The organism is Paraburkholderia sp. ZP32-5, from assembly GCF_021390495.1.
GTDB lineage: Bacteria > Pseudomonadota > Gammaproteobacteria > Burkholderiales > Burkholderiaceae > Paraburkholderia.
This window is the reverse complement of record NZ_JAJEJP010000001.1, coordinates 4,142,354-4,257,696: the sequence shown is the minus strand read 5'-3', so window position 1 is coordinate 4,257,696 and position 115,343 is coordinate 4,142,354. Positions and strand designations below refer to the sequence as shown.

General features: G+C 60.8%; 83 protein-coding genes, 1 tRNA gene, 4 pseudogenes and 2 riboswitches (2 of these 90 running past the window's edge). Of the genes and pseudogenes, 44 read left to right on the top strand and 44 right to left on the bottom strand.

The genetic code is table 11. The annotated features are described in order from the left end of the window. The 17 genes from L0U82_RS18470 to L0U82_RS18390 form a co-directional block, all read left to right on the top strand. On the top strand, positions 1-981 hold the 3' portion of the coding sequence (locus tag L0U82_RS18470) for a branched-chain amino acid ABC transporter permease (RefSeq protein WP_233832917.1). 75 nt of this gene lie to the left of the window's left edge; the window shows 981 of its 1,056 coding nt (coding positions 76-1,056); the start codon falls outside the window, past its left edge; its stop codon occupies positions 979-981. Between the two features lie 4 nt (positions 982-985). After that, positions 986-2,770 (top strand): branched-chain amino acid ABC transporter ATP-binding protein/permease, encoded by a 1,785-nt coding sequence (locus tag L0U82_RS18465; protein WP_233832915.1) that lies wholly within the window; start codon positions 986-988, stop codon positions 2,768-2,770. After that, positions 2,770-3,546 (top strand): ABC transporter ATP-binding protein, encoded by a 777-nt coding sequence (locus tag L0U82_RS18460; protein ID WP_233832913.1) that lies wholly within the window; start codon positions 2,770-2,772, stop codon positions 3,544-3,546. Before L0U82_RS18465 ends, L0U82_RS18460 begins: the two co-directional genes overlap by 1 nt. 188 nt (positions 3,547-3,734) lie before the next feature. Beyond that, positions 3,735-5,693: a tRNA uridine-5-carboxymethylaminomethyl(34) synthesis enzyme MnmG gene (gene mnmG / locus L0U82_RS18455; RefSeq protein ID WP_233832910.1), complete on the top strand. Its 1,959-nt coding sequence runs from the start codon at positions 3,735-3,737 to the stop codon at positions 5,691-5,693. After that, positions 5,690-6,373 carry a 16S rRNA (guanine(527)-N(7))-methyltransferase RsmG gene (gene rsmG, locus L0U82_RS18450; RefSeq protein ID WP_233832908.1) on the top strand — a complete coding sequence of 228 codons (684 nt, stop codon included), beginning with the start codon at positions 5,690-5,692 and terminating at the stop codon, positions 6,371-6,373. Before mnmG ends, rsmG begins: the two co-directional genes overlap by 4 nt. A 70-nt stretch (positions 6,374-6,443) precedes the next feature. Next, a complete protein-coding gene (locus tag L0U82_RS18445) occupies positions 6,444-7,235 on the top strand; it encodes a ParA family protein (RefSeq protein ID WP_233832906.1) in 792 nt (263 codons plus the stop codon). Between the two features lie 18 nt (positions 7,236-7,253). Next, positions 7,254-8,141: a ParB/RepB/Spo0J family partition protein gene (locus L0U82_RS18440; RefSeq protein ID WP_233832904.1), complete on the top strand. Its 888-nt coding sequence runs from the start codon at positions 7,254-7,256 to the stop codon at positions 8,139-8,141. A 653-nt stretch (positions 8,142-8,794) separates the two neighbouring features. Next, positions 8,795-9,340 (top strand): ATP synthase subunit I, encoded by a 546-nt coding sequence (locus L0U82_RS18435; protein ID WP_233832902.1) that lies wholly within the window; start codon positions 8,795-8,797, stop codon positions 9,338-9,340. A gap of 166 nt (positions 9,341-9,506) precedes the next feature. Then, positions 9,507-10,358 (top strand): F0F1 ATP synthase subunit A, encoded by an 852-nt coding sequence (atpB, locus tag L0U82_RS18430; protein ID WP_233832900.1) that lies wholly within the window; start codon positions 9,507-9,509, stop codon positions 10,356-10,358. Positions 10,359-10,440: 82 nt separating this feature from the next. After that, on the top strand, positions 10,441-10,710 hold the full coding sequence (atpE, locus tag L0U82_RS18425; RefSeq protein ID WP_007180033.1) for a F0F1 ATP synthase subunit C: 270 nt from the start codon (positions 10,441-10,443) through the stop codon (positions 10,708-10,710). Positions 10,711-10,846: 136 nt separating this feature from the next. Next, a complete protein-coding gene (locus L0U82_RS18420) occupies positions 10,847-11,317 on the top strand; it encodes a F0F1 ATP synthase subunit B (RefSeq protein ID WP_233832898.1) in 471 nt (156 codons plus the stop codon). A 2-nt stretch (positions 11,318-11,319) separates the two neighbouring features. Further along, on the top strand, positions 11,320-11,859 hold the full coding sequence (locus L0U82_RS18415) for a F0F1 ATP synthase subunit delta (RefSeq protein WP_233832896.1): 540 nt from the start codon (positions 11,320-11,322) through the stop codon (positions 11,857-11,859). Positions 11,860-11,915: 56 nt separating this feature from the next. Continuing rightward, on the top strand, positions 11,916-13,457 hold the full coding sequence (atpA, locus tag L0U82_RS18410) for a F0F1 ATP synthase subunit alpha (protein ID WP_233832894.1): 1,542 nt from the start codon (positions 11,916-11,918) through the stop codon (positions 13,455-13,457). 140 nt (positions 13,458-13,597) lie between these two features. Continuing rightward, positions 13,598-14,482, top strand: coding sequence for a F0F1 ATP synthase subunit gamma (gene atpG / locus L0U82_RS18405; protein ID WP_233832892.1), 885 nt, complete (start codon positions 13,598-13,600; stop codon positions 14,480-14,482). Between the two features lie 99 nt (positions 14,483-14,581). Beyond that, positions 14,582-15,976: a F0F1 ATP synthase subunit beta gene (gene atpD / locus L0U82_RS18400; protein WP_027199260.1), complete on the top strand. Its 1,395-nt coding sequence runs from the start codon at positions 14,582-14,584 to the stop codon at positions 15,974-15,976. A 154-nt stretch (positions 15,977-16,130) separates the two neighbouring features. Continuing rightward, positions 16,131-16,556: a F0F1 ATP synthase subunit epsilon gene (locus L0U82_RS18395; protein ID WP_007180027.1), complete on the top strand. Its 426-nt coding sequence runs from the start codon at positions 16,131-16,133 to the stop codon at positions 16,554-16,556. Between the two features lie 235 nt (positions 16,557-16,791). Next, positions 16,792-18,522, top strand: a complete 1,731-nt coding sequence (locus L0U82_RS18390) for an AMP-binding protein (protein WP_233832890.1) — start codon at positions 16,792-16,794, stop codon at positions 18,520-18,522. An 823-nt stretch (positions 18,523-19,345) separates the two neighbouring features. Here the strand turns inward: L0U82_RS18390 and L0U82_RS18385 are convergent. Continuing rightward, on the bottom strand, positions 19,346-20,146 hold the full coding sequence (locus L0U82_RS18385; protein WP_233832888.1) for a transporter substrate-binding domain-containing protein: 801 nt from the start codon (positions 20,144-20,146) through the stop codon (positions 19,346-19,348). Positions 20,147-20,432: 286 nt separating this feature from the next. Between L0U82_RS18385 and hemE the strand changes: the two genes are divergently transcribed. From hemE to L0U82_RS18365, 4 genes are all read left to right on the top strand, one after another. Further along, the gene (gene hemE / locus L0U82_RS18380) at positions 20,433-21,533 is read left to right on the top strand and encodes a uroporphyrinogen decarboxylase (RefSeq protein ID WP_233832886.1); all 1,101 of its coding nucleotides are present in this window, start codon (positions 20,433-20,435) and stop codon (positions 21,531-21,533) included. A gap of 465 nt (positions 21,534-21,998) precedes the next feature. Continuing rightward, positions 21,999-24,245, top strand: coding sequence for a primosomal protein N' (locus tag L0U82_RS18375; RefSeq protein WP_233832884.1), 2,247 nt, complete (start codon positions 21,999-22,001; stop codon positions 24,243-24,245). Between the two features lie 170 nt (positions 24,246-24,415). Further along, entirely contained in the window at positions 24,416-25,858 is a 1,443-nt protein-coding gene (locus L0U82_RS18370) for a YeiH family protein (protein ID WP_233832882.1), read from the top strand. A gap of 2 nt (positions 25,859-25,860) precedes the next feature. Beyond that, positions 25,861-26,121 carry a hypothetical protein gene (locus L0U82_RS18365; RefSeq protein ID WP_233833346.1) on the top strand — a complete coding sequence of 87 codons (261 nt, stop codon included), beginning with the start codon at positions 25,861-25,863 and terminating at the stop codon, positions 26,119-26,121. Positions 26,122-26,274: 153 nt separating this feature from the next. Here L0U82_RS18365 and L0U82_RS18360 read toward each other — a convergent pair whose 3' ends face one another. Further along, positions 26,275-26,454 (bottom strand): hypothetical protein, encoded by a 180-nt coding sequence (locus L0U82_RS18360; protein ID WP_233832880.1) that lies wholly within the window; start codon positions 26,452-26,454, stop codon positions 26,275-26,277. Positions 26,455-26,777: 323 nt separating this feature from the next. Between L0U82_RS18360 and putA the strand changes: the two genes are divergently transcribed. After that, the gene (putA, locus tag L0U82_RS18355; protein ID WP_233832878.1) at positions 26,778-30,707 is read left to right on the top strand and encodes a trifunctional transcriptional regulator/proline dehydrogenase/L-glutamate gamma-semialdehyde dehydrogenase; all 3,930 of its coding nucleotides are present in this window, start codon (positions 26,778-26,780) and stop codon (positions 30,705-30,707) included. Between the two features lie 85 nt (positions 30,708-30,792). Further along, complete coding sequence (locus tag L0U82_RS18350) at positions 30,793-31,941, top strand: branched-chain amino acid ABC transporter substrate-binding protein (RefSeq protein ID WP_233832876.1); 1,149 nt, start codon at positions 30,793-30,795, stop codon at positions 31,939-31,941. 98 nt (positions 31,942-32,039) lie between these two features. Here the strand turns inward: L0U82_RS18350 and L0U82_RS18345 are convergent, their stop codons facing one another. From L0U82_RS18345 to L0U82_RS18310, 8 genes are all read right to left on the bottom strand, one after another. After that, positions 32,040-33,794 carry a thiamine pyrophosphate-binding protein gene (locus L0U82_RS18345; RefSeq protein ID WP_233832874.1) on the bottom strand — a complete coding sequence of 585 codons (1,755 nt, stop codon included), beginning with the start codon at positions 33,792-33,794 and terminating at the stop codon, positions 32,040-32,042. A gap of 252 nt (positions 33,795-34,046) precedes the next feature. Then, complete coding sequence (locus tag L0U82_RS18340; RefSeq protein ID WP_233832872.1) at positions 34,047-35,435, bottom strand: L-serine ammonia-lyase; 1,389 nt, start codon at positions 35,433-35,435, stop codon at positions 34,047-34,049. Between the two features lie 27 nt (positions 35,436-35,462). Beyond that, positions 35,463-36,593, bottom strand: coding sequence for an alginate lyase family protein (locus L0U82_RS18335; RefSeq protein ID WP_233832870.1), 1,131 nt, complete (start codon positions 36,591-36,593; stop codon positions 35,463-35,465). Positions 36,594-36,756: 163 nt separating this feature from the next. Beyond that, the gene (gene gcvP, locus L0U82_RS18330; protein ID WP_233832868.1) at positions 36,757-39,693 is read right to left on the bottom strand and encodes an aminomethyl-transferring glycine dehydrogenase; all 2,937 of its coding nucleotides are present in this window, start codon (positions 39,691-39,693) and stop codon (positions 36,757-36,759) included. 93 nt (positions 39,694-39,786) lie between these two features. Continuing rightward, positions 39,787-40,167: a glycine cleavage system protein GcvH gene (gene gcvH, locus L0U82_RS18325; RefSeq protein WP_233832866.1), complete on the bottom strand. Its 381-nt coding sequence runs from the start codon at positions 40,165-40,167 to the stop codon at positions 39,787-39,789. Between the two features lie 58 nt (positions 40,168-40,225). Next, entirely contained in the window at positions 40,226-41,344 is a 1,119-nt protein-coding gene (gene gcvT / locus L0U82_RS18320) for a glycine cleavage system aminomethyltransferase GcvT (protein WP_233832864.1), read from the bottom strand. 80 nt (positions 41,345-41,424) lie between these two features. Continuing rightward, positions 41,425-41,584: riboswitch (glycine riboswitch) on the bottom strand. A 22-nt stretch (positions 41,585-41,606) separates the two neighbouring features. Then, a riboswitch (glycine riboswitch) is annotated at positions 41,607-41,709 on the bottom strand. 173 nt (positions 41,710-41,882) lie between these two features. Further along, positions 41,883-42,233, bottom strand: a complete 351-nt coding sequence (locus tag L0U82_RS18315) for a hypothetical protein (protein WP_233832862.1) — start codon at positions 42,231-42,233, stop codon at positions 41,883-41,885. A gap of 234 nt (positions 42,234-42,467) precedes the next feature. Beyond that, the gene (locus tag L0U82_RS18310) at positions 42,468-43,517 is read right to left on the bottom strand and encodes an oxidoreductase (RefSeq protein WP_233832860.1); all 1,050 of its coding nucleotides are present in this window, start codon (positions 43,515-43,517) and stop codon (positions 42,468-42,470) included. A gap of 264 nt (positions 43,518-43,781) precedes the next feature. Here L0U82_RS18310 and L0U82_RS18305 point away from each other — a divergent pair, with 264 nt between their 5' ends. Then, on the top strand, positions 43,782-45,872 hold the full coding sequence (locus L0U82_RS18305; RefSeq protein WP_233832858.1) for a UvrD-helicase domain-containing protein: 2,091 nt from the start codon (positions 43,782-43,784) through the stop codon (positions 45,870-45,872). A 126-nt stretch (positions 45,873-45,998) separates the two neighbouring features. Here the strand turns inward: L0U82_RS18305 and L0U82_RS18300 are convergent, their stop codons facing one another. After that, positions 45,999-46,901, bottom strand: coding sequence for a c-type cytochrome (locus tag L0U82_RS18300; RefSeq protein WP_233832856.1), 903 nt, complete (start codon positions 46,899-46,901; stop codon positions 45,999-46,001). A gap of 295 nt (positions 46,902-47,196) precedes the next feature. Here L0U82_RS18300 and L0U82_RS18295 point away from each other — a divergent pair. After that, a tRNA-Arg gene (locus tag L0U82_RS18295) sits at positions 47,197-47,272 on the top strand. A 134-nt stretch (positions 47,273-47,406) separates the two neighbouring features. On the opposite strand, the gene L0U82_RS18290 is transcribed toward L0U82_RS18295, so the two are convergent. The 6 genes from L0U82_RS18290 to L0U82_RS18265 form a co-directional block, all read right to left on the bottom strand. Continuing rightward, positions 47,407-48,765 (bottom strand): TniQ family protein, encoded by a 1,359-nt coding sequence (locus L0U82_RS18290; RefSeq protein WP_233832853.1) that lies wholly within the window; start codon positions 48,763-48,765, stop codon positions 47,407-47,409. Next, positions 48,762-49,826: an ATP-binding protein gene (locus L0U82_RS18285; RefSeq protein WP_233832851.1), complete on the bottom strand. Its 1,065-nt coding sequence runs from the start codon at positions 49,824-49,826 to the stop codon at positions 48,762-48,764. Before L0U82_RS18285 ends, L0U82_RS18290 begins: the two co-directional genes overlap by 4 nt. A gap of 18 nt (positions 49,827-49,844) precedes the next feature. After that, positions 49,845-52,826: a DDE-type integrase/transposase/recombinase gene (locus L0U82_RS18280; RefSeq protein ID WP_233832850.1), complete on the bottom strand. Its 2,982-nt coding sequence runs from the start codon at positions 52,824-52,826 to the stop codon at positions 49,845-49,847. 548 nt (positions 52,827-53,374) lie between these two features. Next, entirely contained in the window at positions 53,375-54,097 is a 723-nt protein-coding gene (locus L0U82_RS18275; RefSeq protein ID WP_233832849.1) for a hypothetical protein, read from the bottom strand. An 884-nt stretch (positions 54,098-54,981) separates the two neighbouring features. Beyond that, positions 54,982-55,482: an HAD domain-containing protein gene (locus L0U82_RS18270; protein ID WP_233832848.1), complete on the bottom strand. Its 501-nt coding sequence runs from the start codon at positions 55,480-55,482 to the stop codon at positions 54,982-54,984. A gap of 23 nt (positions 55,483-55,505) precedes the next feature. Beyond that, positions 55,506-56,000, bottom strand: coding sequence for a hypothetical protein (locus L0U82_RS18265; protein ID WP_233832847.1), 495 nt, complete (start codon positions 55,998-56,000; stop codon positions 55,506-55,508). Between the two features lie 157 nt (positions 56,001-56,157). On the opposite strand from L0U82_RS18265, the gene L0U82_RS18260 reads away from it, so the two are divergent. The 4 genes from L0U82_RS18260 (at position 56,158) to L0U82_RS18250 (ending at position 60,328) form a co-directional block, all read left to right on the top strand. Beyond that, positions 56,158-56,730 carry a DUF6471 domain-containing protein gene (locus L0U82_RS18260; protein WP_233832846.1) on the top strand — a complete coding sequence of 191 codons (573 nt, stop codon included), beginning with the start codon at positions 56,158-56,160 and terminating at the stop codon, positions 56,728-56,730. 497 nt (positions 56,731-57,227) lie between these two features. Next, complete coding sequence (locus L0U82_RS39875; RefSeq protein ID WP_326489733.1) at positions 57,228-57,470, top strand: BPSL0761 family protein; 243 nt, start codon at positions 57,228-57,230, stop codon at positions 57,468-57,470. 1,762 nt (positions 57,471-59,232) lie between these two features. After that, a complete protein-coding gene (locus L0U82_RS18255) occupies positions 59,233-59,736 on the top strand; it encodes an HAD domain-containing protein (protein WP_233832845.1) in 504 nt (167 codons plus the stop codon). A gap of 73 nt (positions 59,737-59,809) precedes the next feature. Continuing rightward, complete coding sequence (locus tag L0U82_RS18250; RefSeq protein WP_233832844.1) at positions 59,810-60,328, top strand: hypothetical protein; 519 nt, start codon at positions 59,810-59,812, stop codon at positions 60,326-60,328. A gap of 710 nt (positions 60,329-61,038) precedes the next feature. Here the strand turns inward: L0U82_RS18250 and L0U82_RS18245 are convergent. Next, a pseudogene (locus L0U82_RS18245) lies at positions 61,039-61,176 on the bottom strand (PAAR domain-containing protein); the annotation flags it as partial. A 303-nt stretch (positions 61,177-61,479) separates the two neighbouring features. Here L0U82_RS18245 and L0U82_RS18240 point away from each other — a divergent pair. Further along, the gene (locus L0U82_RS18240) at positions 61,480-62,343 is read left to right on the top strand and encodes an HNH endonuclease signature motif containing protein (RefSeq protein ID WP_233832842.1); all 864 of its coding nucleotides are present in this window, start codon (positions 61,480-61,482) and stop codon (positions 62,341-62,343) included. A gap of 111 nt (positions 62,344-62,454) precedes the next feature. On the opposite strand, the pseudogene L0U82_RS18235 reads toward L0U82_RS18240, so the two are convergent. Both L0U82_RS18235 and imuA read right to left on the bottom strand, forming a co-directional pair. Further along, a pseudogene (locus tag L0U82_RS18235) lies at positions 62,455-62,682 on the bottom strand (HU family DNA-binding protein); the annotation flags it as partial. Next, on the bottom strand, positions 62,601-63,131 hold the full coding sequence (gene imuA, locus L0U82_RS18230) for a translesion DNA synthesis-associated protein ImuA (RefSeq protein WP_233832840.1): 531 nt from the start codon (positions 63,129-63,131) through the stop codon (positions 62,601-62,603). The pseudogene L0U82_RS18235 and the gene imuA, both read right to left, overlap by 82 nt. 1,524 nt (positions 63,132-64,655) lie before the next feature. On the opposite strand from imuA, the pseudogene L0U82_RS18225 reads away from it, so the two are divergent. After that, a pseudogene (locus L0U82_RS18225) lies at positions 64,656-64,922 on the top strand (SOS response-associated peptidase family protein); the annotation flags it as partial. Between the two features lie 73 nt (positions 64,923-64,995). Here the strand turns inward: L0U82_RS18225 and L0U82_RS18220 are convergent. Beyond that, positions 64,996-65,763: a hypothetical protein gene (locus L0U82_RS18220; RefSeq protein WP_233832838.1), complete on the bottom strand. Its 768-nt coding sequence runs from the start codon at positions 65,761-65,763 to the stop codon at positions 64,996-64,998. Positions 65,764-66,013: 250 nt separating this feature from the next. On the opposite strand from L0U82_RS18220, the gene L0U82_RS18215 reads away from it, so the two are divergent. The 6 genes from L0U82_RS18215 to L0U82_RS18190 all read left to right on the top strand — a co-directional run bounded on the left by L0U82_RS18215 (position 66,014) and on the right by L0U82_RS18190 (position 76,967). Continuing rightward, positions 66,014-70,417 carry an NACHT domain-containing protein gene (locus tag L0U82_RS18215; protein WP_233832836.1) on the top strand — a complete coding sequence of 1,468 codons (4,404 nt, stop codon included), beginning with the start codon at positions 66,014-66,016 and terminating at the stop codon, positions 70,415-70,417. Further along, positions 70,414-71,862, top strand: coding sequence for a hypothetical protein (locus L0U82_RS18210; protein WP_233832834.1), 1,449 nt, complete (start codon positions 70,414-70,416; stop codon positions 71,860-71,862). The genes L0U82_RS18215 and L0U82_RS18210 overlap by 4 nt, the downstream gene beginning before the upstream one ends. Positions 71,863-71,953: 91 nt before the next feature. Further along, a complete protein-coding gene (locus tag L0U82_RS18205) occupies positions 71,954-72,814 on the top strand; it encodes a hypothetical protein (protein ID WP_233832832.1) in 861 nt (286 codons plus the stop codon). Positions 72,815-73,045: 231 nt separating this feature from the next. Beyond that, on the top strand, positions 73,046-74,422 hold the full coding sequence (locus L0U82_RS18200; RefSeq protein ID WP_233832830.1) for a hypothetical protein: 1,377 nt from the start codon (positions 73,046-73,048) through the stop codon (positions 74,420-74,422). A gap of 325 nt (positions 74,423-74,747) precedes the next feature. Further along, on the top strand, positions 74,748-75,161 hold the full coding sequence (locus tag L0U82_RS18195) for a hypothetical protein (RefSeq protein WP_233832828.1): 414 nt from the start codon (positions 74,748-74,750) through the stop codon (positions 75,159-75,161). 177 nt (positions 75,162-75,338) lie between these two features. Further along, the gene (locus L0U82_RS18190) at positions 75,339-76,967 is read left to right on the top strand and encodes a hypothetical protein (protein ID WP_233832826.1); all 1,629 of its coding nucleotides are present in this window, start codon (positions 75,339-75,341) and stop codon (positions 76,965-76,967) included. A 40-nt stretch (positions 76,968-77,007) separates the two neighbouring features. Here the strand turns inward: L0U82_RS18190 and L0U82_RS18185 are convergent, their stop codons facing one another. The 6 genes from L0U82_RS18185 to L0U82_RS18160 all read right to left on the bottom strand — a co-directional run bounded on the left by L0U82_RS18185 (position 77,008) and on the right by L0U82_RS18160 (position 85,943). Further along, positions 77,008-78,429, bottom strand: a complete 1,422-nt coding sequence (locus L0U82_RS18185) for a UvrD-helicase domain-containing protein (protein WP_233832824.1) — start codon at positions 78,427-78,429, stop codon at positions 77,008-77,010. Further along, positions 78,429-80,153, bottom strand: a complete 1,725-nt coding sequence (locus tag L0U82_RS18180; protein WP_233832822.1) for an ATP-dependent nuclease — start codon at positions 80,151-80,153, stop codon at positions 78,429-78,431. Before L0U82_RS18180 ends, L0U82_RS18185 begins: the two co-directional genes overlap by 1 nt. A 43-nt stretch (positions 80,154-80,196) precedes the next feature. Then, entirely contained in the window at positions 80,197-80,799 is a 603-nt protein-coding gene (locus L0U82_RS18175; RefSeq protein WP_233832820.1) for an HNH endonuclease, read from the bottom strand. A 43-nt stretch (positions 80,800-80,842) separates the two neighbouring features. Continuing rightward, complete coding sequence (locus L0U82_RS18170; protein WP_233832818.1) at positions 80,843-82,210, bottom strand: ATP-binding protein; 1,368 nt, start codon at positions 82,208-82,210, stop codon at positions 80,843-80,845. A 106-nt stretch (positions 82,211-82,316) separates the two neighbouring features. Further along, positions 82,317-84,854, bottom strand: coding sequence for a S8 family peptidase (locus tag L0U82_RS18165; RefSeq protein WP_233832816.1), 2,538 nt, complete (start codon positions 84,852-84,854; stop codon positions 82,317-82,319). Between the two features lie 81 nt (positions 84,855-84,935). Beyond that, positions 84,936-85,943, bottom strand: a complete 1,008-nt coding sequence (locus tag L0U82_RS18160; RefSeq protein WP_233832814.1) for an AAA family ATPase — start codon at positions 85,941-85,943, stop codon at positions 84,936-84,938. A 95-nt stretch (positions 85,944-86,038) separates the two neighbouring features. Here L0U82_RS18160 and L0U82_RS18155 point away from each other — a divergent pair, with 95 nt between their 5' ends. From L0U82_RS18155 to L0U82_RS18145, 3 genes are all read left to right on the top strand, one after another. Continuing rightward, positions 86,039-86,311 carry a helix-turn-helix domain-containing protein gene (locus L0U82_RS18155; RefSeq protein ID WP_233832812.1) on the top strand — a complete coding sequence of 91 codons (273 nt, stop codon included), beginning with the start codon at positions 86,039-86,041 and terminating at the stop codon, positions 86,309-86,311. 691 nt (positions 86,312-87,002) lie between these two features. Beyond that, positions 87,003-87,233, top strand: coding sequence for a hypothetical protein (locus L0U82_RS18150; protein ID WP_233832810.1), 231 nt, complete (start codon positions 87,003-87,005; stop codon positions 87,231-87,233). Continuing rightward, a complete protein-coding gene (locus L0U82_RS18145; RefSeq protein WP_233832808.1) occupies positions 87,221-87,988 on the top strand; it encodes a site-specific integrase in 768 nt (255 codons plus the stop codon). The genes L0U82_RS18150 and L0U82_RS18145 overlap by 13 nt, the downstream gene beginning before the upstream one ends. Before the next feature lie 73 nt (positions 87,989-88,061). Here the strand turns inward: L0U82_RS18145 and L0U82_RS18140 are convergent, their stop codons facing one another. Further along, on the bottom strand, positions 88,062-89,132 hold the full coding sequence (locus tag L0U82_RS18140) for a ParA family protein (protein WP_233832806.1): 1,071 nt from the start codon (positions 89,130-89,132) through the stop codon (positions 88,062-88,064). 325 nt (positions 89,133-89,457) lie between these two features. On the opposite strand from L0U82_RS18140, the pseudogene L0U82_RS18135 reads away from it, so the two are divergent. The 3 genes and pseudogenes from L0U82_RS18135 to L0U82_RS18125 form a co-directional block, all read left to right on the top strand. Then, a pseudogene (locus L0U82_RS18135) lies at positions 89,458-89,685 on the top strand (PAAR domain-containing protein); the annotation flags it as partial. Next, the gene (locus L0U82_RS18130) at positions 89,682-90,452 is read left to right on the top strand and encodes a nuclease (RefSeq protein WP_233832804.1); all 771 of its coding nucleotides are present in this window, start codon (positions 89,682-89,684) and stop codon (positions 90,450-90,452) included. The pseudogene L0U82_RS18135 and the gene L0U82_RS18130, both read left to right, overlap by 4 nt. 5 nt (positions 90,453-90,457) lie before the next feature. Next, positions 90,458-91,591, top strand: a complete 1,134-nt coding sequence (locus L0U82_RS18125) for a type VI immunity family protein (RefSeq protein ID WP_233832802.1) — start codon at positions 90,458-90,460, stop codon at positions 91,589-91,591. Positions 91,592-92,027: 436 nt separating this feature from the next. Here L0U82_RS18125 and L0U82_RS18120 read toward each other — a convergent pair whose 3' ends face one another. The 15 genes from L0U82_RS18120 to L0U82_RS18050 form a co-directional block, all read right to left on the bottom strand. Further along, positions 92,028-92,924 carry a type II secretion system protein gene (locus L0U82_RS18120; protein ID WP_233832800.1) on the bottom strand — a complete coding sequence of 299 codons (897 nt, stop codon included), beginning with the start codon at positions 92,922-92,924 and terminating at the stop codon, positions 92,028-92,030. Continuing rightward, positions 92,921-93,316 carry a type II secretion system protein gene (locus L0U82_RS18115; protein ID WP_233832798.1) on the bottom strand — a complete coding sequence of 132 codons (396 nt, stop codon included), beginning with the start codon at positions 93,314-93,316 and terminating at the stop codon, positions 92,921-92,923. The genes L0U82_RS18120 and L0U82_RS18115 overlap by 4 nt, the downstream gene beginning before the upstream one ends. 7 nt (positions 93,317-93,323) lie before the next feature. Then, the gene (locus L0U82_RS18110; RefSeq protein ID WP_233832796.1) at positions 93,324-93,857 is read right to left on the bottom strand and encodes a type II secretion system protein; all 534 of its coding nucleotides are present in this window, start codon (positions 93,855-93,857) and stop codon (positions 93,324-93,326) included. Continuing rightward, positions 93,854-96,391 (bottom strand): secretin N-terminal domain-containing protein, encoded by a 2,538-nt coding sequence (locus L0U82_RS18105; protein WP_233832794.1) that lies wholly within the window; start codon positions 96,389-96,391, stop codon positions 93,854-93,856. Before L0U82_RS18105 ends, L0U82_RS18110 begins: the two co-directional genes overlap by 4 nt. Before the next feature lie 25 nt (positions 96,392-96,416). Beyond that, positions 96,417-96,956, bottom strand: coding sequence for a hypothetical protein (locus L0U82_RS18100; RefSeq protein WP_233832792.1), 540 nt, complete (start codon positions 96,954-96,956; stop codon positions 96,417-96,419). Further along, on the bottom strand, positions 96,953-98,059 hold the full coding sequence (locus tag L0U82_RS18095) for a hypothetical protein (RefSeq protein WP_233832790.1): 1,107 nt from the start codon (positions 98,057-98,059) through the stop codon (positions 96,953-96,955). The genes L0U82_RS18100 and L0U82_RS18095 overlap by 4 nt, the downstream gene beginning before the upstream one ends. Before the next feature lie 2 nt (positions 98,060-98,061). Next, complete coding sequence (locus tag L0U82_RS18090) at positions 98,062-98,613, bottom strand: PilN domain-containing protein (RefSeq protein ID WP_233832788.1); 552 nt, start codon at positions 98,611-98,613, stop codon at positions 98,062-98,064. Further along, entirely contained in the window at positions 98,613-99,494 is an 882-nt protein-coding gene (locus L0U82_RS18085; protein WP_233832786.1) for a hypothetical protein, read from the bottom strand. Before L0U82_RS18085 ends, L0U82_RS18090 begins: the two co-directional genes overlap by 1 nt. Beyond that, positions 99,487-101,187: a GspE/PulE family protein gene (locus tag L0U82_RS18080; protein WP_442793625.1), complete on the bottom strand. Its 1,701-nt coding sequence runs from the start codon at positions 101,185-101,187 to the stop codon at positions 99,487-99,489. The genes L0U82_RS18085 and L0U82_RS18080 overlap by 8 nt, the downstream gene beginning before the upstream one ends. After that, entirely contained in the window at positions 101,184-102,371 is a 1,188-nt protein-coding gene (locus tag L0U82_RS18075) for a type II secretion system F family protein (protein ID WP_233832784.1), read from the bottom strand. The genes L0U82_RS18080 and L0U82_RS18075 overlap by 4 nt, the downstream gene beginning before the upstream one ends. Positions 102,372-102,472: 101 nt before the next feature. Further along, positions 102,473-102,934: a type II secretion system major pseudopilin GspG gene (gene gspG, locus L0U82_RS18070; protein WP_233832782.1), complete on the bottom strand. Its 462-nt coding sequence runs from the start codon at positions 102,932-102,934 to the stop codon at positions 102,473-102,475. A gap of 90 nt (positions 102,935-103,024) precedes the next feature. Continuing rightward, on the bottom strand, positions 103,025-110,368 hold the full coding sequence (locus L0U82_RS18065; protein ID WP_233832780.1) for a beta-1,3-glucanase family protein: 7,344 nt from the start codon (positions 110,366-110,368) through the stop codon (positions 103,025-103,027). A 498-nt stretch (positions 110,369-110,866) separates the two neighbouring features. Further along, entirely contained in the window at positions 110,867-111,937 is a 1,071-nt protein-coding gene (locus L0U82_RS18060; protein ID WP_233832778.1) for an acyltransferase family protein, read from the bottom strand. Between the two features lie 338 nt (positions 111,938-112,275). Next, positions 112,276-113,001, bottom strand: coding sequence for an immunity 52 family protein (locus tag L0U82_RS18055; RefSeq protein ID WP_233832776.1), 726 nt, complete (start codon positions 112,999-113,001; stop codon positions 112,276-112,278). Between the two features lie 79 nt (positions 113,002-113,080). Continuing rightward, positions 113,081-114,109 carry a LysR family transcriptional regulator gene (locus L0U82_RS18050; protein WP_233832774.1) on the bottom strand — a complete coding sequence of 343 codons (1,029 nt, stop codon included), beginning with the start codon at positions 114,107-114,109 and terminating at the stop codon, positions 113,081-113,083. An 85-nt stretch (positions 114,110-114,194) separates the two neighbouring features. On the opposite strand from L0U82_RS18050, the gene L0U82_RS18045 reads away from it, so the two are divergent. Beyond that, entirely contained in the window at positions 114,195-115,064 is an 870-nt protein-coding gene (locus tag L0U82_RS18045) for an alpha/beta fold hydrolase (protein ID WP_233832772.1), read from the top strand. A gap of 217 nt (positions 115,065-115,281) precedes the next feature. Here L0U82_RS18045 and L0U82_RS18040 read toward each other — a convergent pair whose 3' ends face one another. Further along, positions 115,282-115,343, bottom strand: the end of a protein-coding gene (locus L0U82_RS18040; RefSeq protein ID WP_442793624.1) for a porin. 1,183 nt of this gene lie beyond the right edge of the window; only the last 62 of its 1,245 coding nucleotides appear in the window; the start codon falls outside the window, past its right edge; it ends in the stop codon at positions 115,282-115,284.

Genomic DNA, 115,343 nt, shown 5'->3' with positions numbered 1-115,343 from the left:
GCGCTGGTGCTGGTGTTCTCCGTGACACGGGTGATCTTCATCCCGCAGGGGGAGTTCGTTTCGTACGGCGCGTTGACGCTCGCCGCACTGCAGACGCAGAAGTTTCCGGCCACCTGCTGGCTGCTGATCGCGATGGGCGCGGCATGCTTCGTCGTCGAGACGGCGGCGGTGCTGCGGCATCCGGAGCGGCGTCGTCATGCGGCGCGCACGCTGCCTGTGCTGGCGGGCAAGTATCTGCTGTTTCCGATCGCCATATATGCGTTGACGCGCGGCATCTTCATGCAACCGCTGCCGATGATCGTGCAGATCGCGCTGACACTGCTGATCGTGATTCCGATGGGTCCATTCGTTTATCGGCTCGCCTATGAGCCGATTGCGGAGGCGACTACCTTGCTGCTGCTGATCGTCGCGGTGGCCGTGCATTTCGCAATGGTCGGCCTGGGGCTCGTGATGTTCGGCGCGGAAGGTTCGCGCACCAACGCGTTCTCGGATGCGACGTTCAACATCGGCAGCCTGTCGATCTCCGGGCAGAGCCTGTGGGTGATCGGCACCGCTGTCGTGCTGATCGGCGCGCTGTATCTGTACTTCGATCGCTCGATCTCCGGCAAGGCATTGCGCGCGACATCGGTGAACCGGCTCGGCGCGCGGCTCGTCGGTATCGGCACCACGCAGGCGGGGCGCCTCGCGTTCACGCTCGCGGCAGGCCTCGGCGCGTTGTGCGGCATCCTCGTCGCGCCGCTCACGACGATCTACTACGACTCGGGCTTCCTGATCGGGCTGAAGGGCTTCGTCGGCGCGATCATCGGCGGTCTGGTCAGCTATCCGCTCGCGGCGGCCGGCTCGATTCTCGTCGGGCTGCTGGAGTCGTATTCGTCGTTCTGGGCCAGTGCTTATAAGGAAGTGATCGTGTTCACGCTGATCATCCCGGTGCTGTTGTGGCGCAGTCTCGCAAGCCCGCATGCCGAAGAGGAAGAGGAGTGACGCGATGAAACGGATCATGCAAATGAAGTTCTTCTGGTTGTTCCTCGTGGTGCTGTTCGCGTTGCCGGTGCTGCCGCATCCGATTCACGTGCCCGAGTATTGGGTCACGCTGCTCAACTACATCGGCCTGTATTCGATCGTCGCAATCGGCCTCGTGCTGTTGACCGGTATCGGCGGGATGACGAGCTTCGGCCAGGCGGCGTTCGTCGGCATCGGCGCTTATGCGACTGCGTATCTGACCACGAGCTACGGTGTGTCGCCGTGGCTCGCGCTGATCGCGGGCGTCATCGTGACCGCGTTGATCGCGCTGATGCTAGGCCTCGTAACGATGCGTCTGTCCGGCCATTTCCTGCCGCTTGGCACGATCGCATGGGGACTCGCGCTGTTCTACCTGTTCGGCAATCTGGACATGCTTGGCAAGTACGACGGCATCAACGGCATTCCGGTGCTGAATGTTTTTGGCATCGATCTCGAGTCCGGGCGGCATATCTATTACCTGATATGGATCGTCGTGCTCGGCTCGGTCGTTTCTGTTCAAAATCTGCTTAATAGCCGGCCGGGCCGCGCCATTCGTGCGCTGCGCGGCGGTGGCCTGATGGCCGAGGCGATGGGCGTCAATACGGGCTGGATGCGCGTCGTGATCTTCGTCTATGCGGCGGTGCTCGCGTCGGTGTCGGGCTTTCTGTACGCGCATCTGCAACGCGCGGTGAATCCGACGCCGTTCGGTCTGAATCACGGCATCGAGTTTCTGTTCATGGCGGTGGTGGGCGGTGTGTCGCATGTGTGGGGCGCGGTGCTCGGCGCCGCGATCCTGACCGTGCTGCAGGACTATCTGCAGACGCTGCTGCCGAAACTGCTCGGCGAAAACGGCAACTTCGAAGTGATCGTGTTCGGCATTCTGATGGTGCTGCTGCTGCAATACGCGCGACAGGGCGTATGGCCGTTCGTCGCGCGCTTTTTCCCGCGTGGCCCGCGCGCGCATCTGGTGGATCACGCCGAGCCTCTGCCGCAGCGCAGCAAGCCGCAGGCCGGCGAAGATCTGCTGACGGTGAACAAGGCGCGCAAGCAGTTCGGCGGTCTGGTCGCGGTGAACGATGTGAGCTTCGAGGTGAAAGCGGGGCAGATCATCGGGCTGATCGGGCCGAATGGCGCGGGCAAGTCGACGACGTTCAATCTCGTGACCGGCGTGTTGCAAGCGACGAGCGGCGAGATCACGTTCCGCGGCGAGCGCATCGACGCGCTGAGTTCACGTGAAATCGTCAAACGCGGCATCGGCCGCACGTTCCAGCACGTCAAGTTGTTGCCCGGCATGACGGTGCTGGAGAACGTGGCGATCGGCGCGCATCTGCGCGGCCATGCGGGGGTGTGGCGCAGCGTCGCGCGGCTGAATGGGGCCGAAGAGGCGCGGCTGATGGCGGAGGCCGCGCGACAGATTCGCCGCGTGGGGCTTGAGCAGCATATGTATGACGAAGCCGGGAGCCTCGCGCTCGGTCAGCAGCGGATTCTCGAAATTGCGCGTGCGCTGTGCTGCGATCCGACTCTGCTATTGCTCGATGAGCCGGCCGCCGGTCTGCGCTATCAGGAAAAGCTGCAGCTCGCTGATCTGCTGCGTCGCCTGAAGGCGGAGGGAATGAGCATTCTGCTGGTCGAACACGATATGGATTTCGTGATGAATCTGACCGATCGGCTGGTGGTGATGGAGTTCGGCACGCGGATCGCCGAAGGTTTGCCGCAGGACGTGCAGCAGGATCCGGCGGTGCTCGAAGCGTATCTGGGCGGGGTGGAGTGATGGAAAACGTCAACACGACTGGCGCAACGATGGCCGCGCCGATTCTCGAGGTGGATCAGCTGTCGGTCCGCTACGGCAAGGTCGAGGCGCTGCACGGCGCGGCAATCAAGGTGCGCGCGGGGCAGATCGTATCGGTGATCGGCCCGAACGGCGCCGGCAAGTCGACGCTGCTGAACGCGATCATGGGTGCGCTGCCGACCAGCGGCCACGCCAAAGGCACGATTCACTACCGGGGCGAAGAGGTCAGCGCGGTACCGGTCGAAAAGCGGGTTGCGCTGGGCATGTGCCTGGTGCCGGAGAAGCGTGAGCTGTTCGCGTCGATGACGGTCGAAGACAACTTGCTGCTCGGCGCTTACCGGCGCAAACGGGCAGGGGAGCGCAACTTTCTCGACCAGCTTGAACCGGTGTTCGAACTGTTTCCTCGCCTTAAGGAGCGCCGTAAGCAGGCGGCCGGCACTTTGTCAGGCGGCGAGCGGCAGATGTTGGCGGTGGGGCGCGCGCTAATGGGCAAGCCCGATCTGCTGATGCTCGACGAGCCGAGCCTCGGCTTGGCGCCGTTGATCGTCAAGGAAATCTTCCACATCATCAGCGCGCTGCGGCAGACAGGCGTGGCGACACTGCTGATCGAGCAGAACGCGCGCGCGGCATTGCAGATTTCCGACTATGGCTACGTGCTCGAGACCGGCGAACTGGCGCTCGAAGGGCCGGCGGCGGATCTGGCGCAGAATCCGCGTGTGATCGAAACTTATCTGGGTTTGGCCAAAAAGGTCGCGTAACGTGGAGTAGGTCAGCACCTTTTTAAAGCTGGCTTCGGTGTTTTCAAGCGGTGTGTTTCACGTGAAACACACCGCTTTTTTATTGTTTGGCCATTCGGACGAAATTCGGGCCTAAACCGAACCCGTTATAATTCGCCCATACATTTTCCTTTGAAGGCTCACGCGACGATCTGGCGTGAGATCTCGCGATGCTTTTTCCCTCAGAATTTGACGTAATCGTCGTCGGCGGTGGTCATGCCGGTACCGAAGCCGCTTTGGCGTCGGCGCGCATGGGTAACAAAACGCTGCTTTTGACCCATAACATTGAAACCCTCGGGCAGATGAGCTGCAATCCGTCGATTGGCGGAATTGGCAAGGGCCATCTGGTCAAGGAAGTCGATGCGCTCGGCGGCGCCATGGCGGCCGCAACCGATGAAAGCGGCATTCAGTTTCGGATCCTGAATTCGTCCAAAGGGCCGGCGGTCCGCGCAACGCGTGCGCAGGCCGATCGCGTGCTGTACAAGGCGGCGATCCGGCACCGGCTCGAGAATCAACCGAATCTTTGGCTGTTCCAGCAGGCCGTCGACGATCTGATGGTGGAAGGCGATCGCGTGGTCGGCGCCGTCACGCAAGTGGGAATCCGCTTCCGCTCACGCGCAGTGGTGCTGACGGCCGGCACGTTCCTGGACGGCAAGATTCACGTCGGATTGAATAACTACACTGGCGGCCGCGCGGGCGATCCGGCTGCGGTCTCGCTGTCCGCACGTCTGAAGGAATTGAAGCTGCCGCAGGGCCGGCTCAAGACCGGGACGCCGCCGCGTATTGATGGCCGTACGATCGACTATTCACAGCTCGAAGAGCAGCCGGGTGACCTCCATCCGGTGCCGGTATTCTCGTTCCTCGGGCGCGTCGAGCAGCATCCGCGTCAGGTGCCGTGCTGGGTCACGCATACCAATCAGCGTACGCACGACATCATTCGCGGCGGTCTCGATCGTTCGCCGATGTACACCGGCGTCATTGAAGGGGTAGGGCCGCGCTACTGTCCTTCGATCGAGGACAAGATTCACCGTTTTGCTTCGAAAGAATCGCATCAGATCTACCTCGAGCCGGAAGGGCTGACGACCAACGAGTTCTATCCGAACGGGATTTCGACGAGCCTGCCGTTCGACGTGCAGCTCGAACTGGTGCGTTCGATGTGCGGTCTCGAACATGCGCACATCCTGCGACCCGGCTATGCGATCGAATACGATTATTTCGATCCGCGTGGGCTGAAGGCGTCGCTGGAAACGAAGGTGATCAGCGGGCTGTTCTTCGCCGGGCAGATCAACGGGACTACCGGCTATGAGGAAGCGGCGGCGCAAGGCATGCTGGCCGGTATTAACGCGGGTCTTTTCGTTCAGGGTAAGGACGCATGGTGTCCGCGCCGCGACCAGGCCTACCTGGGCGTGCTCGTCGACGATCTGGTCACGCGCGGTGTATCCGAGCCATACCGGATGTTCACGAGCCGTGCCGAATATCGTCTGAGTCTGCGCGAAGATAATGCCGACATGCGTCTGACCGAAATCGGCCGGGAGCTTGGTGTGGTCGACGACGCTCGCTGGGACGCATTCAGCCGCAAGCGCGACGCTGTTTCACGTGAAACAGAGCGCCTTCGCACGACGTGGGTCAATCCTAAGACGTTACCCGCCGATGAAGCGACCGCGCTGTTGGGCAAGCAGATCGATCACGAGTACAGCCTGGCGGACCTGCTGCGCCGCCCTGGCGTCGGCTATGACGGCGTTTGCGGTCTGCTCGCCGGTGCCTGTGGTGCGCCAGAAGCGCTCGCGGAAGATCCGGTATTGCTTGCGCAGATCAAGGAACAGATCGAGATTGGCATCAAATATCAGGGCTATATCGATCGTCAGGCTGGCGAAATTGAACGCAATGAGGCACACGAGAACACGCGACTGCCGGATGGGCTGGACTACACCGAGGTTCGCGGCTTGTCGTTCGAGGCGCGCCAGAAGCTGATGCAGTTCCGGCCTGAGACGATCGGTCAGGCGTCGCGCATCTCCGGCATTACGCCGGCGGCTATCTCGTTGCTGATGGTTCATTTGAAGCGCGGCCTTGGCCGCCGACCGCCGAAATCCGCCGAACCCGGCATCGACAGCAAGCCGGTGACTCAATGACCGCAGGTCAGAAGGGCGCCGACCTGCAAACATTGGCACCGCTGCTGGCAGACGGCGTTCGCGAACTCGGTCTCGAATTGAACGACGCTCAGCAGCACAAGCTGCTCGACTATGTGGCGCTGCTGGCAAAGTGGAACGCAGTCTATAACCTGACGGCGATCCGCGATCCACGACAGATGCTGATTCAGCACATTCTCGATTCGCTTTCGATCGTGCCGCATCTCGCGCCGCTCGGGCCGTCGTCGGTGCTGGATGTTGGTTCGGGCGGCGGTCTGCCGGGTATCGTGCTCGCGATCGTATTGCCTGAGTGGACCGTCACCACGAATGACATCGTCCACAAAAAGACGGCTTTCCAGGCGCAGGCGAAAGCGGAGCTTGGGCTGACGAATCTGTCGGTCGTAACGGGTCGGGTCGAGACGCTGCGACCCGGCGCCGAAGTACCGGCAAAGTTCGACGTAATCGTTTCGCGCGCATTCGCAGAACTCTCGGATTTCGTTACACTGGCCCGTCATCTGGTTGCGGAGCGGGGTGCAATCTGGGCGATGAAGGGCGTGCGGCCGGACGGTGAAATCGAGCGTCTGCCAGCCGGCGCCCATGTGGAACAGGTCATCCGGTTGGACGTACCGTCGCTCGACGCGGAGCGGCATCTGATCAAGGTGCGGGTGGACGCCGAAAACTGACGGTCACTGCCGCTTGAAGTTCCACCAACGTTTTTTACTTCATCCAAGCAGCAAAAGGGACACACCAACGATGGCAAAAATCTTCTGCGTTGCGAACCAGAAGGGTGGTGTCGGCAAGACGACCACCGCAGTCAATCTGGCCGCGAGCCTTGCAGCGCAGGGGCAGCGTGTCCTTCTCATCGATCTGGACCCGCAGGGCAACGCCACGATGGGCAGCGGTATCGACAAGGCCGAATGCACGAATACCGTCTACGAAATACTCGTGGATAACGTGGCCGTGGCCGATGCGCGCGTGCGGCCGGAGGCCGTCGGCTACGACGTGGTGCCCGCTAACCGCGAACTCGCGGGCGCCGAGGTGGAACTCGTCGGCATGCAGAATCGCGAGCGTCAGCTGAAGGCCGCGCTCGCCAATGTCGAGAGCGAATACGATTTCGTGCTGATCGATTGCCCGCCGGCTTTGTCGCTGCTGACACTCAACGGACTGTGCGCCGCACATGGCGTTGTGATCCCGATGCAGTGCGAGTACTTCGCGCTCGAGGGTCTGTCCGATCTCGTCAATACGATCAAGCAGGTACACGCGAATCTGAATCGCGACCTGAAGGTGATCGGCCTGCTGCGCGTGATGTTCGATCCGCGCATCACGCTTCAACAGCAGGTCTCGGATCAGTTGAAAGAGCATTTCGGCGACAAGGTATTCGACGCGGTCATCCCGCGCAATGTCCGACTTGCCGAGGCGCCCAGCTACGGGTTGCCCGGTGTGGTGTTCGACAGGGCGTCACGTGGCGCGCAGGCGTACGTGCAGTTCGGCGCCGAAATGATTGAGCGGGTGCGCGCGCTGAACGACGCGCCCCAGGCATCCTAAGCGGATCGAGGAAGCACGATGAATGCAGTAGCGAGAAAGAAGGGGTTGGGTCGCGGCCTGGAGGCATTGCTTGGTGGCACCGCGGATATCACCGAGGCGGTGGTCATCGATGGCGCGCCGAACGTGTTGCCGCTCGGCAAGATGCAGGCGGGCAAGTATCAGCCGCGCACGCGGATGGACGAAGGCGCGCTGCAGGAGCTAGCGGCGAGTATTCGCGCTCAGGGGCTGATGCAGCCGATTCTCGTACGCCCGATCGCGGCGGACCGGTACGAGATCATTGCCGGCGAGCGGCGTTTCCGCGCGGCGCGGATCGCGGGCCTGGAAGAGGTGCCGGTGCTGGTGAAGGATGTGCCGGACCAGGCTGCCGCGGCGATGGCGTTGATCGAGAATATTCAACGCGAAGATCTGAATCCGCTCGAAGAAGCGCAAGGCATTCAGCGTCTGCTCGATGAGTTCAATTTCACGCACGAGCAGGCGGCGGAGTCGGTTGGTCGCTCGCGCAGCGCGGTGTCGAACCTGCTTCGCCTGCTCAACCTCGCGTCGCCCGTGCAGACGATGCTGCTCGCCGGCGATCTGGACATGGGACACGCTCGCGCGCTGCTCGCCGTCGATGCCGCGACGCAGATCACGCTCGCGAACCAGGTCGTCAACAAGCGCCTATCCGTGCGCGAGACCGAAAAGCTCGTTACAACGACGGCGAAGGTGACGCCCGCGGTCAAGGCACGCGCGAATCCGGATGGCGGCCGGGACACGCGCCGGCTCGAAGAAGAACTGTCGGACCTGTTATCGGCTACGGTCAAAATCAAACTTGGCCGGCGCGGTCGTGGTCAGGTGCTGGTGGACTTCGGCGATCTCGATGCATTGGAAGGCATTCTTGTCCGTCTGCGCGGTAATGCCAACGTCTGACGTAGTCGAAGAGATCGATAAAAAAGATGAGTGAATAGCTTATGGGAGGGCGTATGCGTGCCTCGCAAGCTATTCATCCTCTCAGCACGGTCCCTGCCACAAATTGTCGCAGTTTCAAATCTTCGAGCTTGGCGTGCGGCGGCTATTTCCCTCGCATCGCACATGCCTTAACCCCGTCGATTCCGAGTAGTTAGCTCTCAAATATTCAGGCATCCTTGGAGTGTACGTGCGGTAGTGCAGATGTAGTTATTCTTACGAGCTGCTATCACTGGGGCTTCATCTCCGCAATCTCCAATTTGCCTTGCACAGCGTTTCGGCTGGAGTCGAACCTTCGCTGGTTCGCGTCGAAACAGCATTTGTTGCATTTTCGAGACGTCTGCCACGGCATCGAAACAGCTCACTGGCAAGCTTCAATCGGCATGATTTGACGCATTGATCAGGCCGTCCCGCGCCCACCTTACATTTGACGTGTTTCGCCCTGCCGGCAAGCGTTTTGCCGCATCGTGACGGGGCTTTTCGCGCAGGCGATAGGGCAGCCTAAAGTCTTGAATTGCCTGCAACTATCGCTTACAATCGCCCGGATTTAATTGCACGGCAACCCCGTAAGTACTGCGTAAGCTCGCGGGCTGGAACAAGACATTCGGAATATAGCGATGGCGGTCAAAACGTCGAATCCGTCGCCAAACAACGGGCACGACGGACACCGTACAGAACGCACCGCTTCCGATACGTCTGCCAGTCGGCAGTTTGATCCAGGCGAAGCGTGGGATGACGGGCAGGAAGAAAACAACATCGTTCCGCTCACGCGGGCTGAGGCAGAAAAGCTGTTTGGTCCTGACGTGGGTCGTCCATCGCGAGTGACGCCTTTCAGGGTCGTCGCTGCGCAAATGGTTTTGTCCCTGGTTGCAACGCTGGTGTGGTGGCTGTTCTACAAGCCGCCGGGCGCTGCTGCGCTGTCCGCGTTCCTCGGGGGGGCAATTTGCTGGGTGCCGGGCGCGTTGTTCGCGACGCGCCTGAAAAAACTGAGTGGCGCCGAGACAGTGATGAGCTGGATGATCGGCGAAGCGCTCAAGATGGGGACAACGATCGCGATGTTTGTAGCGATCGCCTTTTGGTATCACGACGTACGCTGGATTCCGCTGCTCGTGACCTACCTCATCGCGCTGAAAACGTATTGGATTGCCCTAGCGTGGCGCTAGGGTAGCAGCACAAAAAATAGCGGCAAAAAGAATTTCAGGCCGGCGCGTGGCACCGGCAGCAGGTGCGCGGATATGACTAACCCCGCACCCGGTGTGTTCCCGCAATAGAGCATTTCGGCGGGAGCGGCCTCAGACGATTTTCGACAATTTGGGTGGCTTTAACGATATGGCAGCTAGCGAAGGCACGCGTGCAATGGACCCGTCCGAGTACATCGCGCACCACTTGCAGAACTTTTCCACCGCGCATCAGACGTCGATCTTCGACATCCACGTGTGGAATCTGGACACCCTCTTCTGGTCGATCGTGTGCGGTCTCGTCACGATCTTCGTGCTGCATCTGGCAGCCCGCAAGGCAACGTCCGGCGTGCCGGGCCGTTTCCAATGCGCAATCGAAATGCTGGTCGAAATGGTCGAGGATCAATCGAAGGCGATGATCCACGGCTCGCGCACTTTCATCGCACCGCTCGCGCTGACCGTGTTCGTCTGGGTCGCGCTGATGAATTCGCTCGACTTTGTCCCCGTCGACCTGCCGGGCCGTGTGATTGGCTGGCTGGGTCTCTCTGAAGTCATCCCGCACCACCGTCTCGTACCGACCGCCGACCTGAACGGCACGATCGGCATCGCGCTCGGCGTGTTCGTGCTGATGATTTACTACAACTTCAAGATCAAAGGCGCTGGCGGCTTCATCCATGAGCTGCTGTCCGCTCCGTTCGGCGCGCATCCGCTGCTGTGGATCCCGAATCTTGCACTGAACATCATCGAGTTCGTCGCGAAGACGGTCTCGCTCGGCATGCGGCTGTTCGGCAACATGTATGCGGGTGAGCTGTTGTTCCTGCTGATTGCCCTGCTCGGCAGCCTCTGGAGCTTCGGCGCGGACACGACGGTGCTTGGCTTCATCGGCCACGTGGTCGCCGGCACAGTGTGGTCGATCTTCCACATCCTGATCGTTCTGCTGCAGGCGTTCATTTTCATGATGCTGACGCTGGTGTATATCGGCCAGGCACACGACGCGCACTAATCCGCGCGCTCAGTAAAAGAATCGTAGTTTTTCAAATCCCAGTTCCAACCAGTTCTAAAAGACTTTTCACAAAGGAGTGATCATGCAAGCTTTCATCGCCAACATCCAGGGTCTGACCGCCATCGGTATCGGCATCATCATCGGCCTGGGTGCAATCGGCGCCTGTATCGGTATCGGTCTGATGGGCGGCAAGTACATCGAAGCATGCGCCCGTCAACCGGAACTGATGAACCCGCTGCAAACCAAGATGTTCCTGCTGGCTGGTCTGATCGATGCGGCGTTCCTGATTGGCGTTGGTGTGGCAATGCTGTTTGCGTTCGCAAACCCGCTGCTGTCGAAGCTGGCAGGCTGAGGTTCCTCGGAGGTTTGCGTCTGAGCTATAACTGGTAAAGACGCAGGGCGGAACGGGTACTGGGGCGCTGATCGAGCAGAATCGATGAGCGCCTTGCCGTTTCACTTTCCGAACTAGCAACGTTTAAGGAAACACCGTGAATCTCAACGCAACTCTGTTTGCGCAAATGGTCGTGTTCCTGATCCTCGCGTGGTTCACGATGAAGTTCGTGTGGCCGCCGCTGATCAACGCCCTCGACGAGCGCGCGAAGAAGATCGCCGACGGTCTGTCGGCCGCGGAAAAGGGCAAGCAGGAACTCGAAGCGGCGCACAAGCGCGTCGACCAGGAACTCGCTCAGGCACGCAACGACGGTCAGCAACGCATTGCCGACGCGGAAAAGCGCGCAGTGGCAGTTGCCGACGAAATCAAGGCTCAGGCACAGGCTGAAGCCGCTCGCATCATCGCGCAAGCGAAGGCCGACGCGGATCAGCAAGTCATCAAGGCGCGCGAAACGCTGCGCGGCGAAGTCGCCGCACTCGCCGTGAAGGGCGCCGAACAGATCCTGAAGCGTGAAGTCGACCAGGCAGCGCACGCTGACCTGCTGAATCAACTGAAAGCCGAGCTCTGATCATGGCCGAACTTGCAACCATCGCCCGTCCGTACGCGGAAGCGCTGTTTGGCGTGGCCGAAGCTGGTGACATCGCCGCCTGGTCCACGCTCGTGCAGGAGCTGGCACAGGTTGCGCGTCTGCCCGAAGTGCTGTCGGTCGCCTCGAGCCCGAAAGTGAGCCGTGCCCAGGTCAGCGATCTGCTGCTGGCCGCGGTCAAGTCGCCGCTCAAGGACAACGCGCAAGCGAAGAATCTGGTGCAGATGCTGGTGGATAACCATCGCCTGCAATTGCTGCCGGAAATCGCCTCGCAGTTCGAAGAGTTGAAGAACGCCCGTGAAGGGGCGGCAGATGTGCTGATCGTCAGCGCATTCCCGCTCGAAGATGCGCAGTTGAACGAACTCGTCGCAAGCCTCGAACGCAAGTTCAAGCGCAAGCTGAAGCCGACGGTCGAAGTCGACCAGTCGTTGATCGGCGGCGTGCGCGTGACGGTCGGCGACGAAGTGCTCGATACCTCGGTCCGCGCGCGGCTTGCCAGCATGCAAACGGCCCTGACGGCCTGAAGCGCTTCGCGCTGAAGCGGCTGGCACGCAACAGAATTGACTATCAGGAGCGAATAATGCAACTCAATCCCTCTGAGATCAGCGAGCTGATCAAGAGCCGGATCCAGGGCCTTGACGCGAGCGCAGACGTTCGCAACCAGGGCACCGTGATCTCCGTGACCGACGGTATCGTGCGTATCCACGGCCTGTCGGAAGTGATGCAGGGCGAAATGCTCGAATTCCCGGGCAACACCTTCGGTCTCGCGCTGAACCTCGAGCGCGACTCGGTCGGCGCCGTGATTCTGGGTGAGTACGAACACATTTCGGAAGGCGACATCGTCAAGACGACGGGCCGCATTCTCGAAGTGCCGGTGGGTCCGGAACTGCTCGGCCGCGTGGTCGACGCACTCGGCAACCCGATCGACGGCAAGGGTCCGCTCAACACGAAGATGACCGACGCGATCGAAAAGATCGCTCCGGGCGTGATCTGGCGTAAGTCGGTTTCGGAGCCGGTGCAGACCGGTCTGAAGTCGATCGACTCGATGGTGCCGATCGGCCGCGGCCAGCGCGAGCTGATCATCGGCGACCGTCAGTGCGGCAAGACCGCAGTCGCAGTCGACGCGATCATCAACCAGAAGGGCAAGAACCTCGTCTGTATCTACGTCGCGATCGGCCAGAAGGCTTCGTCGATCATGAACGTGGTGCGCAAGCTCGAAGAATCGGGCGCGCTCGAATACACGATCGTCGTCGCCGCTTCGGCTTCGGATTCGGCCGCGATGCAGTACCTTGCACCGTACGCCGGCTGCACGATGGGCGAATACTTCCGCGATCGCGGCCAGGACGCGCTGATCGTTTATGACGACTTGACCAAGCAGGCTTGGGCATACCGTCAGATCTCGCTGCTGCTGCGCCGTCCGCCGGGCCGCGAAGCTTATCCGGGTGACGTGTTCTATCTGCACTCGCGTCTGCTCGAGCGTGCTGCTCGCGTCTCGGAAGAGTACGTCGAGAAGTTCACGAACGGCGAAGTGAAAGGCAAGAGCGGTTCGCTGACGGCACTGCCGGTCATCGAAACGCAGGCAGGCGACGTGACCGCATTCGTTCCGACGAACGTGATCTCGATTACCGACGGCCAGATCTTCCTTGAAACCGACCTCTTCAACGCAGGTATCCGCCCGGCAATTAACGCCGGCGTGTCGGTGTCGCGTGTGGGCGGTGCGGCTCAGACCAAGGTCGTGAAGAAGTTGTCGGGCGGTATCCGTACCGACCTCGCACAGTACCGTGAACTGGCTGCGTTCGCGCAGTTCGCATCGGACCTCGACGAAGCGACCCGCAAGCAGCTCGAACGCGGCCGCCGCGTGACGGAACTGCTCAAGCAGCCGCAGTATCAGCCGCTGCAGGTGTGGGAACTGGCTGTGTCGCTGTTCGCGGCGAACAACGGCTACCTCGACGACCTCGAAGTTGCTCAAGTCCTGCCGTTCGAGAAGGGCCTGCGCGAATTCCTGAAGGCGAGCCATGCTGACCTGATCAAGCGCATCGAAGATACCAAGGAACTCTCGAAGGACGACGAAGGCCTGCTGCACACGGCCGTCAAAGACTTCAAGAAGTCCGGCGCTTATTGATCCGCGAGTGACTCGCAAGGCGTAAGCGGACCTTGAAGCGGCGCGGGCCGCATGAGAATGTTCCCGCGCTGCTTTGGCCGCTTTGCACGGGACCCGAGTAGGCGCTTCCGCGCTAACTCGGGCCTACAAAGGAGCAAGCAATGGCTGGAATGAAGGAAATTCGCGGCAAGATCAAGAGCGTGCAAAACACGCGCAAGATCACGAAAGCGATGGAGATGGTGGCCGCATCGAAGATGCGCCGCGCTCAGGAGCGCATGCGCGCTGCTCGCCCGTACGCCGACAAGGTCCGCGATATTGCTGCGCACATGAGCCGTGCGAACCCGGAGTATCGTCACCCGTTCATGGTGTCGAACGAAGGTGCGAAGGCGGCTGGCATCATCCTCGTCACGACCGATAAAGGTCTGTGCGGCGGCATGAACACCAACGTGCTGCGCGCAACGCTGCAGAAGTTCAAGGAACTGGAAGGCCAGAGCAAGACTGTCGAAGCAACCGCGATCGGCAGCAAGGGTCTGGGTTTCCTGAACCGTCTGCAGGCGAAGGTCGTGTCGAACGTCGTGCAGTTGGGCGATACACCGCATCTGGAAAAGCTGATCGGCGCGGTAAAAGTCCAACTGGACCTGTACTCGGAAGGCAAGGTCTCGGCGGTGTACCTCGCGTACACGCGCTTCGTCAACACGATGAAGCAGGAGCCGGTGATCGAGCAACTGTTGCCGCTGTCGGCGGACCAGTTCGAGCGCAAGGAAGAAGACGGCACGACGCCGAGCACTCAGTGGGACTACATCTACGAGCCGGATGCGCAGGCCGTGGTGGACGAACTGCTGGTGCGTTATGTCGAAGCGCTGGTCTATCAGGCCGTCGCGGAAAACATGGCATCGGAGCAGTCGGCCCGGATGGTGGCGATGAAGGCCGCTTCGGACAATGCGAAGACGGTCATCAACGATCTGCAGCTCGTGTACAACAAGAGCCGTCAGGCCGCGATCACGAAAGAACTGTCGGAAATCGTCGGTGGAGCGGCGGCGGTCTGATCCTGATCAGGCATGTCGCGGTGTGCGCCTTCGCGGCGCACCCATCGAAGAAACTGCGCCTTTGCGCGAGTGAAGAATTAAGTATCTAAAGGAAAAGCGATGAGTACAACTGCTTTGGTAGAAGGCAAGATCGTACAGTGCATCGGCGCGGTGATCGACGTGGAATTTCCGCGTGAAACCATGCCGAAGATTTACGACGCGCTCATTCTCGAAGGTTCGGAGCTGACGCTCGAAGTCCAGCAGCAGCTGGGCGACGGCGTGGTCCGTACCATCTGTCTGGGTGCTTCGGACGGTCTGCGCCGCGGCACGATCGTGAAGAACACCGGCAACCCGATCAGCGTTCCGGTCGGCAAGCCGACCCTCGGCCGCATCATGGACGTGCTGGGTCGTCCGATCGACGAAGCCGGCCCGATCTCGAGCGAAACCACGCGCGCGATCCACCAGAAGGCTCCGGCGTTCGACGAACTGTCGCCGTCGACCGAACTGCTCGAAACCGGCATCAAGGTTATCGACCTGATCTGCCCGTTCGCGAAGGGCGGTAAGGTGGGGCTGTTCGGTGGCGCCGGCGTGGGCAAGACCGTGAACATGATGGAACTGATCAACAACATCGCGAAGGAACACGGTGGTTACTCCGTGTTCGCCGGTGTGGGCGAGCGTACCCGCGAAGGGAACGACTTCTATCATGAAATGAAGGACTCGAACGTTCTCGACAAGGTCGCGCTGGTGTACGGCCAGATGAACGAGCCGCCGGGCAACCGTCTGCGCGTCGCGCTGACCGGCCTGACGATGGCTGAGCATTTCCGTGACGAAGGTCTCGACGTGCTGTTCTTCGTCGACAACATCTACCGTTTCACGCTGGCCGGTACCGAAGTGTCGGCACTGCTCGGCCGTATGCCGTCGGCAGTGGGCTATCAGCCGACGCTGGCTGAAGAAATGGGCAAGCTGCAAGAGCGTATTACGTCGACCAAGACCGGCTCGATCACGTCGGTGCAGGCCGTGTACGTCCCTGCGGACGACTTGACCGACCCGTCGCCGGCTACGACTTTCGGTCACCTGGACGCAACGGTCGTGTTGTCGCGTGACATCGCTTCGCTGGGTATCTACCCGGCAGTCGACCCGCTCGATTCGACCTCGCGTCAGATCGACCCGAACGTGATCGGCGAAGAGCACTACTCGATCACGCGCGGTGTGCAGCAAACGCTGCAGCGCTACAAGGAACTGCGCGACATCATCGCGATTCTGGGTATGGACGAACTGGCGCCGGAAGACAAGCTCGCCGTCGCGCGCGCTCGTAAGATCCAGCGTTTCCTGTCGCAGCCGTTCCACGTCGCTGAAGTGTTCACGGGTTCGCCGGGCAAGTACGTGCCGCTGAAGGAAACGATCCGTGGCTTCAAGATGATCGTTGAAGGCGAGTGCGACCACCTGCCGGAACAGGCGTTCTACATGGTCGGCACGATCGACGAAGCCTTCGAAAAGGCCAAGAAGATCCAGTAAAGGTGGGGCGTAAGTAGTAGGCGTGACGGGTTCATACCGGCTGAGTCATAAGTCATTCGTGACCTATCTCGCCTCGCACTACACTCAACCCAGCCTTGTATGAGACGAGAGTGAACGCTAAGGCGCCAGCTCTCGTCGACAGGAGTCGACACTTATGGCAACAATCAAGGTAGACGTCGTCAGCGCGGAAGAGCAGATCTTCTCAGGCCAGGCGAAGTTCGTCGCGCTACCGGGCGAAGCCGGTGAACTCGGCATTCTGCCGGGCCACACGCCGCTCATCACGCGGATTCGTCCGGGTGCGGTGCGCATCGAAGCTGAAAACGGCGAAGAAGAGTTCGTGTTCGTCGCCGGCGGCATCCTCGAAATCCAGCCGGGTGCAGTGACGGTTCTCGCCGACACCGCGATCCGCGGGAAGGATCTCGACGAAGCCAAGGCTGAAGACGCACGCAAGCGCGCGGAAGAGGCGCTGCAGAACACGGGTTCGAACCTCGAGTACGCAACCGCGCAAGCGGAACTCGCGTACGCGACGGCTCAGCTCGCGGCAATCCAGCGTCTGCGCAAGCTGCGTGGTCAGCACTAAGGCAATATGCAGCGGAAAAAAGCAGCCCTCACGGCTGCTTTTTTTTGCTATTAAGTTGACGTTTACGGAAAGGTCAGCAGAATTCACAGGGTGACTGGTCGACGGTGTTGGCAATCGGTATCCGCCGCGCGAATGCGCTGCGGGTAAGACTTGATGCCCGCTCGACACACGCCAGTGCACAATCGATTTCAAACTCATTTCAATCGAGCGCGCTCGCGCTCACGGAGACAACACCATGGCAGCGCAAATGTCGGGCGAAGGTGCACTCATCGAGCCCAAAGACGGACTATCGTACGTTCGCGGATCGACCGAAATTCCGTTGAGCGAAGCGACCGTCGGTGAGTTTCTGCGCGATACCACCGCACGCTTTCCTGAGCGGCCCGCGGTGGTCTTCCGTGAGCAAGGCATTCGCTGGACGTGGGCCGAGTTCGCTAACGAGGTGGACGTGCTGGCGTCCGGGCTGCTCGCACTCGGTATCGCAAGGGGCGATCGTGTCGGCATCTGGTCGCCGAACCGAGTCGAGTGGCTACTGACCCAGTTCGCAACCGCGCGCATCGGCGCGATTCTCGTCAACATCAATCCCGCCTATCGGCTGTCGGAACTCGAATATGCGCTGAACAAGGTTGGCTGCAAGGCGATCATCGCAGCCGAGCGCTTCAAGACGTCGAAGTATCTCGAGATGCTGCAGGAGCTCGCGCCCGAACTGGCAACCCACGCGCCCGGTGAACTCCATGCCGCGCGGTTGCCGGAGTTGCGCTACGTGATCCGTATGTGCGACACGGAAACGCCGGGCATGCTGAGCTTCTCGGATGTGATCGAGCGCGGGCGTGTAGACCTCGACGTCGGCAAGCTCAACGCGATCGGCGCCACCCTGTCATGCCACGAGCCGATCAATATCCAGTTCACGAGCGGTACGACCGGCAATCCGAAAGGCGCAACGCTCACGCACAGCAACGTCGTGAATAACGCGCGCTATATCGCGATGGCGATGCGGCTCGGCGAACAGGACGGCCTCTGCATTCCGGTGCCGTTGTACCACTGCTTCGGGATGGTGCTTTCGGTGCTCGCATGCGTGTCGGTTGGCGCGAACATGGTGTTCCCCGGCGAGGGTTTCGACCCCGCGGCGACGCTCGCAGCCACCGCGGAGGAACAGTGCACCGCGTTGCACGGCGTACCGACGATGTTCATCGCCGAACTCGAGCACCCGGATTTTGCGTCCTACGATTTCTCTCGTCTGCGCACTGGGATCATGGCTGGCTCGCCGTGCCCGATCGAAACGATGAAGAAGGTCGTCTCGAAGATGCATCTGAGCGAGATCACGATCGCTTATGGAATGACGGAGACGAGCCCGGTGTCGTTCCAGAGCTCGACGGCGGATCCGCTCGACAAGCGGACCACGACGGTGGGCCGCATCCAGCCGCATCTCGAGGTAAAGATCATCGATCCCCTCGGTAATATCGTGCCGGTCGGCTCGACCGGCGAACTCTGTACGCGCGGCTACTCGGTCATGCTCGGCTATTGGGGCGACGACGCGAAGACGCGCGAAAGCATCGTCGACGGCTGGATGCACACTGGTGATCTGGCAACGCTCGATAGCGAGGGCTATTGCAATATCGTCGGCCGCCTGAAGGACATGCTGATTCGCGGTGGCGAAAACATCTATCCGCGGGAAATCGAGGAATTTCTGTTTCGCCACCCGAAAATCCAGAGCGTGCAGGTGTTCGGTGTGCCCGACACGAAATACGGCGAGGAGGTTTGCGCGTGGATCGTGCTGCGCTCAGGCGAACAGGCGACGGCGGAAGATATCCGCGAGTTTTGCCACGGGCAAATCGCGCACTACAAGGTGCCGAGATACATCCGCTTCGTTGACGAATTACCGATGACCGTAACGGGCAAGGTACAGAAATTCATCATGCGCGAAAAAATGATCAGCGAGCTGAAGCTGGAAGAAGGGAAGACGGCATGACGCTTTGATAGCGTCTGCGTCACAGCCGAACGAGATAAGGGAAAGGTGCGCGAGCGCGGGGCTATGGCCTTTTAGCTCGCGCAAACGTTTGGGCAGGCGAAAAAAAAGCGGGCCTGGAGCCCGCTAAAAACCACACGCTACGGGGTTAGCGCGAGGAGACCAAAGATGGAACCGACTATCACGGCGACCCTGCGCCGACTGCGGCTCCAGCAAGGATGCCCCTTTACAGGGCTTCGGCAAAGCCGACCGGCAGATGCATCGTATCCGCTCACACCACGCACCCAGCCACATCCGTGTTGAAACCGTTGAGGGCATTGTGGGCGAATTACCCTATGAAGGCGGTAACAAAGTGTTTCAGGTTGTAACGCCCGCCAGGTAAGGCGGAGCGGGATTTATTGCTAAATTAATGCATTTGAACCGCAACTATTACCGATGACTTTCGCGCAATTTCATACGCATGATTGATGCTATTCGCGACGCATATCGCCGCATTAATAGTTCAGTCGATTGCGCATGAAGTGGTTGTATTTGCATCCTTAGAGCCGCGAGTCCCACGTGTTACAGGAACTTCATCGAACTCGCGAAATTCTTCAGCGGAAAGCGTGATGAGGTGCTGCAACGCAGCACTTCGCCCTCATTTTCGGATGGACATAAAAAGGGACGAGTGAACCTCACTCATGCTGATCAGATAAACCACTTTGGCGCGCTGCGTCGTCGTTGGTTACATCATCGTTCTTGAATTTAAACCACGTGGTCTCGAACGGCTGGCCGGCCTCCATGAGGACAAATAGTGGCGGGCGGCCAGCCTCGGCAACCTTTAGCCTTACTTCAACCACTTATCCGAAATGCTCTGATACTCGCCGGTGGCCCGTGCGAGATGCAGCCATTGATCGACGTACTGTTGGAACGCGACGTCGCCACGCGGCAGCAACCACGCCTTCTCGCCATACTGGAAAGGCTTGTCCGGATGCACTGAACACAGGCCCGGATTCAGCTTCTGTTGCAGCAGGGTCTCCGATGCGTCTGTCACCATGACGTCCGCCTTGCCGGCGAGAATCTGCTTGAAGATCGTTACGTTGTCTGGATAAACGGTGACGCTCGCGTGCGGGAAGTACTGCTTCGCGAAACGCTCATTGGTGCCACCGGGATTCACGATGACTCGCACGTTCGGCTGGTCGATCTGCGCGACCGTCTGGAACTTGTTGACGTCGTCGCAGCGGGCGATCGGCGTTTTGCCGTCGATCATATAAGCCTGCGTAAAGAACGCGTGCTTCTGCCGATCGAGCGTGGGCGATACGCCACCGATGCCGATATCGCATTTCGCGACGAAGTCGTTCATCAGGTTCGACCATGACGTCTTGACCAACTCCAATTTCACGCCGAGCGATTTGGCGAGCGACTCGGCCATGTCGATATCGATGCCTTCGAACTGTCCGTCCGCTTTATAGAACGAGTACGGCTTGTAGTCGCCGGTCGTACAGGCGCGCAGCGTGCCGCGGCTCATGATTTCGTCGAGCCGGGACGGCGCGGCCGGCGCGGCCGGCGCGGTTTGCGCACTGGCTACGCCCACGTGCATCAACAGTCCGGCGAGCGCGCCGAGCATTGCGAGAGCTGCCTTGTTCATCGAGTCTCCTTGTTGTGTGTAGTTAATTGGTAAGGCTGTCGGATAGTAGCCCGCCAATGCGAGCTTGAACATTAGCCATTCAGCCAGGTCGGGCTGCGCCGGCAAAGACAACGATCGCGTGAACCCATGCCCATGGCGCCTGCGCGAGGTAGCGGATGTTCGCAATTCGGGCCGCGAGCCCGGCCCGACGCCCTCGACGCGACAGTTATCGTCCGATTCACACGCGATGCGGCGAGCCGGGTCCGGTAAAATGCGCCATTGCCCTTTAGTCTCAGTCGTACGCAACGTGGCCCATCAACTCCTGAACGACACTTTCCTGCGCGCACTGCTGCGCCAGCCGACTGACTACACGCCGATCTGGCTGATGCGCCAGGCTGGCCGTTATCTGCCGGAATACAACGCCACGCGCGCTCGCGCGGGCAGCTTCCTCGGCCTTGCGAAGAATCCGGCTTTCGCGACGGAAGTCACGTTGCAGCCGCTCGAGCGTTATCCGCTCGACGCCGCGATCCTGTTCTCCGACATCCTGACGGTGCCCGACGCAATGGGCCTGGGGCTGGAATTCGTCAATGGCGAGGGGCCGAAATTCGCCCGTCCGGTTCGCACCGAAGAGGACGTCGCGCGTCTCGCCGTGCCGGATATCGACGCCACGCTGCGCTATGTGACCGATGCGCTGCGCGAGATCCGCGGGGCGCTCAAAGATGCGCAAGGCCGCCAGAGGGTGCCGCTGATCGGCTTTTCGGGCAGCCCGTGGACACTCGCGTGCTATATGGTCGAAGGCAGTGGCTCCGCGGATTTCCGTACCGTCAAATCGATGCTCTATGCGCGTCCCGATCTATTGCACCGGATTCTCGACGTCAACGCGCGTTCGGTCGCGGCTTATCTGAACGCGCAGATCGAAGCCGGCGCGCAAGCCGTGATGATTTTCGATACGTGGGGTGGGGCGCTTGCCGACGGCATCTATCAACGTTTCTCGCTGCACTACATCCAGCAGGTTGTCAGTCAGTTGAAGCGCGAGCACGACGGCGAAAAGATCCCGGTGATCGCCTTCACGAAAGGCGGCGGCCTGTGGCTTGAAGACATCGCCGCGAGCGGCGTCGACGCGGTCGGCCTCGACTGGACGGTGAATCTCAGCAGCGCGCGCGAGCGAGTCGGCGGCAAGGTCGCGCTTCAGGGCAATATCGACCCGTCGGTGCTGTTTGCGCCGCCCGCCGCGATCCGCATGGAGGCGCGCGCGGTGCTGGACAGCTTTGGCAACTACCCGGGGCATGTTTTCAACCTCGGTCACGGCATCTCGCAATTCACGCCGCCCGAGCATGTCGCAGAGCTGGTCGACGAAGTGCATCGCCACAGTCGCGCGATTCGCAGTGGTGCGCATACCCCGGCGTGAAGCCGTAATCGTTACCATTTTTTTGTTGCGGTGCGGCGAAGTGGGCTCTCGGCCTAAGAACGGATATGCCGCGCAGAGGCCGTCAGATGGCGATCTCGGGAATGTCAAGACTTGACTTATACACATTCTTCACGCTGCGGCGCGGTAGATGCTTTAATCGTACCCCGCCCCTTGCGCACTGTCGGCGTATTTGATCTAAGCCTTGTCTGGCAAGGGTTTGCGGGGATCGCGAGGAAATGTGCGAAAACCCACAAAACGCCGCTGCGACGCCGTTTGCGGCCCTTCGAGGCCAAGTTCTCAACAAAGTTATCCACAGGCGCCGCGCCGATTGCAATTGTTCAGCCGAATCCAAAACTTAGCGGCGAAATTGAAGTTTTACTTTAACTTCGGCGTCGCCGCCTCGTTGGCGATCCTCTCGGGTTCGAGGGCTCACGCAATCGCGGCTCATTTTCTCCACGGCACCGCGTGAGCGAACTGTTCGTCCGCGTCGCGCTGGATCATCCGCTGCCGACCCTGTTCGACTATCGCTGTGACACACCCGGCGGCGCCGTGCCGGGGACGCTCGTCAGCGTGCCGTTCGGCAAGCGGCACGTAGTGGGTCTGGTGTGCGAAGTGGCCACTCACAGCGACGTGCCGGCGGAGCGCCTGAAAGCAGTGGATCAGATTTGCAGCGCGTGTCCGCCACTGTCCGGGCACTGGCTCGCGCTCGCCGCATTTGCCGCGGACTACTATCAACGCGGTCTCGGCGAAGTAGCGCTGCCGGCGCTGCCTCAGGCGTTACGCGACGCGTCGCGCTGGTCGCGACTGTTCGCTCCGGAAGAGCGCTACCGGCTGACGCCCGCAGGGCGCGCGGCGCTGCCCGACGCGTTGCCCGCCCGCGCGACCGCGCTCCGAAAACTTGCGCAGGCGCTGGCCGACGCCGACTTCCTGCTCGCCGCCGACGCCCGCGCGCTGCATCCCAAGGCGCTGGCGACGCTCGACACGTGGCAGGCGGCCGGTTGGGTCGAACTCGATGTGATCGAAGCCGCCGCGCTGCCGGCCGCTGCGGCACAGCCGGACGCCCCCGCGCCGGCCCTCCCCACGCTCACCGACGAACAGACCGCCGCTGTCGAGGCGATCCGCGACGCCGACGGCTTCGCACCGTTCCTGCTGCACGGCGTGACCGGCAGCGGCAAGACCGAGGTGTATCTGCGCGCGCTCGCCGAAATTCTGGCCGTGAAGCCCGACGCGCAGGCACTGGTGCTGGTGCCCGAAATCAACCTGACGCCGCAGTTCGAGGCAGCCTTCCGCGCGCGCTTCGCCGCGCTCGACGACACCGCGATCGTCACGCTGCACAGCGGCCTCGCGGAAGGCGAGCGCGCCCGCAACTGGTTCGCCGCGCACACGGGGCGTGCTCGCATCGTGCTCGGCACGCGGCTCGCGGTGCTCGCGTCGTTGCCGCATCTCGCGATCATCGTGGTCGACGAAGAGCACGACCCGGCCTACAAGCAGCAGGAAGGCCTGCGTTATTCAGCGCGCGATCTCGCGATCTATCGGGCGAAGCAGCTTGGCGTGCCGGTCGTGCTGGGCTCGGCGACACCGTCGCTGGAGAGCTGGTGGCAAGCCGATCAAGGGCGCTACAAGCGGCTCACGTTGTCGCGTCGCGCGGTCGCCGAAGCCGTACTGCCGGCGGTGAAACTGATCGATCTCGAAGACGAGCGCCGGCGCGGCCGGGCATCGATCGAAGGTCTGTCGGGGCCGCTGGTCGCCGCGCTGAAGGCGCGGCTCGAACGCGGCGAACAGAGTCTCGTGTTCCTGAATCGCCGCGGCTACGCGCCGCAACTCGCGTGCGATGCGTGCGGCTGGGTCGCAGGCTGTCCGCGTTGCAGCGCCTACGTGGTGCTGCACAAGCCGGAGCGCGCGCTGCGCTGCCACCACTGCGGCTGGGAGGCGCGGATTCCGCGCTCGTGTCCGGAGTGCGGCAACGTCGACATCGCGCCGATGGGGCGCGGCACACAGCGCGTCGAGGAAACCCTCGCGAGCGCGGTGCCGGGCGCCCGCGTGCTGCGCATCGATGCCGATAGCACGCGCCGCAAGGGCAGCGCGCAGGCGCTGTTTTCGGATGTCCACGCGGGCGAGGTCGACATTCTCGTCGGCACCCAGATGATCGCGAAGGGGCACGATTTCCAGCGCGTGTCGCTCGTTGGCGTGCTGAACGCCGATACTGCGCTCTTTTCGCACGACTTCCGTGCCGGCGAGCGTCTTTTCGCGCAACTGATGCAGGTGAGCGGCCGCGCGGGACGAGCCGGCCTGCCGGGCGAGGTGCTGGTGCAGACACGATATCCGCGCCACGCGCTGTATCACGCGCTGAGCCGCCACGACTATGTCGGTTTCGCCAATGCGACGCTCGCCGAGCGGCGCGACGCGCATCTGCCGCCGTTCGTTTATCAGGCGCTGCTGCGCGCCGAAGGGCGCACGCTGGAAGCGGCGCTGGCGTTTCTGCAGCAGGCCGCCGCCGAACTTGCTCACATCCCCGCCGCCGAGCGCGTGACGGTCTACGACGCGGTGCCGCTCACGATAGTCAAGGTGATGCACGTGCATCGCGCGCAGTTGCTGATCGAAAGCGCTTCGCGCACCGCGCTGCAGGCCACGCTGCGCGCATGGCAGCCGCTGTTGCGCGGCCTGAAGGGCGTGTTGCGCTGGAGCCTCGAAGTCGACCCGCTCGACATCTGACGCCAGCAGCCGGCTTGCGCGCGCCATACTTCTTTACGTCATATTCATAGAGCGAATGATCGTTTCGCTTTGCGCGGGCGCTCACCTATAGTCGCCAAATCGGCGCAACTTCGGGCAAAACGACAACAACTCCGCGCCGGTGCCACTCAACTTTTATCGGGGCATCCGCCATGAGCGACACCCATCACAGCGTGCCGGCGAGCGGCGCGCCCACGCAACGGCAAGGTACACAAAGCACACCCGTCACGACCACGGGCGGCGGCTTTTCGACGACCGAGGATTGGCTCGCCGCCGCCGTCGGCCTGCTCGTAATCGTGATTGCATGGGCGTTGTTTGCGTCCGGCGGCAGCATCAAATGGCTTGCCGTGGCACCAGCCAAATGGTCGAACATCGGCCAGGCCGCGCAAGACTTCAGCCGTCATTTTCCAAACTACTTCGCGCTATTTGCTGCGTTTGCGCTGCTATTCGGCGTCAGCGTCGCACTGCTCAGGCAACGCGTTGGGGCATTTCTGGCGGCATTCCTGGTGGTCTTTGTCGTCTCCGCGCTGATCCTGATACTCGGCGCGTGGGTGGATGCGTCGAAGTACAACCTCGAACCGCCGCTCGTCGCGCTGGCACTCGGGCTGATCGTGTCCAATGTGTTTACTCCGCCGGAATGGCTGGTGGCCGGCTTGCGCGTCGAGTTTTACATCAAGGTCGGCATCGTGCTGCTCGGCGCGACGTTGCCGTTCACGTTGCTCGTATGGGCGGGGCCGGTGGCGGTTGCGCAGGCCAGCATCGTGTCGCTGGTCACGTTCTTCGTGATCTTCCTCACCGCGCGGGCATTCGGGCTCGATCGGCGCTTTGCCGCCGTGCTCGGCGTGGGCGGCGCCGTATGCGGCGTGTCGGCGGCGATCGCGATTGCCGGCGCGGTACGTGCAAAGCGCGAGCAGGCGTCGGTCGCGATCACGCTCGTCGTGTTGTGGGCGATCGTGATGATCTTCGTGCTGCCATTTGCATCGCGTTCGCTCGGGCTGCCGACGGCCATCGCCGGCGCATGGATCGGCACGTCCGAATTCGCCGACGCGGCCGGCATCGCCGCCGCGCAGGCCTATGGCGATTTTGCGCGCAGCGCGGGCGGCGCGATTGCCGGAACACCGGATGCGGCGTTGCAGTCATTCACGCTGATGAAGGTGGTCGGCCGTGATATCTGGATCGGCATCTGGGCGTTCGTGCTGGCGATCGTCGCGACGACGCGCTGGGAAGCGCAGGACAGCGGCGTGACCGCGCGCGCCAATGCTGGCGAGATCTGGGCGCGTTTCCCGAAGTTCGTGATCGGCTTCGTGATTGCGTCGGCTCTCGTCACGTGGATCGCGAGCCATTATTCGCTGGCCGATTACCGCAAGATCGTCACGCCCGAATTCGTCGCGCCGATCACGGTGTTGCGCACCTGGGCGTTCACTTTCTGTTTCCTCAGCATCGGCCTGACGACGCGCTTCCGCTCGTTGGCGGCGACCGGGCTGAAACCGTTCCTCGCCTTCACGGCGGGCGTCGTGGTTAATGTCGCGATTGGTTACGCGCTGTCCGCGCACGCGTTCGCGTCGTACTGGAACAGCTTGGGGCAGGGCTCGTGAAGATGCCGATGCTGAGCGGGCGCTTCTTCGCCGCCTGTGCAGCAGCCGCGCGCGGGCCGTGCTGCGCGGCTTGCCTGCATCGGGTGGAGAGTCGCGATGCGCTTGAGCAGCGCATCGCCGGCCTCACGACGTTGAGTTCGGGATTCGGGGCGAGCGTCGCCGATAGCCGGCTGTGTAGACTGCACGACCAGCTCGTGTCGCCTGGCGATTACTGCGCGCGCTTCGAGCCGCGTGCGCAGGCCGAAACCATTCCGCCGCGCTGAATCGGAGCGGCCTATGCCGCGGGCTCACGCTGCCTGCGGGTCTCATCACACCTTCGGGCATCAACGTCAGGCATCGAGCGCACAAACGGTGCGCAAGCTGTGCGCAAACAGGGCGCCATCCAGTCCGCCCCGAATACGCCACGCCCGACTACGTCAATCGTTCGCCGCGGCCCGCGTCGTATTCGCCGACGATCCACGCGATGCCGCTCGCGCGCGCCGCTCCTCTTCCTCGCGCTCCCGCTTGGCCGAGCTAGCCGTCGCCCCGCGAATGAAGAACACAGCACAGGCCGCGCACATCACCCAGATGCCCAGTATTACCAGCCACTTTTCCATCTCACCAACCCTCGAGAACCCCGTTTATCTTTTTGCGTGCCCTTAAAAACAGACGTTTGGGCCGTCCGTCGCCGTGCATCTGTATATCGGCGCGTGAAGTCGTTTGATAAGGCTTATTGAGAAAAGAATCACGCCAGGGAAAGTACCGATCGCAACCGCGCCCGGCGGGCCTCGCTCCGCCAGCCGGAAACCCCCGCCACACAAGGCTTGCCAGAGGGTGCAACCATCGTTCGAGATTGGTTGCACCTTTTTATTTGAAGGCGTACGATTCGCGAAACTTTTAGTCTTTCGCCGGGCCTGTGCCTGGTATCAAAGAAGGAAACATGGCTAGCACCACCCTTGGCGTTAAGGTCGACGACCTCCTGCGTTCCCGGCTCAAAGATGCCGCCACTCGCCTCGAGCGCACCCCCCACTGGCTGATCAAACAGGCGATCTTCGCGTACCTCGAAAAGATCGAGCACGGCCAGCTGCCCGCTGAACTGTCGGGCAACACCGGTTCGGCGGATCTCGCCGAAGGCGCGGCGGTCGAGAACGAGGAAGACGGCGCATCGCACCCGTTCCTCGATTTCGCGCAGAACGTGCAGCCGCAGTCGGTGCTGCGCGCGGCGATCACCGCCGCGTATCGCCGTCCGGAGCCGGAGTGCGTGCCGTTCCTGCTCGGTCAGGCGCGTCTGCCGGTCAATCTCGCCGGCGACGTGCAGGCGATGGCCGGCAAGCTCGTCGAGACGCTGCGCTCGAAGAGCAAGGGCGGCGGCGTCGAAGGGCTGATCCACGAATTCTCGCTGTCGAGCCAGGAAGGTGTCGCGCTGATGTGCCTCGCCGAGGCGCTGCTGCGCATCCCCGATCGCGCGACCCGCGACGCGTTGATCCGCGACAAGATCAGCAAGGGCGACTGGAAGTCGCACGTCGGCCAAGCGCCGTCGCTGTTCGTCAACGCGGCGACCTGGGGCCTGATGATCACCGGCAAGCTGGTGACGACCAATAGCGAGACGAATCTGTCGTCGGCGCTCACGCGCCTGATCGGCAAGGGCGGCGAGCCGCTGATCCGCAAGGGCGTCGACATGGCGATGCGCCTGATGGGCGAGCAGTTCGTCACCGGCGAGAACATCTCCGAAGCGCTCGCGAACAGCCGCAAATACGAGGCGCGCGGCTTCCGCTATTCGTACGACATGCTCGGCGAGGCCGCGACCACCGAGGCCGACGCGCAGCGTTACTACGCGTCGTACGAGCAGGCGATCCACGCGATCGGCAAGGCTGCCGGCGGGCGCGGCATCTACGAAGGCCCGGGCATCTCGATCAAGCTGTCGGCGCTGCATCCGCGCTACTCGCGCGCGCAGCAGGAACGCACGATGAGCGAGCTGTTGCCGCGCGTGCGCTCGCTCGCGATCCTCGCGCGCCGCTACGACATCGGCCTCAATATCGACGCCGAGGAGGCCGACCGCCTCGAACTGTCGCTCGATCTGCTCGAAGCACTGTGCTTCGATCCGGAACTGCAAGGCTGGAACGGTATCGGTTTCGTCGTACAGGCTTACCAGAAGCGTTGTCCGTTCGTGATCGACTACATCGTCGATCTGGCGCGCCGCAGCCGTCACCGCATCATGGTGCGGCTCGTGAAGGGCGCGTATTGGGACACCGAAATCAAGCGCGCGCAGGTGGACGGCCTCGAAGGCTATCCGGTCTACACGCGCAAGGTCTACACGGACGTGTCGTACCTCGCCTGCGCGAAGAAGCTGCTCGGCGCGCCGGACGCGGTGTATCCGCAGTTCGCGACGCACAACGCCCATACGCTGTCGGCGATCTATTACCTCGCCGGCAACAACTACTATCCTGGCCAGTACGAGTTCCAGTGCCTGCACGGCATGGGCGAGCCGCTGTACGAAGAGGTCACGGGCCGCGACAAGTTGAACCGTCCGTGCCGTGTGTACGCGCCGGTCGGCACGCATGAGACGCTGCTCGCGTATCTGGTGCGCCGTCTGCTCGAAAACGGCGCGAACACGTCGTTCGTCAATCGCATCGCCGACGAATCGATCGCGGTCAAGGACCTGGTCGCCGATCCGGTCGAGGAAGCGTCGAAGATCGCGCCGCTCGGCGCGCCGCACGCGCGCATTCCGTTGCCGCGCAATCTGTACGGTGCCGAGCGTCTCAATTCGATGGGCCTCGATCTGTCGAACGAACATCGGCTCGCATCGCTGTCGTCGGCGCTGCTGGCGAGCGCGCATCATCCGTGGCGCGCCGCGCCGATGCTCGCGGACGATGAGATTGCCGTGGGCGCCGGGCGCGACGTGCGTAATCCGGCCGACCAGCGCGACCTCGTCGGCACGGTCGTCGAAGCCACGGCCGAGCACGTGAGCGCTGCGCTTGGCCACGCGGTGGCCGCCGCGCCGATCTGGCAGGCGACGCCGGTCGAGGCACGCGCCGATTGCCTCGCGCGCGCCGCCGATCTGCTCGAAGCGCAAATGCATACGCTGATGGGCCTCGTCGTGCGCGAAGCGGGCAAGTCGCTCGCGAACGCGGTGTCGGAAATTCGCGAGGCGATCGACTTCCTGCGCTATTACTCGACGCAGATCCGCAACGAGTTCTCGAACGACACGCATCGGCCGCTCGGTCCGGTCGTGTGTATCAGCCCGTGGAATTTCCCGCTGGCGATTTTCATGGGCCAGGTCGCCGCCGCGCTCGCGGCCGGCAACACGGTGCTCGCGAAGCCTGCCGAGCAAACGCCGCTGATCGCCGCGCAAGCCGTGCGAATTCTGCGTGAAGCCGGCGTGCCGGCCGGCGCGGTGCAACTGCTGCCGGGCGATGGCGAAACGGTCGGCGCGGCACTGGTGGCTGATCCGCGCACGCGCGCAGTGATGTTCACCGGCTCGACCGAAGTCGCGCGTCTGATCAACAAGACACTGTCCGGCCGCCTCGATCCGGACGGCAAGCCGATTCCGCTGATCGCCGAAACCGGCGGCCAGAACGCGATGATCGTCGACTCGTCGGCGCTGGCTGAGCAGGTGGTGGCCGACGTGTTGCAATCGTCATTCGACTCCGCCGGTCAACGGTGTTCGGCGTTGCGCGTTCTTTGTCTGCAGGACGACGTCGCTGACCGCACGCTCGAAATGCTGACCGGCGCGATGCGCGAGCTTGCGCTCGGCAATCCGGACCGTCTGTCGACCGACGTCGGTCCGGTGATCGACCTCGAAGCGAAGCGCGGCATCGACACGCATATCGCGGCGATGCGCGAAAAGGGCCGCAAGGTCGAGCAACTGCCGCTGCCGGAAGGCGCGGCGCAGGGCACCTTTGTGCCGCCGACGCTGATCGAACTGGACAGCATCGACGAACTGAAGCGCGAAGTGTTCGGGCCGGTGCTGCACGTGGTGCGTTATCGCCGCAGCCAGCTCGACAAGCTGCTCGAACAGATCCGCACGACGGGTTACGGTTTGACGCTCGGCATCCATACGCGTATCGACGAAACGATCGCGCATGTGATCGGCCGCGCGCATGTGGGCAACATCTACGTGAACCGTAACGTGATCGGTGCGGTCGTCGGCGTGCAGCCGTTCGGCGGCGAAGGCTTGTCGGGCACGGGGCCGAAGGCGGGCGGCGCGCTGTATCTGCAGCGTCTGCTGGCGACGCGTCCGGCCGGTTTGCCGAAATCGCTCGCGCAGGCACTGGTGGTCGAAGCACCGCAGAGCGCGCAAAACAGCGACAATCCGGCGGCCGCGTTGACCACGCTGCGCGACTGGTTGATCGCCGAGCGCGAGGCGCAACTGGCCGCGCGCTGCGACGGCTATCTCGCGCACGTGCCGGCGGGCGCGACCGCGGTGCTGTCCGGGCCGACCGGCGAGCGCAACACGTACACGCTCGGTCCGCGCGGCACGGTGCTGTGCATCGCGTCGACCGCGAGCGGCGCGCGCGTGCAGCTGGCCGCCGCGCTTGCTACGGGAAATCGTGCGCTGTTCGAAGGCGCCGCCGGGGAACAATTGGTGTCCCAACTGCCCGCGTCGCTGAAGTCGTATGCGAGCGTGAAGAAGAACGCCGATGCGTCGTTCGATGCGGTGCTGTTCGAAGGCGATAGCGACGAACTGCTCGCGCTCGTGAAGGAAGTCGCGAAGCGTCCGGGTCCGATCGTGTCGGTGCAGGGTGTTGCAGCCGGCGCGCTCGCGAGCGGCGACGAAGACTACGCGCTCGAGCGTCTGCTGACCGAGCGCTCGGTCAGCGTGAACACGGCGGCAGCAGGCGGCAATGCAAATTTGATGACGATCGGTTGAGCCAACCTCGGCGATCGATTCAATAGAAAGGAAGCGGCACGGCGACCCCGGATCCGCTTCGTCCACACTGGTATTAGGAGAAGCTATGCAACACAAAATGAAACAGCTGGCAGGCGCAGCTCTGGTTGCGGCCATGTCGCTGACGGGGACGGCTAACGCTCAATCGACGGAAGACGTAAAGGTGGGTTTCGCGGGTCCGATGACGGGCGCTCAGGCTCACTACGGCAAGGACTTTCAGAACGGCATCGTGCTCGCGGTCGAAGAGTTCAACGCGACCAAGCCGGTGATCGGTGGCAAGCAGGTTCATATCGTGCTCGATTCGGCCGACGACCAGGCTGACCCGCGCACCGGCACGACCGTGGCGCAGAAGCTCGTGGATGACGGCATCAAGGGCATGCTCGGCCACTTCAACTCGGGCACGACGATTCCGGCGTCGCGCATTTACGCGAACGCGGGCATCCCGCAGATCGCGATGGCGACCGCACCCGAATACACGCAGCAAGGCTTCAAGACGACCTTCCGCATGATGACCTCCGACACGCAGCAAGGCTCGGTCGCTGGCGCGTTCGCGGTGAAGAACCTCGGCATGAAGAAGATCGCGATCGTCGACGACCGCACCGCGTACGGCCAGGGTCTCGCCGATCAATTCGAAAAGGCGGCGAAGGCTGCGGGCGCAACGATCGTCGATCGTGAATACACGAACGACAAGGCTGTCGATTTCAAGTCGATCCTGACCAAGCTGAAATCGGCGAACCCGGATCTGATCTACTACGGCGGCGCGGATTCGCAAGCGGCGCCGATGGTCAAGCAGATGAAGCAGCTCGGCGTGAAGGCGCCGCTGATGGGCGGCGAAATGGTTCACACGCCGACCTTCATCAAGCTCGCGGGCGACGCGGCGAACGGCACGGTGGCTTCGCTCGCCGGCCTGCCGCTCGAAGAAATGCCGGGCGGCAAGGCATACGTCGAGAAGTACAAGAAGCGCTTCAACGAAGACGTGCAGACCTACTCGCCGTACGCCTATGACGGCGCAATGGCGATGTTCACCGCGATGAAGAACGCGAACTCGACCGATCCGGCCAAGTACCTGCCGGTACTCGCGAAGACGTCGATGCCGGCCGTCACGTCCGCCAACCTCGCATACGACGAGCACGGCGATCTGAAGAACGGCGGTATCACGCTGTACAAGGTCGTCGATGGCAAGTGGACGACGCTGCAAAGCGTGGGCGGCAAGTAAGTCGTTTTGCGCGGTTTGTTTTGACGATGAAAAACCCCGCCTTGGCGGGGTTTTTTATTTGCGCTTTCCGGTGTGCGCGCTACATCAGTGGGACTGCTTCACTCCCCCCGCATCTTCCGCCCCTGCTCACGAATCTGCTCGAGTGTCGCCCCCGGCGTGCTTGCTTCCTGCGGCATGCGAATCTCGATCAGCGCCGGCAACTGCGAATTCATCGCGCGTTGCAACGCGGGCAGAAAGTCCTCGGTGTGCTGCACCGTTTCGCCGTGCGCGCCGAACGAGCGGGCAAAGGCGGCGAAATCCGGATTTGTGAGACCCGTGCCATGCACGCGATGCGGATAGTGCCGCTCCTGATGCATACGGATCGTGCCGAAGTGGCTGTTGTTGACGACGATGAAGATCACGCGCAGGTCGTATTGCATCGCGGTCGCCAGTTCCTGCGCGGCCATCATGAAGCAGCCGTCGCCGGACAGCGCGACGACCGCGCGCTGCGGATACAGTGACTTCGCCGCGAGCGCGGCCGGCACGCCGTACCCCATCGCGCCACTCGTCGGCGCAAGCTGCGAGCGGAAATGTCGATACGAAAAATGCCGATGTAGCCACGTCGCGTAGTTACCGGCGCCGTTGGTGAGAATCGCGTCTTCGGGCAATTGCGCGCGCAACTGCTGGATCACTTCGCCCATCTGTACGTTGCCGGGAATGCCGCGCGGCTTGCGCCATTCCAGATACGCGCGATGCGCTTCTTCCGCCGCGCCGCTCCACGCAAGCTGCGCGGTCGACGGCTTCATCTGCGCGAGCATCTCCGCCAGTTCCGGCATGCCGGAGACAATCGGCAGATCGGCCGCATAGACACGCCCCAACTCTTCCGCGCCTTGATGCACATGCACGAGCGTCTGCTTCGTTTTCGGAATGTCGAGCAGAGTGTAGCCGTTGGTCGTGGCTTCACCGAGACGCGGGCCGAGCGTGAGCAACAGATCGGCATCGCGGATACGTTGCGCGAGCGCGGGATTGATACCGAGACCGACATCGCCCGCATAGTTCGGGTGCTCGTTATCGAAGGTGTCCTGGAAGCGGAACGCGAGGCCGATCGGCAATTGCCAGTTTTCGATGAAGCGTCGCAGGTCCGCGCATGCGGCCGGGGTCCAGCCGCTGCCGCCCGCGATCACCATCGGCCGCTGCGCGCGTTCGAGCAAGTCGCGCAGCTTCGCGATCTGCGCGGCGGACGGCGATGCCGCCACGCGTTGATACGCGGGCGCACCAGGCACGGCATCGCACGCATCGCTCAACACGTCTTCCGGCAGCGACAGCACGACCGGACCCGGTCGCCCCGAGGTCGCGGTATGAAACGCATGGCTCAGATATTCGGGGATGCGCTTCGGGTCGTCGATCTGCGCGACCCACTTCGCCATCTGACCGAACATGCGCCGATAGTCGATTTCCTGGAATGCCTCGCGATCCAGATGCTCGCGCGCACATTGGCCGATCAGCAGGATCATCGGCGTCGAGTCCTGAAACGCGGTGTGCACGCCGATCGATGCATGTGTCGCGCCCGGTCCGCGCGTAACGAGCGCGACACCCGGTCGGCCGGTCAGCTTGCCGACCGCTTCGGCCATGTTCGCCGCGGCGGCTTCATGTCGGCAGACGACCGTTTTGATGCGTTCGGTTTCGTCGTGCAGCGAATCGAGCACGGCGAGAAAGCTTTCGCCGGGCACGCAGAAAACGCGCTCGACGCCATGCGTGAGCAACGCATCGACGACGAGACGCGCGCCCGTCGTGCGCGCGATATGGGAATCGGACGCGGAATTCAAAGCGGAATTCGAAGTGGAATTTGAAGCTGGAGCATTCGGCAGCGACATTGCGAAGAAGCCTCCTGGCAGTGCTGGTGTGCGATGGATTGAGGCCGCATCGGCGTAACGCGCGAATAGCGCATTGCGCCGCCGATGGGCGCTTCGACAGCTTACGCCGGGCACGTGGGCGCTGTCACGGCGCAGCGCAGCGGTGGCGCGTGTCAACGCCACATCAATTGCAAGACGCGCAGCTGCGCAAACAAAAACGCGGACCTCATAGCCCGCGTCCTCACTACATCAATCAAACATCGCGCTCGCCACTCAACACTCGACGATATTCACCGCGAGCCCGCCGCGCGATGTTTCCTTGTATTTCGTCTTCATATCCGCCCCGGTTTCGCGCATCGTCTTGATCACCGAATCGAGCGACACGTAGTGGCTGCCGTCGCCGCGCAACGCCATGCGCGCGGCATTGACCGCTTTCACCGACGCCATCGCGTTGCGCTCGATGCACGGAATCTGCACCATGCCGCCGACCGGATCGCAGGTGAGCCCGAGGTTGTGTTCCATGCCTATTTCCGCGGCGTTTTCGACCTGCTTCGGCGTGCCGCCCATCACCGCGGCGAGCGCGCCTGCCGCCATCGAGCAGGCCACGCCCACTTCGCCCTGGCAACCCACTTCCGCGCCGGAAATCGACGCGTTCAGCTTGTACAGAATGCCGATCGCCGCAGCCGTCATCAGGAAGTCGATCACGCCTTGTTCGTTCGCGCTTGGCATGAAGCGAGTGTAGTAATGCAGAACGGCCGGGATAATGCCGGCCGCGCCATTGGTCGGCGCCGTGACGACGCGCCCGCCGGCCGCGTTTTCCTCATTGACGGCGATCGCGTACAGATTGATCCAGTCGACCATCGACAGCGGATCCTGCAGCGCGCGCTCGGGATGACCGGTCAGCGCGCGATACAGTTGCGGCGCGCGCCGCTTCACCTGGAACGGCCCAGGCAAATGACCATCGGCATCGGGATTGTTGATGCCGCAGCCGCGCGCGACACACGATTGCATCACGTCCCAGATCTTCAGCAAGCCCGTGCGGGTTTCTTCGTCGGTGTGCCAGACGCGCTCGTTCTCGCACATCAGTTGCGCGATGCTTTTGCCCGTCGACTCGCACAGCGCGAGCAACTCATTGCCGCTGCGGAACGAGTGCGGCAATTGATCGACGGCGGACAGCACCTTCGTATTCGGCGCGCCGGCCGTCACGACGAAGCCGCCGCCCACCGACAGATAGGTCGCCTCGCGCAGCGTCGCGCCTTGCGCGTCGAACGCATACAGCTTCAAACCATTCGGATGCTCGGCGAGCGCCTGGCGATAAAACGAAATGTGATCTTTTTGCACGAACGGCACGTCGTGCCGGCCAAGCAGCGCGAGTTTGCGCGACGCGCGCACCGCGTCGAGCCGTTGCGAAATGGTTTCCGGATCGACGGTGTCGGGCGCGTCGCCCATCAGACCGAGCATCACGCCGCGATCAGTGCCGTGTCCCTTGCCCGTCGCGCCGAGCGAACCGTACAGATCGACTTTCACCGATGCGACCGTCTCGAGCAGCCCGTCGCGATCGAGTCCCTGAACGAACATCAGCGCCGCGCGCATCGGCCCGACCGTGTGCGAGCTCGACGGACCAATGCCGATTTTGAAGAGATCGAAGACGCTGACTGCCATGTACTGCTCCCTGCCGATAAAAAGAGTTTAGCGCGCCGGCAGCGGCAGGCAGACGGCGAGCCACGCGGGCGGCGTCTGCGCGAGCTGCAGCGCGACTGGCGTAAAGCGTCCGTCGAGACGCGCCGCCAGGTGAAACAGTTCCGTCGCGTTCTTCGGGTCCCACTGACCCGAATAGCCGGGCAAGCCGGCCTCGCGGCGTTTTGCATCGAACGGAACGCTCGAATGCACGAATTCCTGATGCGTCTGGCTGCCGGTCGCAAACGGCTTGAGCCAGTTCAGCGCAGCGAGCAGCGTCGCACCGTTCGCGCCTTTCTCCTGCAGCCAGTTGCGGTTGTGGCGGCGCGCGGCGAGCGCGGCCGTCACGAGCGGCTGCAGGTCGTAAGTCACATAATGCAGCGCGTCGCGCTCGCTGAAGTCGATCGTGGAGCCGTCCGGCGCGATGTTGTCGCCGATATGCTCGATAAACAGCCGCTGCGCGGTGTTGATCATCTTGCGATTGTCGAGCGTGAACGCGGCCATCGCGATCAGCTTGATGCGGTGACTTTGCCAATTGTTGCGGAACGTGCCGGTGAGCGGCCGCGGCTGCGCGTCGATCTGCGCGATATAGCCAGTGGCGAGCTTCGTCAGAAAGGCCATCGACGCGTTGCGCGTTTTGACGGGCAATGCGCTCGCGGTCATGTCATACGCGAGGATCAGCCCCTCGAAATGCGTTTCGTCGATCGGATTGAAGCTCGGCTGATACGTGGTGACCCAGGCGTACAGCAGGCGATCGACGAGTTTCAGAAAACGATCGTCGCTGGTGGCGCGCCACGCGAGCGCGGCGTCGCGCAGCAGATCGAGATCCTTTTCCGCGTCGACGCTCTGGTCGTAGATGCCTTCGTGCGGCAGCGTGCCCTCGGTGTGCAGCTTCGCGAGCGCATGCGGTTGCTCGTTCAGATGAGCTTGCACGTTGCTGACGAGCGCCTTGACGCCGGGGTCGGCATTGGTGCGCTCGCTGGTTTGCAACGCGGGCGCCGCGCAGAAATTCATCGCCGCGTGAGCCTGCCGCAGCGGCAGCAACATCGCCGCGCCGGCCAGCAGCACCGCATAAGCGGACCGCCATGGACGGGCCGATGCAGTTTCGGCCGGGCTTTGCATCAATCGCACCTGTCGCGCCATGCGGAACTCCTCGTTAGGCTGATTCGGTGTGTGATGTTAGCCGTTTGCGACCGTGAACGACAGGACCGCTGAATCCGATAGCGCGGTGTCGCGCGCATCGCCGTGCCGCCTGCTTTGGCGTGTCGCCGCCGTGACAGGTGATGGGCGATGCGCGTCGCGCTTCTTATTCGTAATCCGCGATCGGCACGCAGGAGCAGAACAGATTGCGGTCGCCATACACGTTGTCCGCGCGGCCGACCGGCGGCCAGTACTTGTTCGCGATCAGCGTCTTCAGCGGATACGCGGCGGCTTCGCGCGAGTACGCATGCTTCCAGTCGTCGGCGACCACCACCGCCGCCGTATGCGGCGCGTGCTTCAGCGGGTTGTCTTCGCGATCGGCACGGCCTTCCTCGACCGCGCGGATTTCGTCGCGGATCGCAATCATCGCTTCGATGAAGCGGTCGAGCTCTTCCTTCGACTCCGATTCGGTCGGCTCGACCATCAGCGTGCCCGGTACCGGGAAGCTCATCGTCGGCGCGTGGAAGCCGTAGTCGGCGAGGCGCTTGGCGACGTCGTCGACGGTGATGCCGCTGGTTTCCTTGATCGGACGCAGATCGAGAATGCACTCGTGCGCGACTAGGCCGCCGGGGCCCGAGTACAGCACCGGATAGTGCGGCGCGAGCTTGTTGGCGACGTAGTTCGCGTTGAGAATCGCGGTTTCGGTCGCGGCGGTCAGGTTCTTCGCGCCCATCATCGCGATGTACATCCACGAGATCGGCAGGATCGACGCCGAGCCGTACGGCGCGGCCGATACCGCGCCAATGCCGCTGTCCGCGCGCGTGTAACCCGACGAAGTCTGGTTCGGCAGGAACTGCGCAAGGTGCGCGCCGACCGCGACCGGACCGACGCCCGGTCCGCCGCCACCGTGCGGAATGCAGAAGGTCTTGTGCAGGTTCAGGTGCGATACGTCGCCGCCGAACTGACCCGGTGCGCACAGACCCACCATCGCGTTCATGTTCGCGCCGTCCACGTAGACCTGGCCGCCGTGCGCATGCACGATTTCGCAGATTTCACGCACGTTCGCTTCGAACACGCCATGCGTGGACGGATACGTGATCATGATCGCCGCGAGTTTGTCCGCGTGCTGCGCGGCCTTCTTCTTCAGGTCTTCGGTATCGACGTTGCCTTGCGCGTCGCATGCAACGACGACGACCTGCATGCCGGCCATCTGCGCGGACGCCGGGTTCGTGCCGTGCGCCGAAGCCGGGATCAGGCAGACATTGCGATGCGCTTCGCCGCGCGACGCGTGATACGCGTGGATGATCAACAGACCCGCGTACTCGCCCTGCGAGCCCGCGTTCGGCTGCAGCGACACCGCCGCATAGCCGGTCGCGGCGACCAGCATTTCTTCGAGCTGATCGATCATTTCGCGGTAGCCGACGGTTTGCTCGGCCGGCGCGAACGGATGGATCTGACCGAATTCGGGCCACGTGACCGGCAGCATTTCCGACGTCGCGTTCAGCTTCATCGTGCATGAGCCGAGCGGGATCATCGAGCGGTCGAGTGCGAGATCTTTATCCGCGAGGCTGCGCAGATAGCGCAGCATTTCCGTCTCCGAATGGTGACGGTTGAACACGTGATGCGTCAGATACGCGCTCGTGCGTTCGAGCGCGGCCGGCACCGATCCCACGTTCGATGCGCTCAGCGCGGCGTCGAGCGCGTCGACTTGCGGCACGTCGTTCGAGAAAGCCGCTTGCGCGAACACCGCAAGCAGGTCGGCCAGATCGTGACGCGTGGTGGTTTCGTCGATCGACAGGCCGACTTGCGTTGCGCTCACATGGCGCAGGTTGATGCCCTTCGCCGTGGCGGCATCGTGCAGTGCTTGCGTGCGCGCGCCGGTGTCGAAAGTCAGCGTGTCGAAGAAGGTTTCGTTGACGAGCTTATAGCCGAGTTGCTTCGCGCCCTCGGCGAGCAGCGCGGCGACGCGATTCACACGCAGCGCGATCGTCTTCAGGCCGCGCGGGCCGTGATAGACCGCGTACATGCTGGCCATGATCGCGAGCAGCGCCTGCGCGGTACACACGTTCGAGGTCGCCTTCTCGCGGCGGATGTGCTGTTCGCGCGTTTGCAGCGCCAGACGCAGCGCGGGGTTGCCTTGCGCGTCGACGGTCACGCCGACCAGACGACCCGGCATCTGCCGCTTGAATTCGTCGCGCACCGCGAGATACGCGGCATGCGGACCGCCGAAGCCGACCGGCACGCCGAAACGCTGCGTATTGCCGACCGCGACGTCCGCGCCCCATTCGCCCGGCGGCGTCAGCACCGTCAGCGCGAGCAGGTCGGCGGCGGCGACCACATGGCCGCCGGCCGCGTGGATCGCGTCGGTCAGCGCACGGTAGTCGCGCACGTCGCCGTTCACGCCCGGGTATTGCAGCAGCACGCCGAACGCGTTCGCATTCGCGGCTTCAGCGGCCGGGCCGACCTTCACTTCGATGCCGACCGGCGTCGCGCGCGTCTTCACCACTTCGATGGTTTGCGGCAGCACGTCATCGGCGACGAAGAACACGTTCGACTTCGGCTTGCCGACGCGTTGCAGCAGCGTCATCGCTTCGGCGGCGGCGGTCGCTTCGTCGAGAAGCGACGCATTGGAGATGGCGAGGCCGGTCAGGTCGACGATCATCTGCTGGAAGTTCAGCAGCGCTTCCAGACGGCCTTGCGAGATTTCAGGCTGATACGGCGTGTACGCGGTGTACCACGCCGGATTTTCCAGCACGTTGCGCAGGATCACCGTCGGCGTGTGGGCGTTGTAATAGCCCTGGCCGATGTAGGAGCGGAACACCTTGTTCTTGTCCGCGAGTTCGCGCAGTGCGGCGAGCGCTTCGGCTTCGCTTTTCGGTTGCGCAAACGGGCCGAGCGGCAGCGTTTCGGTGCGGCGGATCGTCTTCGGAATGACGGCGTCGATCAGGGCCGCGCGCGATGCGAAGCCGAGTGCTTCGAGCATCGCTTGCTGGTCGGCCGTGTCCGGGCCGATATGCCGTTCGGCGAAGGCGTCGTGCACTTCGAGCGCGGCGAGCGAGAGAGGAGTGCGGTTCATCAGACGATCCGGGTGTTCGAGCTTCATGGTGTTCCTGGCGATGCGGCGCGCGCTGTTTCGCGAGCGCCGCACCTGACGGTTAAAACAGAATGCGAGTCGGGCAATGACTCACGGGGTAACTCAGGCGCCGATCGACTTCTCGTACGCGCCCGCGTCGATCAGACGATCGAGCGACGCATCGGCGGCCGGCTTGATCTTGAACAGCCAGCTTTCATACGGCGTGCTGTTGACCGAGTCCGGCGAATCGGCGACAGCGGTGTTCGCTTCGATGATCTCGCCCGCGACCGGCGCGTAGATGTCGGAGGCGGCCTTCACCGATTCGATCACGGCGACGGTGTCGCCCGCGGCGACGGTTTTGCCCAGTTCCTGGACTTCGAAGAAGACGATATCGCCGAGCGCTTCCTGCGCGTGGTCGGTGATGCCGACCGTCAGCGTGCCGTCCGCTTCGGTGCGGACCCATTCGTGCGATTCGGTGTATTTCAGATCGGCCGGGATGCTCATCGGATGCTCCTATGCGGTGGGTTCGGTTTGACTTGAGTAGGGTGAGCGTGCGCGGGCTTTAGAGAGCCAGCACCTTGCCGTTGCGCACGAACGGCAGTTTTACCACGCTTGCGGGGCAGGCTTTATCGCGAATCTGGACCTGCACGGTATCGCCCGGTTGCACGCCTTTCGGCACGCGCGCGAAGGCGATCGATTCCTGCATCGTCGGCGAAAACGTGCCGCTCGTGATTTCGCCTTCGCCGTGTGCTGTGACGACTTTCTGATGCGCGCGCAGCACGCCGGCGGCCTTGCCGTTTTCCTTCAGCAGGATCAGGCCGACGAACGCGGCGCGCGAGCCGTCGGCTTCCAGCTTGCTGCGGCCGACAAAGTCGCGCGGCGCGGTGAGATCGACGGTCCATGCGAGACCGGCGTCGAGCGGCGACACGTTGTCGTCCATATCCTGGCCGTACAGGTTCATGCCCGCTTCGAGGCGCAGCGTGTCGCGCGCGCCGAGACCGGCCGGGCGCACGCCTTGCGCGACGAGCGCGTTCCACAGCGCGTCGACATGCGCAGCCGGCACGATGATTTCGAAGCCGTCTTCGCCGGTGTAGCCGGTGCGCGCAACGGTCAATTCGCCGTACGGCGTGCCTGCGACGCGCGCAGCGTTGAACGGCTTCAGCGGCTCGGTGGCGGCGCGCGCGGCCGGCACGGTTTGCCAGACTTTTTCGCGTGCGTTCGGGCCTTGCACGGCGACGATCGCGAGATCGCGACGCGGTGTGATCGTCAGGGCGAAACCGCCTTCGGCATTGAGCTGGCCGAACCACGCGATGTCTTTATCGGCGGTGCCGGCGTTGACGACCAGACGGAAGTGATCTTCGGCGAAGTAATAGACGATCAGATCGTCGATCACGCCGCCGTTCGGGTTCAGCATGCAGGAATAGAGCGCGCGGCCCGGCGTTTGCAGTTTGGCGACATTGTTCGCCAGCGCGAATTCGAAGAACGCGCGCACGCGCTCGCCGGTGAAATCGACCGCGCACATATGCGATACGTCGAACATGCCGGCGTCGGTGCGCACCGCGCGGTGTTCGTCGATCTGCGAGCCGTAGTTGACGGGCATGTCCCAGCCGCCGAAATCGACCATGCGAGCGTTGAGCGCGCGGTGAGCGGCGTGGAGCGGGGTGTGTTTGAGTTCGGTCATGGGGCCTCGGGCGTCTCGCGAAACAAAAAAGGCCATGCGGCTCTACGCCTCGCGGCCGTGTGCCTGCGAGCGTGGTGCTACATGACCCCTCTGTCCTCGATACCTGAGAGATTGCGCTGCCGTGACCTGCTCAATGAGCTTCGATTCGTCACGGTGACGCGCGCCCCTTCGGTGGGCAGCCTGCCTGCGATGCACGACGTGCGACGCGAATGGCTACTGCCGCTCTCCAGAGTGCGAAAAAGCCGCCGTAAAGCGGTGTTTTTCGACGCGGTCGGTCCTTTTGCCTGAGAGTTTGCGGGTGTGCCCCTTCGGCGGCGCGGCCTGCGATTTTGCATGCGGCCAGCGCGCTCTCCCGACGCGTGCGGCGAATTTACGCGACGGGCAGGGGCTTTGTCAAATGAAGGCCCGCGGGCGGTGTGGTGGCGGGTGTGGCGATGCGCCGGCGCGGAAAAAAGAAAGCGCGGGACGTGGTGCCCGCGCTTTTTGCTGCGCTTTTTACCGGTTGATGAGCGGACGTATCAGCCCGCTCACCCAGCCGTTACTCGCCGATCGCGTGTGCCGCGTTGTCGAGTTCTTCGTTCAGCACGCGCTGCTCTTCGGAGGACAATCCGCCGCCGTGTCGCGCGGCCATATCGTGTGCTTCCTGGCGGATCGTTTCCAGCCGGTGATGAAGCGCCGCGCCTTGCGGCGGCGGGTAATAGCCCTGATTCACGCGGTTGTCGATGCGGCGTGCGAGATTCTCGATACGGCCGTCGACCTGATGCAGACGCTGGTCCGCGATCTGCTGCGGGCTAGGGCTCGGATGCTGCGGCGGCGGGGGTGTCACGACGCACGCGGCGACAGAGGTGAGCAGTGCGCATGCGGCGAGGACACGGGTGATACGAAGCATGGATTCTCCGGAGGTCGTTGTTGTTTGGACGGGGCGGGGGATGCGGATACCCTTCGTTAGCAACGGATGATGACGGATGCCCGCTGACCCATCCGCGGGCAAATTTTGTAACGTTATGTTCCTTGCGGGAATGTCAGGAAAGGCCCGGCCGGATAGGCTCGAACACGCATCGAGCCAGGTCTTTTTTGGTACACAGCGCGTGGCGGCGCGAAGCCGGCCACGCCCAGCGCGGGCTCAGCGAATGCGTTCGAACGGCAATCGCACGCCTTCTTCCGAGCTGCGCGCGGCCAGTTCGATGATCGTCATCACGTCGACCGCGTCCTGTGCGCTGACCGGAAACGCAACGCGGTTCTGGATCGCATCGGCCAACGCGATATAGAAGCCAGCGTAGTCGCCGTCGCGGGTCGGCCATTCGCGTTCGACTTCCTGGTCGCCATCGAGCGCGCGCAGCACGCCGGGCGCATTGCCGCCGCCGAAACCTTCGGCGCCCGGGCGCAGACCTGCCTTCAACTGGTCTTCCTGCGTATCGAGCCCGTATTTCACATAGCTGCCGCGCGTGCCGTGGATCGCGAAACGCGGTCCGGGGATGGCCGTCAGCGCACTGGCGTGCAGCACGACTTCGAACTCGCCGTAGCCAAGTTGAATGTGCACGTAGTCCGGCGCACTCGCGTCGTCGCGATGTGAGCGCACGGTCGCCGACACCGTTTGCGGCGCGCCGAACAGCGTGAGCGCCTGGTCGATCAGATGCGGGCCGAGGTCGAGCAGCAGACCGCCGCCGCGCGTCACGTCTTCGCGCCAGCGCTGCCGCACGCCCGGCCGGAAGCGGTCGAAATGCGATTCGTATTGCGTGACTCGGCCCAGTTCGACGCGCGCGAGCAGATCGCGCACGGTCATAAAATCGCCGTCCCAGCGCCGATTGTGAAAGGGCGCGAACAGCTTGCCGCGTGCGAGCGCGATGTTGGCGAGCGTATGGGCGTCGGCGGCGGTGAGCGTGACCGGCTTGTCGACGACCACGTGCTTGCCGCCTTCGAGCGAGCGGCGCGCGAGGTCGAAGTGCGTGTCGTTGGGCGTGGCGATCACGATGCAGTCGATTTCGTCGAGCGCGAGCAGCGCGTCGAGATCGGCGACGATTTTTGCGTGTGGATAGTCGGCCCGCGCGCGCTCGGTCTGCCCGGTCGCGATCGCGGCGACGCTCGCGCGCCCGCAATGTTCGATCACCGGGGCGTGAAACGTCGCGCCGGCGAAACCGTAGCCCATCAATCCAATCTTCAGCGATGCGGACATGCGTGTCTTCCTGCAAAACGGCGCGCCGTCTTGCCACCGCGGCGGCGGCGCGCAATCTCATTATTGTGGCATTTGTGGGAGGAAGCGGGGCACCTCCGCGCATCGACAGGCAACCGTGTTAGCATCGCTGCTCTCGCGAGAAGCGAGCCACGCGGAAGCTCGATTCCAACACGGCGCGCTTCGCGCAGCATGCCCCCGGGCCCTCGGCCGGCGCCTCCCGCCGGTGCGACTTCGACAGCCCTCAACCGTACCCATCCACAGACGATGTCCGCAGGCCTGAACCCCGCTCAAAGTGAAGCGGTCCGTTATCTCGACGGCCCCTGTCTCGTGCTCGCCGGCGCGGGCAGCGGCAAGACACGCGTGATCACGCAGAAAATCGCGCATCTGATCGAAGCCAAAGGCTTCGAGCCGCGCCACATCGCCGCCGTCACCTTCACGAACAAGGCCGCCGCGGAAATGCGCGAGCGCGTCGGCAAGCTGCTCGAAGGCAAGACGCTGACCGCGCCGGGCAAGGAAGGCCGTAAGGTGCCGGTGAACCAGCTGACGGTCTGCACGTTCCACTCGCTCGGCGTGCAGATTCTGCGTCAGGAGGCGGAGCACGTCGGCCTGAAGCCGCAGTTCTCGATCATGGATTCGGATGACTGCTTCGGCATGATTCAGGAGCAGGTCGGCTCGACGGACAAGGGCTTTATCCGCAAGGTCCAGTCGATCATCTCGCTGTGGAAAAACGGTCTGATCATGCCCGAGCAGGCGATCGCGACCGCGTCGACCGAGGACGAGCATCAGGCCGCGATCGTCTATCGCAATTACGTGGCGACGCTGCACGCGTACCAGGCCGTCGATTTCGACGATCTGATCCGCCTGCCCGCCGAGCTGTTCGCGAGCAACGAGCAGGTGCGCGACCGCTGGCAAAACAAGCTGCGCTATCTGCTGATCGACGAATATCAGGACACGAACGCGTGCCAGTACGAACTGGTCAAGCTGCTGGCCGGCAAGCGCGCGGCGTTCACAGCGGTCGGCGACGACGATCAGGCGATCTACGGCTGGCGCGGCGCGACGCTCGAAAACCTCGGCCAGCTCGGCAAGGATTTTCCGAACCTGCATCTGATCAAGCTCGAACAGAATTACCGCTCGACGGTGCGGATTCTGACCGCCGCGAACAACGTGATCGCGAACAATCCGAAGCTGTTCGAGAAGAAGCTATGGTCCGAGCACGGGATGGGCGACACGATCACCGTGACGGGCTGCAACGACGAAGAGCACGAAGCTGAGTCGGTGGTGTTTCGCCTGTCCGCGCACAAGTTCGAGCGGCGCACGAATTTCCGCGACTACGCGATCCTGTATCGCGGCAACTTCCAGGCGCGCATCTTCGAACAGGTGCTGCGCCGCGAGCGGATTCCGTATGTGCTGTCGGGCGGCCAGTCGTTCTTCGACAAGGCCGAGATCAAGGACATCTGCGCATACCTGCGTCTGATCGCCAATGCGAACGACGACCCGGCTTTCATCCGCGCGATCACGACGCCGCGCCGCGGCGTCGGCAACACGACGCTCGAAGCGCTCGGCGCGTTTGCCGGGCAGGCGAAGGTGTCGTTGTTCGAGGCGGTGTATATGGGCGGTATCGAAGCGCGCCTGTCGCCGCGCCAGATCGAGCCGATGCGCGCGTTCTGCGACTTCATGCAACGCCTGACCGATCGCGCGGAGAAGGACGCCGCCGGCACACTGCTCAATGAGCTGATGGACGCGATCCACTACGAGGCCTATCTGTACGATGCGTTCGACGAACGCCAGGCGCAGGCGAAGTGGCAGAACGTGCTCGAATTCATCGAGTGGCTGAAGCGCAAGGGCACCAAGGAAGAGCCGCAGAACGGCAACGGCAGCGAAGCGACCGGCTACGACACCGCCGACGGTTTCGGCGACACCGGCAAGAACCTGCTCGGCCTGATCCAGACCGTCGCGCTGATGTCGATGCTCGAAGGCCGCGAGGAAGACCCGGATGCGGTGCGGCTGTCGACCGTGCATGCGTCGAAGGGGCTCGAATATCCGCACGTGTTTCTTGTCGGTGTCGAGGAAGGCATCATGCCGCATCGCGGCGGCCCCGACGATGAACCGATCGACGACGCGCGCATCGAGGAGGAGCGCCGGCTGATGTACGTCGCGATCACGCGTGCGCAACGCAGTCTGCATCTGAACTGGTGCAAGAAGCGCAAGCGCGCGCGGGAGACGGTGGTGTGCGAGGCGTCGCGCTTTATCGCCGAAATGCTGCTCGACGACGCGCCGCCGCCGACGGCGGAAGAAGCGCCGATGACGCCGAAGGACCGGCTGGCGACGTTGAAGGCGTTGTTGCAGAAGGCTTGAGAGGGCGCGTTCGAGTGCCCGTTGTTGCGACTCGCCGCGTATAAAAAAATCCCTGCAATGCGTTCCCGCATGCAGGGATTTTTTATTGTTGCGGCCGACTGGGGAGCCAGTCGAATGCGTGCCCGCTTACTTCACCGCGCTAACCATATAGTCGACAGCGGCCTTCACATCCGCATCCGATGCATTCGATCCACCCTTCGGCGGCATCGCGCCCTTGCCGTGCAGCGCGTAGTTGTAGACGGTGTCCATCGAGTCTTTCAGACGCGGTGCCCACGCTTCCTTGTCACCGAATTTCGGCGCGTTCAGCACGCCGGCCGCGTGGCAAGCCTGGCAGACAGCCTGATAGAGCGCCTTGCCGGCTTGCGAGGCATCCGCGCTTTGCGCGCCACCGGCTGCCGGAGCAGGGGTTTGCGGCACGTTGGCCATCGCTGCCATCGCGGCGGCGGCCTGAGTGGCGCCTGCGTCCGATGCGCCTGCCGCCGCACCCGAAGCTGCCGCAGCACCAGAGGCGGCTGCCGCGCCCGCTGCCGGCTGCGCCGGTTCGGGGAAGCTCGCCCCCGAGTTGTTCGCCATATAGACGACCGCGCGGGCGATCTCGAAGTCGCTGTAATCGTCGGGGCTCGTGCCGCCGCGCGGCGGCATCGCGCCCTTACCGGACAGCGCGGTGTGCCAGAGCGTGTCGAAACCTTGCGCGATGCGCGGTGCCCAGTCGGCGGTATTGGTGAATTTCGGCGCGCCTGCGGCACCCGACGCATGACACGCGGAGCAGACCGCCTTATAGACTTCCTCGCCGCTCTTGTAGACGCGCGGTGCGTTGGCGTCGCGGATGTCGACTTGCGCGATCGGATGGATCCGCGAGGTGACTTCGGCTTCGGAAAGGGAGTCGGTGCCGGCGCCGGTGCGCGTCGAATTATCGACGTAGGCGGCGAGCAGAACGATGATGACGATCGGCACAGCAAACCCGGCGATGACCGCGGCGATGAGCTGTGCTGGGGTTTTGATCGGGGCTCCGTGTGGTGCTTCGCTCATGCTTGTCTCGTCTCCGTGTGTATGTGAGCGGTACAGCGCGACGGCAACTTCTTGTTCTTTGTCAGCCACGGACGATTATAGACGCAAGATTTCGGCGGCGGCGAGGGGGCCTGGAAGGTGTTCAGCAGGCGTTTACCCGCATCGGCGCGGTCGGCATGAGCGGGATGGGACGGCCGCGACAGGCGGCGCGCTGGCCGTCCGGTGGACGGTTAGGTCGAAACCGGGTATCCTCTCGGTCTCTCGCTTTGGCGTCGCGTCCGTTCTGGTTGCCGCGCTTTCGCGCAGTTCTCATGAAGCGCCCGTAGCTCAATGGATAGAGTACTGCCCTCCGAAGGCAGGGGTTGCTGGTTCGATCCCAGCCGGGCGCGCCAAGTGAATTCAAGCGCTTAGGTTCTTCCTCGCTGTCCAGTTCACCTCTTAATGTCGTTTACGACACGAACAGGTTGTTTTGCGGGGGATGAGAGTCCACGAATGGACTGTCCTTCCCGACAGGTCTCGTAGAAGCTCATCTGGCTTTCCTCGTATTTTCCGGTCTCGCGGCTATCGCGCGTGCTCGGTGCAGGAAATCATGACCCTCAACGAATCGGTACCGGATACCCGTCCGCCTGAAGACATCCTCGTGAACGTCGCGCCTCGTTGGCGTGAGGCCCATTTTCCGTGCCAAGGCTGCGTGTGACCGATTGAATTCGGCGAAACGAGATTCCCGACGATTGACCGTTCTCATTCGCCGGTCCTCTGCTCCTCGCTGAACAAGCACATCCCAAGAAGTCGGTGACAGTTTTTTCAGGTATTTTTGAGATACATCCAGCAGGTCAGCAGCTTGCTTTCCGTGGCGTGCTGCTCCGGATTTAACGATAGCTTCCAGCTCGGTCAGCAACACATCCGTGGGCCTCTTTGCGCCGTTTCGTCGCTTCGGCGCCAAAACAGGTGGTGGAGACAAGAGGGCTACTCGCCTCAGCATCACCTTGTTGCCAAGGATGACGTCCGATACGGCGCAACCACAACAGTATGCTATCTGCAGGAGGCGCGGCAGACTCGGTCTAACATCACCGCTAGTCCACCCAGAGAGTTCGCCTTTGCCTACGCCGAGGTGTTGGGCAAAGTTCATAGCGACGCCGGCGAACAGTTTGTTAATAGCAAACTTGAGGAAGGGAGCGGGGCTGCAATTGCTCTCGAACACTTCAGGATGGTGGTGTATGTCGTCAAGAAGGTGGGCTGTCATACGGGCCATGCAGGATTGCTCGTCGGTTGCTGGGGTAGCGTTCGCAGCAGCGAGGCTGGTTCCGTCCAAACGCGAAATACCCGGCAGGAAAAAAGGCCGTCCTTCATTCGAGGCAAAAGAGCGCACTTCGACCAGAAGCACGTTGTGGACAGGGCACGCCTTTACACAATCCAGTGACCACAGCAGGCGGTTGTATTTCGGTCGCTTGTTGTTTTCATCGTCCAAATAGCAAAGCGGGCAATAGCGCTCGGTCTGGGAAAGAAGCTTGTACCTAGGCACTATGTCACGCAGCGGGAGCAGGGTTCTTAAGTGAAGGTCGTTTCGGAGCGTAAGTTGAGACAGAGCATCCACCCATTGGTCGGCTAACTTCGTCACTCCATTCATGGATAGCCCATAGCAAACATCTGCGATACTTCGTCGGCCTCTCTCCGATTTCCCACTAATAACTGGCGCCACTGCGCGCATCGCGAGAGTCCACGGACGCATCAGGTGAAGCTCGGCCAGTCGGCGAAAGTAGCTCGCTAGGTCTTCGAAGCTCTCACCACCCACACCCAGGGGGGCGAGTCCTAGAAATGCAGACCGTGGCGGAGCATCTTTGGGCCATCCACCCGGAAGCTCCACCAGAGCAATTTTCTCTGTCATCGAGCACTCCTGCAGTTCAAGGCCTTGCGTTCAGCCTCTTCCTGTCTGAGTTCTGTGCGAACTTGTTCCTCGGTCATGTAATCGACCGCTTCATCTGTATTGAGGAACGGCAAGACATTAGTTTCGCCTTCGATGGTAGCCCTTGCAATTTTTCGCTGCGCTGCTTTTGATGGCATTGCAAGGCGAAGCTTTTCTTCGTTCCACGCGGGATATCGCTCGAAGCAGCAATGTTCGCAAGCCCTTTTTAAGACATCGGCGGCTAACCCAGGGAGGCCAACGGTGCCGACCAGCATGTATTCAATCTGGTTGTCGGTCAGTTCGAATTCGAGTTTGTACGGCAGGGATGCGACATACGACCTGAGGAAGGTTCCGAACTCTTTGGCGTCGTCCTGCGTTTGCAGGTATCGCGGATAGTGAATGACTCCAACGCGACGACCCAACTGGTCACTCGCGATAGCAAGCTCTTCACACCCGTATGCTCCGAGAAGTAACAGATTGAAGCCAGCGCGGTTCGATAGTGACTTGAGGAAATCGCCATACAGCAGCGGGTTGGTTCTGGAGTTCGTGAAGTGGACTGCTTCATCGAGGATGAGATGCCGCAATTCGCGCTTTATCAACGCGCTTTCGAACTCGAGGCGACCCCGCTTAATGGGGTCCCACAGTTCGTCAGATTCCATTGGTGCGGCGACCATATCAAGGGCGCTGGGAACCAGTAGGTCTGAGCACAACCGGTTATACAACAGGACAAAATTCATTTCACCCGTGTGGTCGGCTGGGTCCACTTCGCTCATGACAGCTGGGATGACATGAGGCCGTTCCTGTATTTGCACTTGGTAACGCTTCAGGAGATTACGCAACTGCATGCGACCGAAGCTCGATTTCCCTATACCGGTTGGACCCACAACCACTGTAAGTGACAGCCCCGCGCCTGCAGTCATCCGCCTGCTGACTTCCTTGGCGAGAATCTCAAGATTGCGATGTGGGACGAAGAGCCACTTGAGGTACTCCTCCTTGTCCTCAGGCGAGCCTGCGATAGCTTGTTCGCGAGTAAGCATTGCCATACCTACCTCCAACGTTGACTAGATGGGACGACGGACGGGAAGTGATGTGTAGCCAATCTTGAAACCAAAATTGAACGGAGGCTTTTCGTTTCGCGCATCGTCGTTCGCGGTGACCTCCGATTGGGGCTGGGCATTAGGATTCCGCACGCGCGTGGACTTCTGTTTCTGCAGCTTGAGCGACGTGGTCGACTGCTGAACCTTCACGTAGGTCTGCCCTGAGTCAGTCCCGCTCGTCGAAGGGACTTCGACCACGTCATCTGCAACAACCTTTCTGATTTCAATTGCGGCGAGACCAGCTGCCCCATAAATCTGGCGTGTCGCAGCCGTTGCTTCTGCTGCTGGCGGGAGCGTGTGGTCTGCGAAAACGTCAGAGATGACCGATTCAAAGTCGGCCTCGGGAGCAGCCTTCAGGCGCAGACGGACTTCGTACAGCGCGTACCGAAGCTCAATGAAGGTCAACTTCTGGAAGCGCCTGAGCAGCGGCGAGATGCACTTGTGCCACTTGCCATTGATGATTGCGTAGGCGACGCTCACGTCCCACATGTCAACGAATACCGGGACTTCCTTGCTCTTATGGCGATGCGCAGCAAACTCGTCTGTCCAGTAGTAGATGGGTCCAATCTTCACGCCCATCCGCGGATTGACCGTGCGGGTGCCCCTCCTCGATACCGGGACCAACGTCTGGAGCATGAAGTTGGTGTCATAGGGACGTAGGCGCGTTTGCCGCCGACTGGTCATCATGAACTGGTGATGCATGAACTGCTCTGGTGTATGGTCGTGAGCAGGATGGACGCGTTCCCGGTTGTACTCGGCGAAGAAGAAATATTCGAGCAGCCCGTGGAGCTCGACGAAGCTAAGATGGTCAGCTCGCATCGGGTCGATTGACCGAGTCAGGGTGCGGACGTGTTGAGTGGCCTTTGTGTTGCCCACGAGGTTGTGAATCAGCAACGTGTTGGTGGTTCCGAAGAGACGCTCGACAACGCCGCCGAATCTCGCCTTGTGCGCGGGCCGGAAATCGAGGGTTATATCGTTCAGGTCACAAAACCTGTCGAACGCGGCTGACCTGAACTCTGCCCCGTTGTCGACGACAATCGTGTCCGGGACCCGCTTGTGAATGGAGACCATGCTGCGCATTGCCATCATGCAGCTTACGGTGCTAGGCGGATGCGCTGAGAGGTAGAAGGCGAGGACGGCGCGAGACTGAGCGTCCATCACGATGGTCAGCCAGGGACGTAGCCTGTACCAACGACCACCGTAACCGCGCACCTTGATGATAATGTCGAGCTTCGTGTGGTCGATGTGTACGCGGGCAAACGGCCAGCCCCCGTGAATGCTCTCGGCTCGATTCAGATACCAGACGGCGGGTTCCTTGCTGTAGGCCCGGCGGCTTCCTTCGCGCAACTTCTCATCGCGGAAGCGTGCCGAGCGGCGGTAAAACGTATTTTTTGTGCACGGCTTGATGTTCCGCTCCTTGCACAGGCGCTTGAGCTTCTCATAAGAGTGGCTATTCAGTGGATTAGTTGGATTGTTCCCACTGAGGGCCACCTCTCTAATCAACGCCAGGACGTCAAGCGTAAGCTGTGGAACCCTGCGGGCACCGCCAGGTATTCCCGGTATCAATGCAAGCAACTGCAACGGCTGCGAATCGCCTGCCGCGCGCAGAAGCTTTCGCCAGCTCTGCAATGTCCGGACGCTGAACCCGTGAGGGGCATCCATCTTTTCGAGATTTCTGAGGAGCTCGAGCCTGCCGCGCGCTACGGCGATTCGCTCGTCGGAAACGTATTCGTAATCGGCGAGCAATTCCTGCGTTGTCTTTGGTGAGGAGAGCGGTCGGATATCGCCCTTGAAGAGCGACAGCTGAAACTGTGCGTCGCTGATTTCTTCGAAGGTCGTTGAATCAGAGTTGCGGAAGAGCACCTTCCCAGCCGGCAAGCCGGTCACAACGAAGGTATGAGGTTGCTTGTTGAAGACGAACTCGGTGCCGACCTCAACGTTCATGACGAAGCTTTCGGAGACGGCGTGGGGCGGAGGACGACGCCATTTGACGAGCTCCAGCTGTTCGGGACTTGAGCAGACCACGACGGAGAACGGGTCGGACAACTCGTCATAGTCGAGGTCGACGTAAAGGCGTTGTTCTGAAATGGCCTTGTGAACGTCCTCTCTCCGGAATCGACCAGGGGGTGTCGGAAGGACTACGGTCTCGTTCCAGGGTGTCTCGTCCTCATACGCGAGTGCGAGTAGAGACGCCAGGCTCATCGCTCCGCACTGCCCAACAATATCTTCGATGACCGACCATTGAGCATCGTCCAACGGTCGCGCATCTGGTTTGAAATACGGCTTCAGAAACTGCAGGTTCTCCGCAAATGTGGTTGCGATTTCGTCCGAGGAGCGAACGCAATAGTCGATGCCGAGCTGGTTGAAGTAGGCCTCCCGTTCGGGGCAGCGCCACGTACCATCGTCGGTCTTGAAGAACCGGTTCGAATTTCTCTTGGCGAGCTTTCGAAGGTCCTCTTCTGTCTTCCATTCCTCAAGTATCGGACCATGCTTGGTCAAGCGAAGGATGTCAGGCGTGCACGGGACCTCGTGGGTATATTCGGTGACCTTGCCCCGTGACGACGTACGGCGTATGACAGTGGGGATGCCCACCTTCACCGGCTGACAGTACAACTCGTGAGTGACGCCATCGAAGTCCGCGTGTACGACGGCCGGGAATTCGACCCTCTTGCTTTCGGTCCCCAGCCTCTTCTTCATTTTGAGCGACGTGTACTGACTAATCACATTGCCGCCACGGCCGGGAAATTTGCGAGTTGGTGACTCTATGCGCGACCGGATGATGTACTTCTGCCCTTGTTCCGGGGTTCCCCACTCCACAAATGCGGCACGAAGTTCTTCGTTGGTGTAGGGCTTTGCCGACCCTAAGGGGTAGGTCTCGCGCCACTGGGCATCCCTCTGCTGCCAGGTCGAGATGGGCGCAAGGGTAACTGGAAGCTCAATTTTCATGCGGTCCTCTGCTTTGATTTGCGCGCTGACCATGAGGCCAGCGCGCGTTGCGTTGAGATACCTACGGAAACGGCCGGGTCCTTATCGCGGCATGCCTACCGGCCTGTGCGATACCGACGCTTTGACCTCACTTGCAAACTAGGCAGAGGCAACGCTCGGGTGCGCTCCATTGATGCTTTGAGGAAGGCTTCGCGAACGCATTCGATTGACCGTTCGAACTGGGCGCGAGCATCGGAGTGGGCAGGACGTCTGATGACCGCCACGCCCTGCTCGGCGCAGAGCAGGGCCAGCGTCGCTGTGCTCGACTTCTCACTAGAATCCGCCACTATGGTCGACGGGTAGCGCCGTACCTTCAGCGTAGGCTCCTTCATGTAGACCGGCACCATCGCCGCACGGACGCGAGCGCCGCCTGAGCGAATCTTCGCGGGCTGGATGGAATCACGGTTGCTTTGCCTCATGGCACATCCTCCTGAGAGATGAAACGCGACTGCGGAACTCGTGCCCCTTGGGAGTTAGTCGAGGCACGTCGGACCCCGATACGCGGGGCGTCACTGATGGATCGAAAAAAGAGCGCCTGACTTGCCCTGCTGATTGAGTCGAACGTGAATCTGGTCCCACTGGTACCGGAGGCGAATGAGCGACCCAATGTACGCAGCCCGCTCCCCGTTAGCGGGACCCACAATCTGGCCAAGCGCGAAGGTCAGCCAGCCGTCGATGGCGTCGACCACCTCCGCATGAGTGAGCGCGCGCAAGCGTTCGCCCCAAGCGGAGACTGTCGCGTGACCCGTCAGCACGCTGAAGGGAGCGTTCGCCCGGGAGATAGATGCGAAGGGAAAGGAGCCCTCGAGCTGCGAGGGGGCGTCGGACAGCGTGGGGTTCAATTGCGTGGGCATCGTCGCTTCGAAGATTTGCGAGTCGCACTTGCGCCTGACCAGCACACGCTCGGGTGCGTTGTGCGCTCGCGCCGCATCCCAGACGACACGCGCCCGACGTGCAGAGGCCGTTTTTGCAGGCAGGCCGTTCGACGGCGCCTGGACCGCGCACAGCCGTTGGATGCTTCTAGGGCATCCCGCAACTACCCCTCCGCGTGGCGGGACGGGCAAGTATCGCGACGAGCGCATGGTCAGCATCCCTGGTTTGCTCGGAGCTGCGTGACGGGTCGCCTTCTCGGACGCCCGTGCCTCGCTTGCGACGTCGCTAAAATTTTTGAGGCGGACGACGAAGTCCTCCAGCTCACGCGTAAAGCTGCTCGGCGCGGTCTTTGAGTGCATGACAATTCCTTTAGAAAAGTGGGCAGCCGTGCCCCCTCGCAGCGTGTCTGGAGCGCGCCGGCGACAGGACGGGTACAACACTGCAGCGGTCCCGCGAACGCAATTGGTTAGCGTTCTGACGTAATTCAGAGACTCACCGGACTGGTGGAAGGGCCTGATTTGTCAGCCAGATGCGGCGGCTCGCCCCGGTTTTGCCAGGAGCGCGGAGAGGTACTGAGGGGAAGCGGAAGGAGCCGGGAGGAGGCGGCGGAGGGAGTGCGGAGGAGGTGAAACAGGGGGAAAACAATTGGGGACAGGGTGTCTTGGAGGGGTACCGGCGCCACCACATAGGAGGGGGGAGCTGCCGAGGGCCGAAGTTCGGTGGAATTGGCCGAAAATGCATGATATTCGAAGTCATTTGGCGTCAGATATCCGTTCGTTGAAGACGAGCGAAGTCCTTTGACGCCCAGAGCCCCCCGTGAGAACATTGGGGTGCGAACCGTGGTTTCTCTTACGGGGAGCCACTGGGGTCGCGGTCCATTTTTTGGGCTTAGCGACCCCTCTTCATTTGTGCGGTCACGCACGCGCTGCGGGGTCGCATCGCCCCATCGGGCTTAGTAGATGAGCACTGGGGTCCGGCGGCTACCTCCTGAAATTTGAAGTGGAAAACCGGGGGAAGTTGCACCTGCGAAGCGATGAGAAATGATAGAACGAGACGCTTCGAAATGTATAGCGTTTTTGGAGCGTTTTTAGAGAACTTCGTTTCGAAATTCTCCGGGCTGTCACGCACAAAATTCCTGCTAACTTATTTATTGCGGAATAAATGTCTTTTCTGTTTATGTTTTGATAGCGGGTGTATATCTAAACAGAACTTCTCAAATCGTCCGTTTCGCCACGGGAACTTGTTAAGGATGCCGCATCTTCATACGCTCCTCGCTGACAATCATGTCGATACGACGCCGCAATACCTGAGCGGCTTGGGGAGTCGCCATCCCTTCGGATTCGTTGACGGCAAGCAGATGCGGAAGGTAGCAACGTAGGTAGCGTGCGTTGCTGTGGTCCAGTATCAGATAAGCGTCCGAGCGGCTGTCCGTAATCCGTGTCTCTGCTTCGCGAACGCGATGAGGCAATTCGCAATACGACGCGGAGAATCCAAGAACGGCGCCGGTCACGCGGGATGCGAGGGCCGCTGAGAGCAGGTTCAGGCAAGTGTCGAAGCCGAGGTAGTAGGTCCACCACGTGTTGAGCACAATGCCTACGTCTTCGTGAGCGGCGAGAACTTCTGTCAGCAGATGGGCATGCTCCAGCACGCGATGGCCTTCTATCTCCAGTTCGGGCGCTCGACCGGGTCGATACGCGACCTGATTCGGGTGCAGTACCCCGTCCAGATTAAGGTATAAATTCATTCGGATACCTACAGAATTAGAGTTTATGTGCTCTGGACGCGGGTAGCGCAATCGAGGATATCTAAAATGATTTCCGCGTATTGGGTTGCGGCGAGTTCGGACGTATTATTCACGAGAACGGCTTGCGGCAGGTACTCGTAAGGGACAGCTGAAGAGCAACTATCTACAATCAGGAGATGGGACGGGTTCCGCCGCCTGATGTCAGCGCGCAGAATGTCTACGCGAGGTAAGGTAGGGAGCCGACGGTGGGTGCGATTTCCTTGCATGGTCGCCCCGACCGTTTTGCTCGCAATCGGAGCAGGCAGCAGATTCAGCACGCCCCGATATCCGTAGTCGGGCACGAGCCACGAGTTGATGACAATCGTCAGGTCGAGGTACTCGTCAACGATACGTGACAGTCGATGAAGGAGGGGCAGCGGTAGAGCGCTCGGATGCTCGAGCTGGCAGCGTGAGAGGCGAGTTGTGCAGCGGCGAGCGAAGGTTACGCCTTCGAGCCCAAGGTAGAGTGTTGAGGACATGACCGAATCCTCCGCCAGAGCACCTTCTGTGGTTGGTCCGCAGTGTCTGGCGGCAACCAGGAAGATGGGTGTCTTATGGGCCCTTCCGTTGGCGTTTGACTTTTGGATGAGCCATGTGTGTTAACACACATCAAAATTAGTACACAAATCTGCAAACATGCAAGCGAAAGTTACTAATTCTCATGCGAAGGAATCGCGAGCGCCGGGCGACGAGCAGGAAAGCGTCTGGTCGGGCCTCGTATCGCGTGGAATTCGCGCGACGCTTGCCCGGCAGGACATGAGCTACGCGGACCTGGCTGCAGCGCTCGCCGACATGGGTGTGCCTGATACCTTTCGCGGTGTTCAGGCGAAGTCGCAGCGCGGGACCTGCCGGTTCACCTTCTTTCTGCAGGTGGTTCTGGCTTCCCGGACCGACTACCCGGCAGCTTGGGAGAAGGCCCTGACCGCAACGCAATCATGGGAGCAACGCGCATCGGCCGTCTTGCAGTCAGAACTGTCTCTCCAGCCGTGGCTGACCTGGGCGGGGCTGGCAGCGCGACTTTCGGAGATTGGGGTCGTCGTCACCTCGAAGGACTTGGAGAGTCAGGCCAAAAGCGGCACTTTCCCAGCGGCTTTGTTCCTTCAGTGTGCGACCGTGTGCCGGTTCGAAGGTATCGGTCGGTTCGTGGACGTCTCGTCTCTGAACGGCGCTGCGGTGGACGGTCACCAAAGGGCGGAGCAGCATCGGTAACCGACGGGCTTGCAAAATTCCGCTCACCGACTATAGTCGTTTCATGTGCATAAACGCACATCTTCGCCCGAGCTAAAAGTCAAATAACGCTGCTCGAGCACCTGCATCCCACAACCAGCCCGCTTGCTGTTCTACGCAGTGGTGCCTGATGTCGTTGTGGCACATCCAGGTGATTGTCATGCATGCTCGAATTGCGCCCAGTCTAGGTGTTGAGCCATCTACCGACCTTCTGCATTGGCGCGTCATGGAAATACTTCCAGATGGCCACGTGCACTTTGTCGGTCTCAACGCCTCAAATTTTTTAGGCCGCATCAGCTCTGAAATCTTGGTGTATGACTCCGACACCCATAGAGCTGAGAGTCGCTCCGGTCGTATTTATTTCCTTCGGGGTCCGGCCGGCTTGGATGGCGTGAGTGAATACTTCTGGTCGTTCTGGTGTGAACACAATCACATCTCCGACTATGCGGACATAACGGACCAATACCAGGAATCCGACCGTGACCACGCCTGTTGAGCGCTCGCGGGCGGTCACTGAAGTCCGATGGTTTCTGCAGACGCTTGCGGAAGCCCGTGAACCCATCGATGTGCCGGGCCTTATCCAATCCGTTGCAGTGGGGCTTCTTCGACATTACCCATTCGAAGCTGACCTTATGGAGTCGGCTGCCGCGTTGCCAGAGGTGTGGGCTGCACCGTGTTCACGGGCTAGGCGCCTCCGGCTGCTCCGCGGTTCGCGAGACTAATCGTGGTCGCGAAGCGAACTGTGCGAGTGTGGAATCGCGGACAACAGAGCGGCAGACCTGCCGGCGAGGCGGCGCGCATGGTCAGCTTCGCGCTTCAAGGCGTTGCGGACGAGTTCCTGTCGTCGTACCAGGGTTTTCTTAATCGCAACCGAATCGCTCGCCTTCGAGGTCGCAGACGTCCTAAAGAGTGCATTCACCGTCTGCTTCGTCGAGCGATGCTGTGGGGTCTACTCGTTCCCAGACGCGACCACGAGAGAGCCAGGCAACGACGTGACGCGCTTGCATACGTCTTGGCTGCCGCGTCAGTGCCGCAGCATCTGCGCCCGTCTGGTATTCCGGCGGAATCCCGGAGGGCGAAAAGGTCGAGGCGAAGAAGGGGCTGATTTGAGGGCGGGAGGTATCGCATGAAACGGCGACTTGTGATTCAGCTGTCGACTATATGCGCTGCATGTGCTTCCGCCCCAGTAGTGATGGCTCGGTTCGTGGCCGTCGACATCTCAAGGCCGCGAGCGCACCCGCGGCTGCGTGCAGCGATTGAACTGTATCTTGATGCGGCCGCCGGAGAAGTCTCGACGCACACGTGCTTCAGGAACTTGGTGACCTGCATGTATTTGTGCTGCTGCGAGTTTGCTGATTGCCGAGGCGTTGGTCTTGCGAGCAGCGCGCACCGCGACGTAGCGCTGGTCGAGCGCCAAATCGCGGCCATGCAGTTGCCTCCTCCAGACGGTCTGGTTATCGGGGCTCTGGTCATGTGGGCGGCGAGCTGGTCGCCGCACTTGCCGCCAGTGTCACTGCGGGAGGCGTGCGCTGCCGCTCAACGGGTCCTTGCCGCGACATTTATTTCGTTGCCGGAAAGTTCTCACCTTTGAATGTTTTCTACAGATTTGAGGTTCTGTTTGGCGACAGCAGAGTACGGGAGGGAAGCATGTTGTGTTGCCGTTGGCGAGCGAGCCCGGGGGGGCATGGCGCAAGGGCAAGCGAAGACGCAGCGGGCGATTCAGCCACAACCGTAGCTGTGTATGAGGGTGAGCATGCGTTCCAGCCTGACGACCTGAGAGCGCTGTATGTGGCGACAGCGCCGGTTGACCCAGACTCGCCGCTGCTTCAGCGGGCCTCGGACGCCTTGCGGGTAGAGGGTTACTACTTGCCCCTCGGTCCGTACTCTACGCCTCGCGCGTTCTCCGTATTCGTCCACAGGGAATCTTCGGGATGTCCCGGCCCGAAGTTGGAGGCGTCCGTCCACATTGCAATCGCTGGAGAAAGCGTTCGCGTGCGCGTTCGATACGCAGGATGCCCGATGCAGGCACGGCCTCCGGCTGCTGTCGTGCGAAGCGGAGTCGTCTCCAGCATCGCACGGAGAGCCATCGGTCGTATCAGGCGGCGCTAACAAGGAGGACTCGGCAGGTCTTCCCAATCGGATGAGGGATTTGTGATGCTGCTCGTTACAGTCGAAAAGCTTCCGTATGGTGACCCCGACCCGCGATTTCGAAAGCAGCTCGCTATGGTTGAAATTGTGAATATCGGAGGCAGCTTCGTGTCCGCCTCCTACGAGGTGAGGCTATTCGATAAAGCTGGGAATCGCATCGCCACCGGGCTGCTTGTCGACTATCCCCGACATGCGACGACGGTGCCGGATTTGGTAGGTAGAGGTATCGTGACCGCTCTTGCTGGCAGCGAAGAATTGCCACCAAGGCCACCTTTTCGGCCACGCCGCGGGGCCACATAGCGCGGTTTCATGGGGCAGGTTATGGAGATGAGAGCGATGTCTGACCGGCAAGTACTCTTTCTCGACTACGACGGTGTTCTGCATCGGGGTGGCGCTTACCGCACGAAGCGCGGCATCATCAGTAGCGACCCCACTCACATCAAGTTGTTTGAGTACGCCGATGTCTTGGCAGCGATTCTCGCTCCGTATCCTAGCGTCGAATTGGTCTTGTCGACGTCATGGGTGAAAGGGCTCGGATTTAATCGCGCACGGAGTGCGTTGCCAGCTGCTGACCTTCGCGCTAAGGTGGTATGGGCAACTTATCACTCCAGGTTCCATGACGCATATTTCTGGGACGGCATGGCTAGAGGGATACTGGTCCTCGGATATGTGAATCGCCATCGGTTGGTCCACTGGCTCGCACTAGACGACATGGACGATGGCTTCGATGACGAACCCGGCCGTCCCGTACATTGTGACCCAGACGAAGGGCTCGGAGACCCAGATATTCAAGAGGGTTTGAAGGCGGCGTTATATGCCCAATTTGGCGAAATGCGATGAAGAGCGTAAGCGAGGCGATACGCAGGGAATTCGACGCCGATAGAGCGAATCCATGCTCCGACGGGTGTACACAATGAAGGTCAGGACACGCCTGAAGCGCCGAGCGTTCGGCCAAGGACTGGTACGGTTTCGATGGCAGCAGACGACACGCTACTTCGTTCGCCTGCGGCCACCACCTGCCGAGCACTTCTCGACCGTAGACATTTCGGACGACGTCCGCGCCGAAGTTCAGGAGCATCGCCGACGCTTAGCTGAGGACGGGAGCCTGCTGGATGCCAATGCATTCCAAGTGGCTCTGTCGATAACACCGGCAGACGTCCAGACGGCGCTCGACCAAAAGCGCTTCTTCACTGTCGAAGTTGATGGCGAGCTTTACTACCCGGCGTTCCTTGCGAACACCGACATGGACCGACATGCGCTTGAGACTGTGTCACAGGCGTTGGGCGAGATGTCGGGGTGGCTGAAATGGGACTTCTTTGTCGCGCGGCGTGGAAGTCTTGGCGACAAGAGCCCGCTCGAGTTGCTGGCGGTTGGCGATATAAAGGGAGTGATAGCTCGAGCCCGAACCTTTAAGGATGAGGTGCTCGATTGATGCTCGTCGCTGCATGCTTGGGACCCGCGTCAGTCCGTCGTACTGCGCTCGAATCAAAGACCCTCCGTTCCGGCAAACACCAATCTTCTATTGACATTGCCACGCGAGTCATCGGAATTTTCAAATGAGCACTCCTGTACCTGACGATTTCCCTCGAGACGTGACACCGACGTCGCTTTCCGGCACCCACCCAAAACTTGCTGTCAGGATGATTGACGGCAAGTTTGTCTCCGGTCTGACTGCAGAAGAGCGGGCGGAGTGATGGACCATTTGCGAAGACTTGGCGCATCAACTTGTTCCCAAAACCCGGGAAGATGCAGCCAAATTCCTTGCGCATTCGCACGATGAGACGCTGCGGCGAATACGGCGAGCTGTTGAATCCAGGGAATGGGTGAGCGTTATCGAAGTGGACTGGTGATGGCAAGGCTGCGAGTCCTTCTTGACTGGTGACCGATGATGGCATTTGAGGGTTTTCGCGATGAAAAACTGTACCCGACAATGCAATCGAAGTAGCGCTTAGCGAAGACGGTTTCACCGTACGCCTCGACGACGGCAGTGAGTTACGCAAGACAGAACGATTCGAAAATCTACATCGGTCTTACGTTTGCTCTTCTCGAAGTTCACGAGTACGTTACTCGCGGACGGAGACTCGGAATACGCCGATTGGCATCAAACTTCGGCGACTTCTGTAGCGGTCAGAGGGTATACCGTCATGCGGATATTGAACCAAGTGTTTGCGACGGCACCAATTTCGGCAACCTGTTACATTTGCGTTGGCATAGGTCGTTTTCGAGCGCGACCTGCTTGCCCATCACGGTCATGTTCCGTGGGTCATCCGCTACAATCACATCCGCTTCTATAAGGCTCCGTCTGCCGGGCTGATTGCGTCTGAGCACTGGAAGAACTCCGTGCTACATCAATTCCCGAATACCGACGGCGTAGTGCAAGACTCGATGGACGAAATGTTCCGGAAGACGGGGCCGACAGCTGTGCGTACCACCTCCGTGAGCCAGTAACACTCAGCGCGCCGGCAATCATATTCAGGCGAGTGGGCGCCCTCACTTGTAAATAAAAATATGACAACTTTGGTAGACCTGAAGCCCGTTACGAAGCAACTGGTCCGCGACATCGCAGAGAAGGTCGGTGTCCCCATGACGACGCAGTATGATTGGTGCTTCAAAGGCGAAGGTGGTCCCTATCTGGTCAACATCTGGCACGACGGTATGAATGAGGATGGCGATGAGATTTCATTCATCGACAGCGCCTCGGACTGGGCGCAAGAAAATATCGCGACTGCTACTCCGGTTCAATTGAATCGCGCGGATGCGGTATCGGCGTTGATGGTAGAGGCTTACTACCGAAAGCAGCCGATTCGTGTGGCGATTCTTGATGGAGTACGACGTAGGAAAGGGCTGCGGGAGACGAGCGAGGCACATCAGCGCGAGTTGGACCCTGTCCTCTGGTACCCGCATCACCGAAATGAAGACCGACGGATTGTCGTTATCCGCGGCAAGCCACAGCCCGTCGACTTCGACCCTTATGCCGAAGACCAAGAGTATGAAGAGCTGCGCAGAGCTAGATTGTCCGTTGCACCTGCCGTTCCCACCAAGAAGTCAGTTGCTCCGGCCACCGCCACTGCCATTTACGAGCGTGATTCGGCCGTGGTCCGCGCGGCGAAGCTGCGAGCTGCAGATGGGAACTGTGAGCTATGCGGAAAGAAGGGCTTTGTGACGGCGAGCGGCGCGTATTACCTGGAGGCGCACCATGTCATCCCGCTGAATTGCGGCGGAGCAGACGACGAACGGAATGTAATCGCTATTTGCGCAGATGACCATCGGCAGGCACATTACGGAGAAGACCGTCATGACCTTCGTGACAGCATGATTTGGGGCGTGCTTGCGAAGAAGTATCCTCACGACGAAGAGTTCTTCGAAGGTCTTGATGAAAAATCTCATCAAATCGCGCAAGGCGACACTGGCGACAAGCGCTTGGAAGAAAACAGGATTGAAACTTAGGGTTCATAGGACGGTGGTTGTCTAGTACGGCCACGTGTCTGCCCCATGCGAGCGCTATGACGTTGAAAAAACCCGCTCGAAAAGCGGGCTTTTAATCCAGCAACGCGGCGGTTATGCTGCTGCGTCCTTCAGCTTCTTCAGCGGGCGCGCTTTCAGGCGTACGCTCGCCGGCTTGGCGTCAAACCAGCGCTCCTCACCCGTGAACGGGGCCTTGCCGAGGCGCTTTTTCTTGGCCGGCACTTGCTGCACGGCAATCTTCAGTAACCCAGAGAGCGTGAACTCACCAGCACCCTTCTTGTGGACAGCGCGGAGGATAGTATCTTCCAAAGCTGCGAGGATGCCTGAGCCGCAAGGTGCAATCGCCGCAGCGCCTCGGTCCGGATATGCTGCTGCCACAGGATGAGGGCGCCGCAACTCTTCGCCTGAAGCATGCGCTCCGCGCACCAGAGTGCGTCCGCCGTCTTCGGTGCCCGCAATCTCATGAGCCGGTCCACTGGCAGGCCGAGATAGGAGAACGCCAGCGAATTGAGCACGTGCGGTGGCGGAAGCAGCGCAATCGGCCGCGCGCTCAGTTTGGCGAGCGCCGGCTTCAGGAGTCGCATCTCGCCTACCCCTAGTTGTTGGACCAGCAGTTCTACCAGTGCGTCCAGCGGCCAGCCACCGCCGAGCAGTTCGGCCGAAAGGGCTGCGTAGCCTGTATCCACCGGCCTGCCAGGGGCACGTGCGAGTTGCGCCCCGCGCCAGAGCGCTGGGTGAATCGACTCGACGTGTTGAGGCAAGGCGGCCATGCTACAAAAATACTGTATGAATGTACAGCATCTTAAAAATCCAGTTTGTGAAGTACCCCTTTGGGGCTGCTACAGGAGACGCCGATGGACATGCCGGTGCGCAAGGACTCATGCCGGAGATAGCTGGGTTCGTGGCCAACTTAAATCATGCGTTCGTGGATACGGCAACTCAGGAGGCGGTCGCGCGCGGAAAAACTGGCGAGACGATGTTATTCGCGAGCAAGAATGGCCAAACAGTAGGCAGGAAGCAGCCGATGCAGTCAATTGCTGAAGAGCGAAGCCGGGGGGGGCGCTCGAACGCGCCCCCGGCATTGAGCAGCGCGCGGCTGGAGGCCGCTACCACAATTTTTCGATTACGTGTAAAAATTCGTTTGACAAATACTATAATGTCTGTAGAATAGTCGGCTCTGCGGTAGAGAAGACTTTCGGGCAGCTGGGTTCGAGTCCAATCCGCGGTTCAGTGATGGTTGCGCACGTTTCATTACTTTGCTGTTCTTGGCCGTGACGCTGCAGTATGCAGCATTGATTTTTCCGGTCGAGTTGGTAGTGCATGCCGTATCTAACGTGTTTTCATCCATTCACTTTTTGGGAGCAACCCCTATGAACCTGCGCGATTCAGCTAAATTACTTGAAGGTGTAGTCCACTTGAGCATGGAAGTTTGTTTTACCCTCCTTGCGCACCATCATGTAACCGCGGAACAGGCATCCGCACCCGCCTGACAACAAAAGAGGCCCTATGGATAGGGCCTCTTTTGTTTTATATCTCCCTCTTCGAATAAGGCTTGCGTTCACTGAGCCATGGTGAATCATCATGGCATATCGGCGTTGCCGCAGTTCGGCAGTTGCCCGAGAAGTCGACTGAGTGACGAGTCTCACCAATCCCGCCGACGATACCTCGCAGCATGGGACATCCAGCTCACGAAGAACAAAATCGAAAGCGACTCATTGTTCTCTTGCCTTCTACCATCCGCAAATGCCGCCGGGCGCAATCCTACAAGCCTTCTCCATGACGAACTCAGACATCGGGTCGGCGCACTGTCGGCAACAGCACTCCTACGGGGCGCAAACGGTGCGACTGCAAGCGAGCTCAGTACGCTGCATTGATGGAGCGCTGGAACTCACTTCCCAGACTTAACGACGTTTCAGGCGTTGCTCGAAGCACATGGTTTCAACAAGACCGAAGATGCGTTGCGTCACCAGTACGACGCGGCAAAATTCGTCCCCCTATTAGGCTGGCTTGGTGAAACGGTCGGGAGCTATGCGCGGGAGATGGAATGTGGGCATTCCCCCCGCTACCCGTTTGGCCACGAGAGCTTTAATCATGGGTGGCCGACCGGTACGTGACTTGTCTAACCTATCTACGGAACGAAGGCGCGGCCATCACCGAAATGGCGAAGGCCGCGTCCATGCTCAGGCAGCGACATACTTGAGCAGGCGGCTCACTTGCCTCTCGGCGGGTTGTTGTCGGGGCCGGGGCCGGACGGCATGTCTTCGTGTTTGCTCGGCAGTTCGGATGGTTCGGGTCGCCCCAGCAATGGGCAGCTGATGCACATCGCCTGCTTGTGGTCGCGATGGACCAAGCCGGGTGAGCCAGACCTGTTGTCGTTCGCAGCCATCACCGACGAGCCGCCGCGCGAGATTGAGGCGGCCGGCCATGACCGCTGCATCATCCCCATCAAGCCCGAGAACATCGAAGCGTGGCTGAAGCCGGAAGCATCAAGCCTGGACGCGATGTACGCCATCCTCGATGATAAGGACCGGCCGTACTACGAACACCGGCTTGCCGCTTGAGAGAAAGGCTTGAGCATTTCGTGCCGTACGAGCGATTTTTTTCGAATTCAGCTCTGCAGTACTGCTCAAATAGTCATTTCGAAAGTGGTGTGGTGGCTGAAGCAACACGTTTGGCGACCGCGTACAGCCGAGTCGCCACATGGGTCGCTGCGACATATCGCTTCGTGTTGGCTGTCCCTTTCGAAGTATCAGCAGGCCTTGAAAACTGGACAAAGATTCCTAGGTTAGTGAGCTTCGGCGCAAAGGGCCCGACGTCAGAAAAAAGATTTACCGGTACGTCGGCATTTGTGAATGTGTTCCTAGTTGCTTTCGCAGTAACATGCTCAACAGCTACAACTCCAGGAAACGTGGGTAATTGCAGCGTCGGATGCGTCGGCTTGTGCGTCTTTGCATGCGCGCGTTCGAACCATTCAATGAACTCGACGAAGTCTCGGTCATTCAAGGTCTCAGCAGCCATGAACATCTGTTCCTCGTCATCGGTCGCCCTGGAGTCTCGTCGCAGTATGACAGCCGTAAGCACGCCAATGACCATCGGACCGATGTCCTTGCTTGCGCACAAAGCAACTCGCCGATAGGCATCAAAGAGCAGCGACGTCTCGGCATCGCCATCGGCTAACTTTTCAAGCAGGTCGTTTAGATTTGCAGACTCAAACTTCTCGTCGCCCTGCTTTCTAACCTCGTCGAGAAGCTGAGCCAAGAATACCTCTGCTCGATGTTTGCTCCAGCGACTTACAACTTGCGCCTTGAACTTATCAATTAACAGGTCAATACCAATATCCTTGGCTTTATCGACCAGCATTCTTCCTGCTGCGGAAGCAATCGCAACTGATACTATGTCCATGATTTTTTCTTGCTTGCCATCTATGATGTTGAACTACCGATTCAAATCGCATACCGACAAAGTAAGGTGAAGAGCCACCGTAGTCACCTCGGCCGCCCTCCCAACCATCATCTGCCGGTCGTTATGTCCTGCGGCAGTCTCCCATAAACCTCTCATCGACGAGATTGCTATACGCATTTTCGCAATGATGCCGCAAACCGTCATGATAGTTTGATGCTAACAATCAAGCTTTACCAAACGTTCGTCGACCATGGCTGCCCACGTTAAAAACACTGCTATTCCCGCTGCAGGATACGTTTATCAAACGATGCAGGGCGTCAATCTACTTTGCGACTGGCTCGATGCCCCCACGCGCTATACGCGAGTTCGCTTCGAGTGCGATGCAGACGAGATTGCTCCTCAAGGTCTCGATGACCTTGTTGCGGAGCGCCCTGACGGGAAGGTCGACTTGTGGCAGGTCAAGTTCACCCCGGCAGAAGAAAAGCATTTGTTGGATTGGGAGTGGTTGCTAGAACGGCCAGGAAAGAAAGGAGGGAAATCTCGGTCAAACCTGAGGAAGTGGTTCGATGCGCTTAAGCAAATCGAGAGCAACCGCGTTGGGCATGTTCGCCTGCTAACAAACCGGATACCCGATTCCAGCCTCGAAGCATGTCTCGCCGGAGGCAACCGCATTGATTATACGAAAGCGCCTGCGGAAATCCAGCATCAAGTGATTGAGGAGCTGGGCGGTTCATCCAATGCAAAAGAGCTTTTTGATGCGCTGGAAGTTCGTCACAGCAACAAGAGTTTCGCAAGTGTCGAGAGTCACGTCACGGCTAGGCTCAGACGCCACTCAACCCCTCAGGGTGTTGAGACGCTCAAGAATCGAGCCATCCACTGGTCGATTCAGAAAAATCAACCTTCCCCCGACGGCTGGATTACGCTCAAACTGCTTCGCGAGACCCTGCTTTTCGAGGCTCCCGAACCGCTCCCCGAAAATTTTGCTATCCCAATCGGATACCGCGTACCTGACACGGCGTTTTTTCTATCATTCATCAACGCCATTGAAGCGGTTCCGACTGAACCGATTGTGCTGACGGGACCGCCGGGGCGCGGGAAAAGCACCTTTCTTAGCAAGGTATGCGAGCTGTTGCAAAAGAAGGGCATACCCTTGGTGCGGCACCACTACTACCTCTCGTCAACGGACCGGTCGCTCGACCGCCATACGAGTTTTGCCGTCGAAGAATCTCTACTCGCTCAAATCAAGAATTTTCATCCGGACGTTCGCGTACCTGACCAAACTTTGGGGGCCGCTCTCGCCGCATGTGCAGCTCATTACAACAAGCACAAAAAGCCCTTTGTTCTCATTCTGGATGGTCTTGACCATGTCTGGCGCAACCAAGGCCAAGACAAGCGTCCGCTAGACGAGATTTTCAATCAAGTGCTGCCGGCATTCGAGAATTTGGTCGTTGTAGTAGGAACGCAACCAGTCGAAGACGCACAGTTGCCGACCCGCCTGCTTACCGACGCACCTCGGAGCACTTGGAAAGAACTCCCGGTAATGTCAGCAGACGCCGTGCTTCAATACATCCGGAAACAGGTGAACCAAGGTCGATTAAAGATAGAACCAAAGCACCCAAACTTTGAAGAGGAAATCCAGGCGGCTGCGGCTGGGGTACGTGCGCGTACGAATGGTCATCCACTGCACGTCATATATGCGACTGAAGAACTGATTCGCTCAGACCATCCACTATCGAAATGGAGTGTTGAGCAGCTCCTGGGAGATATGACTAGGGATGTAAAAACATACTATGGTTCACTCTGGAATTTACTTTCGGCTAGCCAAAAGGACGTGTTAAGGCTCGTCTGCGAATTCCCGTTCTTCTGGCCGGCGCATGGTTTTACTGAGATAGCGCGCAATGCGGGGGCGCCACTACCCGAAGTCTCCGCTGTCATGCATCTGCTCTACAGCTCGACAGCGGGGCTCAAGCCATTTCACGAAAGCTTGGTCGTGTTTATCAAGCAGACCGATGGCTATGAGCTTAGAGTCAAAGCGTTGGCGCCATTCGTTGAGCGCTGGCTTGGCGATGACGCGCCGAATGCCCTACGGGTTAACTGGTTGTGGTCTGTGAAGGCAAAACAAGGCCACCCAGAGGACCTCATCGAAGGTCTGCAGAGGGACTGGATTATCGACCGACTATGCGAAGGCTACCCCACTGAGCTGTTCGAGAGTCTCATGGCAGACGCAGAGGAACACGCTGTTTGCCGTGCCCGTTACGCCGATGCCTATCGCCTCCGCCATCTGAAAACGAGGTCGCTAAACGGCCTGTCCTTCCAGCTGGCTGGAACCGACGCTGTGCGCCTTAAAGCTTGTACATGGACGCTTGCGCGAGACGTCAGTGTTATCGAGGAAGCCGTCGCGTCGCGACATGAAACAACTACCCTTGACCTTGCAGCACTGAGTCGCGCTCTTTCGACGCGGGGTGACCACAGTACTGCACGAAAGAGTGCCACGGAAGCCCTACATCGATTCAGAGGCGAAAGCCGTTTCGTAAGCCAACGTTGGAGTTACGAGTTAGGGGCGGAAAGACAGTACCTCGTGAGAACCTTCGTTGGCATGGGGGTTGCCGGGAGTACGCCTGAAGCTGCCGCCGAAATTGTCATGTCGAACTCCCTTGAAATCGGAGAAAAAGTCGTCGAGGCGTATGTCGATACTGACAATGTCCGCGGACTTGTCGAGATAGCAAGCCTCCTTCCGGAGGGTGAGCAGAAAGCCATGGTATGCGATGCCGCAGTTCGAGCCGCGACTTTAGTTGATGCCGAGCTTGTCTCGTGGAGCAATTTTCAAGACCTGTCTTGCGGCCTGTTGGCCGCGTGCATAGGCGCGATGAATGGACTAGACATCCTGGTCTTCGCCGGCGGCTCTGGGGCTGATTGGTCGCATGCGCACTATGACTATAAACAGGAAGCGTTAACACAGCTCGCGCGCTTTTGGTTCTTTGGCGCCGTACACCTGCACATGACAGTTGCCAGTGGAGATTTTAGCTTTATCAAGACACCGATTTTCAAGGACCGTGAGAATGTATCTGATTACCTTGACATCCTCACAAACGTTGCATCAGACGTAGCCAAATGCTGGCTATCTGGCGAATCGGTCTCATTTCTCTGTGTCCATAAGTCGTTTGAGTCTATTCCCGTACCGGATTACAACAACTACCAGCGAGGGGACGGAGCTGCGAGTTTCCGGCGTGCCCTGAATGCGCTTGCGGTCGACATCAAGATAGTAGATTCGCAGGTATCCGGCAATCCACTGGTTACCGTTGATGAGGTAGAGGAAGCATTGCGGTTGTCATGGTTTGATGCGGACCATTTTCGCGCGCTCTATGCTTCGGATTTCGCCAAAGTGCTCACTGACGATGCTGCTGAACTATTTGTTCTTCGACAGCGAGACGAGCGCAATGCCAAGGTCGAAGAAGAAACTGGGGCCAGGATGCGCGTGTTCCTAGAACTCTGTGAGCTGTCACTTCGGCATGGCCTCGCAAAGCTTGCCGGAGAACTCTGCCGAGTTACTTGGGAGCTAGTGCTGGGGTACGGCCAACGAAAGGACCCCGCCCTTCCTGATGTGATGGATGCCATAAGTTATCTTGTGCCTATTGCTCCCGATGACGCACGCCGACTGCTCTACGAAATCTCGCCTCAGGTTCAGAGCGTCTCCGTTTATACGGACGGAAAGGGAACGAGGCATGTCATTGCTGAGGCTAACGAACTTCTCGCACAGTTGAATCGAGAAGCACTTGCTGGAAAGCATAGGCAACACGTCGAGCTAGGACAATGGGATGAGGCTGAAAAGAGCCTTAGAACCTACCTGACGACTGCAGAGACTATATCTCGCACACTTGCTGCGGTCGCTAGAACTGGCCTGCAAATAGAAGCCGAAGATGCCTCACAGGAGACTGCCGGGTCGGAGAACCAGAACGCAACGCAACTGCGTGACTTGGCTAACGAACATGTCGGCCGAGACGTCGGCGCGATTGCAAAACCAGAATCAGGCGGCACACCAACTGAGTTTGCTCCTTTCAAAGGCGACGTAGGGACATATGCCGTCGCTGAGCTGAGCAGACTTATGACTGACCTTGCAGAACTCTATGGTGTTCGTCGTGAAGTCTTGAAGCAATGGTACGCCCATTGGGAAGCTCAGGGTCAAGGCTCAGACCTTATCCAAAACCTAGAGCCTTTGTTGCTGTCATCTGACTGCCGCGACAGAGACCTCGCTGTGCTCCTCGACGATGCGTTCACAACGAAGCTGAAGCTCGAGGGAGCAAAAGCGGCCTTCCCCTATATCGTACAAGCTCAGCGTATGAACGGCGGATGGATGGGGCCTATGTATTTTGAGAGCAGGAAAGCGACCGAAAGCCGCCTTTGCGTTGTGGCAACAAAGTATCGGCGCCGTGGCGATGAATTTTTTCTCAAGTCTGCTTTCGGCGTTTTCGGACCAAAATCCGACCGGATTATTCCGTCCGACATCATGGTGTTTTTCTTGGGGCAACTAGGCCGCACCGCAGAAGCAGTGGCCTTCGCGGAGACAATGGTTCGTAGCGTCCAGGAGGATACGAGGACTTTGCGACTCGAGCGACCTGCGTGGGCCGAGCAGTTGATGACAGGAGCTAGCGCTTGAATTCCGACCTTGCAATGCTTATCTCGCGCTTTCGATGGCCGGTCGCATCAACTCGCTGGTGGGCAATGCAAGAGCTTGCTGCCCTGCTGCTGATTTCAGAGACGCATGAAGAGGTTACAAACGTTCTGCTTCAAGAGTTGAAAGCATGCAACGTCGAGGCTGAAGCAGTCGAAATCCTGTTCATTTTCTGGATGGCAAAGAACAGAGGTTTTGTCCTGCCGGCAGAACTGAAGGCAATGCTCGAACGTCCCTCTACGCTGGCCGCACTCGTACTTAATGATTGCGACCTTCCGTCGGATGATTCTTGGAACCCTCCGCTGCGAGTCGCTCCATCGGACTTTCAAGAGTCAACTAAATTCGACGAAATGCAAGGCGCGGATGTACCACGATTCTTTTTGACCCGTCTTCAGCAACTAGAGCAACATTTAAGACTACCGCTTGTTCGGCAGTGCAACTACGAATGGATGTCGTCTGCTGGTGGCTTTCCACATGCCCCTTACCAGGGCGACTTGGGACACTTTGTCCGTCCCGTTGGGGACGACACTACGGGGGCTTTCGCCAATCGAAATTTCCTTCGCGTGGCTTCCGCCTACCAACGGACATTTGCTGTCGCACATAAGTTTTGGCGCTTGCGCGCCGGCATAGTCAACCACCTTGCGCTGGATGCGCTCCCTCTTGACCCGACGCTCGCGTTCATGCGACCGTCTCGGCCGTCGTGGCTTCCGGCATTCAGTGAAAATATTGCCCAAGATAACGCTTCCATAGACGCGTATATTCAAAGCTTGGCCAGCTCGCTGCAGTCACTGGCACAAGGTCGTGTTCTGCTATCCTTGTCGACTCCCATACACGTTGACCCGCTTGGCGTGATAGAGCTGTCCGTTGTTCGTTGGCGGCACTTCGATGAGAATTTGATAGATGCCCGAGGTCTCGTCGAGCGTTTCTCCCGAATCCAACTAGAAGGAGGATATGGAAGCTGCGAGACGGTCGGTTTGCAGAGCGTCACATCCCTACCTGTTTTGACACGCAAGGACACACTAGACAAAGAGTTCAATGCTGCGCCGCTCGCGTCGACGTATAGATTCAGTCGCCTCGGATACCTTCAGCGCGACCTGTACCCTTCGCGGCTCCACTATCCGGTCCTCACGGATGTTGAAGGCCCTATCACCATTCTGCCGAACGCCGGCTCTCTTAGCATCTCTTGCGCGAAAGGACCAATCGCAACACTAGGCTATTGGAATGCCGGATGGAACCCGGTCCACCCAGTCGATATGAGCGGACTGTGCGGAACCGCGCTCGTTGCTGAACCAGCCTTAAGAGCTTTCTCGTCCGGGCAAGATGCCCATCGCGACTTCTACCTCTGGTGGGTTACTCGAAATTGCCGCGCCGCCTCTTACGAAAGGTTTGCATCCGAGCAAAGCAGCTGCGGCATACTTTACGCTCCGTAAGGGCCCTATGGTGAACATCAAGCGAAACGGCATCATCGAGGACGTGTAGCGAACGACGCGGACTTGATGTTACCGACAGATAACACTAAATATGCGTTCAGAAAAATTCAACGAAGTTGAACACGAGGCCATCGTCCTTCTGGCGGCTTGGGAAATGCTTGGAGGCATGGTTAATTATGCATTTTTCAACAAGCTCAAGCGAACAGACGACGTTCTTTTGATGTTTGACAACCCCAATGACAAGAGGTTGTTCAATATCTTACTGGGTGATTTTCTATCTCAGCCTAACGAACGCGGCGCAAACGACAGCTTCCTTAATTTGAAGAAACCGCCCAAGGCTGGTCGTCCCACCGACTACACGTTCTTGTTTTACTTGCGACAAATATGCGCAGCGCCAAAGCTTGCGAGGAATAGCGACCGCATACAGAAGCCGCTTGACTCGCTCTCGGCGTGGCTTGAAGCTGACTGCATCGTCCCTGATGTTTGGTTCGGCGATATAGATGTTCAAGTGGACGTTCGCATAGAAAGGATTCGCTACATCAAGATTTGTGGGGATATTGCCAAGCACAACTTCTCGCGCCTTCAGTCGAACGTAGAGAAAATTGTTCAGACACTTAAGAGAAGCGGTGTTGAGATTAGTGCAGAAGATGGATTTAAAGCGTTACCAGGCTTCTACGAATGGTTCCACACTAACATCTTCACATATCACTCAAGCTATATAGCCGAACTGCTGAACGAGTTGCTTTGGGGAGTCAACGACTATTTAGCTGACGAGTTCTTGCAATCGTACACACAGGAGCCTGGGGAGGACCACCGGTATCACTATAAATACCCAGAGGATTGCAATCATTCGTTCGCTCGGTCTGCATACTGGAGCCTAATGAACCATGTGCGTCATGGACCATATCTGCCGCGGTTCAAGGTTTCCCCGTCGCTCACCAGCGAGTATTGAAGAGAGGCCAATTTTGGCGAGGCAATGGTGTTGAATGACACCGGCTCCCTGAAGACGTTCGTAGTCGACACTTGTTTAAAGCCGACGGTGCAGGTCATGAACAGTTCAGTCGTAGCGCATTGGATACTTCGACGGCCGTACTACAAGCGAAAAGCGACGGAACACATGACGTACGCCAACGCAATTCGGCCAATCCGCAACCGACTCCGGAAGTTTTCCTATGCTAGCGTCTTGGACCAACTGTCCCAGTTCATCGGGGCGGAGTCGAGGGCAGATGATGGGAAACCACATGCTCCATGGCTCGCCGAGCGCGTCGCGGTATGGGTATTGCGCGATGAACCACGGATGTACAGTTCCGTGGCAATCACACGGCAAGAGTTGAGGTACTGTATTGACTTGGCGTGGAAGCTCGCTGACCTTGCCTTCACTGGATTCGGGCCGGGCCGCTCATTTCACCTCGCGCTCAGGTCGTGGGTTCTCCCGCAAATTCCGCATCAACGAGAGCAGGAGCTAGGACCCTTCGCGCGCCAGATTGACCTCATCAATAAACTGCAACCGCGCTCCCATCTCTACCGTCTTTTCGAAGAGAGCTTGGGCATGCCGCCCATGGACTTTCTCGGCCTTGCCACCCTCTTTCGCAAACACTCACTCGAAGATATTTCGACCGTCATGGCTCCGAGATACAGAGTAGCCTTACACGGAATTTTTGGGCGAGCACCCGTCGAAAAATTTTATCAAACGATGCTCGTCCCCCGACCGGTGACTGCGGAGCACTACGGCGAGGTCAGTTCGGATGAGTGGTTCCAGCCGAATCTTCTGTATCGGTCACCCTTCACACGTCTGGACAACAACACTTGGTATTTCTGGGGGCGCTGCTGCCTCGACCGCAACCTCGGATACGCGTTGAGCGACATCGTCGGCCGCAGCGAGAGCCCCGTGATTCGACAGAGCTTCGAAAAACTGTTCGAAGAGTATGTCGGGCGTAGCCTCAGTCTGACTGGCCTTGAGATTCTGAACGAAGGGCAAGTTCGGACCCGTTTTTCGGTCGACGGCAAGTGCTGCGATTTCGCAGTTTTAGATGGGGCTGATGTCGTGTTGCTCGAGGTCAAGAACAAGGCCTTGACTCACACATTACCTGCGGCAGGAACAGCACGTGATTACGCATCGAAGCTCAGTGCAACCGTGAAGAAGGCCGATGAACAACTGAGGAACGTCGAGGATTTTGTACAGAAGACCTACCCCAACGCGAGCGTACACAAGGTCGTCATCACCTACGGTGACCTTTTTGCGGCTGAGACGGACCAGTTATTCACGGCAAATGCAGACCATTTCGCATCGGGAAACCCGGTCTACATTCTAAGCATCGACCATGTCGACCGGCTTATCGAGGCTGTCCGGCTGAAAAGGTGCGGATTCGCGATGTTCTTTAAAGACTACACGCGACGTCGAAGCATCCCGGAAAAGCGTCTCTTGCTGCTGTCCGACCTACTGAACGAGGCACCGTACCGGAGCCCAGAACTGCCGGCTCACCTTTTTGATGTCTACGCTCCGTTCTACGAGAAGTTGATGGAGAGAGCGAGACCGAATCAGATGGCGACAGCATCCTGAAAAGCGGGCAGCGACGATGCCCGCAGGCGACCACATCTGGCACTATCGCCGGCAAAGGGGATACACTGCGATGCCCTGCTTGCGTTCGGGCATAATTTCTTCGATTGCCACGATTCGACTCGAGAAGAACGGCAGCTTGCATTGGGGGGCGAAAAACACCGGCATGATTACCGAACGCGCAGCGACCATATGTAACGTATGAAGGCGCCGAATATCCAAACCTTGGACATGAAGCTCGTCGATGACCTGCTCGAAATGAATGGCGGGTAACCGGATAGGCCGTCCTTGAGTTGGCGACCTGACAATCGAGCATTGAGACCAAAAAATGCCGACAGTGAATGCCTACATCCCTCAAGTTTCTGCATTGATTTTCGACACTGAAGAGGGTGCCCGGAAAGCGTCTGCGTGCATCGAGCTCGGCGGCTGGAACGCGGAGAAGGCGGCGCTGGCGCCAATCAGGGTTGGGGATTTGCTGGCAATGCCGGGCGCGCCTACGCTCACGTGGGTGATGGATAGTCTGGCAGCAGCGGTGGAGGCTGGCCGCGTCGACCCTGAAACTTGCCTGACTCGATTGTTCGCATCGCCTTCGGACATGCGGGATATGCGAGCAGTGCTGCACGACGAAGGCCGGAGCGCGTGGCTGAGCGACCGGCATCGCGGCGCGCTACTCAAACTAGGCGCGGCTTTCATCGACGTGTTGTCGTACGTGGACGTCGCGGCGTTCTTTGACCCGGCCTGAGTGAAGAGTAAATCATAGACCGTGACAGCGAAAAAGGCCTCCGTCACAAGCCGACATAATTGGACTGTGCCCCTTCAGTCTCACCCCTGCTAAAGGACTGCGAGAGATGAGGTCAGCCTATGAGCGCATCAGCAAAAAAAGCGAATAATTGAAATGCTCCTACCAAACGTAGAAAGTTTGTCAACAACGCTCAATAAGTTAAAGATTGAATTGGAAAAGCAGATTGTCAACGGCACAGTTGATGACGTTCTCGAGGAAGGGTTCTGGCTGGTCAACCCTCAATTGAGCGCTTCGAAAGAAGCTACCTTGCAAGAGTTCAAAGAGGCCATTCGTCTGGTAAAGTCGATTGAAGCAAAAACTTTGTGGAGCCGTCTGTGGCTGCGAAAAGAGTATGCGCGAGCCTTGGAACGGCAACGGGATGTAGTGAGTAAGCGCTCGAAGCAGATTGAGGTGGAAGAAACAGAATTCAAGGCATACGAGCTAGTCAATCGCCCAAGCGCTGTCAAAACGATAGAGCAATCCGACGTCAGCTCGAACTGTCTTCTCGAAATCAAAAAGCTCGAAAACAAGCTGAGCGACATGGAACAGGTCTATACAGGGGCAATTTTGCAGCACGGGAACAATGCACTTGGAATTGAATACCAAGAGCCGCTCCTCCCTACCGGCGCCATGCAACTTGACCTCATTCATGTGACGCAGCAACTCGGAGAACTGCAAGAGTTTGCACGCAGGGAGTTGCCGACACGAGTCGCCCAAGCAGGCATCTCAAAAAAAGCACTAGAAATTCACAGTGAATTTCTAGTGGCAAACTGTGCGAGCGAGTTGAGTGGCTCAGATAGCACCGCGTACGCACTCGCAACGGCAGAAGGTATTACGAGACAACTTAAACCCGCGGTGAAGCCACCCGCTACTGACCCGCAAGACCGCTTGCAGGTCGCGTTCAGAGCAGCGGTGACGCCCAGAAGCTTCGTCCGGCCAGACGCCTGGATTACCTTCTGGACTGCAGTCAAGGCAACGACCGACTACCACGCGAAGGCGTACGGCGCCGGTTATGCTGAGGACGCGTTCGCCATTGATTGGTGTAATGCGTGGGAGCAACAGATTCGGGCTTGGGGTCCGAGTTTGTGCGTTGCACTCGGATTGCCCAATGGATTTGTACACGCGGTGCGTGGGACATTTCTCAATAAGAAGGCCGAGACAAGGACTGGCGCGGACATCATGCTAGCGCTCTGCACGAAGTTTGGTGATTCTGTCCGCGTGCGCCTTGCCTTTATCCAATTCAAGAGGGACGACCGGAAGACGGATAAGATTGATGTTTGGCAGGACGGGGTGCGGCAGTTTCAGTGCCTGGAAAAATTGCATCAACCAGACATCGGCAGTTTCTGTATGCACGCGCTACTTTCCGTGCGCAACTGCGGTCTCGCTGCGATTCCCGCGGTGGCAGTTCCGAAGTCTAAAGCGGCGATAAATCGAGGATATGGTTGGGCCGATGAGACATCCGCGACCAAATGGACGGCGGCTGGCTGTGACGTTGACTGGCGCGAGTGGGGCGAATCCTTCCCGACATTGCTAACCGGAGCGTTGTGCGGCCGAGCGACAGCATCGTTTGATGGCGTAAAGGCTGCGTTTAAATGGCTGAGCGAGGAATCAGGCCTGGTCTCAACCGAGCTGCCTCCCTACATGATTTTTCAGGCAATCGGCGAGAACGCTCGCGCGTTGACCAAATCAATGGAATTAGAGGGCGAGCGTTGGGCAAAAATCCTGGGCATATCCCGGGATGGCCCTTCGCACGGGCTGTCGATGTAAGCGGATGCGAATACTGATTTTTGTTTCCGGAGTCAAACGCTCAAGGAGTGGGGATAAGAACGGGTGTCCGAGAGCAGATAACCAGACTCCTGGCTCCGCGAGTGAGCGCTACATAAAGGTGTCGCGCGTTCATGTCCGAAGGGTTGAGCACGATAGCCGTATCTGCTTCAAGTCCTTTAAGAAGCAACGTACTGCCAACGGCCCTCCGAATCTGTGGACGGCCGTAGTGCCTGTTTTGTTCGCGGGCGCGAGCAACCGCTAGGGGTAGGGAACATCCCTCTTTTGCTGCGATGTCGAAGGCAGTAAGGCAAACACGCAATGCCTCGGGTCGAAATACTCGTACGCCCGCACCCTCCTCGAATGTTCGAAGCGCTGCCGCGGCCGTACCGAATGAGGGAGCGCACGAAAATGCGACTGCTGCCGCTTCAACGGCGGTCGCATCATTGCGGGCGGTTCCGCTTTTGAGGGATTGAATGCGTCGCAGCAGTTGAGCGGCTCCAAGCCCGGTCATCAATTCGGAAGCGAAGCCGACGAAGGTCTCCAACGCGTTTGTTTTTTGAGGGTCAAAGTTTTGTCCGAATGCCGTCAAGTCTCGCAGGTCGACCGCCTCTACGGTCGTGGCGCCAGGTGTTTGCGAAGCAACGAGTCGCTGACCGCTCGGACTGGTGCTGTCACCAATAACGAGCACGGAACCGTTAGGTACGGGCGCCTTTGTTTGTGCTGCCAGAAGACGAACTCGGTGAGCGCCATCGGGCGCGTCCGGCAGCGCCATCCATGTGACTTCAGCAGGGGCACCGCGAAGGTCTATTGGTCGACTAGCGAGTAGCGCACGGCGGGCGTCGAGTAGCCAGTTTCCAAGCTGCTCTGCCCCGGCGTTCCGCCATCGCCAAGGCGTCGAAAGCTCTCTGCTCTCTGGAAACATTCGCAGCACGTCCGTCGCCCAGTCGACCGTAGCCTCGCGAAAGTTGAAAATTGCCTGAAGAGGGTCTCCCAAAACGCACGTTGGCAAAACGTGCGCGAGCCAACTGACGATGTGATGCTGCGGCAGGGTGCAGTCTTGGTACTCGTCAACGAATACCCGACTGTAGGTCGCTTTCAGAGCATCGCTGATTGCATCTGATGCCAGAAGCGTCCACGCTGCCACGCGAATGGCCGCATAGTCCGTGTTCGGGTTGTTCAGCATCTCAATCGAACGGTCGTGGCCGCTACGTGCCGGAAACTTGGATATGAGCCGGATGGCCCAGCTATCGATAGTCGCGACGCGGTACGCATCCCGTGCGGTCTTCGCTTTAACGAGCCTATCCTCGAGAGCTCTCTTGCCGGCGTTCGTATGGGTGAGAATCAGGATTGGCTTGCTGTCAGAATGGCGCCGCAAGCTGTCGGCTATCAGCTGGGTCTTGCCGCAACCGGCCGGCGCGGTGATGCTTCCGCGCGTGAGGGTCAGCAGGTCCGGTTCAGGCATCACGAGGCTGCCCAGTCAAACAGGTCGACGATTAGGCCAGTGAAACCTGAATCCGTCGCGTCGAAATGGGGTCCGAGTATGTCCCGGGCTACACCTTCCATTTTGGATATCGATTTAAACCACCCGGCTTTTCGGCTGCGAGAGGCTGCTCCGAGAACAACTCGTGTAGCAGGCGAATATGAGCTTACCAAGCCCTCGAACTGAATCTGTCCGAGATTCACTTTTCCGTCCGACTTGGTCTTGATGTTTTCATCCACCTTGCCGTCTTCGGTCAGCTCCAACGCTCGCTCGATGAGTTGTGTGACGGCGGAGTCGGGGAGACTCACAAAAAGCTCATCTTCGAGTGCTCTGCCATCTCTCCAGGCCACATGGTAGCCCCCGGATGCTTTGAATTCGTTGACGAGCGCAGCCGTAGGTGTCTTGTCGTTGTCTTGAACTGCAGCAACGCGATATCCAAGCTTGAGGAAAGCCTTAGCCTTATGAAAACAGCGGTCGGCGTCGCCACCACCAGTGTCGACGTAGGACACTCCATCTGCCTGCAAAGACGGGAAGCCACTTTTCACCCAGAATTCATCCATACCTCGAATCAGGCCAATCTCGCTCGCGCCTTCGCAAACGATAACCGTTCTGGCGAGAAACGCTTCTGGATAAAGACGGATTGCACCTTGGACATCGTCGTCATTGCCCACCGGTAGCGCACGATGTACACCCGCCGTTTCGCGCAGCACGAAGAGTTGGGTTCCCGCCAATTCCCGAAGCACCACGGGCGAATGGGTTGTGATGAAAGCTTGTAGAGGCGACGGCTGCTCCTTGGAACCGAGCGAATTGAGGAGCCTAGTTAGTCGGTGGGGCTCAAGTCCATACTCAATCTCATCAACGAGAACGATGCTTGCTGACTCTGCGGCCCTGCGATTTAGTCCCGCAATCAGTAACCGCGAAGACCCAGTGCCAAGATTTCGGAGCGGAATACCTGCCTCGCTGTGTAGCGAAATCGCTCCATCGCCGAACGACACTGAGTGGGCATCGAGGAGAGCCGTGGCAGATTTTCCGACAGGGACACCCAACGCGGTGGCTGTATCGGTGACGGCTTTGAGTGTATTCTCCAACTGGGGCGCGGCCTTGGCTCCGAAGCCCGTTCGCGCTTCTCGCGCAGCTCTTACAAGCTCGGAGCCTATGCTCGCACGCTCGTCGGACAGGCGGTTCAGGACGGAGCCTCTGGTCCATGACAGATTTGAGTTCGGATGTTGCCCTAGCCGCGAAGGTGCTAGGTTGGTACGTTCTCTCCAAGTCAACATTCGGGGTGGGTCGTCAGAGGCTGTCCGCTCGGAATAAAGGGACCACACTGGCTCAAGGTCCGCCTTCACCGTCAGGCGGACCGTCAGCACAATCTCCGTATTCTTGCGCGGTTCGTCCTCAACAGCGCCCGTATTGGCGTCGAAGCAGCGTAGATACTCTCCGTAGACTTCAATATTTTTCAAGAAGTCGGGTAGCGCCCCCACCGTAACTTGGATGATGATGTCTTGCGTGACGTCCAACTGAAAGAAGTCCGTATCGGCGAGACTGAGGTTGCGTCGCGCTCCAAGGCACAGGTCAATTGCATCGAGGATGGTTGATTTTCCACTATCTCCGGGACCAATAAGGCAGTTAATGCCGTCGACAGGAGTCCAGTCAAGCGAGCAGATAGACCTGAAGTGTTTGATTTCAATTTTGCGAATGCGGACCACTATGCCTCCGGTGAGTAGGAGGTGTGCACTATGACGGTGTCAGTCATGGCAGAACCTCCTCTCGCAGCCGCTGCAGGGCAGCAAGCCGGTCGACCCCAGGCTCTGAATTGACATATTGCTGCGCCGCCTCCATGAGCGTCGGTCTGTCGACAATATTTTCATCCCACCCGAACTCGTGAAGTCGACGATTCAACTTGCACGCTCCGATAGTGAAATTCCCCTTGGGCGACCGGTCGACGTAGAAACCGTGATGAATCAGAACGTGCTCGCTGTAAATGTCGAAATGCGGGTGCACAATCAGGAAGGCGTTCGACGTGCGTGGATATCGTTGTTGTCCACGTCGGGGAGCCACAGTATTGGGGATGGTGGCTGTTACTTCTTGGTCGCGCTTGATGGTGTTGCAGTCGGCGCATATCACACACAGGTTCTTCGGCTCAAACATGAACTCTGGACGGATAGACTTCGGGACAATGTGCTCCACTTGGCAGTTTTCCGCAGCCTGCAGGCCGAGCGGTCCACGGCAGAATGAGCAGATAGCCCTCTGTTCGTTTCGATAGTGCGTGCGGACGTGTGAGCGAAGCGGCGCGAGGTCGTCGTGCCCCCATTGCTGATGTGTGAACGTCGCGTCATTCTGCTTGGACTGCACCAACCTATCCAAGTCATCGGTATATGCGACGGGATTCGCGATGTCAGGCATAGTTCTTACGCATCTCCCGTAGCGCCATGATGAGGTCATACACTGGGTCGTCTTTCTGCAGGAGTTCGACAACCTTCTCGAGCGATTGCAAAGTTTTGAGCGCTTCAGCATCAAACCGGCGAACTTTGGATACTGACGCAAACAGGTTTAAGGCAATCCGGCTCAGGTATTCGTTGCGAACACCGGGGGCTCCGAATACTTCAGCTAGCTGATAGTCTATGGACTTGCGAGAATAAGACGACGCGTCGGTTGCCAGCCCAGTCTCCATGGACATGATGTGGCAGTTGCCTTCCGGCAAATGTGCAACGATTTGTGGCGAGTGCGTCGCAATGACGAAGTGACAGCCCGTGAAATGTTGGAAAGTCGAATAGAGAAGCTGGATGTACTTTTCTTGCCACTCTGGATGCAGGCACACTTCGGGTTCGTCAATGCAAATAAGACTACCGTCTCGAATTTGACTTCCAATGCCCAGTAGGCTGAGAACCACGGCTTGTTCGCCAGAACTCGCGTGACTAATAAGGAACCCTTCGTCGCTGCCTGACTTACAGAGTTCTACTTGGCGTAGCCGAAGCAACCCTGTACTAACGAGTAAGAAAATTTCTTCGAGACTAATTCCGTAATAGCCGTCAGTGGCAAATCCGTCTTGGCTAAGACGTAGCTCAACGAAGCGCGAAAACTTCTCGATTCGAAGATGGCGCGCTAATTCCAACGCGTGTCGGAGCTTATGAGGTGGCGTATCAATTATACGTTGATAGTTGGAGGCCATTTCATTGGGAATCATGGGAGGACCGCGGCGAATCAGCTCACGGGCGGCGTGATGAGGGTCGTCGGCTTGGGTAAGGTCATCTATCAATCGATGCGATAAGGGCTGCCACGACATGCGAATTGACGGCTCATATCCGAGGTAATTCAATACCCCGGCAATCGCGCCGGCCTGCCTTTCGTCGCTAAGGACAGAGTCGACAAGCGTGTTTGCAATTTTCGACAAATAGGCGAGGCTTTGGTTGGCGCTCGACAGACCACGCATACCAAGGTATGTGTAACCAGGTATATTCTGGCTACGGCGAAGAAGAGGAAATCTGTCAAATGGGCTTGTGGCAACACATATTACCTGTGTCGGGTTTTGCTTCGTATCAAGCTCGAAAGCGAGCTGTCGGAGTTCAGCTCTATCGCGCGGGTCTAAGATTTCTTCGCGGATTTCTCCTCCGAACAGGGCCAGCACGACCGCTCTCAGCAATCGACTCTTGCCGGTTCCGTTTTTGCCGACGATGATTGTAAACGTGTTCGCTGTGGAGTCCGAATATTGTCCCTCTCTTACAAACTCGTATCGCCCGGCTTGGGATGTATAGGTTAAGAGCATGTGTGGTTGTTATTGCAAATATGAGGGTGTGCACGTCTTTGTGCTCATCTGTTGCGATGAGCACTTATCCCGGGTCCTCTTGTATCGGGCTTGGCCTGAATAGGTCTTAGGCACCTTGTGTATCAATATCGATAACAGCCTCCGGCGCGATGATTGTCGCGATAGGGGTGTAGATGTCCGTTTCGATGTTATCGGCAACCTTCAACGAGACCACGAGCGCGTAGCGAGCTTCGCTATCCCATTGGCGTGCTTCCTTCCAGTCTTTCCACCAACCGCCGACCGGGAACACTGCAATCTGGGATTTCGTGGCGAGCTGGGCCGCTGTTCCAACCCAGACGTCTGAGTGCATCGAGCCGCGGGCGCGCAACTGTGCGCCGTACTTCCACTGGGCAACGTCAGGGTCGCCGAAACCGCTATCTTCAGTCTGTGACCGTTCAAGCCTGTTGATACGGGCCTTGAACTGGTTCGCGTCTTCAGTCGCGCCTTTGACAGCGAAGCGCAACGCATAGGACTGGTAGCGGAACTTGCTAAGCCAGCCGCGCGAACTCGGGTTCGGCTCGACAAAGTAGGAAAGCGTGATGCGCAGCTCGACTTGGGCCTCGCCTAGTTGCAATAGCTCTTCTACTGGCCAAGGTAAGTCGTGCAACTGCATCTCGCCCAACACAATCGAGCCGCCGGGCTTGCGGTAATATGGATTGAACTGCCGCTGAACTACGAGAGTCGGCCTGTGTGCAGTCGAATATTCGGACTGGACCGGGCTCACCAGCCCGTATCCGAAGGTCCGGAGAAGCTTGTCCTTGTCGAGTTTTTTAGGTTCGTCAGGAAGCGTTGCCTGCATGCCTTTCGTGTGCTCGGCACCATGTGCGACGAGAGCACGAATCGTCTCCGGCCAGTATTGCGGATACCTTGCACGGAGGTGTGCGCAAATCCGTGCAACGTCTGCCGTCGCAGCGCTGGTGTCGCCTGTGTCTGCGAAAAGATTCTTCGCTGGGGTGTTCGAAGTCGTCAACAGCCGAAGTGACTCCGGGCCTACAGTCACATGGATGCCACCGTCGAGCGACCCATTTCCGCCTTCAGCGACTACGTCCGGCTTGAATGGCCAAGGCGTGTTGCTCCACAACACCGAGGTGGTCGAGGCAGGCGAAAGCAAACCCGCCTCGGCAATTGCCTTGAGCGTTGCATGCTTTTTGGCATCGATATCCGTCAGCGATGTCGCAGCACCTACCGTGAGCGCGTTCCAGGCCTGCCCTGGATTCTGGACAGGGCTCAATGCGTTGCTTTCGGGATACGTGCCCCACTCGGTCCACTGGACATTGCCGGCAGAGAGTACGAAGAGCCTGGGTACACGTGGCGCGTCCTCGTCTTCCTCTTCGGCCGACCCACTTACATCAATAGGCGAGCGACCAAACGCCAGTTGGTCAACCGTCGCAGACCATTCAGAGGGAGCGCCGAGGAGATGGCCAACCGACGTCGTCATCATCGCGAAGACCCGCGACCTGTCAGGAGCATCGACCTCAACCCGCGCTACGGATTCCGCAGTCACGGAGCCCCAGAGGCGGGGCGGCGTTTCCCCATCGGGCGGCAAAATCTTCACGGATTCAAGGCGATGCGGGATTTCAAGTTCATCTCCCGTGTGCAAGGCCGCGGTCAGGTCGCCATAAAGGGCAATGCCCGCCATCTCGCTGCCATGGCCTGCATGGTCATGTTTCTGCCAGTCGGGATTGTGGGTGTGTAGGTCCGCTTCATCGAGAGCTGGCGCCAACAACGGATGCCCATGGTTCACCCCCGTGTCGAGGATGCAAATGTGTGGCGCGCTGTCGTCGGCAGTGAAAGCGCTTCGTTCGAGAAGATTCGTGACCCAGTCCGCCTGTTCTGCCGGCGTAAGGTTACTAAGAAAGAACTCTGCGTTTGGCTCGACAAATCGGATTTCGGCGATAAGGTCGAGCAGGGCAACGCCCTGTTCAATTGCAGCACGCGTCGCGTTCGCTGCAACGACCACCCGACCGGGAAATCGGACGAAACCCGGTTCGACATTGATGCCGACCTTCGCGGCCTCATCTCGAAATTCCGCCACGACGTCGGTGAGTGCGCCACCCGTGTGTCGCAGCCAAATCTGCAGCCAATGAGGCTCGTCATCTACCGGCGGGTCCGCTGCGTCGGTCCACAATTCGGTAAAGGCGGCGCGGCGAATGTTGGCAATGGCATTTACGAGAGCCGCGTGTTGGGGAGCGGTGCCGTTGCGATTGTCTTTCTCGAGGTACTCGCTGACCCGTCTTACGAACGCAGACAGCTTGCCATCTGGAACGTGCAATACGGCGACGTCGGAGTTTGTGTGAGCAAGGACTGTCAGGAGTTCAATGCCATCAGACTTCCACTCGACTTTTCGATAATCGTAGGAGCCGCGCGGGCTGAACTCGACGGCGATAGACATGCCGCGTCGCTCGGGTAATCCCAAGGCTTCACGAGTCTCCTCCAACTCGACGATGCTGCCGGCAATCTCTTGAAGCTGGGCCAACAGGCGTTGGCCGTGCGCTCCCCGGTCCCTCGGCGGCGCATTTTCGCGCTGAACGGACAAGGGCGAGCGAAATTCAAGCGACGTCACGAATCCTTCAATGGACAGGTGACCCTTAAGTTCGTCCGCCATTTTCTCAGGTTCTTCATTTGGTCTTATTCGCCTGAGAGTCTACCGCAAGATTTCCCGATTCATTCGTTCGGGATGTTGTTTTTACGGATGTACGTTGTGGCCTTGAGCGCGCTCTTCCAAATGGCGAATGACGCTCGCTTCACTTACAGTTTTCTCGCCTTCCATAATCGCGTCTTTCAATGCGTCGAGACACGCCTTGACGATGTCTGCGTGTGATTCACCTTTGCCAACATGCGCGAGTTTGCGATAGTCGATGTCGGACGTTCCGAAGACACCTAAGCTGTTTCTCAGCAGCGTCTCGATTTGGCGCTCGTCAGGCGCCTCGTACTTAATGACGTCATCGAAGCGCCGGAAAAGAGCCGTGTCGAGGTCTTTGCCGTGGTTGGTCGCAGCAATCAGAAGGCTATCGGACGCGTCCTGTTCGATGAGCTGTAAGAACATATTCAATGTACGCCGCATTTCCGCCACATCATGCTGACTGCCTCGCTGCAGTCCCAGCGAATCGAACTCATCGAAAAAGTAGACGCCGCGCGTTGATTTCAGCGCCTCAAAAACCAGCCGGAGCTTGGAGGCGCTTTCGCCCATAAACTTGGTGATGAGGCTGTCGAACCGCGCAGTGAAGAGCGGCAAACGGAGCTCGCCGGCCAACGCAGCAGCGGTCATTGTCTTGCCAGTGCCTGGTGGGCCGACAAGAAGCAGCTTTCTACGAGGGCTTAGTCCGTGGCTGTGCAGCTGCTCATGGTGACGCTGCTCGCGAAGGACGCGGTTTAACTTTCCGCGCACAGCCTCTGACAGCACCATCTGCTGCAGATGCTCTTGCGGATACTGCACTGCTAATAGTTCGGAAAGCTCGCCCTTTGGTTGAGCCAGCGGAGTCGGACGTTGCACGCCCTTGCTTTGAACGGAGGACAGCCCAGGCTTTCTGCCTGCCTTAGCGGCATCAACGAGGTCGCGCAGCTCTGCCGCCAGCTTTGTGTGGCCACGATGAGCCTCGTCCGCAGCCATCTGCATAGCAACCGCGTAGAAATGCTCGTGGTTGTCACCAGCATATGCGCGCAGTAGTGCTTTCACTTGGTCAGAACGGGCCATTGGAACCTCAAAAGTCTCGAAACGAAGTATAGACTTCAAACGGGTAGAATATTGCTATTATAGCAATATAATTGTGACTACAGCATTTTCAACGAATGTTCCCACCTCGAAGTCAAGGTGAACTCCTGCGATGGGCGCGCGGCGAAAGCACCCAAGCTGAGTTCGCGACGGTGACCGGTGTCCACAAGTCGACCCTCTCCCGATACGAGTCAGAAAAGCTCGGGGCACCGACGCACCTCATCAACTTCTGTCTCGCGCGCCTCGCGGATTATGTAAGTGACCACTCACATACTGAAATAGGGCTTGAAGGCGCGCTGGATAATGCGAGACGAACGGTTGTGTTGCTCGAAGGGCTCGCGCAGAAATAGCGCCACCAATACTGTATGTATATACAGTATTGGTGATTTGTGCCATTATGGTTTTGAGCCGTGTATAGAAGGTTTGCCTATATAGGAGTTGGCAAAACCTTCCATTCACTGGCGAGCGTCCGGGCGGGCATCGGAGCTCATGGCCGTTCTGTCGGCAGACGCGGCGGTCGATGTCGAGCTTGTGAGCAGAGAGCTTGGGCTGACTAACGCTATACGCGAGCGACTCCGCCGAGCGTTTGACCGGCTGGGCTGTGCCGCAGTGGTCTTGGAGACAATCCGTTCCGCGTCGGGCGGCTATGAATACGCTGAGGCGCTTGATGCGGCGAGGAGTGCTGTCGGGGAATTGGCGGCAAGGTGGCCGCGGGACTATCCGGCCGGAGCAGTCGAGTGGGTAGTGCCCGCGGATTGGGCGCTTGGCAGCAGGGAGTCAATGTTGCGACAGTAGCAACAAGACGCGCTCACGCACCAGTCGAAGGTCCAGCCGGCAAAAAAAAGGGCTCGACCATCGAATTGTTAAGTGTCTGTATACAATGGCGACATGGACAGGTTGTCTTGACGCGTTAATTCATCACCCTAGGCTGCGCGCGCCCCTTATTGGCGACAAGAGCGGATTGTCCAAACGCGACATGAAGTGGTGAACTCTACACTCGCGTTGCTTCTCGTGTCCAAAGGACTCGAAAGGGACGCAGCAATGGCTACATTCTCAAAGCGCGTGACCGCTTCCGGCGACGTCACCCACCAGGCGAAGGGCCGCCGCAACGCTCATCCGACCCAATCCAAGACCTTCAAGACCCTCTCAGACGCCAAGAAATGGGCGCGTCAGATCGAGCGCGCTTGGGATACCGGCGAAGGCCAGCCGAAGTCTGATGCGACACTAGCCGACATACTCAGGCGATACCGGGAAGACGTTTGCCGACGCTGAGGGGCGGCGCGCTCGAAGTGCAGTGCATAAATATCTGGCTGCGCGAGTGGCCCTTCACCAAGACGCCGATCAGCGATCTATCTCCATCCGTTCTGGCGACGTACCGCGACGAGCGTTTGCGGCAGGTCTCAGCGGGAACCGTTCTGCGTGAACTCAACATACTTCGGGCCGCGCTGAACCGGGCGCGAATCGACTGGGGTATGCCGGTCCCTGACGTTCAGATTAAGCGCCCGAAGGCGCCAGCACCACGTGATAGGCGGCTGAAACCCGGCGAAGAGGAACTGCTGCTGAAGGGCTGTGAAAGTTCGCGCATCAAACAACTGAAGCCGGTCATTATCATCGCAATCGAGACTGCCGCGCGTCAGGGCGAACTGCTGGCGCTCACTTGGAAGAACGTGGACCTGAAAAACCGGGTTGCGCGGTTTCCGATCACGAAGAACGGTCATCCACGAACGATTCCGCTGTCGAGCCGTGCTGTATCCATCTTGAAAGCAATGCCGCGTGAAGGTGACAACGTGTTCAGTGCGTTCAGCAAGGATCGGTGCAGCCTCAAGCACGCTTTCGTTCGGCTAACAAAGCGCGTCAAGATCGAAGGGCTGTGCTTTCACGATCTGCGGCGCGAAGGCGTTAGCCGTATGCTAGAGCGCGGTCTAAATATCGTTGAGGTGTCGCAGGTAAGTGGGCACAAGACCCTCTCGATGATCCAGCGGTACGCCGCGCCGCGCGCTGAGGATATTGCGAAGAAATTGGGTTAAAAGTCCCGTACGAGTCGCGTGGTCGGGCTTCGATCCTCGCCGCGCGACTCCTATCGCCTTTAGACGGTGGTTGCTACAAACGTTTGACTAGCGATTCCAACGCCTCTACGCAATTGTCAAGATATTCCTGCTTTACCTGAACGCGGTGTCCATTCACAGTTTGTTTCGCCGCCCGGACGTGCGAAAAGGGTTGTCCCTTGGCGAACGCCACCACACCGGTAGTTTGGAAATCGCGGATGCTCACGAACGCGTCTTTTGCCTTTTTGAACGTGAACAATTCCGGATTTGTTTTTAAGAGGCCCGCCACATCTTCCGATATGGCTTGGAGGACCGCTGCATAAGCAGAGGCTTCACCCATGTATTGAGTCAATCGGTTTCTCGCGATCAGGTGCACCTTGGGCAATGGACGATCTGCTGCGGTTAGCTTCGTAGCAAACATATACGCCGCATAAATATCGGAAGGCAGCTTCAATCCGTAAATGAGCGAGAACGCATTCTGGATCGCTCTACGTGAAGAATCGTCTGCCATAACTGGCAGCACGATCCTGTGAGCGCTCGCTAAAGCAATCTGCGTATACATTGAAAAACTCGGATTGCAGTCCAAGAAAACCGTGTCGTACTCGCCTTCTAACTGTTTCAGGAAATCTTTAAGCCAATCGATCACGGCAATCCAAGTATTGGTGCCGGGGATGTTCTGGTTCGCAAGTGTATTGACGGCGTTAGCCTGGAGCTCTAGCAACGGGTCGCCACAAACTAAGTCTATGTTTTTCGGAATTGCCGAGTTATACGTGTGCGGCTTCGTGAGAAAGTCATGGGCCTTGAATGCCGGCGGTGTATACGGGGAAGGGAGGCGAAGTTGAAAGTAGCCGCCGACGCTGCATCTCGGAACCATACCTTGGCGTTCGAGCAGCTTTTCACTGCCCTTGTAGTTGAGGCCGCCCAGCATCAATTCCGATAGGTTTGCTTGAGGACACAGATCAACTGCAAGCAACCTCTTCTTCGGGTTTAGCTCCGCGTACCGAGTGATCGCCTGAAATGCGAGGCTAGTCTTGCCGGTTCCGCCCTTATTGTTCCAAAAAGCGTATATCAGATCCATAGCTTTGCTCACGTAGGTTGATTGCAACTCGATGTCTTTCGAAGACATATTAACGTCCATTTTGGACGCTTTCAAGTCCTTCCGGGACAAAACGGCACATCACTAGCTGTTTGCTTGGTCTGCTTCTTGGAGGCAAATGTGCAACCACCTTCAACGGGCGATTGCATTTGTTACGGGCGCGGGTCCGACGCTCGGCGGGACGCCGGTGGGACTTTTAGGCCAGAGCCGCGTGACCATTTAACGCAAGCAGCGCGCGCATGTTCTCTGCACGGCGATCCTTCACTGCCATCATTTGCTCGTGATCGAGATAGTGGCCGCCGTTCGCCGCGTGTTCGCGCAAGGCTCGCGCGTGCTTGTTTGCCTCGCCGAAACTGCCGCGCAAGGCGACGGCAAATATCGCGGGCGTTTTCAACTCGTCGACGACAACTCGCGGCGACCGATCCCGAATCATCCATACACGGTTACTTCTGCAGACGGCCAGACTGTCCAGGGCACGACGGATGCCACCGGCCATACAGACTGGCTGAACACGCATCAAGCAGCGTCGCTGACGTTCAATCAACCGGGCTCGACCAGGACTGCAGGCGCGAGCGAAGCATGAGCGGCGGGTATTCGGGCGGCTCGGCCGTCGGAGGAACTGGGAGTGGCGACGGGCAAACGACGGTTGTAGGAGCCAGAAGCGGCTTGTCGCCAGATGAAAGGCAGAAACTTTGCAACCTCATGTGCAAATGCGGTCGGATCGGCGTCGCCTACCCGACAAAAACCGGAAGCCGGATTTTGCGGCAGAAGTGCGTCGCACAACGATTGGACGCCGACAACAACGTGTCGAAAGCGATGACCGGGAAGCCGACAGAATACGTGCCGGAAGTCCCCTACGACATGAGCCCGAAGCCTCCGGCGCCGCCCGTTCCGATCATGTCGGACGACGACCCTCTGACCCCTCACCGCTCACTGATAGACTGGATTCGAAATCAATGGCCTGGCGGCATGGGAGGCTACGTCAAGGGCAAGCAGGCGGGCTTGGATCAGATCCACCGTCCTGATGTGGTGATCGTGAATGACCCGACCCAGCCACCTGTGCAATCGAACATCAAAACTGTCGTGGAAATGAAGTTCGATGACGATTTCGGCTACGGGCAGGAAATGTCGTACCGCCGAATTGCAGGCGACAGTAGTAAGTATGTGTCGCTGAAGCGAGCGGATTGCGGGTGTGGTGACAAAGAACCACGGAGCAAGCCTGCTCGATCAGCGCAAACACAAACGGACATGGATGAATTGTTCGGTGGCAAGGCCGGCGGAATGGACACTACCGCGCCTTTCGGGGTGCCTCCAGTGCCTCCCATAAGCCCCGGCGCAGCCTTCCCCTAAAGATCATGACGAAAGATGAACTGGCTGCATGGGCCAAAGACCCGCGGCGACAAGACACCTTACCCTTCGGCTTGTACGAGGAACCCTACCAAAAGGGCATCGTCGGCGCAGCTCTCGTCGTGCGTGGCGTGGTGTACTTCACCGGGGGTCATACGAAACCCGTTCGCGATGCGCTCGTACACTGCTATGAGCGCTACATGGCGGCCATCGACGAGTATGCCAGGGCCTTCGCCAAAGCCGCAGAGATGCCGCCTCCGATGGCAAGCCCGATGCGCTGGTTTTATGAGGAAGGGAAAAGGCCCATTGAGTTTGCGAAGGCGCGCGGATTTCCGAACCTGGCGCGGGAGCAGCCGAGCAGCGCTCTCGTTGTTTCACAAACGACCAGTGCCGATCACAAGCTCGCGGCGGGCTTCTTTGCGTTCGGCGTGTTTTGCTTCGAGAATTGGCAGGCTGACTACGCTCTGGATACGGTCGAATTCAGTGTGCCGCGCAGATTCCTCCAATTGTGCCCAGGTGTTTTTGAGAAGCTGTTTGCTGAGTTCGTCATGGCGCTGCCGACCCGATGGGGGCATGCTGGTTTTGGCGTAAACCTCCCCCCCACAGGGCGGGAGCCCAACGAAGCCAGCGAGAATTTTTGGTCGCGACTATACGGGCCTGGTATCGATGTCGGGAACCCGATGGGGCACGAAACAATCACCGTGCGAGACCGGATCAAGACCGTTGATTGGCTGACGGCCCTCGATGTTGATTTCGTTCGCCGTGTCGGCGGTGCGGACAAACTGATGCTTCCGCCGGACTGGTTCCGCAAAACGCCGTTGGGCGATGGTAGCCTCATCATTCAAGCGGGAGCGGAACCAGCCGCAGGCGTTCCTCAGGGGAAAGGCATTCCTCCCCAACCGCCCGCCGCGTACGTGCTGTTGAATCATGCGCTGCACTCGATCGTGGCGGACACATCGGACATCTTGCAAGGTGGCACGGTCAACAGCACGGCGCCGTTGCTCAACACGCGCGTGGCGACGGAAGTATGGCTGCGGCGCTTTGATGTTCCCGACGAAAAGATCAATGGCTACTGGGTTGATCTGCATAAAACACCGAAGCTCCCGCCGGCGGGATCTTCTCGCGGAAATACATCCGCCTGATCTTGGCCAATATGCCCACCGTGATCACCTTTGCATCCCCTGCGCAAGGATTAAGCAGGGCATTCAATCACGTGGGTCAAAATTCGATGAAAACTACGGCCCTAAGTGGGTCAGTTCGACGTGGACATCAACAGCCGACAGGAGAGGGTGCAACTCTGCCTTCGCCAGTTGATCAAAATCGGCCATCGCCGGTTGCCCATACGGCTGCTGCGATATAGGCGAACCAGCGTAAGGTCCCATCGGCTGCAGTTGTAGTACTGGGCCCTGCGATGGCGAAGGCGAAGGTCTGCATGGACCGCATGACGCGTAATAGCCGAAGCTCTGCCGTGGCGGTCGTGTCTGTTGTCTCCTTGCACCGCGCGGTCGGCGCTTGATATACGGTCGCAGGGCGGGATTGCGGATACCGTGGAAGCGAATGGCTCGATTCGTATGGGCTCTAGTGACCGATGGAATCGCCGCCGTTCGTCGAGAAGCCACCGTCGTTCGAATAACCGCTGCCATTTGAAAAGCCCCCGCCATTCGAGAAGCCCCCGCCATTCGAAAAGCCACCACCGTTCGAAAAACCGCTGTCATTCGAAAAACCGCCACCGGCCGAAAAACCACTGCTATTCGATGAGCCGCCACCGGCTGAAAACCCACCGCCCGGCGAAGCGCCCCCGCCCGCCGGCAAGCTTCCATCGGCCGGATCGACGGCGCCCGGCGGCAGTCCGTCGCCGTCGTCCGTCACCGGCAGCGGCACGCCCGGCATCAGCGCGCCCGGCACGGGCAAGCCTCCCGGCAAGGTCGGCGCACGCTGCCCGAGCGCCTGTTGCGGCGGACGCGCGATGAATACCCATTGCGTATAGCTGCGCTTGTCCTCGAAGCCGCGGAACCGCTCCGGGAACTGCCGCAACTGGATCGGGTGCTCGCGCGAAGCGCTGTGAATGCCGATGATCGTCTGTCCATTCGGCGATCGCACCAGCACCCAGTCGGCCTTGCCCGTCATCGGATCGGCATAGATGCGGCGCAGATGACGGACTGGATTCGGATAACGCGGATCGCGCACGAGTTCGTCGAGTGAGCGCGGCTGGGTCGGCTGGCCGACCGGCGTGCTGTCGGAGTAACTCAGCAGCGCGCGCTGAAACTGATCGCCGATGTCGAGCAGCGCCTTCTCGGCCATGCGCCGCTGATAAAGCGCACCAAGCTGGATCGTGCCCGCCGCGACGACGCCGATGATCGCAATGCCGATCAGCAGCGCGAGATAGGCGTACCCACGCTGGTCACGAGGCCCGTGCCCGCGCCGACGCCGCGATGCCGCCGCGCGCGCACGGTGCCGTCCGACGCGCATCGTCATAAGGAGTTGAATGGCCGGCCGTCGAGCGTGCTGCCTTCGGCGCCGCTCTTCAGGTCGTAGACTTTGCCCGGGAACTGCTCGTCGGGCGGCACGATCTGCCACGTGGTCGCGCTGTCGGTCACGGGATCGAACGGCAGTGCGCGCAGGTAGTGCTTGTCGACGAGTTCGTCGAGCGAATCGGGATAGCGGCCGAGATCGCCGTAAAACTTGTCGATCGCGTCGCGCGTCACGGTCAGATTCTGCGCGAGGACCTTCTCCTTCGACGCATCGATCGAGTGGAAATACTGCGGCAGCGCGAGCGTCAGCATCAGCGCGATGATCGACAGCACGATCAGCAATTCGATCAGCGTAAAGCCGTTGCGCTTGCGCGGCACGGGCATCGGGTTGGTCATCGCGCTCTCACCAGTTCCGGTACGGAATGCCGTTCAGTCCGACGCCCTTCGACGTCGAGTAGACGTCGTAGACGTCGTCGCCTTCCTGTGGATCGTCGGGCTCGCTCGCATACGCGCGCTTACCCCAGCTATCCGCCGCATCGAGATGCACGTCGTCGTTCATCGGATCGCGCGGCATCCGGCGCAGGAAATAGATCTTCGTGCCCTTCGGATCGGTCTGATCCTTCACGCCGTCGACGAGCACGGCCAGCTTCGGCGGATAACCCGACGCACCGCTGTCGAGTTGCACGCGTCCCTCCTTGGTGGCGGCCTTGTACGCGTCGATCGCGCCGCGGATCTGATGCAGCGCGTCGCGCAATTCCTGCTCGCGTTCATGCTGCCGCATCACCTGGGCAACCGGCACCGTCATGCTCGCGAGCACGCCGAGGATCGCGAGCGTGACGAGCAGTTCGATCAACGTGAAGCCGGCCGCCGCGACGCGGCCGGGCCACGCCGCGAGATTCGCCCGCTGCGCGCGACGAAGCAACAGAGCGCCCGTCATGGCGTCGCGGCGATGCCGAGCGTGTAGGCGGACGGCGTCGCCAACGTGATCGGCGCGCCGGTCAGGCCGACGACCGCGCCCGGCGTGACCTTGATCGAGGTCGGCGAGGCCGGCGCCAGCGCCTTGAAGCTCAGTACCGCGTAAGTACCCGTCGACGCCGCGCCCAGTCCGCCCTGCACCGAATCCGCGAGTTGCACCTGGCCTGGGCTCACGCGGCTGGAGAACGAGGTCGGCGCGCCGCCCTGCTTCAGGAAGTCGCCCTCCGTCACGCCGACGAACTGCAGTCTGGTCGCATCGAAGCCGACGATCGACGACGCGCTCGCAACCGGCTGATCGGCCGACATCGACAACGACACGGTGACCGAATCGCCGGTCTTCACCTGCGGCGGTCCCTCAATCGTCATCTGCGCGGTGCCGGGTACCGCGCCGACGCCCGGCACGCCGTCGCCGCCGTAGTACGCACCGGCGCCGCCACCATAAGCCGCGCCGGCTCCCGAGCCCGCGCCGTACGCGCCATTCGCGCCGCTTGCGCCACCCGCGCCGTTCGGCAACGCGCCAGCGCCGAATCCCGCCGCGTCACCGCCCGCGCCCGAACTCGCCGACGCGGCCGGCAGCGCCAGTCCGTTCGACTCGATCATGCTGTGCATATTGGTCTCGGTGCCCGAGGTGAAGTAGGCGAGATCCGCGTCGGGACGGCGGATGTTGCGCACCAGATGCGGCGTGATCGCGAGCACGATTTCGGTGTTCTTGGCCTGATCGTCGGTTGCGCCGAACAGCCGGTCGAGGACCGGCAACTGGCCGAGGCCGGGCAGCTTGTTGCCCGACGTGCGTTCCTCGTTGTCGATCAGGCCGGCCAGCACGTCGGTCTCGCCGTTCTTCAACTGCAGTACGGTGCTGGCCGTGCGCGTGCCGATCTCGTAGGCGGCCGTGCCGGTGCTGGTGGTGACGGTATTGCCCAGGCTGCTGACTTCGAGCGCGAGCTTGATGCCGACCGTGTCGTCGAGATAGACGGTCGGCTCGACGTTCAGTGTCAGACCGATGTCGAGATAGTTGACCGACTGCGACAGAAAGCCTGTCGAGGTCGCCGTCGATGTGATGTTCGGCACGCGCTCGCCGATCAGGATTTTCGCCTTCTCGTGATTGCGCACGCGAATCCGCGGATTGGTCAGCAGCTTGACGTCGGAGTCCTGCACGTTCGCATTGACGGTCGCCTGCAGCGATGACAGGCCGATCGTGTGCACCGTCTGGTGCAGCAGGTCGTTCAGCGTCAGCGCCGGCGTGGAGCCGCTGGTGCCGGTGCCGACCCCGCCACCATAGCCGTACGGGTAGTACGGCGAGACGCCGGTGGTGGTGGGTTGCCCGGTGACTGGCGCGATCGCGCTGCCGAGCGGCAACGGCGTGACATTGACCGAAGCCGGCCACTGCACGCCGAGGTTCAGCTCGCGATTGCGCTGCACTTCGAGCACTTCCACTTCGAGCATCACTTCCGGTTCGGGCACATCCTCGAGCGCGACGAGCCGCTCCGCCATCCGGATCGCGTCGGGCGTGTCGCGCACGATCACCACGTTGAGTTTCTCGTCGGCGACGACGTCGTGAACCTTCAGGATCGTCTTCAGCGTATTCGCGATCGTCTTCGCCTCGGTGTTCGACAGGAAGAAGGTACGCACCGCCAGTTCCTGGTAATCCTTGATTTTCGCGGGCGTATTCGGATAGATCAGCACCGTGTTCTCGTCGAGCACCTGCTGCGCGAGCTGGTTGGTTGCAAGCACGTAGCGCACGGTCGCGTCGATCGTGCTGTTTTTCAGGAAGATCGTGGTGCGCTGGTCGGTCTTCACGTCGCGGTCGAACAGGAAGTTCATGCCCGACGAGCGCGAGATCACGTCGAAGATCTGCTTGAGCGGCGCGTCACGGAAATCGATGCGGATCGGCTTGCGATAAGCGGCGGCGAGCGCGGCCTCGACGCGCGCCGCGCCCGTGTCGGCACTGAGCTTGCGCTGCAGTGCGAGCGCGCGCCGGTTGTCGGGGGCCTCGGTCAGCACCGCATCGAGCAGGTGCCGCGCGGCGTCGGACTGATGCCGCACGAAGAGCGCCTCGGCGCGGCTCAGCATCAGGTTCAGGCGCGCGTCGGTGTCGAGTGCCGTGAGGCCGGCCAGCGCGCGTTCGTCGCCGGGGCTCACCGCGAGCACGTGCTCGTAGACCTTCCGAGCCTCGTCGCGCGCGCCACTCGCGCTGAGCCGGTCGGCCTGCGCCATCAGATCGTTGACCTGCTTCTCGTGCCCGGCGAGATAGGTCTCGCGATATTTCGCGTCCTCGGGGTTCTGGTTGGACGCTTCCTTGAGCTTGTCGACGCCTTCGTCGACCTTGCCGGTCGCGACGAGCTTCTGGCCGTCGAGATAGGACTGCGGCGTCGTGCAGGCGCCCAGCAGGACCGCCAGCGCGGTCAGCAGGGCGCCGCGCCGCGGATGGCGCAGATGGCGCGGCGCGGCGGTATCCGGCGCATGCGCTTGGTTTCGAATCGGGAGTGGCTTGGACAACGGTTCGTTCCTCGTAACGCGCGGATCAGTCGGCATTGCCGATATCCAGCGTCTGGACAAGTTTCAGAGGCAGATAGACGAGTGTCAGGTTGGGCGGGGCAATCGAATCGACCCGGTAGGTGCCGTCGATCACCATCTGGTCCCGCACGATCAGCGTGTCGTCGCCGCGCGCGAGGTAGACCTCCCAGCGTCCGGCCGCCAGTTGCTTGCCGATGTAGGTGAACGGCATCGGCGGCGTGTTCGGCAGCGGTGGCATGTCGGCTTGCGGCGGCGCGGCCGACGGCAGTGGCGGCACCAGCATCCGCGTGTTGAAGAGCGCGTGCGCGCCCGCTCCCAGCCGATCGGCGCGGGCGTGGACCGACGCGATCGACACGACGCCGTTGGCATCGCGCGCGCGGCCGGCATCGGCTTGCGCGGACGAGCCCGCGGCCGACGTCGCCGCTGGCCCACCGGGCGGGCGCGGCGTCGCCTCGACGATCGCGTCGTCCTGCGAATGGCCCGTGAACACGAGCACCAGCGCGCAGGACACGAACAGCACCGCCATGACGATGTGCTGGCGTTTCATTGCTCGCCTCCTGCCGTCGCGGCGGAGGCGGGGGCGGGGGCAGCGGAAGCTGCGGCGGTTTCGGGGGTGGCGGGTTCGTGGGACGAAGCCGCGGCTCGCGACAGCGCTGCCTCCAGCGTCGCGGCTTCGACCACAACCCTGGTCGCCGTGCGCGGGGCCGGCGCCACCGTCACCGGCACGACCGCCAACGCATGCGCCGCCGCAACCTGAGCCGGCACGGCAAGCTTCGCCGCGACCGCAACCCGAGCCGGTCCTGTCGCAATCGTGGCGTCCGGTGCTGGCAAAGGTACGCTCGACGCAGCCGGTTGCACCGCTGCGGAGGTCGCGCGCTGCGTTGTCCCGGTCGTCTCCAGCGCCGGGATCATGGCCAGCGTCGGCACCCCCGGCATCGCGATTGCACCCGAGGCACCCGAGGCAGCGGCCGCGCTGCGCGAGACTTCCGCGACACCAGAGGCCCCCACCGCCGCGACCGCTCCCGACGCTACTCCGGACGCCGCGGATTCAGCCACCGCCTCCGCCGCAGCCACCGCCGACGCACTAACCGGCGCGATCGTCACCGGCCTCAGAAATGCCGTGAAGCTCAAATTCGCCTCGACGCCGGGATCGTTCGCGGAGTTGCGCTTGAAGCGTATGTCATCGAGCGCCGCATACGGCACCGTCGTCAGAACCTTCTCGCTGAATTGCCGCACGCGTCCGTAGTCGCCCTTGACGGGCAGCACGATCGAGTACGTATCGAAACGCCCAGGCGTGTCGTGTCCCGGTTTGTATTCGGCTTTGTCGAGCGTGACGCCGGCTGCGTCGGCTGCCTCGAACAGGCGCGTGACGATCTCGCTGGTATGCGCGGAATCGCCGAGCCCGGCATAGAAATCCGCGAGCCGGCCAGCCGCCAGCACCGGCGCGGGCACAACCGGCTTCGGCGCCGGCTGCGAGCGCAGGCGCGCGAGCGCGTGCGTCTCGTCATCGACGCGCGCCGCCATGCCCGGCAGCAGGCCGAGCCACAGCAGCGCGGCGGCCACGAGCAGTGCGCCCGCCAGCAACGGGCCGGCGCCGAAGCGCGGCAGCGCGAGACGAAGCCGCAGCAGACCGCGGGCAAGTGGCTGCATCGTCACGATCCCATCCTCCGCCACTGCACCTCGACCTGAAACCGGAACACGCTGTCCATGCCGTCCTTCACCAGCTCGTGCCGGGTGAGCGTCACGCGCCCCAGCAACGGCTGCTGCGACAGCGAGCCGAGGTAGTCGAGCATCTGCCTGCTGCCCTCGCACTCGGCCTCGATCCGGATCAGCGCGCGGCCCGGCTCGGGTGTGATCGACATCAGCGCGATCTGGGCTGGCGTCGCGGCTTCGATCGCATCGAGCAGGTCGTCCCACGGCAGGTTCAACCGCGCGACCGCGAGGTTGACCGCCGCGGCCCGTTTCGCGTCGATCGGTTCGCTGTGCACGCGCAGCGCCGCATGCGCCGCCCGCTCGTTGCGTTCGACGATGCTCGCCGACTCGCCGTCGAGCGTCTGCAGGCGCGCGAGCAGCGTCTGCGCACGGAACGCGGCGACGCCGCACAGCACCAGTCCGGCCAGCGCGAACACGCGCGCGGACAGACGAATCCGGTACCACTCGCGCCGTATGCTGAACGGCGCGAGATCGATGGGTAGGCTTCTCATCAGGTCGGGCCGCTCCATGCGAGCGGCGCGGACGGCGTCACGGCGCCGTTCGCGCCGGACGTCGAACGCTCATCCGCATCGCCCCAGAGCACACTCATGCCCGGATCGGTAAAACCCGTCGCGCTCGGCATCCATGCGTCGCAGCGCGGGCCATGCAGCAGCAGCGCCGCCGGCGCGGGCAGATTGTCGAGCAGCGCCGCGCGCGCGACCTGCTCGCGCAGCCACGCGATCGACGGCACCGGCTCAGGCACCGGCAGCGTGCGGACCGCCGCCACGCGCGGACGCGCTTCGCCCGCGATCAGCGCGAGCGTCAACGCGCGTTCGCCGCGCGTCGCGAGCCAACGGCCGGCGCCAAGCTCACGGCGCGACAGGTTCCACGCAGCGATGAGTTCGGGCCGCGCCGATACGACACAGCCGCGCCCGACCGCGACGGCCTGCCGCAACGCATCGGACCAGCGCCGCGACACGGCACAGGCGAGGAACGGCTCGGCGGCCTGCCAGTCGGCGGCCAGTTGCCAGCCAGCCGGGTCATCGCCATAAAGCGTCTGGAAGCGCACGCCGGTGGCCGCGTGCAGGTCCTGCATGCGCACGGTGTTGTCGGCTGGCGTGACGATGAAATAGCGCACCAGTTCGTCAGCGAAGGTCACGTGAACCGGCAGGCCGGCACCGCCCGACTCGTCGAGCGCGCTGGCGATCAGCGCGGCCAGTGCTTCGGGCGAAGTCTCGGCAAGCACCGGCAGCGGCCGTTCGACGAACAGCGCCGGCACCTTGCGCGAGGCGCCCACGCGCCGCACGGTCAACGTGTCACGCGAGATCGAGAGCCGGCAATGACCGCGCCGCGCGAACCCGGCGCCCAGGCGTTTGAGCAGACGTTCAAGCATTGAGCGTCACCCGCTTCACTTCGGCGAGGGTCGTCTCACCACGCTTCACGAGGCCGAGCGCCACCTCGCGCAACTGCCGCGTGCCGTTGCGGTGGGCCACTTCCTTGATCACGCGGATCGGCTGCTTTTCGACGACCAGGTCGCGGATCTCGTCGTCGAGGATCAGGATTTCCGCGATCGCGCGCCGGCCGCGATAACCGGTGCCCCGGCAGTCGCCGCAGCCGGTCCCCTGGCGAAACTGATAATCGGCGACGCGCTCGCGGCTGAGGCCGAGCCTCGCGAGTTCGGCGTCGCCCGGCACGTACGGCACCGCACAGCGCGGGCAGTTCACGCGCAGCAGACGCTGCGCCCAGATGCCGTTCAGCGCCGACACGAACGCATACGGATCGATGCCCATGTGGCTGAAACGGCCGAACACGTCGAACACGTTGTTCGCATGCACGGTGGTCAGCACGAGGTGGCCCGTCAGCGCCGACTGCACGGCGATCTCGGCGGTCTCGCGATCGCGGATCTCGCCGACCATGATCTTGTCCGGGTCGTGCCGAAGGATCGAGCGCAGCCCGCGCGCGAAGGTGAGCCCCTTCTTCTCGTTGACGGGAATCTGCAGGATGCCGGGCAACTGGTATTCGACCGGGTCCTCGATCGTGATGATCTTGTCGCGGCCGTTATGAATCTCGGTCAGCGCGGCATACAGCGTGGTGGTCTTGCCGGAGCCGGTCGGGCCGGTCACCAGCAGCATGCCGTACGGTTCCTCGGCCAGCGCGCGCAGCGCAACGAGCGATTCGGCGTCGTAACCGAGCGCTTCGAGCGTCAGCGAGCCGTAGGCCTCGATCATCGCGCGCTTGTCGAGAATCCGGATCACGGCGTCCTCGCCATGAATACTCGGCATGATCGACACGCGCAGATCGATGTCGCGGCCGCCCGCCGCAACGCGGAAGCTGCCGTCCTGCGGCACGCGCCTCTCGGCGATGTCCAGTTCGGCCAGCACCTTCAGGCGCGAGATCACCTGCTCGGCCGTTTCGATGCCCTGAATCGTCGCGGCCGCGTCGAGCACACCGTCGACGCGGTATTTCAGCGCGAGCCCCGCCGCCGTGCTTTCGAGGTGGATGTCGGACGCGCCGGCCTTCAGCGCGTCGTAGAGCGTCGAGTTCACCAGCTTGACGGCTGGGCTCGCGGCCTCGTTGACAGTCTGAAACGACAGCACCTGGGCGGCGCGAACGTCGGCCTGCGCGCCGTCACCCACGGAAACGAGGCTGTCGACCGCGCGCGCCGATTCTTCCATGCGCGTGTGATAGGCGAGCAGGTCGCCGGGCAGCGCCAGCCGCATCTCGACGGCCGCGCCGCCCTGCGACGCGAGCCAGGTCTGCAGATCGAGATCGAACGGGCTCGTGACCACGCCGACCAATGCGTTGCCATCATCGCGCAGCATCGCGCAGCGGCGCTGCATCGCGCGCGACAGCGGCACGCGGTCGAACGCCGGCGCCAGCGCCAGCATGCCGGCCGTTTCGATGACCGGCATCGCAAGCTGTGCCGCCAGCGCGCGCAACAGCTCGATCGGCTCGGCGCCGGTCAACGCCTGCAGTTCCTCGACGAGGTGGCGCTGCGTGGCCGCCGCGGACGCCCGCGCGCGAACCAGCAGATCGGCATCGAACAACGGCGGCAACGGGGTGTGCATCTCCTCGCGCAGATTCATGACAGGCTCCCCGCGAGATCGAAAATAGGCATGTAAAGCAACACGACGATGGTGCCGACCACGACACCGATGGCCGACATCAGCAGCGGCTCGAACATCCGCGTGAAGCGGTCGATCCAGCGGCTGATCTCGCCGTCGTAGAACGCCGCCGACTGGGTCAGCATGGCGCCGAGTTCGCCCGAGCGCTCGCCGACGCGCAGCATCCGCAGCGAAATCGGCGTGGTCAGGTTGCGCGCCTGGAACGCGCCGGACAGCGGCTCGCCGGACTGCACGGCGACGCGTGCGGCCTGCAGCCCGTCGCGCATCGCCGGCGCAACCGTGCCGCTGGCCGTCTCCATCGCGGCGACGATCGGAATGCCGCCTTCGAGCAGCATGCCGAGTGTCAGATAGAGACGGGACAACTGATAAATCCGCAGATGCGGTCCCAGCACCGGAATCCGCCCGAGCAGGCTGACGAGCCCGATCCGCGCGATCGCCGCGCGCGCGCCGACGAACAGCGCGACCACGGCGCTGAGCACGGCGATCAGCAGCGGCAGCCCGTGGGCCGACGCGAACTTGCCCCAGTCGAGCAGCATCTGCGACATCCACGGCAGCGCGCGCCCGGTGCCCTCGTAGATCGTCGCGAAGCGCGGCACCACGTAGGAAATCAGAAACGCCGACACGCCGCCGCCGACCACCAGCAGGATGCTCGGATAGATCGCCGCGCTGACGAGCTTGTTGCGCACCGTATCGATCCGCTCCTGATAATCGACATAGCGTTGCAGCGCGCGCGGCAGGTCGCTGGTGCCCTCGGCTGCGCGCACGATGCCGACGTAGAGCGGCGGAAACACATCGGGCTGCTCGCCGAGCAGGCTCGAAAAGCGCTTGCCCTCGCGCAGCCCGGCGAGCAGGCGTTCCAGCACGCCGCGCAGCCGCGCGCCGCCCTCGCGTTCGAGCAGCGCCTCCAGCCCCTCGACGATCGACAAACCCGCCTTCAGCAGCGCGAGCAGTTCCTGGCTGAACAGCACCAGCGAGATCCTGCCGCGCGAGCCGGCCGGCCGGCGCAGCGCACGCACCGGCGCGACCCGCGTCACGTGCAGGCCGCGCGCCTCGGCGTGGGCACGCGCGCCCGCTTCGTCCTGTGCGTCGACGACAAGGGCGATGATCCGGTTCTCCGGAGAAAGCGCTCTTACTTCAAATTGCATGGTGCTGCGTTACCTTTGGTCAAAACCGTCTGCCGCATGGCGCTGCGTCTCGCGAGGCGCACCGCCATGCAGGGTCCGCCGTCGGCGGACCGCTGACATGCTTATTCGCTGCTGAGATCGGCATCCTCGCCGGAACCGCCCGGCTGCCCGTCGCGGCCGTACGAGATGATCGCGTAGTCACCCTTGGTGCCCGGCACCTGGTAGACGTACGGATGCCCCCACGGATCGAGCGGCACTTCCTTCTTCAGATACGGACCATTCCATTTGTCCGCGCTGGGCGGACGCACCACCAGTGCCTGAAGCCCTTCCTCGGCCGTCGGAAAACGGCCGACGTCGATCCGGAAGTTGTCGACCGACTTGCTCAGGACGTCGATCTGCGCGCGCGCGACCGTCACCTGCGACTTGCCCAGCTGGGCGAAATAGCGCGGCCCGACGATTGCCGCGAGCATGCCGATGATCACCAGCACCACCAGCAGTTCGAGCAGGGTGAAACCCTTCGCCCGGCGCGGCGCCGACCGCCGCTCGCGCTTGTCCATGATGCGGACAGCCGTCCCGTTACTCATCGATCATCCTTCTCAAAAAATTAGGGGGCGCCCAGCCGCGGGCGCCCTTGTTGCATTGCCAATGCCGGTTACGGCATCAGTGCCGTGGCATCAGAAACCGATGCCGAGCACGATGTGCTCCGGATTCGGCACATTCACCGTCGAGCTCTGGTTGTTGACGTCGTCGAACGCGAAACCGTAGTCGAAGCCGCTGATGCCGTGGTCGTGCCAGAAGCGGGCGTACTCGTTGTACGGCTCGGTCGCGTAATAGGCAGACGGGACATTCCACCTGGTCACGTCGCCCATCACGTGGCGGTTGATCGACGCGCAAATCTGCGCCTCGATCTGCTGCTGCGTACCGTCACCTTCGAGGAACACGCCGTTGCAGAGCAGCACGTCCTGCGTGCTCGGCTTGTCGACGGCATAGGTGTTGCCGACGTACGCGCCGTTGTGCTGATCGATTTCGGTGAACAGAATCTGCGTACCCTGCGAGCGGCCGACGAACGAACGCGCGCCCACCACAACCGGCAGATCGTTCGATCCGTAGTACGTCCACATGTCGTTCACATAGCCATCGAAGTAGTTCCCGTTGGGTTGCCCCGCCGCGAACGAGCCGTGAGCCGGCGCCATGATCCGGAAGCTCGAGGACGGCACCGGCTGGAACTGCGCCGATACTTCACGCGTGTACGCCTGGAACAGATCGGCGCGACGCTGCGTGATGCCGCTCTGCTGATGCACCGTGCCGTTCGCCGAGTAGACGTCTTCCGTGAGCGGGAAGCCGAACTCGTCGACCTGCGTGGTGTTGATCCACAGACCGTTGCTGCCGTAGGCAAACTCGTACCAGTCGAAGGTGATGGCCATGTTCGGGTCCGACGTGTTGTTCGGATCCGGGCCCGCAAAGCCGACGTTGCCGTTCGCGTCCGTATTGATCTTGATGAACAGCGGACTGCCCAGCGACACGAAGATCCGGCCCGAGAACAGCGGCGGCAACTGCAGCGTCTTGCTCTGCGCGAGCGAGAAGAAGTAGTTGCTGTAGTTCTGCCCGCCCGTGCTCAGGTGGTTCGGCGCGTCGTTGTCGGCGACCTGCGCCGCCGTGATCGTGCCGTCCGGCTTGAGCCACGCGAAGTTGCCCGTCGCCGGGTCACGCGCGATGACCGCGACGTAGACCTGGTCGTCGGTATACGCGCCCTGCGTGTTGTTCACCAGATCGACGCCGATCAGGCCCGGCTTGACGGTGTACGTCGGTACCGTCGTGTTGACCGTCAGCGTCGCGTTGGCCGACGTGACCACTGTTCCGTCCGGGCCGGTCACCGCCACGCTGTACACCTTGCCGCTGTCGGCGGCGACGGTGGCCGCCGTGTCGTAGGTCCGGTTCGTCGCACCGGCGATCGGCTGGCCGCCGAGTTGCCACTGATACGTGTACGGCCCCGTACCCGACATCACCACCGCGAAGTGGCCGTTCTGGCCCACCGGTACGGTCTGCGTCGCCGGTTGCAGCACGAACGGGCTGGCCGGCTGCTGCGGCTGCGTGCTGCCGCCGCCGGTTGTCGTTCCGCCGCCCGTTGTCGTTCCGCCGCCTGTCGTTGTTCCGCCGCCGGTTGTCGTTCCACCGCCGGTTGTCGTTCCGCCGCCGGTTGTCGTTCCGCCACCGGTTGTCGTTCCGCCGCCTGTCGTCGTTCCGCCACCTGTCGTCGTTCCGCCACCCGTCGCCGCTCTCGCCGGGTCGTTGTAGACCCCGAACTCGAACAGCGAATAGCCGTAGCCCGTTGCCCGCTGCACCCCTTGCATACGGATATAGCGTGCGGTCGTATTGGGCAGCGGCAGATCCTCGACACCGCCCACGCCGTTGCTCTGGGTATAGGCGGTGTTCGACCAGTCGACGTTATCGTGCGAGGTCTGGATCAGGTACTGCTTGCCGTAGGCGTTCTCCCAGTTGAGCACGACGCGGTTGAAGGCTGTTTCCTTGCCGAGGTCGAGCGTGATCCACGCGTTGTCGTCGAAGTCCGACGACCAGCGCGTGGTGGTGTTGCCGTCGATCGCGTTCGACGCCGGATAGCCGTCGTTCTCGACCCCGCTCGCGGTGGCCTTCGAGCCCAGCGCGAGGTTCACCGCACCCGCGGCCGAGCCGAACGTGACGTTCAGCGTGTGCGCGGCGAGCACGTCATCGAACGTGTACTGATTGACGATGCCGACGTCCTGGCCGTCCACCTGCACACCCGTCACCGCGTTACCCGCGGCCGGCACGAACTGGTACGCCTGTACGCCACCCTGATACACCGACGCGTTGCCAGCCGGCGTCAGCGCGCCGCCGCCCGTCGAGGTCGCCGTGATCGGGAACTGCGGCGTGTTCGCGGTGTTGTACACCTCGAACTCGAACAGCGAATAACCGTACTGCGTGGCCCGTTTGGTCCCATACATGCGGACGTAGCGTGCCTGGACCGGTGCGCCGAAATGCAAGTCCTCGGTGCCCCCGGTGTCACCCGTCTTGGTGACCGCGTCGGTCCACAACTGGTTGTCGGTCGAGGTCTGGATCTTGTAATCCACGCCGAACGAATCCTGCCAGCGCAGCACCACCCGATCGACGGTCTGAGCCGAACCGAGATCGACTTCGAGCCACTGCGGATCGGAGAATGCCGACGACCAGCGCGAATTCGTGCTGCCGTCCGTCGCATTGGCCGGACCGAAGCCGTCGCTTTCGTTACCGCTCGACGTGGTCGGCTTGCCGAGCGCCAGGTTCGCGCTCGGGGTCTGCGGCGGAGGAGGCGGTGGCGGCGTACCGCCACCGTTGTTACCCGTACCGCCGGTGTTGCCGTTGCCGCCGCCGTTGCCACCGCTGTTGCCACCCGTACCCGCCGCGACCACCGTCAGCGCCGCCGGTGCACTCGTGACCGTGCCGCCCGCGTTGCTGATATCGACGGTGTAGATCGCACCGTTATCGCCCGCGACCGTCAGAGCCGGCGTCGTGTACGACGGAATCGTCGTGATCGCGACCAGTTGGCCGTTACGCTTCCACTCGAAGTCGAGCGGACCCGTACCGGTCACACCGACCGCGAGCGTCACGCTTTGACCTTCGCTTGCCGTCGAAGCCGCCGGCTGCGCGCTGATCACGGGTGCCGGAACCGTCGGGCCGGACACGCACATCACCCAGGCCGGCGTGTTGTTGATGATGCCAGGCCACGACTTGCCCGACGAGTCGACGAGCCACGCGTTGTTGTCGAGGTTCGGCACCGGCGTCGTGGTCCAGGTGCGCCACGGCGACGGGAACGCGCACGACGAATAATTCGCCCGCGCGATCGTCAACGCCTCGTTCAGCGTCGGGACCCGCATGCCGATCGACTTGCAATACTGGTCGGCGATCTGCTGCGTGAACTGCGCGCCGTCGGCCGCGAACGTCGTGTACGTCTGCTGCCAGGTCAGGCCGCTGACGTTGTCCTTGACGGTCGGGATGAACGGACCGTTCGGCAGCCCCGGAATCGTCGATTGCCAGATGCCCGGCTTCGCGGCGATCGGTGTGTAGCGCTCGGTTTCGGGGCCGCACTGCGGTGCGTCGAGCACCTGGAACTCGAACAGCGAGTAGCCGTACTGCGTCGCGCGCTTCAGACCCAGCATGCGGATGTAGCGCGCCGACGTGCTCGCGAAGAAGCGCGTCTCGGTGCCGCCCACGCCATCGACCGGGGCCGTCGTATTGCCGGCTCCATCGGGCTGGCCGTTCGGGAACACCGTGGTCCAGGTCTTCTCGTCGTTCGACACCTGAATGTCGTACTGCGTCGCGTACGCGTTTTCCCAGTCCAGCACGACCTTGTCGAAAGTCTTGACCGAGCCCAGATCGACTTCGAGCCACGACGGATCGATCGACGGCGCCGACGACCAGCGCGTGCCGATCGAACCGTCGATCGCATAGGCTGCGACGAGGCCGCCGTTCTGGTCACTGCTCGACTTCGCAATGCCGCCGAGGGCGAGGTTGGACGCGTCGGTGCCGCTGACGTTGAGCGTCGCGGTCCGACTCGTGATCGAGCCCGCGCTGTTCGTGACGGTCACCGCGTAGCTGCCCGCATCGCTCGACTGTGCCTCCGAGATCAGGAAGCTGGCCGAGTTGTCGCCGACCGGCAGACCGTTGTGGGTCCACTGATAGGTGAGCGGATTCGAGCCCGTCACGCTGATGCTGAACGTCACGCTCTGACCGAACGGCACGCTCTGATCGGTGAGATCGGAGACGATGACCGGCGGTGTCGCGACCGCGACGCTCAGCGGGACCGCCTGCGACGTGATGGTGCCCGCGCTGTTCGTGACGACGACGCTGTACAGCGTGCCGTTGTCGCTCACCGCCATGACCGGCGTGTCGTAGACCGGCGACGTGGCGCCGTCGATCGGCGCGTTGTTCTTCAGCCACTGGTAGCTCAACACCGGCGAACCCGATGCAGTCACCGTGAACTCGGCGCTCTGGCCCGCGGTGATGTTTTTCGCGAGCGGCTGCGTAACGATCTGCGGCGCGGCCGGCTGCACCAGCGTGACCACCGCATTGCGCGAGGCCACGTTGCCGATCGCGTTGCTGACTTCGACGCTGAAGGTCGCGCCGTTGTCGCCCTGCTGCAACGCCGGCGTCGTGTAGATGTAGCCGTTTGCGCCCGCGATCGGCTGACCGTTCTTGAACCACTGATAGCCGATCGGCGATGCGCCGGCCGTCAGCACCGAGAACGTACCGCTCTGGCCGAGCGTGACGATCTGGTCGGCGGGCTGCGTGACGATCTGCGGCGCGGTCTGGTCCTGCTGGCCGATGACCGTGCCGGTGCCGTTGAAGCCCTGTGCGTTGAGCGCCGGCACCACGTTGAACGAAGCCGATTTGCTGCCGAGGTTCGGCGACGTGACCGTCACCGTCACGGTGCCGGTCGTGAACTGCGTGCGAACCGCGATCTTCGCCATCCCGCCTTCCGCGGACAGGTTCGGATCGCCCGGCGCGTGATAACCCTGCGGCTGGTTATCGACGACGTAGTGGTCCGAGCCGCCGCGATAGGTGCCGGGACCGCTGACGCTGAACGTCAGTGTCTGGCTCGCGTCCGGCACGAGGTTGCCGTTCACGTCGACGACCTTCGCCGTCAGCGTGGCCGCGTCCGTTCCGTTTGCCGTCAGCTGGAACTGCTCGCCGTCCGGCTTGATGATTTGCGGATCGACCGTCAGTTCGAGGTGGTCCGCCGGGCCGGCCGTCGTCAGCGTGTCGGTGGCAGCAACCTGCAGGTTGTCGTTCAGACACTCGGCGACGAGCGTGCCCGGCTGGAACGCGATGTTGTCCCAGTGCACCTGGCCCGGCAGCAGCGTCGTGTTCTGCGTGATGTCCGCGCTCGGGTCGGCGTTCATCGGGTTCGGCGCCTGCGCGCCGCCGATCAGTTGGCCGTTCAGGCGCAGTTGCACCGACGGGCAGTTACTGAACGCATTCACGCGCACGCTGCCCGAGCGGTTCCAGGTGTTGGCGAGCTTGACCACCGGCTTGATCTGGTACGGCGTCCAGACCGCCTCGTAGATGTAGTAAAGCAGGCGGGGCAGGCGGTTCCAGTCCATCATCGACGCGCCGTTCGAACGCACTTCGCTGTTCAGCGTGCCGTCCGTCTGCGTGTTGATTTCACCCGGTGTATCCGCGAGATACCAGTGCGCGATGCCGAACGACTTGCCGGCCACGCTATGCACCCAGTCGCGGATGTACGAGGCTGCGAACTGGATCTCGAAGTCGTACTTCCAGCGTCCGAGACCGTCACCCCAGTACTCCGAGCCGTAGGCCGGCGAATTGGGGTAGGTCTTTTTGACGTTGACGTCGCAGCCCTGGCCACTACAGCCGAGGATGTCGCCGTTGGCCGGGTCCGGCGTGCGGTCGGCCTGCGCGCGCGTGTTGACGAAGTCCCACTGCTGCGAGATCTGCTTGAGCTGCTTCGCGACGTTCTCGTCCGTCGAGCCGTTGTCCGCTTCCCACGCGAGCACCGACGGATGGTTGCGATCGTGAATGATCATGTCGCGATGCAGCTCTTCCTTCAGCGTGACGTTGTCCTGCGTCACACAGTTGCCCTGAGCCGCGGCGGCCGCGGCGGTGCCGCAGACCGCGCTGAAACCGTTCTCGCCGTCGCCGCTCGGCTGGATCATCATGATCCCGTACTCGTCGGCGGCGTCGAGCCACTCGCGGCCCTGGCTCGAATGGCCGGGGCGATACGAGCTGCCGCCTGCCTGCGCGAGCAGGGACAGGTCCTGCCATTGCAGGTCCGGCGGCACGGCCGAGCCGAGCGCCGGATAGTCATAACGGCCCGACGCACCCCAGAGGTAGTGCGGATGGCCGTTGATGATCGGGAAGTTGCTGTCCCACGTGATGGTGCGGATGCCGAGCGGGCTCTCCTTCGTATCGACCACCACGCCGTTCATGCTGACCGAGTGAATCACACGGTACATGTACGGGTGACCATAGATGCTGTTGTTCGGATACCAGAGCGTCGGATTGTTGACCGTCAGGATCTGGTCGAACAGTGTCGGATTCAGCGGCCCGCTGCTGTTGGCCGGAATCGTCTTCGAATCCTGCGCGGTCGCGACGACCTTGCCGGACGCGTCGACGATCTGCGTCGTCAGCGTGACCGGCTGGCTCGTCGAGTATTCGTTGAGGACGTTGGTCTGCACGCGGATCGTCGCCGACGAGTCGTTCGCCGACACCGTCGACACGTACGTGCCCCAGGTGTTCAGCACCGCGTAGATGTTCTCGGGAATATGCACGCGGTCCGTGATGTGCATCCACACCGGACGGAACAGGCCCGTATCGTCCTGCCCGAAGCGGAACGCCCCGGAGAAGCTCGGCGATTCGAAGAACTTGTCGCCGCGCGAGACCTTCACCGCCAGAACGTTGTCGTACGGCCGACCGTTCGCGTCCTTGAATTTCACGTAGGGCGTGATGTCGACGATGAACGGAATGAAGCCGATCACGTGCGTCGCCTGCGCGTCGGCCGTCACCTGGCTGTTGCCGGGGATGAAGTGGCCGTTGATGTACACCTGCACGCCCGTATGCGCGCCCTCGAACTCAACCAGGATCTTGCGATTGAGCTGGTCGGGTTCGAACGATTGATCGAGCGTGAAGTGCTTGCGATACCAGTTCGTATTGCCGGTCAGTTGACCCTGGCCACCGCCTGACTCCATGTTGATGAAGGTGTCGTTATCGGCCGGTGTTTGCGGCACGCCGATCGATTGCCAGCTGGAATCGTCGAAAGCCGGACACCCGATGGTCGGGTCGCCGGCCGTCGGGCACTGCGAATTCGGAGCGTCGACGTCCTTGATGTATCTCCAGGGCGTTGCTCCCAGGTTGATCCGGATGTGATTGCTCGGCGGCAACTGCACGGCCGCTCGCGCATGCACCGCGGAAAGCAGGAAGAGCCCCCATAAAAGGAGCAGCAAGCCCGCACCCTGCCAGGCTGGATGCCTAACATTCTTGCGCATGTTGAGTTTCCCCAGTTTTGCGTTCTGCGTTTCGTTGTATTAAGGCCGTCCTGACAGGACAGCCCATCCCGTGTCATACGACGCACGAGTGCCGGACAAACCAGCCGGACATCCGCGCGCTTTTTCGATAACCGCATCCGCCGGCCCCCGCCCTTTTGTGAGGGAGGGTCGCAAACGTTTTCGTGCTCAACTAGGGGATGACCCTTATTTGGCGTCTGCCGGGATAACGGCGCGAAGTGTTAAATTTAGGTAGGTGTAAACCCTTGTTACCCTAAATTAATTTGCGATGCCTCAAAACGGTGCGGCCATGTGTCTCGCATATGAAATTGAGCTTTCCATTCGCCGACAAAACAGCCTGATGCACCGCAATGGCGCGGTCGGCGAACGTTCTCCTTACGAGGTGGCCGAGCAGAGAGTCTCATCGCCCAGTTGTTTTATTTCTTTGGGCGATGCGAAGTTTTGTAGGGCGTAGCGAAGCGGACGGGGACCGGTATACGTTCAGCCGGTTTGGCTCGCCAGACTATCAAGCGGCGACGTTCGTTGAGTTGAGCGCGGCTTAAGCCGTAAAGCCGGCGATTCGATAAAGCGCCAGCTCAATGCGGCCAGCGGCAAACAGATCGCCAGTGTCGCGACAAACAGCACGATGGGCGTGATACCCGGCACGTACCAGCTCAACAGTTTTTGAACCGGGAAACCGTACAGATAGACGCCGTATGAAAGGTCGACGCGGGTCGGCGCATAGCGATGCAAAGCCGACGACGTACATGCGCCGAAGACCACGTAAGCGCCTGCGATCAGAACGGCGGGGCGGAACAGTAGCGGATTGGAAGCGCAAGCTACCAGCGTCGCCAATGCGATCAGGCAGGGCACGACGCCATAGCGGATTTTCTCGCGGAACACATAGGCACAACTTCCGGTGAGAAACAACGCTGCAAACCAGATCATCGAATCGGACACGCGCAGCGCGGGCAGGCCGAGCGCTACGTTATGCAGCGCATGAGCGCCTGAATAGCAGGCGATGAAGCCGGTCGCGATGGTCAGGCAAAGTAACGCCATGCGGCGCTTGAATACGCCTAGCAGCGCAATCACGATCAACAGTAGATAGCAGCGAAACTCGAATGAGATTGTCCACATCGAGCCGTTCACGAATTCGGCGAACGTGCCGGCGAAAACGCGCGGTGTCTGTGGATCGCGAAGCGTGAGCAACTCGCGCAGCGACTTCAATAGGTCCAGCTGGGCGAAGTACTGCGCCGCGTTGGCGCCGAGTGGGCCGACGATCAGAACCGATACGAGCGATGCGACGATAAATGCCGGATAAAGCCGCAACACACGGCGACGTAGAAAGCGGCCGATAGATGGGTCGGCGATCCAGCTACGGGTAATGAGGTATCCGCTAATCAGGAAAAATCCGGCGACACTGAAGCTGCCCAAAGATGACTGCGCGCCGAGTCGCAACAAGGGTTCGGGATATCGCAGCAGGTCGAAACTGTGCGACAGAATGACCAGAATGGCGAGGGTCAGGCGAAGGGTGTCAAAGTGGGGAAACCGTGTTGCTGGCGCGTTGGTCATTTTTCTAGTTATTTCTGTGTATGCAAACCGGAAGCGTTAGAAACAAATGGAAACGCATTCTAATGCAACGCTTCGCTTGCTAATTGCCTCCTTTCCTGAAATGAGTTCGATGCTGCGAACTGGTCGGGTCGTCCCGCGCTTCAGGTTCAAGCGACGTTTCATATCCGCCGTCTGAAATCTCGTGCGTCACGCGGCCGTTACCGTCTGTGAGACAGGCGGCCGCGGTAGACGAACACGCTATCGGCAAACGCCGGCTCACGCTTCCTCGCGAGCTGCCGCCGCAGTACGACGATGGCTGTGTCCAACAGCCAGGACGCGAGGAGGCGCGTTAGCGACGCCTATAGTTCTGAATAGGCCGGCAATAGATCCTGATCGACGAGACGGATTTCAATGCGGTTCGCGATCTCTACATGCTCCGGATTGTCTACTGAGAACACGGCATCCATTACGCTGACGATGATCGTTCCGGTCTGCTGCTTGCCTGCGGCGGGAACCGGAATCAATGCACGAGCTTCCGGAACCTGTTGCACTGTGATGATCTGAGGCAGATAGAGCATCCAGCCAACACCGGGTTTGTCATCGAAGACCTGCTTCTCAAAATAACCAGTTGGAGAGGTTTCGACGACTAGCGGCCGAAAAGTTGCGATGACAGCCGTGACTACATTGATCATTTCGTCGGCCGTGGCATAACAGGCGGGAACGCCCACGCGGGCGGAAAAGGAGTCTGGAAGTACCTTTGCATCGGAGGTCTGGCATGACATCGAACCGCCTTCATCCTGCCCCGTCTTGCCATTCCAGATCGCCGTATGTGATATCCCCTTTTTCCGGCCTTTCGTTTCCTCTGTGAGCACGGCGAGCGCCGGCTGTGATGGCGCGCCGCTACTGTCGAAGGCCGGGTAAAGCAATGCCTCGTTCAGGGTGTCGCCTTTGAGACGCCAATTTGCGCGGTCCATAAGCGGGCTGGCCTTTGCGAGCATGTCGACTATGGCCGACTCACGAATCAGCATTTCGTGAAAATCCTGGCTCGTCAGCAAAGGGTCCCGAAATAGTGCGTTGATTTCCATGTCGCTTTACGGTTGGTAGACGGACGGAATTCCAAATCGCGCCAACAGCGGCGCCACCTTTTTTTGAGTGGCGCCCTGATCACACCCCTTCCTCCCCCTCCACCGCCTCCGACTCCCCCGCCTCGCTCCCCAGCCACGCAACCTGCCCCTGCCAGCCATCGCTGCGCACCAGTTCGCCGAGCTTGTCGGCGATAACCTCGAACATCGCGTCGACGATCGGCGACTTGCGCAGGTCTTTCAATGCCGCCACCGACACCGTCGAGCGGATCGCCGGACGCTCGATCGGCGCCGCCCACAGACGCCCCTGAACCACGTCCTCCTGCACGGCGGTGTAGGTCAGCAGCGAATAGCCGAAGCCGTTCGCGACCAGCGCCTTCGTCAACGGCACGCTATCGACTTCGAACGCAATGCGCAGATTGACGTCGTGCTGGACCGCCGCCCGCTCGATCACGCGGCGATTCGCGTGAGGCAGGCCGGGCAGAATCAGCGGCAGATCGGCCAGATCGCGGATGCGCAGCGGACCTTCCGGCAGGATCGCCCGGGATTCCGGCGGTCCGACCGCGACCATCGGCTCGCTGAACATCGGCGCGATCTCCAGCGCGTCGAGCGGCGGCTGGTTGTAGACGATCGCGACGTCCACGCGGCGATCGAGCAGCCATTCCTGCAACGACGTGCTCAAACCCTCGCGCACGTGAATCGACACATTGGGCCAGCGCGCCGCATACGACTCGATCACACGTGGCAGCAGCGGCACGCCAATCGCGGGCGGCATGCCGATCGTGATATGGCCGCTTAGGCCGTCGCCGGCGGCACGGACCTGCTCGTGCGTCTGCCGCACGTAATGCGTGATCATTTCCGCGCGTTCCAGCAGCATCGCGCCCGCTGTCGTCAGCTTGATTCCGCGGCCGTGCCGCACGAACAGCTCGACGCCCAGTTCCTGTTCGAGCTTGGTGATCTGCCGGCTCAGCGCCGGCTGCGCGATATACAGTTCGGCGGCGGCGCGGCTGAAACTGCCGGCCCGCGCAATCTGCAGGAAGTAGCGTAATTCGCGGATGTCGATGCTGTTCTCTCCCAAGGTGGCCGGCTGCGACCCATGCTGAAGCGGCATAGGTTGTCATCGCAAAACGGTTTTTGTCAATGCGCGGGGCGCGGTGCACAGTATCGTGCAAACAGGCCCGTTTCCTTCGAGTGCAATGACCTTCAAGTTCCGCTGGACCCATCACGCTTCTATCAGTTTGCGCTATGCCATCGACGGGCATGGTCCGCGCAGCATGATCCTGCTTCACGAGCTCGGCGGCAGTCTTGCGAGCTGGGACGCCGTCATCGATCCTCTCGCGAGTGACTTCACGCTGCTGCGTTTCGATCAGCGCGGCCACGGCGCGTCGGAGAAGGTGCGCGACGCGGTGAGCGTCGAACAACTGGCCGACGATCTCGAAACCGTGATCGATGCCGCCGCGCTGCCCGGTCCCTATTGGCTCGTCAGCACCGCGGCCGGCGCGGTGATCTCGCTCGTGTATGCCGCGCGTCATCCGCAACGGGTTGCGGGCCTCGTGATGTGCGCGCCGGCGCTGGGTGCCGATGCCGAACGGCGGCGCTATCTGGAACAACGCTCCGAACTGGCGGCGGCGCACGGAATGCGCGCGATCGTCGATGCGACGCTCGAGCGCTCTTATCCGCCCGTGATTCGTCGGCGCGAAGATCCGGCGATCTTCGCCGCGTATCGCTCGCGCTTTCTCGCCAACGATCCGGTCTCGTATGGGCTCGCCAACCGCGCGCTCGGCGATGCGCAACTGCTCGACACGCTCGCGGGCTGTAGCGCACCGTGTCTGATGCTGGCCGGCACGCACGATCCGCTGCGTCCGCCCGCGCATGTCGCCGAGTTCGCGGCACGCTGGGGCAGTCGCGCTGCGATTGAATTTGCCGAGCTGGACTGCGCGCATCTCGCGTCCGTGCAGGCGCCGTTGCCGCTTGCGAGCGGCATCGCGGATTTCGTGCGGCGCTGCGAGGCGAAGCGGAGTGGTGAGCATGACGTGGTGTCGTCCGCTGTTTCATCGTCCACTTGAGCCTGCATGCACGCGATCCTGCTCGTGACAATGGCCCCTCGCACGACACTCACCCGCACTGCGTACTGATCGAAAATCCGCCAACGCCGTACTAATAACGCCAACCACCACAACCACAGGCAAAACCACGAAGGCCCGGCGAAACATCTGTTTCGCCGGGCCTTCGCCGATATTCGCCTACATCAACCGACTGGCAACAAACGCAAAGCCTCGCTCGTCAGAAGCGCGTGCGCAATGCAACACGCAGCGCCAGCTGGTTACTCGTCGACGACGGCGTTA

Bases quoted from the DNA above. Each gene is read 5' to 3' on its own strand.
- L0U82_RS18205 (WP_233832832.1), top strand. From the start codon at position 71,954: ATGCGTTCAGAAAAATTCAACGAAGTTGAACACGAGGCCATCGTCCTT.
- L0U82_RS18350 (WP_233832876.1), top strand. From the start codon at position 30,793: ATGCAACACAAAATGAAACAGCTGGCAGGCGCAGCTCTGGTTGCGGCC.
- L0U82_RS18165 (WP_233832816.1), bottom strand. From the start codon at position 84,854: ATGGCGGACGAACTTAAGGGTCACCTGTCCATTGAAGGATTCGTGACG.
- L0U82_RS18465 (WP_233832915.1), top strand. From the start codon at position 986: ATGAAACGGATCATGCAAATGAAGTTCTTCTGGTTGTTCCTCGTGGTG.
- L0U82_RS18195 (WP_233832828.1), top strand. From the start codon at position 74,748: ATGCCGACAGTGAATGCCTACATCCCTCAAGTTTCTGCATTGATTTTC.
- L0U82_RS18120 (WP_233832800.1), bottom strand. From the start codon at position 92,924: ATGACGATGCGCGTCGGACGGCACCGTGCGCGCGCGGCGGCATCGCGG.
- L0U82_RS18220 (WP_233832838.1), bottom strand. From the start codon at position 65,763: ATGGACATAGTATCAGTTGCGATTGCTTCCGCAGCAGGAAGAATGCTG.
- L0U82_RS18110 (WP_233832796.1), bottom strand. From the start codon at position 93,857: ATGACGGGCGCTCTGTTGCTTCGTCGCGCGCAGCGGGCGAATCTCGCG.
- L0U82_RS18305 (WP_233832858.1), top strand. From the start codon at position 43,782: ATGTCCGCAGGCCTGAACCCCGCTCAAAGTGAAGCGGTCCGTTATCTC.
- L0U82_RS18285 (WP_233832851.1), bottom strand. From the start codon at position 49,826: ATGGCAATGCTTACTCGCGAACAAGCTATCGCAGGCTCGCCTGAGGAC.
- atpG (WP_233832892.1), top strand. From the start codon at position 13,598: ATGGCTGGAATGAAGGAAATTCGCGGCAAGATCAAGAGCGTGCAAAAC.
- L0U82_RS18130 (WP_233832804.1), top strand. From the start codon at position 89,682: ATGAGCGGCGGGTATTCGGGCGGCTCGGCCGTCGGAGGAACTGGGAGT.
- L0U82_RS18240 (WP_233832842.1), top strand. From the start codon at position 61,480: ATGACGACGCAGTATGATTGGTGCTTCAAAGGCGAAGGTGGTCCCTAT.
- L0U82_RS18050 (WP_233832774.1), bottom strand. From the start codon at position 114,109: ATGCCGCTTCAGCATGGGTCGCAGCCGGCCACCTTGGGAGAGAACAGC.
- L0U82_RS18435 (WP_233832902.1), top strand. From the start codon at position 8,795: ATGGCGGTCAAAACGTCGAATCCGTCGCCAAACAACGGGCACGACGGA.
- gcvP (WP_233832868.1), bottom strand. From the start codon at position 39,693: ATGAAGCTCGAACACCCGGATCGTCTGATGAACCGCACTCCTCTCTCG.
- L0U82_RS18315 (WP_233832862.1), bottom strand. From the start codon at position 42,233: ATGCTTCGTATCACCCGTGTCCTCGCCGCATGCGCACTGCTCACCTCT.
- L0U82_RS18155 (WP_233832812.1), top strand. From the start codon at position 86,039: ATGTTCCCACCTCGAAGTCAAGGTGAACTCCTGCGATGGGCGCGCGGC.
- L0U82_RS18300 (WP_233832856.1), bottom strand. From the start codon at position 46,901: ATGAGCGAAGCACCACACGGAGCCCCGATCAAAACCCCAGCACAGCTC.
- L0U82_RS18365 (WP_233833346.1), top strand. From the start codon at position 25,861: ATGCCGATGCTGAGCGGGCGCTTCTTCGCCGCCTGTGCAGCAGCCGCG.
- atpB (WP_233832900.1), top strand. From the start codon at position 9,507: ATGGCAGCTAGCGAAGGCACGCGTGCAATGGACCCGTCCGAGTACATC.
- L0U82_RS18160 (WP_233832814.1), bottom strand. From the start codon at position 85,943: ATGGCCCGTTCTGACCAAGTGAAAGCACTACTGCGCGCATATGCTGGT.
- L0U82_RS18415 (WP_233832896.1), top strand. From the start codon at position 11,320: ATGGCCGAACTTGCAACCATCGCCCGTCCGTACGCGGAAGCGCTGTTT.
- L0U82_RS18250 (WP_233832844.1), top strand. From the start codon at position 59,810: ATGAAGGTCAGGACACGCCTGAAGCGCCGAGCGTTCGGCCAAGGACTG.
- L0U82_RS18265 (WP_233832847.1), bottom strand. From the start codon at position 56,000: ATGTCCTCAACACTCTACCTTGGGCTCGAAGGCGTAACCTTCGCTCGC.
- L0U82_RS18215 (WP_233832836.1), top strand. From the start codon at position 66,014: ATGGCTGCCCACGTTAAAAACACTGCTATTCCCGCTGCAGGATACGTT.
- imuA (WP_233832840.1), bottom strand. From the start codon at position 63,131: ATGGCCGCCTTGCCTCAACACGTCGAGTCGATTCACCCAGCGCTCTGG.
- L0U82_RS18090 (WP_233832788.1), bottom strand. From the start codon at position 98,613: ATGAGAAGCCTACCCATCGATCTCGCGCCGTTCAGCATACGGCGCGAG.
- L0U82_RS18150 (WP_233832810.1), top strand. From the start codon at position 87,003: ATGGCTACATTCTCAAAGCGCGTGACCGCTTCCGGCGACGTCACCCAC.
- atpE (WP_007180033.1), top strand. From the start codon at position 10,441: ATGCAAGCTTTCATCGCCAACATCCAGGGTCTGACCGCCATCGGTATC.
- L0U82_RS18260 (WP_233832846.1), top strand. From the start codon at position 56,158: ATGCAAGCGAAAGTTACTAATTCTCATGCGAAGGAATCGCGAGCGCCG.
- L0U82_RS18075 (WP_233832784.1), bottom strand. From the start codon at position 102,371: ATGCAATTTGAAGTAAGAGCGCTTTCTCCGGAGAACCGGATCATCGCC.
- L0U82_RS18140 (WP_233832806.1), bottom strand. From the start codon at position 89,132: ATGTCTTCGAAAGACATCGAGTTGCAATCAACCTACGTGAGCAAAGCT.
- L0U82_RS18385 (WP_233832888.1), bottom strand. From the start codon at position 20,146: ATGAACAAGGCAGCTCTCGCAATGCTCGGCGCGCTCGCCGGACTGTTG.
- L0U82_RS18370 (WP_233832882.1), top strand. From the start codon at position 24,416: ATGAGCGACACCCATCACAGCGTGCCGGCGAGCGGCGCGCCCACGCAA.
- L0U82_RS18255 (WP_233832845.1), top strand. From the start codon at position 59,233: ATGTCTGACCGGCAAGTACTCTTTCTCGACTACGACGGTGTTCTGCAT.
- L0U82_RS18085 (WP_233832786.1), bottom strand. From the start codon at position 99,494: ATGCTTGAACGTCTGCTCAAACGCCTGGGCGCCGGGTTCGCGCGGCGC.
- atpA (WP_233832894.1), top strand. From the start codon at position 11,916: ATGCAACTCAATCCCTCTGAGATCAGCGAGCTGATCAAGAGCCGGATC.
- L0U82_RS18055 (WP_233832776.1), bottom strand. From the start codon at position 113,001: ATGGAAATCAACGCACTATTTCGGGACCCTTTGCTGACGAGCCAGGAT.
- gcvH (WP_233832866.1), bottom strand. From the start codon at position 40,167: ATGAGCATCCCGGCCGATCTGAAATACACCGAATCGCACGAATGGGTC.
- atpD (WP_027199260.1), top strand. From the start codon at position 14,582: ATGAGTACAACTGCTTTGGTAGAAGGCAAGATCGTACAGTGCATCGGC.
- L0U82_RS18065 (WP_233832780.1), bottom strand. From the start codon at position 110,368: ATGCGCAAGAATGTTAGGCATCCAGCCTGGCAGGGTGCGGGCTTGCTG.
- L0U82_RS18360 (WP_233832880.1), bottom strand. From the start codon at position 26,454: ATGGAAAAGTGGCTGGTAATACTGGGCATCTGGGTGATGTGCGCGGCC.
- mnmG (WP_233832910.1), top strand. From the start codon at position 3,735: ATGCTTTTTCCCTCAGAATTTGACGTAATCGTCGTCGGCGGTGGTCAT.
- L0U82_RS18340 (WP_233832872.1), bottom strand. From the start codon at position 35,435: ATGGCAGTCAGCGTCTTCGATCTCTTCAAAATCGGCATTGGTCCGTCG.
- L0U82_RS18310 (WP_233832860.1), bottom strand. From the start codon at position 43,517: ATGTCCGCATCGCTGAAGATTGGATTGATGGGCTACGGTTTCGCCGGC.
- L0U82_RS18335 (WP_233832870.1), bottom strand. From the start codon at position 36,593: ATGGCGCGACAGGTGCGATTGATGCAAAGCCCGGCCGAAACTGCATCG.
- L0U82_RS18275 (WP_233832849.1), bottom strand. From the start codon at position 54,097: ATGCACTCAAAGACCGCGCCGAGCAGCTTTACGCGTGAGCTGGAGGAC.
- L0U82_RS18390 (WP_233832890.1), top strand. From the start codon at position 16,792: ATGGCAGCGCAAATGTCGGGCGAAGGTGCACTCATCGAGCCCAAAGAC.
- L0U82_RS18270 (WP_233832848.1), bottom strand. From the start codon at position 55,482: ATGAATTTATACCTTAATCTGGACGGGGTACTGCACCCGAATCAGGTC.
- L0U82_RS18395 (WP_007180027.1), top strand. From the start codon at position 16,131: ATGGCAACAATCAAGGTAGACGTCGTCAGCGCGGAAGAGCAGATCTTC.
- gcvT (WP_233832864.1), bottom strand. From the start codon at position 41,344: ATGACCGAACTCAAACACACCCCGCTCCACGCCGCTCACCGCGCGCTC.
- L0U82_RS18345 (WP_233832874.1), bottom strand. From the start codon at position 33,794: ATGTCGCTGCCGAATGCTCCAGCTTCAAATTCCACTTCGAATTCCGCT.
- L0U82_RS18045 (WP_233832772.1), top strand. From the start codon at position 114,195: ATGACCTTCAAGTTCCGCTGGACCCATCACGCTTCTATCAGTTTGCGC.
- L0U82_RS18060 (WP_233832778.1), bottom strand. From the start codon at position 111,937: ATGACCAACGCGCCAGCAACACGGTTTCCCCACTTTGACACCCTTCGC.
- putA (WP_233832878.1), top strand. From the start codon at position 26,778: ATGGCTAGCACCACCCTTGGCGTTAAGGTCGACGACCTCCTGCGTTCC.
- L0U82_RS18460 (WP_233832913.1), top strand. From the start codon at position 2,770: ATGGAAAACGTCAACACGACTGGCGCAACGATGGCCGCGCCGATTCTC.
- L0U82_RS18290 (WP_233832853.1), bottom strand. From the start codon at position 48,765: ATGACAGAGAAAATTGCTCTGGTGGAGCTTCCGGGTGGATGGCCCAAA.
- L0U82_RS18115 (WP_233832798.1), bottom strand. From the start codon at position 93,316: ATGACCAACCCGATGCCCGTGCCGCGCAAGCGCAACGGCTTTACGCTG.
- L0U82_RS18125 (WP_233832802.1), top strand. From the start codon at position 90,458: ATGACGAAAGATGAACTGGCTGCATGGGCCAAAGACCCGCGGCGACAA.
- L0U82_RS18440 (WP_233832904.1), top strand. From the start codon at position 7,254: ATGAATGCAGTAGCGAGAAAGAAGGGGTTGGGTCGCGGCCTGGAGGCA.
- rsmG (WP_233832908.1), top strand. From the start codon at position 5,690: ATGACCGCAGGTCAGAAGGGCGCCGACCTGCAAACATTGGCACCGCTG.
- L0U82_RS18100 (WP_233832792.1), bottom strand. From the start codon at position 96,956: ATGAAACGCCAGCACATCGTCATGGCGGTGCTGTTCGTGTCCTGCGCG.
- gspG (WP_233832782.1), bottom strand. From the start codon at position 102,934: ATGAGTAACGGGACGGCTGTCCGCATCATGGACAAGCGCGAGCGGCGG.
- L0U82_RS18185 (WP_233832824.1), bottom strand. From the start codon at position 78,429: ATGCCTGAACCGGACCTGCTGACCCTCACGCGCGGAAGCATCACCGCG.
- L0U82_RS18445 (WP_233832906.1), top strand. From the start codon at position 6,444: ATGGCAAAAATCTTCTGCGTTGCGAACCAGAAGGGTGGTGTCGGCAAG.
- L0U82_RS18280 (WP_233832850.1), bottom strand. From the start codon at position 52,826: ATGAAAATTGAGCTTCCAGTTACCCTTGCGCCCATCTCGACCTGGCAG.
- L0U82_RS18170 (WP_233832818.1), bottom strand. From the start codon at position 82,210: ATGCTCTTAACCTATACATCCCAAGCCGGGCGATACGAGTTTGTAAGA.
- L0U82_RS18095 (WP_233832790.1), bottom strand. From the start codon at position 98,059: ATGCAGCCACTTGCCCGCGGTCTGCTGCGGCTTCGTCTCGCGCTGCCG.
- L0U82_RS18080 (WP_442793625.1), bottom strand. From the start codon at position 101,187: ATGAATCTGCGCGAGGAGATGCACACCCCGTTGCCGCCGTTGTTCGAT.